Here is a 109,736-nt window from a genome sequence, read left to right as displayed (position 1 = left end):
GCTCAAGCCGGGCCCACTGGCTGTTCGTCAGATCCCCACGTCCCACAGGACGTGATCATCACCGAACAAGATCCACTTTCGCAACAGACCCTAGGTGGCAGCGGCTCTACCGGCTGTCGATGGCCCACGCCGCCCAGCCGCGCGCCGAGCTCGGCCGGGGTCTGCCGCAGCGCCAGCTCTGCAGCGATGCGCGGTGCGACGACTTACCGGCCGCCTGGACGTCGCCCCTGACGCCTCGGCGTACGGCACGAAGGTGCGCTGGGTCGCGCCGCGGCTTGTCGAGGCCGCCAACGAGAAGGTGCCCGGCGCGAACGTACGGTCCCTGCGCGTCCTGCCACCTATGGCCGCCCCGCCGAAGACACCGTCGGCCGAAGCCGCCGGCACCAGCCCCTCCTCGGGAGACCGGACGATGCCTGCCGGGCAGGTGAAGACGCCACGAACGCCGTCGGCCGGCTACCGCCGCGCGCTCGAGGCACACCGGACCGCCGCGCCCGAACCGGCCGCCGAGGGGTCGCCGAGCGGCAGATGCAGGCGATGCGCGAGCGCAGCCTCCTCGACGGTTGACCTCCGCTCGCGTGGAGAGGACTTCCTCGGAGATCCGTGAGACGAACGCCCAGGCGGTTCACCTCCGCTCGCGCGGAGAGGGCGCTTCCTGACGCGTCATCCGTACGGCTACGAGCGGTTCACCTCCGCCTGCGCGGAGAGCACGGCTTCTCGCCCGTGGCCGCGATCACGCGGTCCGGTTCACCTCCGCCTGCGCGGAGAGCACGAGTCAGGCACTCCCGATCCCTCGCTGGCCTACGGTTCACCTCCGCCTGCGCGGAGAGCACATCTCACCCGTTGCGCGGGCGACCAGCATGGTCGGTTCACCTCCGCTGCGCGGAGAGCACCGCGCCCACGCCCACCCGTCGCCCACCGGCCGCGGTTCACCTCCGCCTGCGCGGAGAGCACGGCCCGGGTGGAAGGGCCGGTCGGAGCGGAAGAGGTTCACCTCCGCCTGCGCGGAGAGCACCCTTCGCGACCTGCGATTCTAGAGGCCCTTTGCCGCTTCTTTACATCGGATCAGCAAGGCCAGCTCCTCCAGCGTTATTTCACACGAGATCGTGCAGACGTCAGCGTAGCCATGCTGGCTGTGGCCCACATCCGCCTGCGTGGAGAAGACTTCGGCTCGACCTTGGCGTCCGCTTGCGCGGAGAGCTCATCAACACCGCCGGTCTCCGCCCCGGTCACGCCGGCTCACTTCTGCTCGCGCGGAGACGACGACGGCGACGAGGCCGCTGTTCTGGCGCAGGACGGTTCACCTCCGCTCGCGCCGAGAGCACGGCGGTCGTGACCACGGCGTGTGGCTGGAGGACGGCTCATCTCCGCTCACGCGGAGAGCACCACCCGGCGGACGACCACCCTGAGGGCGGCGTCGGCTCACCTCCGCTCGCACGGAGAGGACTACAGCGGCGTCTCGCCCGGGGCGAGCTCGGGCGGCTCACCTCCGCTCGCGCGGAGAGGACGTGACGTCGATCTCGACGTGGGTGGGCGTGGACGGCTCACCTCCGCTCGCGCGGAGAGGACCTGTGCGCGCCGTGGGAGGGCGAGGTGCTGTCCGGTTCACCTCCCGCTCGCGCGGAGAGGACACCGTCGCGTCCGAGGACATGGACGCCGACCACGGTTCACCTCCGCTCGCGCGGAGAGGACGCCGCCAGCCCGGCCGCCGCCATCTTCACGGCTGGCTCACCTCCGCTCGCGCGGAGAGGACACTCGCTGACTCCCGGCTACCGCCTGCCCGCTCGGCTCACCTCCGCTCGCGCGGAGAGGACGCTGACGCGTTCGGTGCCACACCGGCCCGGAGCGGCTCACCTCCGCTCGCGCGGAGAGGACCTCGGAACCGTCAGCGGGTACGGCACCGACCCCGGCTCACCTCCGCTCGCGCGGAGAGGACTAGTGCTCGGCGTGGCTGCTGAGGACCCATGTCGGCTCACCTCCGCTCGCGCGGAGAGGACCACAGGGCGAGGAACGACAAGAGGTGCCTGACCGGCTCACCTCCGCTCGCGCGGAGAGGACTCACCCCTCGCCGACGGGCAGCCGCGTCACATCGGCTCACCTCCGCTCGCGCGGAGAGGACCGTTCGAAGTCTGCGAGAAGTACGGCAAACAGCGGCTCACCTCCGCTCGCGCGGAGAGGACGGCGCCAAATACCTTGGGTGGGCTCCGCCTTACGGCTCACCTCCGCTCGCGCGGAGAGGACCCTTCGCGACCTGCGGTTCTACCAGCACTTTGCTACTTCTTTACTGCTCCCGAGCATCGTCATTTCCTCCATGCCCGTAGGCAGCACCCCAACCAGCCAGCAGCGTAGCTGCCCGAGCACACGGAGATGACCTGACAAGGGACCCGAGGTCCCGCCCTTGGCCAACTGCCCGCCCCCGCCCTCACCGGTCTCGGTGACGCGCCCAAGGGCAGGCCGCTCGCGTACGACGCGGTGTGGTTCCCGCGCGAGCGGAGGTGACCCGCGCATCCCCAAGCTCGACGAGAAGATCATGGCGTGGTCTCCGCGCGCGCGGAGACCACATCAACACAGACGGAACCGTGACCCTCGGCGACGGTTCACCTCCGCTGGCTCGGGGAGCACTCGACGCCGACACCGGGCGGCGCGGCCGGTGGGTCCCTGCGGGCGCGGGGAGCACACTTGCTGACCTGAGATTCTCCCGCGGTCAGCCCCCATTCTCGCGACTTTCCTGATACCGACATAGCGCCCATCAAGGTCAACGAGCTGCTGGCCGTGGCGGCCGTGCCTCTCGCCGGACCGCCCACTCCATGCGTAGCTCGTCACCCATCACAGGGTTCCGTTCTGGTGGTGGGTCGGCGTCCTCAGCGCTGCGCGAGCAGGAGGGCGAGGGGGCCTGCGGGGAGGAGGAAGCGGCCGGCCGCTGCAGCGTCGAGGGCTTCGTTCAGGGGCCACCAGGAGAGCTTGAAGTCGACCTCGGTGGGGGTGAGGTCTTGCGGGCCGAGGGTGAGGCCGGTGGCTTCGAAGAGGTGGACGCGGGCGGGGCAGGAGAGGGTGATGGCGTACGAGCCCAGGGCACGCCAGGAGGAGGCGGTGATGCCCGCCTCCTCCTTCAGCTCGCGCACCGCGCACTCCTGCGGTGTCTCGCCTACCTCCTGCCGACCACCTGGGAGGAAGAGGTACTCGCCGCCGTGGTCGGGGAAAGGCGCGCTCAGCAGCGCGACGAGGCCCTGGTCGTCACGGGCGACGATGACCGAGGCGTCCGGTCCGGTCCCGCCGGGTGTGGGAGTGCTCATGGTGCGTGAGCGTAGTGGTCAGCCGCGGACCATGGCCGTGAAGGGGACGTTCATGACGGCCGGGTGGGCGATGCCGCGGCCGTGGAAGCCGTCCTCGCCGTAGGCATCGCCGTGGTCGGCGCACATGATGATCAGCCAGCGGCCGCGGCTGGTGAGGCTGGTGATCAGGCACGCGAGGTGCTTGTCGGTGTAGGCGAGCGCGGCGTGCTGGGATGCGGTGGTGTCGTTGCTGTCGCCCAGGTAGTGGCCGTGCGGGACGTGGGTGGCCGAGATGTTGACGAACAGCAGCAGCGGCTGGCCCGTGTAGTGGTCGGCGATGGCGAGCGCGCGGTCGACCTGGTGGCGGGTGGAGTCCGGCTCGGGGGAGCAGAACCTCGGCTCCCAGTGGTCCTCGTCGAACATGTCCGGCAGGACCGACCCGAGGGGCGTTTCGCGGGAGAAGTAGGTCACGCCTCCGATGCAGATGCTGCGGTAGCCGTGCAGGGCCAGGCCCTTGAGGAGGTTGGCCGCCTCGAAGACGAAGGTGCCGGGGTGGGGTGTCTTGAAGGCGGGCGGGCGGCACTCCCACAGGCGCGGTGGCTGCTGCGGCTGGGGCAGCTTGGGCAGGAAGCCGGAGAAGAACGCCATGTGGGCCGGCAGGGTGAAGGTCCCGGGCGTCTGGCGGCGTTCCCAGCCGCCTGCGGGCAGGAGCTGGGCCAGTTGTGGGGTGTGCCCTGCGTCGAAGGCGTCGCGCGCCACGTCGTAGCGCAGGGAGTCGAGGGTGACGAAGAGGATGCTGTTGCCCGAGCGGATGATGTCGTCGGCGTCGATCACGGCGCGTCCCCCTGTCGGGGTTCGGCCGGGGCGGTCACGATGCGGCCTTTCGCCTGGGCGTTGACGGGGATGGGCACGCGGTCCTCGGTGATGCGGCGTCGGATCTCGGCGAGGCCGGTCTCCTCGCGCAAGGGGGCGGCGTCGCGGTCGTAGAGCGTGATGCGGATGTGGCAGTGCGCCGGGTCGCCGTCCGCGGCGAGGTAGATGCCGGGGGTCTGCTCGGTGGCCAGCACGCGCTGGAGGGCCTCCTCGGTCTGGTGGCCGAGGTCGCGGACCAGGCAGGCGTAGTGCTCGGCGTTGATGGCCCCGGACAGCGCGGGCCCCGCGAAGCGGACGGCGGCGGGGTGGCCGTTGTGGGCCAGGGCCAAGCGGGACGCCTTCTGGGTGACGACGAGGCAGGCGCCCAGCCACCATCCGACGCCCTCGTGGAGGTCGCCGGGGAACCGCCCGATGGCGCCGCCCTCGCGGATGACCGCGGCGGTGTCGATGGGGTTCAGCATGCCTGGTGTTCCTCGATGTGGGCCTGGATGGCGCGGGCGAGGTCGTCCGGGCTGCGGTCGTCGGTGTCGAGGACGACCGCGCTGGGGTCCGTGCCGGCGACGCGGTCGAAGTTCGCGACCAGCCTGGCGAGCCGGTCCGGCACGGTGAGCAGGTCGGTGTCGTCCTGCTTCAGGTCCGTCTTCGTGGCCAGACGCGCGCGCAAGGTGGCGTGCGAGCAGCGCAGGTAGAACGTGAGGTCGGGTGCCACCAGGTAGGGGTGGAAGGGGGCCAGCAGCCCTTGCACCGTCTCGACCGGGACCCGGTGGACGGCGGCGTGGCAGGCGACCACGGAGGAGATGTAGCGGTCGGCGACGACCGGCCCGATGGCCCGGCATTCGCGGATCCGGTCGGAGGCGTGCAGCGCGCCGGAGAGGTAGAACGCGAACTGCGGCAGCGGACGCAGTCGGCTGTTGACCGTCTTGGACCAGGCGGCGTGGGGGCGGGGCAGGGTGTGGAGGGAGGAGGCGCCGAGCTGGGCGGCCAGGGCGGCGGTGAGGGTCGACTTGCCGATACCGGAGACGCCCTCCAGGACGACGAACGGGTGGCGCGGATGGTCGTGGGCCAGCGGCTGGTACGGGCCGGGTGTCGTGTTCACAGGGTCCCCTGGGTGAAGGCGTCGATGTGGTGGGCGACGGCGTGGGTGAGGGCCGTGGGGTCGTCCAACAGGTCGTTGATCTTGATCCGGAGGTCGTTACGCAGGAGGCAGGGCTGGACGCCGCCGGCGTGGTCGACGCGCAGCGCCCAAAAGCCCTCCACGCAAGCGGACCGCTGGGGGCAGGTGCCACACTGGCCGACGTGGTAACGGCCGAGGTCGCGGTGGATCACGTCGACCTCGACGCCGTCGATGCGGAAGACCCGCCGCCCCTGCCCTACACCGGCGGCCTCGGTGTGCTCGTCGCTGGTCAGGGTGCGCAGGTGGCTGATGATGCCGTCCGCCGAGAGCGCGGAGCCGGCCATGCCGGAGTTGAAGTCGGTGTCTACCAGCTCGATGAACTGCACCGGCAGCCGCCGCTCCAGCGCGTAGTCGAGGATGCCGCGGACCTCGTGGGCGTTCTCCTTCAGCAGCAGGCAGTTCAGCTCCACCCGGCGCCCCAGTTCCCGAGCGGCGTCGACGCCGTCCAGGACCGCGGCGATGCCGACCTTCGTCTGCGCGATCTCGTACAGGGAGGCGTCGGAGAAGTAGTGCAGCGAGACCTTCACCTTGTCCAGGCGCGTGCGCCGCAGCCAGCTCCGGTTCGCCCTCACGCGCGTACCGTTGGTGATCAGCGTGTACGAGCCGTCGGGACCCGCGTCGGGAAGACCGGACAGCACGGGCTTGGCCAGGGGCGAGATCAGCGGTTCGCCGCCGGTGAAGTAGACGCGCTTCAGCCCGGCGTCGAGCAACGTGCCGATCACGTTGATCATCTCGTGCGCGTCGAGCTCGCGCCGGCGGGGCTGCCGGTTGCGGTCCAGGCGCTGGAGGGGCGGCGGCACGTCGCTCTCGTTGTGGCAGAAGCGGCAGCCGATGTTGCACCGCGGGGTCAGCGACACGCGCAGTTGCCCGCGTAAGGCGGCGAAACTCGCGAGCGCCGTCAGGTCGACCGGCGCCTGCGAGGGTGGTGTGAGGAAGGTGGACACGTCGGACCTCCGTTGAAGGAAGGTTCTGGATGGACGTGGGGGGCCGTCGGGTAGTGGTGGAACCCGCCTCCCGAGCGAGCTCTTACACCGGGACCTTGACCCTTGGGCGTCGGGCGGGAGGCGGGGGATCGTGGCCCGGCCGTCAGCCGGGGGCGGAGGGGGCACGCAGGACGAGCCCGTAGTGGCCGAGGCCGAGGTGGTAGGTGCTGCGTTCGGCCCAGCCGTCGCAGCCGAGTCGGTCGATCTCCTGCACCGTCATGCCCCGGTGGAAGGGGGCGTGAAGCGGGCCGGACGCGACCGGGATGAGGGCGTGGAAGACCCCTCCCGGTGCCAGCAGGGGCCGGTCCTTCTCCAGCAGGGCGGGCGGCTCCAGGTAGGCGAGGGAGGCGCGGCAGGTGATCAGGTCGATGCTGCCGGGCGGCAGCTCGTCGGGGCACGGGTCGCGCACGATGTCCCACAGGTCGAAGCGGATCCGCTGCCCGTACACGGTGCCGACGCCGCGCTGTGTGGCCTGGCCGATCGCGCGCTGGCTGTAGTCGTATCCGGTGACGTCCATGCCCCACCGGTGCAGCTGCCGCGTCCACTGCCCCGGGCCGCACCCGAGGTCGATCGCCGTCCACCCGGCGCGCGGCCGCACCCGGCCCCGAAAGCGCCTGCACTCCTGCTCGGACAGCAGCCGGGGCCGGTGGCGCAGGTAGTGCTCGTCCCACTGCGCCCGCGTCGCCACCGGCGCCGCCACGGCGGTCACGGCCGGCACCCGACGCTGCCGTTGACCACCCGGAGGTGCGGTTCGCCGGGGTGGCGCCGGCGGGTGGCCGCCGCCTGGTTCTCCCAGTGCTCGGCGGCCCGCTCGATCAGGGCGTAGGAGTCGCGGTGCCCGGGGGACTGTTCGACGGCCCGGCGCAGGCTGTCGTGGACGGCCCGCGCGCGGCGGGAGCGATTGCGGTACCAGGGCATGGAGTCCATGCCGGCGAGGAGGCGGTGGCCGTTGACGGTGAGGTTGGCGACCTCCCCGACGAGGTGGTGGGCGTCGATCAGCCGGTCGGAGCGCAGGACGCGGATGTCGGCCGGGGCGGCGCCCGCGGGCCCGTCCATCAGGCGCAGCAGGTGGCGGAGCTGTCCGGCCATCACCCGCGGTCCGCCGACCGGCCGGCGAAGGACGGTGTCGTCCAGCAGCAGCAGCAGGCGGCGGGAGTCCGCGTTGTGCGGCAGGCGGCCCAGCCACGGCGGCGCCCCGGCGGCCGGTTCGTCGTGGCGGGGGGTGGTCTCGATGAGCGCGGCGCGGTACTCGTCGATGCGGTAGTCGGGTGGGATCCGCCCCATCGTGAAGAACACTGCCTCGTTCGCGGCCCGCACCACGGCCGTGTACCGGGCCACCGCCTCGTCGCCGGCGACGTCCGTCCACAAATCCCACCGGCCCTCGCGCGGCTCATCGTCCTCGGCGTGCCGTCGGCTCGGCGGAAGGAGCCGGTAGCCGCGCATGAGCGAAGGGAAGGCGTCGCTCAGCGACTGCACATGCGCGCGCTCCAGGCCGTAGTACCGCAGCAGCGCTTCCAGGACCTGGAGCGGCATGAGGGACTCGGCGCGCTCCCAGCGGCTGATGGTGGAGGTGGTGACCCGGACCCGCACGGCCGCGGCGGCCTCCTCCAAGGTGCGCCGCTGCGCCAGGCGCAGCCCGCGCAGGTACACGCCCACGACGATCTGGATCGGCGGCGGCGTGAGATCGACGTGCGTGGTGGGCGCGACCAGGCTGGGCATCAGACCTTCGCCTCCATCGCGTCGGCGGCCTCCGCCAGGCGCCGGCGACTCTCCGCGGGCGGGAGGGCGGCCTGCTCGTAGCGGTCCATGTAGCAGCGCAGGGCGGCGGCGTGCGGGCCGCGCTGGTAGAGCACGGTGATGCCGTCCTCCGTCGCATACAGCGGGCCACCGGAGGGGTGCACGATCTCGTGGAACAGCCCGCCGGGGGCCGGCAGGAGCGTGTCCGCGGGCAGGATCCGCACGACGACGGCGCCCTCGGCCTCCAGGGCGGCGAGGTGCCGCAGCTGCTCGGCCATGACCCGCGGGCCGCCGCAGGGCCGCAACAGGGCGAACTTGTCCAGCATCAGCGTGATCGGCTGCTCGGGCCGGGGCCGCCAGTCGTCCGGGAAGGTCGTGGCGGCCGGCGTCGCCGCGCGCACGACCTCCCGGTAGGCGTCGGTCTGGAGCGGCGCGGGGATCACCGTGCGGGTGACGGTGCGCAGGGTGCGGGCGCCGTCCATGCACGTGGCGAGCCGGTCGCCGCGGTAGCGCCCGCCGTCCAGGACGACGTGGTGGGGGTCGATGCCGGCGTCCATCACCACCAGGGCCCGGTCCTCGATCGGCCGCGTCAGCAGGGTGGTGATCTCCCCGATGAAGAAGCTGTCCGGCAACAGCAGCGCCTCGGTGGGCAGGGAGTTCAGGTGGCGATCGACCACCCGCTCGGCCAGCGACCGGCCGCACGGGGAAGAGGTGGCCATGGTGGTCCTCGGTATCAGTCGGGCCAGGTCAGGGGGCGGGTGCGGGGCGGCGGCGTCATGGGGCGTCGTCGCCCATCAGGTCGAGCACGGCGACAACGGCCAGGGCGAGGCGGCGCACGTGCCCGCACGTCTCGGCGGGGTGGGGGTGATGGGTGCTGAGGTCGAGGAGGCGGAGCATCTCCTCGGCGGGGAAGGGGTGGACCAGGCGCGGCACCACCCCGATCAGCAAGGCGGTCGTCGCCCGGAGCCGCTCCGCGATGAGCAGCACCTGCTCCGGCGCAAGGTCGGCGCCCTCGTCCAAGACTGCGTTCAGGTCGTCGTAGACCTGGCCGGTGACCGCCTCGGCGGCCAGCGACCGGCGCAGGCCCGCCAGGGCCCGGCGCACGGTCGCGGTGTCGTTGGAGACGTGCCCTGCGAGGGCGGGGTGGGTGGTGGCGCTGCCGGTGACCGTGACCATCACGGCCTCCCGAAGGGGAGCGGCAGGACGGCCCGGGTGGTGTGGCCGTCGGGGCTGACACCCCACGTGGTGGCCAGGGCGTCGACGAGCAGCAGCCCGCGGCCGCACTCGTCCGCCTCGTCGGCCGGCCGCAGCCGCGCGGGGGCCGGGTTGTCGTCGCTCACCTCGATGCGCAGCCCGTCGGCGCCCGCGGCGACCGTGAGCCCGACTTCGCCCCGGCCGTGCCGGATGGCGTTGGTGACCAGTTCGGACACGACGAGCTGGGCGGTGTGCAGCACCGGCAGCAGGCCGCGCGAGCGCAGGTAGGCGGCGGTGATCCGGCGCATCTGCCGCACCCGGCAGTCGTCGGGGAGGAAGCAGACCGCGAATCCGGAGCTGCCGATCGCGGCCGCCGGCGCGGCGGGGGAGAGGTGGCCGGTCACCGGCGCCTCCCCGGCACACGGGCGGGGGCGACCAGCGCGACGAACAGGCCCCGCGCGTGGAACCAGGCGAGCTGCCGCTCGTAGACGGCGGCCGCCGGGCTGATGACGACGGGGGAGAGGACGAGGGCGCCGTCGGCGTACCCGGCCGCCAGGTGCATGCGCAGCCCGCACCAACCCGGCCGTGCCTCCGGGTCCGGGCCCCGGTCGGCGTCGGTGTAGCGCCCGGCGACCTGCCACTTCTGCTCGTCGGCGTACGCCTGCGCGCGGTCCAGGAGGCGCGGCGGCGTGTACAGGCACACCCGCGGCCTCCGACCGGTGACCTGCAGCCGCTGGAGCGCCGCGTCAAGGTGCTCGCGGCGTGCGGCCGCGAGCCGGACGTAGGGGTCGGGCACGAACCGCGCCCGACTGGGGTCCGGCCCGTCGAAGTGAAGATCCTCGTCCGGGTCGTAGGCGGTGCTCTGGCACATGCGTGGGCCTCGGCTTCGTCATCGTCGTGAGGGGGGTGCGGAAGAAGGGGCCGGCCGCCCCCCTGGCCTGGTGGAGGGGGCGGCCGGGACCCGCGCCGCGGCGGGCACCCGGGTTACGCCTGCGGCGGGGCCGGCCCACCGAGCACCCTCCGCGCGCCGTGACGGGACGGCGAAGGCGGCACGCTCCAGGTGGGCCCGCTGGTACCGGCCGCCGCGGGGGAGGCGGCGGCCGGCGCTTCACTGCCGCTCGGCCAAGCGGCGCAGGATGCCCGGGAGGGCCACATCGTGCGGGGAGGGCGCCGGCTGGTACCTCCACAGCACCCGGCGCAGCAGGCTCGGGTCCGTGAAGCGGCGCACCGGGGGCCGCAGCCAGAACCGACCGGGCCCCTCCCTACGAGCCTGGGGCGGCACGGCGACCCCCACGGGCCCGCTGAGGCACAGGCCGAAGGGGTGGTCTATCCAGCGGCGTATGGTGCCGGGAGGGACCAGCCAGCACAGCCAGTTCTCCGCGTCGATAGTGCCCGCCGCCGCGTAGACCAGGTCCGCCGGGATGCGCACGGTGGAGAACAGGCTGCTGCCGCACCGCAGCAGGGCGACACGGCAGGTGTCCCACTCCCCCCAGGCGTCCTCTCCCGGGTACGCGCCGCCAGGACCAGCCATGTGGAGGCGGCCAGTTCCCGGTCCCCGCGCGAGTGCACCAGTACACACGGCCCGGCCACCACCGGCCCTGGCAGCGATCTGTGAGCAACTGCCCCGCCTGAGGCGGGCAGTTGGATACGCTCAAGCACGGCGACTCCTCACCAGTCGTCCACGCCCCGGAGCGGCACACCACTGCCCCGGGGCTTAGACGTTGAGAGTGGAGTCCTGGCGAACACCGCGCGTCCTCACGCCGTGTATACCCATGATGGGTAGGCACGCTCGAGAGCAGGCGTACAGCCTTACCGGGCAGGAAGAGACCGCCGATGAGCTACCAGCCTCCGACCGCGCTCCCGCGTGACCTCCTGGACGACGCGACCATGCAGCACGCGTTGTCCACCCACGATTTCGGCACGGTGTTCCGCCTCGCCCGGGAACGGGCCAGGATCAGCTACTCCCGGATCGCCGCCGAGTGCGACATCAAGCCGGACCGGGTCGGCACGCTGGCGCGCGGCCAGAGCCGGATCAGCAGCTTCGGAAAAATTGTTCAGATCGCGGATGCCTTACGGGTACCCGGGCAGATGGTCGGTCTCGCTCCCCGACCGTGGGAGGCGGAGGTCGCTCCCGCTCCACAGGAATCGGCTGGACCAGACTTGCACCGCCGTACCGTTCTCCAGGTGGCCACCGCGACCGGCCTGGCCGCCGCGCTCCCCGCCCTCCACCACTCCGCCCCGCCGGCCCGCATCACCAACTCCTACGTGGATCTCCTCCGGGAGCGCACCGCCCGACTCCGCCGACTGGATGACATCCTCGGCGGCGGCGACACGTACCGCGTGTACCTAGCGGAGGTCCAGCGCACGAAAGCCGTCCTGCACCGCGGCTCCTTCGCCGGGGAACACGCACGCCTCCGGCTCACCGCGCTCCTGGCCGAGCAAGCCCAACAAGCCGGATGGGCAGCCTTCGACGGCGGCCGAGGGAAGGAAGCGGCCTCCCTCTATGAGGAAAGCCGCGCGTACGCCCAGGAAGCTGGTGACGCCGACCTGTACGGGAACAGCTTGGCCTTCCTCGCCTACGGCGCCCTCGCCGACGACCGGCGGACGGCAGTGGCCATCGCCCGAGACTCCTGCGCCACCATCACAGACAGGACGCCGGCCAGCGTCCGGGCCCTGCTCTATGAACGGCTGGCGTGGGCCTGCGCGGTGGACGGTCAGCCGGACGGGACGGAGGCCGCGCTCAGCTCAGCTCGGGAGGCCCTGGAGACCGCCCCGGACGGCGAGCCGCAACCGGACTGGTCGGCCTGGGTGGACCACACGGAGCTGGGCATCATGACGGGCCGCTGCTGACCGAGCTCCGCCGCCCGCTCCGCGCCGTCCCCGCGCTCACGGACGCCCTCGGCCGGTATCCGAACGAGTACGCCCGGGACAAGTCGCTCTATCTCTCGTGGCTCGCGGAGGCTTACCTCACCGCCGGGGAGGTGAAGGAGGCCGCCGCGACGACGGACCGCGCGCTGGACCTCGCCACCGGCGTCGCCTCCATTCGCCCCATGCGGCGCATCGCGCCCGTCCTGGAAAGCCTGCGCCCCCACAGCCAACTCCCCGCCGTACGGACGGTCCTCGAGCGCACGGCCCCCTAGGTCTGCTGCGGGCTCACGGAGTCTCGAATCCACTCCAGGGCCCGCGCGGCGCCGCCCACGATGGGCGTGGCAATCAACTCAGGGTTGTCCCACGGGTGCGCCGCCAGGAGGTGAGCCTCCAGCTCCGGGTACCGCGCCGCCGTGGTGGTGAGGAGGACCTTGTACTCCTCACCGGTGCCGTACTCCCCGGAGTGCCAGAACACGCTGGTGACCGGACCGATCACCTGGGCCCCGGCAGCAAGCCGGGCCTTGACTGCGGAGCCAGCCAGGGCCTCGGCGTCATCCTTCGTGGGCGTGGCCGTCGATACCTGCACGTGATCAGACATGATCAGGAGCGTAGCCATCAAGCCGGGCCACCACTAGATTGCTGCGAGCCACGGAACGACCGTCTTGTCGATACGGACCCGTACGCTTTCTCCATGCCCTCCCCCTCCTGGCCTCACGGCCGGCTGCGCCCTGCCGCGGCGCGGATCAACGAGGCGATCCGCCTGGTGGAGGTGCACGGCCCGCCGGTGTCCGTGTGCGCGCGGGCCGGGGCCGGCCGCGAGGAGGTGCTCGCGGCGGCCGCCGCGAAGGGCGCCGGTGAGCCGCTGCGTCAGCGCGACGCGGCCACCGGGGAGCCTCACGGCCAAGTGCCGGGGGTGGGCGGCCGTCCCAGTGTGGCCGACGACCGGCACGTCGACCGTCTCCGCGTGCCAAATCTTCTGCCAAACCGTCGTCGCCCGGTACGGGGAACGGGCGGGCTTGGCGACCACACCCTCGCTGCCGTGTGCCTGGAGCGTCTCGTACCAGATCATCGCCACGTCGATGTCGTCCGTCGCGGGGACCGCCTGGATCGGCGGCGGCACGTCGGGGTGAGGAGGATGCGGGGCCTCCGCTCACGCGGAGACCACGCTCAGGCCGAGGTCGACCTCACCCCGTTCGTCGGTTCACCTCCGCTCGCGCGGAGAGCACTAGGACTCGTGACACAGAGGAACGGTTGCCCTCGGTTCACCTCCGCTCGCGCGGAGAGCACGCGGTGCGGCGCTGTGGGCGGCCTTTGATTGACGGTTCACCTCCGCTCGCGCGGAGACCATGTGGCCGGACGCCGCCCTCACCCCCGGGGTGCAGGCTCACCTCCGCTCGCGCGGAGAGCACTAGATGTCCCCGCCGAAGGTGACCTGCACGGTCGGCTCACCTCCGCTCGCGCGGAGACCACGGCGGCTGACGTGTCGGTCCAGGCGCCCCCGTCGGTTCACCTCCGCTCGCGCGGAGACCACAACGCGGCAGGCGCCCGCGTCACCAAGGCGGCCGGTTCACCTCCGCTCGCGCGGAGAGCACGCGTAGACGGTGACCGGCTCGCGGCGCCGGGCCGGTTCACCTCCGCTCGCGCGGAGAGCACGACTCGGCGTCCGCCTTGTCGGCGCCGTACGGCGGTTCACCTCCGCTCGCGCGGAGAGCACGCGGGCCAGGCGCCCGCCCGGGTCGTCATCGTCGGTTCACCTCCGCTCGCGCGGAGAGCACGTCTGCGACCGGTCCCCGAGCCGGGCCCACGCCGGTTCACCTCCGCTCGCGCGGAGAGCACGGATCGTGGAAGAGGCGTCCGTTCTCGGCTCGTGGTTCACCTCCGCTCGCGCGGAGAGCACGGATCGTGGAAGAGGCGTCCGTTCTCGGCTCGTGGTTCACCTCCGCTCGCGCGGAGAGCACCCGGTCGCTCACATCGAACCCGGAGTCTGCTCCGGTTCACCTCCGCTCGCGCGGAGAGCACACGAGCTGGGCCGCCTTCTGCGCCACCCCGACCGGTTCACCTCCGCTCGCGCGGAGAGCACACCCTCTCCACTTTGCCGCACGGTGAGGCGAACGGTTCACCTCCGCTCGCGCGGATAGCACCTCCTCGTCGAGATGGCGAACCCGGGCCCTGGCGGTTCACCTCCGCTCGCGCGGAGAGCACGGCATCGCCCAGGTGTGGGGCCTGGCCGTGGCCGGTTCACCTCCGCTCGCGCGGAGAGCACCAGGCCGATGCCCGGCCGCCGCAGCCTTCTGGCGGTTCACCTCCGCTCGCGCGGAGAGCACTGGGGCGGGCGTGGTCCGCGTCGGTACTCATTTCGGTTCACCTCCGCTCGCGCGGAGAGCACTACGTCACGACGACGAGCCCGGCCGTGATGAGCGGTTCACCTCCGCTCGCGCGGAGAGCACTCCACCCGCCGCTCCAGCCCCTCCCGGATCTCCGGTTCACCTCCGCTCGCGCGAAGACCACGCGGGTGAAACGGTCTACGGCGCCGTCCCACTCGGCTCACCTCCGCTCGCGCGGAGAGCACCGCTGTTCCTGCTTCCGGGCCAGCGCCTTCCACGGTTCACCTCCGCTCGCGCGGAGAGCACAGAAGCCGGCCCGGTAGGGGCGGCTCCGGGCCCGGTTCACCTCCGCTCGCGCGGAGAGCACAACGTGTCCTGGTACAGGTGGGCGTGTTGCGGTTCACCTCCGCTCGCGCGGAGAGCACGAGCGCCGAGGCCCTGGGCCTGCCCGAGGCCCGGGTTCACCTCCGCTCGCGCGGAGAGCACGGTCGTACCGGATGGCCGTCCGGGCGGCCCCGCGGTTCACCTCCGCTCGCGCGGAGAGCACGAAGTGCGGGGCCACGGCAGCGTCGAGCGGACCGGTTCACCTCCGCTCGCGCGGAGAGCACAACTGAGAAAGGCCAGCCGTGCAGAAATACACCGGTTCACCTCCGCTCGCGCGGAGAGCACCGCCCAGGGAGCTCCCGGATCGGCGGAACGGACGGTTCACCTCCGCTCGCGCGGAGAGCACGTCTACGACGTGCCGCCGTACATCGGTGACCCCGGTTCACCTCCGCTCGCGCGGAGAGCACAGCGCACACGAGTTCAAGACGTCCATCGTCGCCGGTTCACCTCCGCTCGCGCGGAGAGCACCCTTCGCGACCTGCGGTTCTATCAACGCTTTGCTACTTCTTTACCAAATGCAGGCAACGTCAACTCCTCCAGGTACACGTCCCTACCTCAACCAGCAGCGTAGCCACCCGAGCAGACGGGACACGAGCCACGAAACACCTCGACGTCCGACCTGTCGCCGAGCCTGTCGCCGACCACCCGCCTCCGCCTGCACAGAGAGCAACGAACCAGCGGGGGCGCCAGGCCAAGCCGCGGTACACCTCCGCCTACGCGGAGAGACTTCGGCCGGGCCAGCCCGCGCTTCCAAGGGACCGGTTCACCTCCGCTCGCGCGGAGAGGACCCGACGCTGCACTTCTCCGCGGACATGTCAGCCGGCTCACCTCCGCTCATGCGGAAAGGAACCGGAGCGGGCTCATTCCGAGGCCTGGACCTCGAGCTGAACGGTTCGCCTCCGCCTGCGCGGAGAGCACATGAGCTGCGACTCCACAATCGCTTTACCATTCCTTTACTAGGTGGGCACTGCTGGTCGAGCGGTCATTGCATGCCAGTCCGGCCCTCGTTGTCAGTGGGGGGTGCTAGGTATGTGCGCGTGATGAAGCGTGAGCACATCGTGATGGGTGATGTTTGTCCGGACATTCGTTTATGGGGTAAGCGCAAGGGTTTGTCCCGTTCTTATCCGGTGTTGTGTCATTTGCTGGATACGGCTGCGGTGTGTCAGGTGCTGTGGGACCGGCTGCTAGGTGAGGGGATGCGGGCCCGGATCGCGGGTGCTCTGAGGTTGTCGGTGCCGGATGCTCGGGCGGTGGTGTCGTTCTGGGCCGGGTTGCATGACCTGGGGAAGATCTCGCCGGCGTTCCAGGTGCAGGTTCCCGAGGCGTTCGCGGCCGTACGCGACGATCCCGTCTACCAGGTGCCGCCCGGTGTGGCGGGGGAGCGGGGGCTTCGTCACGAGGCAGCGACACATTGGGCGTTGACGTCGTTGTTGGCGGAGTTGGGGTATCCCGAGGGGCGGCGGTTGCCGGATGGTCGTCAGCTGCTGCGGGGTGCGGTGGGGCATCAGGTGGCGCAGTTGCTGGGGGGTCATCACGGGTGTTTCGGTGAGGTGCTAAAGGACCGGGAAGTGGCGCGCGCGGAGGCGTATCAGCCGGGTCTGGGTGGCGCGGGGTGGGCTGAGCAGCGGCGTGTGCATCTGCGTGAGGTGCGGCGGGTGACGGGTGCCGTGGCGGTGCCGGAGCAGGGGCTGCCGGCGGAGTTGGCGGTGGTGGTTACGGGGCTGGTGGTGGCGTCGGACTGGCTGGTGAGCCAGACGGGGGTGGTGGAGTCGCTGATGCCGCCGTTGGGGTGGCGGGCTGCGCCGGAGCAGGTGGATGGGCATTGGCGGCGGGTGCGGAAGGCGGCCGCGGGCGTGGTGTCGGCGGCGGGTGTGGGGCGTGCGGCGTTCGCGTCGGAGCGGTTCGAGGAGATGTTTGGCTTCTCTCCGAACCCGTTGCAGCAGGATCTGGTGGAGCGGCTGCGGGGGTTGGTGGAACCGGGCGGTTCGGGGTTGTTGCTGGTGACGGCGCCGACGGGGGACGGGAAGACGGAGGCGGCGTTGTATGCGGCGGCGGTGTTGGGGCGGGCCGCGGAGTGCCGGGGGGTGTTCGTGGCGTTGCCGACGATGGCGACGGCGGATGCGATGTATCCGCGGGTGCGGGGGTTTGCCGAGCGGTCGCTGGAGGGCGAGCGCGCGTTGACGCTGCTGCATTCGATGGCGTGGCTGCGGCCTGCCGAGGCCCCGCCGGCGGAGTTGGGGGGCGGGGTGGTGAGTGCCGGGTCGCTGTCGGCTGCGGAGGCGGAGAGGTGGTTGCGGTATCGGCACCGGGGGTTGTTGGCGCCGTTGGGTGTGGGGACGATCGACCAGGTGCTGGCGGGCGTGTTGCCGTTGCGGTACAGCGTGCTGCGGTTGTTCGGGTTGGCGGAGAAGGTCTTCGTGGTCGATGAGGCGCACGCGTACGGTCCGTGGATGCATCAGCTGCTGGTGCGGTTGCTGGAGTGGCTGGGGGCGCTGGGGGCGCCGGTGGTGTTGTTGTCGGCGACGTTGACGGGGCGTACGGCGGGGTCGCTGGTGGAGGCGTACCGGCGCGGCGCCGGGTTTGAGGGGGCCGGGGAGGTGGAGCCGCGGTATCCGGGGTGGCTGTTTGTGAGTGGGCGTACGGGAGAGGTGTCGGAGCCCCGGCAGGTGGCCAGTGGGCGGGAGCGGACGCTGGATGTGGTGGTGCGGCCGGTCGAGTGGGACGTGGCGGATGCGGTGTCGGCGCCAGTGCGGGCCGGCGGCCGCCGGGCGGCGCTGCGGGAGGAACTGCGGCAGGTCGTCGAGGAGGGTGGTGCGGCGCTGGTGTGCTGCACCACGGTGGCGGAGGCACAGCGGACGTTCCGTGACCTGACGGAGGCGTTTCCCGGGCTGGCGGCGCGGGAGGGAGGCTTGCGGCTGCTGCATTCGCGGTTCGCGGCGGGGGTGAGGCAGGAGATCACCGCTGGGTGTGAGGCGGCGTACGGGAAGCCGCGCGTGGGGGAGGTGGCGGGGCCGCGGTCGGGGTCGGTGTTGGTGGCCACACAGGTGGTGGAGCAGTCCTTGGACCTGGACTTTGATGTGGTGGTCAGTGATCTGGCGCCATTGGCGCAGTTGTTGCAGCGGGCGGGGCGGTGCCGGCGGCATGCGCGGGGTGCGGCGGGCCGGCCGGAGTGGGCGGCGGATGAGAGCAGGCCGCGTCTGGTGGTGCTCGATCCGTTGGCGTATGCGTCGGGCGGTGGACGGGTGCCGGTGACGTGGGGGCGGGTGTACGACGCTGGGTTGCTGTGGCGGACGTCGTTGCTGCTGGCGAGGGAGTCGGGCGGGATCGCGGTGCCGGGCGGGGTGCAGCGGCTTGTCGATGAGGTGTACGCGGAGGAGTTCGTCGATGGGCTGGAGGAGTCGGTTCGGCGGGAGCTGGGGCGGCTGGATGGGGAGCGGACCGCGGGCGAGTCGGCGGAGGCGTATCTCGCTGACCTCGTAGGGGTGTGCGCGCCGGAGGATGTGGCTGGGGACCTGCACCGGCTGAGCCGTCGGGAGGCGGGGGTGAGCGAGGAGCTGCTGACGACCAGGTTGGGTGCGGACACCGGGCGGGTGCTGTGTGTGTTCGAGCAGGCGGACGGGTCGGTGAGCCTGGACGCGGGCGGGGAGGTGCCGCTACCGGGCGCGGGGCTGTCGAAAGACGATCTGCGGGTGGTCATGGCACATGTGGCGCCGGTCGCCGGTCGGTGGCTGCGGGCGGGTGAGGCCGAGGCGGAAGGGCTGCCGGAGGGATGGGAGCGGCACTCTGTGCTGCGCGATGTGGCAGTCCTGCGGATGTCGCCGGCCGAGGGCGGGGCAGCGGAGCGAGGTGAAGGGGTGTGGAGCTGCCGTCGAGGGGGTTTGACGATCTCCGTGTCGAAGGTCGGCCTCGAGGCCGAATGAACCTACTCACCAGTTCTGTCAAAACAAGCAGCAAACTTCGCTAGCGTTCAACTGTACTGCCAGGCAGTGGTGTTGGCGCGTGCCAGCACCGCTGCCTGGCAGCCCGCCCGCTCGCGCGGGCACGGGGATCCGGGCCGTGGCTCGTTCTCAAGCGGCAAACGGCTCACCCCCGCTCCCGCAGGGCCCCCTTCCGCTCAGTCTCTCCTACCGATTCGGATGTTTCCCATGCCCGGTGGCAGCTACAGCCTCGTCGACGAGCCCTGGATCCCGGTGCGCTGGCGGTCTGACGCCCAGGAGGGCACCGGCGAGGACCTGCCGCCGCGGGTAGGTCTGCGCGATGCCCTGCTGCGGGCGGAGTCCATCGCGGGGCTGGCGATCGCCGATCCGCCGGCGCACACGGCGCTGCTGCGGATTCTGTACGCGCTGACGGCCCGGGTGACGAAGCTGGACGAGGCCGGCCCGGGGGGCTGGACGGATCGGCGGCTCGACGTCCTGGTCGAAGGCCGCCTGCCCGTACGCGGTGTCGAGGAGTACTTCGGCCGGTACCGGGATCGGTTCTTCGCGTACGACTCGGTGGGCGGCCGCCCGTGGATGCAGGATGCCCGGCTGGCCGAGCAGTGCGATCCGGACAACACGGCGGGGGTGAACAAGCTGGTCGTGACGAGGCCGGCGGGCAACAACCACGCCTGGTTCCGTCACGGCAGCGACGTGGCGCCGGATCTGCCGACCGTGTCGGAGGCGGTGCTGAACCTGCTGGTCTGGCACTATTTCGGGCCGTCGGGCCGCTGCTCGGCGCGTGAGGTCAACGGGGTGAAGAGCGCCAGCGCGACGGCAGGACCTCTGCGTACGGCGTTGTCCTACCACCCGGAGGGCGAAAGCCTTTTCGAGACGCTGCTGGCCGGGCTCGTCCCGCCGCCGCATACGGTGCGGCGGGCGGACGACCAGTGCCCGTGGGAGTGGGACGAGCTGCCCGACCCCGATAGGGCGCCCAAGGCGCCGGTGGGGCCGTGCGCGCGGCTGACCGCATGCTCCCAGCACGCGCTGCTCCTGGTCCCGGAAGGTGACGGGCAGCTGGTGCGGGACGCGTATATCACCTGGGCCTATCGCACGGGGCGCATCCCCCGGGACGACGACTTTCTGATCTGGCAGATCAGCCAGCAGGGCAATCGCTATCCGCGGCCGGCGGACGCGCAGCGGGGCTTGTGGCGGGACCTGGACGCCCTGCTGTTGCTGAAGCCGTCCGGCACGACCCAGCCCGAACGGCCGAAGGTGTTCCACTCCGCGCACGAGGTGTCCGACCGGCTGCGGGTGCGGGCGCTGGGATTCGACCAGGAGGGGCAGGCGAAGGACACCCAGTTCGTGGACGCCTCCACCCCGACGGTGTTCGACGTGGTGGAGGAGCAGGCACCGCAGGCGGCTCCGGCGGCTGGCCGTCTGCGACACCTGGGTGAGCTGTTCGGGTGGCGGCTCGAGCGCGCCGTCAAGCGCGCCTGGGCGGCCTACGTCACCGACGCCAAGGCGAAACCGGACACCTGGGTCGCCGAGGCCGCGGCCCGGTACTGGCCGCGCGCGGAGCGGGAGTTCTGGCTCCGCTTTTGCGACCTGGACCGCACCAACGCCCTGCCCAACGGCGGCCTCGACCCGGCCGAAGCCCGCAAGGCGTTCCTGCGTCTGGCGGAAGAAGCCTACGAGGCGGTCACCGCCACCGTGACCCGCACGCAGCGCGGTGCGAAGGCGGTCTTCGAAGCCCGGATCGAGCTCTACGGCGGCGACCGCAAGAAGAAGTAAGAGGCGCAGGCCAGCCCGGCGACCGGCCTGGCCGCACCTGCCTGCAGCAAGGAGAGGCAAGGGATGACCAGCACCGCATCAGCGACCCCACCGGACAGTACCTCCCCCTCGGGACCGGTGCTTCCCCAGCAGCGGGCGGCGCGCGGCGAACGGCGGGAAGAAACCTTCGTCGCCCGCATCACGACGCTGTGCGCGGACCCCGGCGCGCGCACCGCGCTGCGCAGCGGCCTGCGCAAAGACCTGGACGCCGTACCGCGCATGCACAAGCTCGTCGCGCCGTGGCTGCCGCAGGACCACACCCCTGAGGACGTGCAGCGCGCGTACTACGCCGTCGCCGCGATGATCGCCGCCCAGCCGCGGTTCGCGTTCACCGCGGCCCGGGAGCCCGACGCGGCGGGCGACAGCGACACCGCCACCGCGGGCGCTGACACTGCAGGCGATCCCGCGGCAGCGGTGCCGGCGACCGACACCCGGGCCAGGCGCTCGGGATCCAGCCTGGGGGCGGCGTTCGCCGCGGCCGTCGGCACGGGCCGCGACAGCCAGATGAGGGAGGCCTCGGCCGAAGCGCGCCTGAACCTGCTGACCCGCCAGAGCCTGCCCGGCCTGCACCGCCACCTGCCCGCCGCGGTCGCCTACCTGCGCTCACTCGACGTCGACGTCGACTTCGCCCAGTTGCTGTCCGACCTCGCCCACTGGCAGCGCCACTCGGGCCGCATCGCCCGCCGATGGCTGCAGGACTACTACCGCCTGCGCGCCCAGGCCGAACGCGCCAAGGCAGAACAGCGCGACGCGGAAGCCATCGCCGACACGAGCGCCGCCGAATAACCCGCCCACGGCCGGCCGCCCACGGTCCCGCCGCACAGCCCTGCCCGCACGCTCACCTCAAGGGAGACACCCGCATGTCCGCAACGCCGGCTCGCTTCATCGACATCCACATCCTGCAGTCCGTGCCGTTCGCCAACCTCAACCGCGACGACACCAACTCCGTCAAGACCGTCCAGTACGGCAACACCCTGCGCACCCGGGTCAGCAGCCAGTCCTGGAAGCGCGCGGTGCGGACCGCGTTCGAGGAGCACATCGGGCAGGCCGCGCTGCGCACCCGACGGATCGGGGAGCGGGTCACCAGGCTGCTCCACACGCGCGACGGCTGGCCCCTGGAGCTGGCCCAGCGGGCCGGCGGGCACGTCGCCGCCGCCTCGAGCATCAAGTTCGAGCTGGCCAAGGACCCCAAGGACGCGAAGCAGATCGTGCCGAACAAGGTCTTGACCAACGCGATGGTCTACGTCCCGGAGTCCGCCGTCGCCGAGCTGGCCGACCTCGCGATCGAGCACCGCCAGGAGTTGCAGGCCGCGAAGGACATCAAGAAGCCGGCCGACAAGAGCGTCCTGCCCAAGGACCGGGTCGAGGCGATCCTGCGCTCCCGCAACGGTGTGATCAACCTGTTCGGGCGGATGCTCGCCGAGGTGGACGACGCCGCCGTCGACGGAGCCGTCCAGGTGGCCCACGCCCTGACCACACACATGACGGACGTCGAACTCGACTACTTCTCCGCGGTCGACGACGTCACCGCCTCCTGGGCCGACGCCAAGGGCAGCGGCCACATGGGCCACGCCGAGTTCAGCGCCGGCACCTTCTACCGATACGCCACCCTCGACCTGCGCGACCTCACCCGCAACCTCGACGGAACCAGCAGCGAGGTACGGGAACTCGCCCACGCCTTCCTGCACGCCTTCATCGTCTCCCTGCCCCAGGCGAAGAAGAACTCCACCGCCCCCCACACCATCCCCGACCTCGTCCACCTCACGGTCCGTAGCGACCGTCCCCTGTCCTACGCGGCCGCCTTCGAACGCCCCGTCACCGCCGCTCCCGAATGCGGCTACGCCGCACCCTCCCGCCAGGCCCTCGCCGCCTACGCCCGCGCGGCCAACACCATGCTCGGCACCCGCAACATCCTCACCAGCGGCTGGACCAGCCTGGAGACCAAGTCCCTCGACGGGCTGGGCACCCGCCACGACGCCTACGACGACCTGCTCACCGCCGCCCTGGACACCGCCCTCACCCACCAGGCGGAAACCGCATGACCACCACGCCCCGCCCCACCCCCGGCCTCCTGCTGCGACTCGCCGCTCCCCTGCAGTCGTGGGGCCGCCACAGCCACTTCAACGAACGCGACACCGCCCCCTTCCCCACCCGCTCCGGCCTCATCGGCCTGCTGGCCTCAGCCCTCGGACGCGCCCGCCACGAACCGATCGACGACCTGGCCACCCTGTCCCTGACCGTGCGCACCGACCGGCCCGGCGTGCCGCTGCGCGACCTGCACACGGTCGGCGGCGGGCTTCCCGCGCGGGCCACCGTCACCACCGCCGAGGGCAAGAAGCGCAGCGGCGACACCACCACACTCCTCACCCACCGCACCTACCTGGCCGACGCCGCCTTCACCACGGCACTCACCGCCACCGACACCACCCCCACCGACCTCCTGCCGACCCTGGCGCAGGCACTGCTCACGCCGCAGTGGCCGCCCTACCTCGGCCGGCGCTCCTGCCCACCCGAAGGGCCCCTGCTCCTGGGCGCCAGCGACGACGCCCTGCACCACCTCATCCACCTGCCCATCGCCGCCCCACCCCCGCCCGCCGACCGGGACCCCGGCGTCACCTTCACCTCCGACCAGCCCCTCAGCCGCCTCCCCGTACCCGACCACCTGCTCACCGAGGACGCCGGGGACGGCGACACCCCGGCCGGCGCGATCAACGACCAGCCCACCACGTTCCACCCCCGCCGGCGCACCTACAGCTCCCGCCCCGCCTACCAGCGCACCCTGCACCTGCCCACCGCCCAGTACACCGGCCTGGGCACCGACCACCTGACCGCCCTGAGCACCTACACCACCCACCACCTCAACCACCCGGAAAGGAGCCGGCCGTGACCGTCTACCTCACCCGGATCGTCCCCGACCCGCGCTCCCGCGACGCCCGCAGCGACGCCCGCAGCGCCGTCGACACCCACCGGCGCCTCATGTCGCTCTTCCCCGACCACACCGGCCCCGACCCCCGGGCCCACTTCGGTGTCCTGCACCGCACCGACGACACCCCCACCGGACCCCACCTCCTCGTGCAAAGCACCCACCACCCCGACCTCGCCCAGCTGCCCCCTACCTACGGCACAGCCCTCACCCGCCCCCTCGACCCCCTCCTCGACGCCCTACGGCCCGGCCTCACCATCCGCTACCGCTGCGTCGCCAGCCCCGTACGCAAACCCGGCGCCACCACCCGCGCCCTCTACAACCTGCCCCCCGTCGTCGCACTGACCGGAACCGCCGCCGAAGAATGGTGGCTGCGCCAAGCCGACAAGGCCGGCCTCAAAACGCTCAGCCTGCACTCCACCCCCCTCGACGCCGCCCACGGAACACGCACCCCCCGCGACAGCACCCACACACAGCGCATCAACCACAAACGCACCCGATTCGACGGCACCGCCGCCGTCATCGACGCCGACCAGCTCCGCACCGCCCTCACCAACGGCATCGGCCGCGGCAAGGCCTACGGCTGCGGACTGCTCACCATTGCCCCCACCCGAACCGCACACCCATGACGACCCCAGCCCGAACCCACGCCCGCCGCAAACTGGCCGCCCCCACCGTCGCGATGCTGCCCCGCATCGCCGACTCCCTGTCCTTCCTCTACCTCGACATCGTCCGCGTCCGCCAGGACGACACCGGCGTCCTCGCAGAGGTCACCACCGAACGGCGAGGCACCGAAACCGTCTACCTCCCCACCGCCGCCCTCAGCTGCGTCCTCCTCGGCCCCGGCACCTCCATCACCGCCCGCGCCATGGCCACCCTCGCCCGCCACGGCACCACCCTCGTCATCACCGGCGCCGGCGGCGTCCGCTGCTACGCCGCCACCCTCCCCGACTCCCTCACCACCACCTGGCTCGAGCGCCAAGTCCGCCTCTGGGCCGACGACCACCAACGCCTGGCCGTCGCCACAGCCATGTACGAAAAGCGCTTCGGCGCCGGCACCGTGGCCCCCGGCGCCAACCTCGACACACTCCGAGGCATGGAAGGCCAGCGCGTCAAAGCGCACTACCGCCTTCTGGCCCAGCAGTACAAGATCGGACGCTTCCGGCGCTCCTACGACCCCGCCGCCTGGGACGACCAAGACCCCGTCAACCTGGCCCTTTCCTCAGCCAACACCTGCCTCTACGGCATCGTCCACGCCGCGATCACCGCACTGGGCTGCTCGCCCGCCCTTGGCTATGTGCACAGCGGCAACCAACAGGCGTTCGTCTACGACATCGCCGACCTCTACAAGGCCGAGCTCACCATCCCCCTCGCCTTCTCCCTCCACGCATCACCGCAGCCGGAAGGCGACGCACGCCGATCCTTCCGCGACGGACTGCGCCTGTTCAAACTGCTGCCGCGCATCGTCACCGACATCCAGTCCCTCCTCGCCCCCGGCCACAAGCACGAAGCGCCGGACCCCGAGGAACAACTGGTCAACCTGTGGGACCCCGTCAGCGGAGCGGTCCCCGGAGGGGCCAATCACGGAGCCCGTCCATGAGCCACGGGGGCGGCACACCATGGCCGCGATGACGCTCATCTCCCTCACCGCAGTGCCCGACCACCTGCGCGGCGCGCTGACACGCTGGCTCCTCGAGGTCACGCCCGAGCTGTACATCGGAACGGTGTCAGCACGCGTACGCGAAGAGCTCTGGTCAACCGTCACCGCAACAGTCGCAGACGGCACGGCCGTCTTGGCCTACCCAAGCGACAACGAGCAAGGCTTCACCCTACGTACCGCTGGGGGCCAGCGCCGGTCCCCCATCGACTTTGATGGCCTGACACTCATCGGCTACAACCCAGGCAAAGAATCAGCAAAGCCCACCTAACGCTCCAGGTCAGAAAGGGTCCTCTCCGCGCGAGCGGAGGTGAGCCGTGGGCACCCGCAGCCTCCAAGCTCACACGGCAGGGCTACAGTCCTCTCCGCGCGAGCGGAGGTGAGCCGCCGCTGCCAGAGGACACGTACGAGACGTTGGAGTCCTCTCCGCGCGAGCGGAGGTGAGCCGGCCGCCCGCGCACGGGAGCGCAACGCCCCCGGGTCCTCTCCGCGCGAGCGGAGGTGAGCCGCGTTATCAACCCGTTATCTCAGAGTTCGGCTTGTCCTCTCCGCGCGAGCGGAGGTGAGCCCCCTCCGAGCTGCCGAGCACGCGCCGTGAGCGAGTCCTCTCCGCGCGAGCGGTGGTGAGCCGGGGGTGGTCGCTGAACGGGCGGGGCCCGGCCGGTCCTCTCCGCGCGAGCGGAGGTGAGCCGACACGGCAGTTAACAACCCGCACCCCCGACGAGTCCTCTCCGCGCGAGCGGAGGTGAGCCGTCGGCGGGGTCGAGCACTGGCCCCGCGCCGCTGTCCTCTCCGCGCGAGCGGAGGTGAGCCGGCCGCTGGGGGAGTGGCACCACCACCGGCACGGTCCTCTCCGCGCGAGCGGAGGTGAGCCGGACGCCGTCGGGGTGGTCGATGGCGGCGAACCGTCCTCTCCGCGCGAGCGGAGGTGAGCCGACCGGCATGCTGGACCAGATCCTGGCCGGCGCGTCCTCTCTGCGCGAGCGGAGGTGAGCCGGATCCCCAGGTCTGGTACCTGGGGAGCGCTGGGTCCTCTCCGCGCGAGCGGAGGTGAGCCGGCATCAACGCGCGCTTGGACAAGGTCGTCACAGTCCTCTCCGCGCGAGCGGAGGTGAGCCGACGGTGTCCGGACTACCCCCGCGGCTGCGGGATTCCTCTCCGCGCGAGCGGAGGTGAGCCGGCGGAGTTCGACCCCGAGCACACCACGCACAGGTCCTCTCCGCGCGAGCGGAGGTGAGCCGAGGCTCACTGGTCGTCCTTCGTGCGTTCTGGGGTCCTCTCCGCGCGAGCGGAGGTGAGCCGACCGCGTCGGCCACCGCGGCGACCAGCGCCGAGTCCTCTCCGAGGGAGCGGAGGTGAGCCGCTCGCCGCGCACGGGCCGCTCATGGCGCTGGTGTCTTCTCCGCCCGAGCGGAGGTGAGCCGGTGCTGGGGCGGATCGGGGTGGCAGGGCGACTGTCCTCTCCGCGCGGGCGGGGAGGAGCAATTCCTGCGGACCGAGTGGAACACCCCGCCCGGGCAGGTCGTGGAGCGCGTCGTCGATAACGCTCTGCAGGTCTTGGTCAGCGGGCTGCCTATCTGGTCGTAGGAGTCCCGCTGCGGCCCCTCGGTACCGGCCTGATGGTGATGCCCGGGAACTGGGTGGAAGCGTTCCGGCTGAAGCAGGGCTGGTTTGGTTCCGGTCGTGAGTCCGACAGCGGCATGCTGGGCGGGCAACGGTTGTCAACTCGCCGAGGAGTAGCGCGATGAGCACCATTTTGACCACCGACCATCCCGCCTGGATGAGGGGGGATGACGGCGTGCTGGCGCGCGCCGTTCGAACGGAGGGCGGGACCTGGGTGGCCGTCTTCGGCCAGGCTGGGTTGTCGCTGGCGTGCACGGGGGGCACCGAGGACGTCAAACCGCAGGTCGTCACGACGGACCCGGTCACCCTCCCGACCAGTGTCCCGGGCGAATTGCGCGTCGTACTCGCCGGCCTCGGTCCGGTCGTGCGGCTGGCCAATCCTTCGCTGTGGGATGCCGTTACCACGGCGGTCTTGCGGCAGATCGTGCGTGCCGAGCAGGCTCGGGCGCTCTACGGCCGCTGGTGCCGGACGTACGGGACTGCGGTGGTCGCCGGTGGTCGGACCCGGTACCTCGTGCCGACGCCGCAGCAGGTTCTCGCCTTCGGCGACGAGGAGTTCACGGCGGTCGGGGCAAAGTTGCACCGGCCCAAGCTCCGGTCGGCTGCGGAGGCGATCCTGCGCCACGAAGAGGATTGGGCGCAGCTGGCGCCGGTCGAGCTCGCCACCGCGCTGATGGCCATCTCTGGTATCGGTCCGTGGACTGCGCACGCTGCCGCGGCCGACTACAGCGGCGACTTCTCGGTCTATCCGCATAGCGATCTCGCTGTGCGTACCTGGGCGGCGCGTATCGCACCGTCACAGGACTGGCCGCTTGACGACAAGTCCGGCCGATCTTTCGAGAAGCGCTGGCGCCACCTGGCCGGCCCCGCGCCTGCCGACCTGCACACGCTCACCCTGGCCACACTCACCTGGGGGACACATGCCCGCAGCACTGAGCGCACCGGTCCCTGACCGCACCCTGGTAGCCGGAGCCGACCCGCACCAGGCGCTCGACTGCCTGTTCGTCAACGCCCCGCTACGCGACTACGACCAGCGCCCCCGGGTCAACGACTACACGTTGCCGGTTTTAGGCATGGGGTACATCGCCGGCGTCGCCCACCTTGCCGGGCTCAACGTCGGCGTCCTGGACGCCGAGGCTCACGGCCTGGGCATCGGGCGCACCGCGAAGGTCGTCAACCGGTTGCGGCCCCGGTGGGTGGCGTTCAACCTGCTGGCGCCGACGTACGACCTGACCGCCCGGATCGCCGCCGCACTGGACCCCTCGATCCTGGTCATGGTCGGCGGGCACCACGCCAAGGCCACCCCGACCACAGTCCTGCGCGATACACGGTTCCACAACATTGCCGCCATGATCGTCGGTGAGGGCGAAACCCGGGCCACGCAGGTCCTCCGCGACGTCCACCGCCGCCAGGACCTGCCCCAGGTGATGTGGCGCGACGCCGGCCACAAGCACCCCAAGTACAGCATCGCCCACGGCGAGACCCGGTCGTGGCTGGCTCCCGACATCAACACCCTGCCGTTCGTCGACCGCCGCTTCCTGCCCCAGGACCCCTACCGCGCCGAGGACGGCCGCCTCGAGGCGAACCTGGTGTGCTCGCGTGGCTGCCCGTACGAGTGCACCTTCTGCGGGGCGGCGGCGTCCATGAACCCCGACGTGACCATCCGCACCCGGGACCCGCGCAACATCATCGACGAGATGGACCAGCTCCACGACCAGTACGGGGTGACGGCGTTCCGCGCGGTCGACGACCTCTTCCTCGGCGCTCGCCGTGTCATCCACCCCGCCCTCAAGGCGTTCGCCGACGCCCGCGTCGGGGAGCGGTACGTGTGGGACGCGACCGGCCGCATCAACGTACTGGACCGTGAGGACGACGGCGTTCTGGCTGCGTTACGGGCCAACGGCCTGCGGGAGGTCGCCCTCGGCATCGAGTCCGGCGCCCCCAGGATCCTGACGGCGATGGACAAGCGCATCACCCCCCAGATGACGCTGTCCGTCACCGGCGGGGACTTGCCCGCTGACCGGGTGTTCCATCCGGTTGTCGACCTGCGGGAAGACGAGGAGACCGTCGCCCTGCTGCTGGCCGGGGAGACGCATGGTTCAGCTTGATGGTCCTCCACCCCAAGGATCGTCAAGCACCGCTTCGGGGATGTTCGCCGCGAGCATTTCGTCGATGCAACTGCGCAGCCCGACGCCGGTGGAGTCGATCCAGGTGAGCCATGGCACCGGCTGGAGCAGGCCGTCGTATTGACGGGTGCCGGGGTCGGTGAGGAAGGCGCGGAGCTCGTCGGGGGCGGGGTCAGTGACCAGGCACAGCCAGGCCAGGCCGGCGCCGATGCGGACCTCGGGAGGTCGTCCGGGATCCGACCACAGGCCCCGGGCCCACTTGGGAGCATGTTCGTCCTGGTGTTCGCGGGCGAGTTGGGCGATCGCCAGGATCAGGCTCACCTGGACTACCGCATCGTCTTCCTTCGCCAGCCTGGACTGCAGAGCAGAGGAGACGTGTGAAGGCCCGTCGGTCGACGCCGCCAGAACGTACGCGGTCACGGAGCGGACCTCGGGGTCAGGGTCGGAGAGAAGCGGGAGCAAAAGGTGCAGGTCGTCCATGACGGCCTGACGGGCGGCCTGGATCGTCCAGTCCACCGGGCACATCGTGCTGCCCTCGATCATCAGCGGCTCCTCGGCGACCTGGAGCAGGCCTTCCCGCGATCCGTCCCCCATGTGCTGACACCGGCCGATCTCGGCGACCAGGCGAAGGGTCTGCGCACGGAGTTCGGGGCGCGCGATCGCCGCGATCCGGAGCAGGAACGGCACCGCCAGTGCTCCCACCGCGATCGTGCTGCCCTGGTGGTGAAGACTCGTCCAGAGCTGCCACAAGGCTCTGTCGGCAGCTTCGGTGACCTCGGACGCGAGCCTGGTGAGCAGGCCGGGGATCTCCTCGCCCGGGCCGTAGAAGTGCCGGAACCGCTGCCAGGGGATCTCGTCGTACCTGAAGCCGTCCTTGACCTCCCGCGAGATCGCGCTGACGGCCGCCCGCACGTCGCAGTCCGTGCCGACCCATCGCTCCGGCCAGTCGTCCCAACGGTCGTCGTCCATGGCTTGGCCTTCCAGTCCATCGACAGCATCCGAACGCCGGGAGTCTAACGACCGGTGATCAAGGGACGGACCGCTCTGCCGCACTCCGGTGGCAACGCACCAAGGCGACGTCATTTCTCGTGAGCATCTGCAGCACTCAAGATCGCCAACTGCTGCCCAAACTGCTGATCAAACGCTGCTACTTCACGGGCTCTGGTCCACTTCTTGTGTCGTGTACGCAGCGTGACGATTGGTCGTCGTTCGATGGCGGGTGACATCGCCCGAAAATCGACCTGCCCGAGGGTGACGGCGTCGACAGTTCTGCGTTGTGAACAACGCGTGGCCGCAGCTGACAGAGCTGCTGGTCGGATCGGTGAAGAACATGTCGGTGGGGTCGTCCACGTGGCCGACGCTGTCGTAAGAGTGGAGGCCAGGTCCACGGCCAGACGGGCGGCCTGTCCAGGCTGGAGGTGCTGGTCGAGTCGAATACACGGCTCTTACCTGCGGTTTCCCCGAGATCTACCCACGGCTGGCAAACTCGTCATCATGTCGTTGCGGGTGCGCCTGTTCGTCTGCGCCGAGGGCTCCTGCCCGCGTAAGACGTTTGCCGAGTAGATGCCCGGCCTCACCCGTCGATTCGCTCGCCGGACGGAACGGCTGCGATCGACCCTCGTCTCGGTCGGTCTCGCGCTCGCAGGACGGGCCGCCTACCTCGACCAGCACCCCGAGGACAAGCGCGAGATCGGCGTCGTCCTCGGCCTCCTCGACGACGGCGACGACCTCACCAGCCGCACGACCTTGCCCGGCCACGTCACCGCCGGAGCGATCCTCGTCAGCCCCGACAGCCGCATCCTGCACGTTCTCCACATGCGACCCAAAAGTGGCTCCTGCCCGGCGGCCACCTCGAAGTCTCCGACGCCACCCTTCTCCAAGCCGCCGGACGCGAACTCGCCGAGGAAACCGGCATCTCGCCCCACGTCATCACCTCGCACGGAGAGATCCCGCTCCACATCGACACCCACCCCATCGACACCAACCCCGCCAAGGACGAGCCCGGCCGCCAGCACTTCGGCTTTCGCTTCCTCTTCCGCACCATCGCCGACATCGGCGAACTCCAGACCGAAGAGGTCTCGGGCGCCACCTGGCGCAACCTCGAGGAGCTGTCCGATGCCCAGCTGCGGCAGCGGATCACAGCGACCCTTCGTTGAGTACCGCGACATAGTCGGCCTGGACGGCGGCTGCACATGCAGCCCTGACGCGAAGCCCCGGCGGCCACTGACCTCGGCCGCCGGGGTAACACTTCCTGGGCAGACAGTCGCTTCGACACCGGATACGTCGGCGCCACGGACGATCAGACACGCCGGTTCCTGGGGGAGTACCTGGCTGAGCTGAACACCGACGGGCTGTAGGGGGACTCAAGCCGAACGCACAACGCCCCTGTGGCGAAGTCCGGTGCCGAAGCACTGCCGGCCGCTCCCCGGACCAGGGACGCCGTTGCGATGGCCTACTGGGCGGAGCACCTCGCGTCTCCATGCACCGGTCGCCAGCGCACCGCATCGCTCGTCCGACGGCTGCGGGCTACCAGTACGGGCGCTGCTTCGGCGGCACGGTTGGCGAGGGCGAGCGCAGGGTAGCCCCAGGGCCACGCCGCTGGTGCCAGCTGACCGGTCTCCGGGCGGAAGGCGACGGCCTGGAGCGGCCGACGCCGATCGACAGGCCCACGGTGATCAGAAGGAACAGCACGTTGCAGGTGCCCAAAATCCATGCCGGGATGGGGCCGACATCGGGGCGGTGGCCCAGGCGTGAGGGCGCCCGGGCATCGGGATCGATCGTGACCAGCACCCGCTCACCCACCGTCAGCCGCGTGGTGCCCGCGTCCAGGTGACGATGCGGGTGGTCCCCGCGGACGGCCAGGTCATAGGTATACGTGGGGCCAACCTCGACCCCTCCGCTGCCAGAGAGCCGGTGCACCTGTTCCTTCCTCACCGTGGCTGTCACTTCCAGGCCGCGGTCGTGCAGCGCCTGGCGCTCCGCGGTGAGGGTCCCGGTGACGACGTGCACCGCGACCACCAAGGCCATCGCCCAGCCGATGAGGCTGTACTCCGCCCCGGTCACCGCCCAGGCCGCCAGCCCCAAGGCAGCGCCCCCGCACAGAGCGACCAGCACAGCCCACCGGACATCGTGCGCGTAGGCCACCTGCTCGTACCACGTCGTGCTCCAGATCAGCAGGGAACCGGACGCCAACCCCATGGCGAGGCTGGGTACCATCCCCACAAACACCGGCTTCCGCACAGCCTGCCCCCGGACTCGTTCCGCCGCACACCGTCTCGCCCCACAGCGTCGCGCAGGACGCGGTGGCGCGCCAGGGTCGTCGTCGAGAGGCGAGGGCCGCCGCCGGGAAGGGCGGGCCGACGGGCGAGGCGTCCGCGGCCACCCCCGGACCCGGACGAGCCGCCGCGCACCTGGGCGCCGGCGACTGATGTCGTTCACGCTCCGGTCGGATCTCATGTGGGGCCGGTGGTCCGATCGAGCGCGGCGCTCTGACGGCGGCTGGACGCCGAGACGCCGCGTCGGCGGCGGCAGGCCGGACCGGCCACCACAGAACCGGAGAGTGGCAGGGGCACGGGTTCAACGGTGCCTGCGCTGCGTGCCCCCTGCGGCCGCGGCGGTCTTTGACGCCCCGGCGCCGCCTCCACCCTGCGGCTGGCCGGGTGAGCGTCTTCTGCACGGTTCGAGATGTGGTGGTCAGTATGGAGCCGGCGGACCGGACTGGCCGCGGCGATCAGGGGCGGTTCGCCGCTTCGATGTACGACTTGGGGCGTCGGTGATGAGCAGGCGGGTGCTGGCAGGGTCGAGGACCTGGGCCTGGAGATGGGCGTACATCACGCTGTAGTGCCGCACGTCGGACGGCTTCTGCAGGTAGAGGTCGCTAGTCAACCGCCCAGATACACCACCCCCGCCTTGGGGCTGTCGGCGAACCCCACGATGGAGAACTGCCCTGACAGGCCCGGGTGAGCGCCGACGGCGAGGGGGAGGACCTGCACGGTGACGTTCGGCTCGGCGCCGAGCGCGTTCAGGTGCTCCAACTGTTCCCGCATCACGTCCGGGCTGCCGACGATACGACGCAGGACCGACTCGTCCAGGACAACCCACAGCCGCAACCGGCCCGCCGGGTCGTAGATCCGGTGTTGCCGGCGCAGCCGCACCTTCAGCCGTGCGGCGGCCTGCCCGGCAGTGAGCCCGGGAACCGTTTCCCCGATGACCGCATGGCGTAGGCCGGGGTCTGCAAGAGATCACGGATCACCATGGGCTCGTAGGCGTGGACCGAGGCGGCGTCCGCCTCCGGGCCGATGTATACGTGATGGGGGAGGTCGCCATAGGCATGCACCACCCCTGCTTGCCGGATTCCCTGGCCATCTCCATCAGTGCGTCGACGACCTGCTGGTTCGTCACCGCGTGGAGCGCGCACAGGGCGCGCACATCGCGGGGACTGATCGCGCGGCGGCCGTTCTCCAGGTAACTGATCTTGGGCTGGGAGACCATCAGCCGCTCAGCCACCTCTGTGCTCTTCAGCCCACTGGCCTGGCGGAGCCGGCGCAGCTCAGCTCCCAGGCGACGTCGACGTCTCCTGACGGTGGGATTGATGCTTGTCGCCACGGGCGGGGTACCTCCGGCTCCACGTCATCGGCGTGGTGCCGGTAGAGCTCCAGCACCACGGTCCGGCCCCAGGACAGACCGGGGACGTGCGCCGGACCCAGGTATACGTCCTCGACGACCGCCGCCAGACAGGCGACGAGCGTGAACTCGTCGGCCAGGTCCTCGGCCTGCGGGCGGAACAGGTGGGCGTCCGTCGTGGCGCCGTACGCGAGCACGACGGGTGGGCCCCGGCCCACCGGTCGTACGCGACCTCGGTGCCGTCGACCCGCACCGCTGGCATGCCGCCAGTACGCGCGCGTGCCGGGGGCGTCCTGTCGGCGGACTCCCCCGGCACACGGCCTGTCACCGCTGCCTAACCCTGGTCCGCCACGAAGGAGGCCATGCGGGTCAGGGCGGCGTTCCAGTTGATCGTGTGCTCGTTGGTCGACCAGGACTGGATGTCGTCGATGTAGCAGAACTGGCCGACGCAGCCCTGCAGTTTGCTCTGCGCGTAGGGGTCCTGGATGCTCGAGTTCGGCCCGCCCGCGAGGGTGCCCTTCGGCGGGTTGGGCTGGTTCGGGTCGAGCTGGCGGGCGTACCAGCGGCTGTGCTGGTTCTGCGCGCTGACCTCGCCGTAGCCGGTGACGTAGGAGATGTTCAGGGCGTTGCGGCCCAGGATGTAGTCCATGCTCTGCAGCGCGCCGTCGCGGTACTTCGAGGCGCCGGTGATGTCGTACGCGGTGGCGAGGACGACGGCGATGTTGAGGACCTGGTGACTGGAGCCCCAGTCGTAGACGTTGCCGTCCGGCGCGTACGGCATGCCGTAGGGGTGTGCCTTCAGGGTCGCCAGATGGCGGTCGGCGCCCTTGACGACGGACTGGCGCACCCTGTCCCGGCCTGGCAGCTTGTTGGGCACCGTCGCGAGGTCGAGGCGTCCCGCGGCCCCGGTGCGAGCCCAGTCGAAGCCGAGTGGCTGGAAGAGGTCGGCCCCGTGGACCGGAGACTGCAGGACGTACTCCCGGAACTGCCTCTCACCCGTGGAGAGGTACAGCTCGGCGGCCGCCCAGTAGAACTCGTCGGCGACGTCACGGTCGGGGTAGGCACCGCCGCCGATGCCGTCGTTCTCGGAGGCATAGCGGTCGGGGTGGGCGAGCGCCGCCGACCAGGCCTTGCGGGCGGCCGCCAGGGCTCGGCCGGCGAACGCCTTGTCGTAGGGCCGGTACAGGCGGGCCGCCTGCGCGGCCGTCGCGGCCAGGTTCAGGGTGGCGGCGGTGGACGGCGGGTGCAGTTCGCGCTTCTGCGGGTCGTCGCTGGGCAGCATCGGCAGGCCGGTCCACTGTTCGTCGTGCATCTTGTGGTGGACCATGCCGGCCAGCGGCTTGCCGTCCGGCACCTGCATCCTGAGCAGGAAGTCCAGCTCCCAGCGCGCCTCGTCGAGGAGGTCCGGCACCCTGTTGCCGCTCTCGGGGATGTCGAGCGTGCCATCGCCGAGCTTGTCGGCGTCGCCGGTACGGGCGTGCAGCGCGCGCTCGTAGGTGCTCAGCAGCTCCCAGGTGGATATGCCGCCGTTGACGACGTACTTGCCGTGATCACCGGCGTCGTACCAGCCGCCGCTGACGTCCAGCGAGTAGTCGCAGACACCGGGCTGACACGGCACGTCGGTGTCGCCCTTGTTGGGTGCCACGCCCACGTGCCCGGCCGGGCGGCCGTAGCCGGGCCGCAGGTCGTCGCGTATCGCGATGCCGCTGCGTTGCGTGTAGTAGTACTTCGCCGAGTCGAGCCGGAGCCGCTCGTAGGCGCTCGCGTCGATGTCGAAGGGCCGGCTGGTCTCGCCGTCGGCGACGAGGGTGAGACCCGAGCCCTTCTTGCGGTACGCGCCGAAGTCGATCGAGTGGACGTTCTGCCCGGAGGAGGCGTCGAGGCCGCGCGGCACGGTCGTGCCCCGGGCGACCACCGTCCCGCCGGAGTTCTTGAGCTCCCAGGGCAACTTCGCCGTGGCATCGGTGACCACCGTGGCGTTCTTCGGCCCGGTGGGCAGGTAGGCGACCTGGTTGACGCGGACCCGGGGGCCGGTGTCGGGCTCGTACGGTTCCGGCGCCACCCCGCCCAGGAGCGAGACGTCGTCCATGCAGAAGCGCCAGGCGTCCGCGCTGCCGCCGAGCTGGAAGCCGACTTGGCCCCGGTCGGTGTCGACGGGCGAGGTGAAGGTGTAGGAGTAGGTGTCGCCGGAGACGCTGAGCTGCGGTGTCACCTCGTGGTACGTGTCGTACGGTTCCACCGACAGGCCCACGATCGCCCGGACCACGTGTCCGGCGGGTGTCCCGGTCGCGCTGAAGGAGAAGCGGTAGGACTCCCCCTTCACGAGGGTGATGTCGTTCTGCCCGACGGCGGCGTCCCAGCGGTTGGTGGTGCCGCCGGGGACGTCGGCGCAGAGCCGCCCGTCGGACAGGCCGGCGGTGACGTTGGGGGTCGTCCACCACGGATCGGTGGTGGTGTCGAAGGTGCCGTTCCTGACCTGCTCGGTCTCTTCCGCCCCGGCCGGCGCCGAGGGCAGCGCGGTGAGGGCCGTCGCCAGCAGGGCCGACAGGGACAGCAGGGCGGTTCTGCGTCTTTTCACGACTGGGCTCCTCTGGGGAGGGGCGGGTGACGCTCCGCGTGGGAGCGCTCCCAGTAGCTGACGCCTGCCATGGTTGTGGCTGATGTGACGCCCCGTCAACGGTCCGGACGGGACCGGCCGTCACCGGCTCCGTCCGGCCCGCCGCGCGCGAGGGGTCGGGTGGCCGGTGTCTCCAGGCGGTCGATGCGGATCGCGCCCCGGGCCTCGTCCGGGTGGCGGCTGGTCAGGGTGAGCCGGAGCCGCGAGCCGCGCACGGACGGTGATCAGGACGCGCTGTCCGAGACGGTGTGGCGCACGGCCCGCCCCCTGGGCTGTCGACCGCGAAGGCGGGACCGAAGCAGCCGACTGTTCGGACCGATCAGTCCGTCGGATATGAGGCCCGCGCGCCAAGGGGGGTCGGCGATCTCCCGAGCGTTCTTCGCCGCTGCCCGGGACGTGGGACCGAAGATCCCGTCGCAGGTCCATGCGGGGGTGTCTCTCCCGCTGACGGGCGAGTCGCAGACGAAGGGGTGCTGGAGGGCGCTTGCGAACTCCCTGGACGGTGGGTGAGCCGGTGACGGATGCGTGAAGCGTCCAGCCGCCCCTGCGGCCTGGAGTTGCCCCGGCAATCGGACACGTGGCGGCTGGAATTCTCCCACCCAGGGGAAGCGATCCCGGGTGACACGGCGAAAGAACCGTCCGGAAGAGTGCGAGCGGGATACGCCCGACTTCGTGTGTGCCACTCCGGACCGACGGCGAGTGCTTCCGGGTGCCTGCTCACCTCGCCCAGGAGTGGGGGTGTGAGGTTGCTTCCGGGGGTGGGGCGGTCCCCGTACGCCGAATATCCGATATGCCGAACAGGCCGAATGGTCCGACACGGTGGACGCTGAACGTAAACGGCACTCCATAACGAGGTCGACTTGTGTGACAGCCCGGCAATTCCGTTATCCGGGCGGGCTGCAATGCGTCGGAACGGACCTCGTCGGAAGCGTTGACGGAGTCTCGGCTCGAATCTATCTTCTGTACGAAGTGTCGCATGGTGTTCGTCATTTCGAACAATTGGGTCCTCGTTGCAGCGGTCGACCACGCGGACCGGTCGGGCCCGGAGGAGGACGCAGGTTTCACCGACAGCGGTGAGTCGAGCCCCGGAGGCGCGGTACGGCTTCGTCCGGCAGCGCCGGAGACCGGGAACCTCATGCCACCGCACCTCTGAAGGGGCCCGGTCCCGGGCCGGGGTCCTCGAACCGCTTACTCAAGGATGTGAGAGGTCACCATGCGCAGACGCCAAATTCGCCGCGGACACCGGTTCCTGGCGCTCCCCGCCGCGCTTGTGGCCCTGGCCGCGCTGGCGGCGACGCTCGTCGCGGGATCGGCCCACGCGGCCACCAGTGGCGCCCTGCGGGGTGTCGGTTCCGGCCGGTGTCTCGATGTGCCGGGCGCCGGCCGGGCCGACGGTACGAACCCGCAGATCTGGGACTGCCACGGCGGGACCAACCAGCGGTGGACGCTGACGGACGACGATCGGCTGACCGTGTACGGCGGCAAGTGCCTGGACGTTCCGGGACGCACCGCCACACCCGGGACCCGGCCGGTGATATGGAGCTGTAACGGCGGTACGAACCAGCGGTGGCGGGCCGGCGCCGACGGCACGATCGTCGCCGCGGAGTCCGGCTTGTGCTTGGACGTGTCGGGCGGTGGCGCGGCCAACGGCACCGCGGTGCAGCTGTGGAACTGTCACGGCGGCGACAACCAGAAGTGGACCGGCCTGTCCGAGCCGGGCGACGCATGTCCTCTCCCGTCGACGTACCGGTGGACCTCGACCGGCCCGCTGGCCCGTCCGGCGAACGGGTGGAGCGCGCTGAAGGACTTCACGACCGTGCCGTACAACGGCCGGAACCTGGTCTACGCGACCACGTCCGACGGTTCGTCGTGGGGAACGATGGCGTTCCGTCCCTTCACCGACTGGTCGGACATGGCGACGGCCACCCAGGCCGGGATGAACCAGGGCCTGGCGGTAGCGCCCAAGCTGTTCCACTTCGCGCCGAAGAACATCTGGGTACTGGCCTCGAACGGGTGGGGCACCGCCTGGCCCTTCACCTACCGCACGTCCAGCGACCCCACCGATCCCAACGGCTGGTCCGCCCCGCAGCCGCTGTTCACCGGCAGCCTCCCCGAGTCCGGCCCCATCGACCCGACCCTGATCGGCGACGACCGGAACATGCACCTGTTCTTCGCCGACGACACCGGCAAGATCCACCGGTCGACCCTGCCGATCGGGAACTTCCCGGGCAGCTTCGGTTCGTCGTACACGACGGTCATGAGCGACACCGCGAAGAACCTGTTCGAGGCACCGGAGGTCTACAAGCTCCAGGGACGGAACCAGTACCTCATGATCGTCGAGGCCCGGGGGACGAACGAGGACCGCTACTTCCGCTCGTTCACCGCCTCCAGCCTGGACGGACCGTGGACCGTCCAGGCCGGCAGCGAGAGCAACCCCTTCGCCGGCAAGGCCAACAGCGGTGCCACCTGGACCGACGACATCAGCCACGGGGACCTGATCCGCGTCAACGCCGACCAGTCCATGACCATCGACCCCTGCGACCTGCAGTTCCTCTACCAGGGCTACGACCCCGCCACACCTCAGGGCACCCCCTACCAGCGACTGCCCTACCGACCGGGCCTGCTCACCCTGCAGCGCTGACCTGCGGCCACACCCGAACACACGCTCATGACCTCACCGATCCGGCCCGCACAGCGGCTTCCGCCGTGCGGGCCAGGAAGGAACCCCCATGGTCTCCCTGCACGGACGATTACTGCGTCTCCTCGCGGCCACCGCGCTGACGCTCACCGCCTGCGTCACCGCCACCACCCACACGACCGCCGAGGCCGCGCCGGGCAGCCCGGCGCTCACCCCGCCGATGGGCTGGAACAGCTGGAACAGCTTCGGATGCGGCATCACCGAGGCCCAGGTCCGCCAGGCCGCCGACACGATGGTGTCCTCCGGCATGAAGGACGCGGGTTACCAGTACGTCGTCGTCGACGACTGCTGGTTCGACCCGCAGCGCGACGCGGCGGGCAACCTCCGGGCCAATCCGACCACGTTCCCCAGCGGCATGAAGGCCCTCGGGGACTACATCCACGGCAAGGGCCTGAAGTTCGGCATCTATCAGGCGCCCAACGAGCGCACCTGTGCGCAGGGCGTCGGCACCTACCCCGGCTCGACGGGCAGCAAGGGCCACGAGGCCCAGGACGCCGCCGCCTTCGCCGCCTGGGGCGTGGACTACCTGAAGTACGACTGGTGCTCCGGCAGCGGCACCCTGAGTGAACAGGTCGAACGGTTCACGATCATGCGTGACGCCCTGCGCGCCACCGGCCGTCCGATCGTCTACAGCATCAACCCCAACAGCTTCCACGCCCCCACCGGCGCCACCCACGACTGGGGTGAGGTCGCCGACCTGTGGCGGACGACCGAGGATCTGCTCGACATCTGGCAGAACACCAACACCAACAGCTACCCGATGGGCGTCGGCAACGTCCTGGACGTCACCGCCCCGCTCGCGGCGCAGTCGGGTCCCGGGCACTGGAACGACCCCGACATGCTGGTCGTCGGCCGCCCCGGCCTGTCCCTGACCGAGTCCCGCACCCACTTCGCCCTGTGGGCGCTGCTGGGCGCTCCGCTCATGGCCGGCAACGACATCCGCACCATGTCCGCCGACGTGAGCGCAATCCTGCGCAACCCCCGCCTGGTGGCGGTGAACCAGGACCCGCTGGGCGCGGGCGGACGCAGGGTGCGCGACGACGGCGGCACCGAGGTGTTCGCCAAGCCCCTGGCCGACGGCTCGGTCGCCGTGGGTCTGCTCAACAGGGGAGGGAGCCCCACGACCATCACCGCCACGGCCGCGCAGGTCGGCCTCGCCGGGCAGGCGTTCGCCCTCACCGACCTGTGGACCGGCGGTACGTCGAGCACCTCCGGCCGGATCTCCGCGAGCGTGCCCGCGCACGGTGTCGCCGTGTTCCGGATGGCCGGGGGAAGCCCGCTGGCCGCCACCACCGCACGTCTGCGCGGCACCGGATCAGGCCGCTGCCTGGACGTGGACCGCGCCTCCACGGCGGCCGGCACGAAGGCGCTGATCTGGGACTGCCACACCGCCGCCAACCAGCTCTGGACCACGTGGGCCGGTGGCGAGATCCGCGTCTACGGCGACAAGTGCCTGGACGCCGCCGGCCAGGGCAACACCAACGGCACGCCGGTCGTCATCTGGCCCTGCAACGGTCAAGCCAACCAGAAGTGGACCAGGCAGGCCGACGGGTCGGTGCGCAACGTCCACGCCGGTCTGTGCCTCGACGCCAACGGGGCCGGCACCGCCAACGCCACCCCCGTCGTCCTGTGGCCCTGCAACGGCCAGAACAACCAGAAGTGGACCACGCTCCCGTAACGCGAGAGAGGAAATCGCATGAGCAAGTCCTGGATGCGCCCATTGATCACGCTTGTCGCCGCCGCGCTCGGGGTGGCCGGGGTGACGGCGGCAGGGGCGGCGCCGGCCGGTGCGGCCTCCGCCGCCTCCGACACGCCTTTACGGGTCATGCCGTTGGGCGACTCGATAACCTGGGGCGTGGGAAGCAGTACGGGCAACGGCTACCGGGGCCCGCTGTGGGACAGGCTCGTGGCGGACGGCCACCCGGTGGACTTCGTGGGCACGGGGCGGGCCGGTTCGATGTCCGACCCCGACAACGAGGGCCACTCCGGATACCTCATCGAGCAGATCGCCGCGCTGGCCGACGCCTCGCTGACCCGCTACCGGCCCAACGTCGTGACGCTGCACATCGGCACCAACGACCTGAACCGCTCCCACCAGGTCTCCACCGCCACCGCCCGGCTGAAGTCCCTGGTCGACCGGATCACCGCCGCGGCCCCCGACGCCACCGTCCTCGTCGCCTCCCTGGTCGTGTCCACCAGCGGATCCGAGGAGCAGTACCGTGCCGCCTACAACCGGGCCATTCCCGGCATCGTGAGCGAGGCACAGGCCGCGGGCAAGCGGGTCGCGTACGTCGACATGAGCGGCCTGACCACGGCCGACCTGGCCGACGCCCTGCATCCCGACGACGCCGGCTACCGGAAGATGGCCGACGCCTTCCACCGCGGCGTCCGGGCCGTGGACGCCGCGGGATGGCTGAGGAACCCCGCCCCCGCCCCCGCACGCGTACAGTCCGGCATCACCGGCAAGTGCCTGGACGTCAGCGGCGCCGGCACCGCCGACGGGACCGCCGTCCAGACGTGGAGCTGCGGCGGCGGCGCCAACCAGTACTGGTCCGCCTACACCAACGGCACCCTGCGCTCCCTGGGCAAGTGCCTCGACGCCGCCGGCTGGGGCACCGCCAACGGCACCAAGGTGCAGCTCTGGGCCTGCCACGGCGGTGCCAACCAGGTCTGGCAGCCCTACAACGGCGGCTACCGCAACCCCGCCTCCGGACGCTGCCTCGACGTCCCGGGTTCCTCCACCGCCGACGGCACACAGCTCCAGCTGTGGGACTGCCACAGCGGCTCCAACCAGAAGTGGACCACCCTGACCGCCGGATGACCGCCGCTCCCGGGGATCCGAACCCCCTGTCCGGGCTCGGATCCCCGGGAGGGATTCGGCGGCGGGCACCGTCCTCCTCACACCGGGCCACGGCCGGGGTTCAGGCCGGGTACGGCAGGTCGGCCTCCGAGGTGCCGGCCGGCCGGGTGTGCAACTGCGCGTTTGGGCTGCCGATCCGCAGCTGCCAGGGGTGCGGGCTGTCGGTGGCCACGTGGAGGCGGTCGCCCGTGCGGCGCACATGGAAGCGGGCGGTCTCGCCGGGGCCGTCGTTGCGCGGGATCACGACGGTGCGCTCCGCCCCGTCGGCGAAGGCGTGGAACCGCAGCTCGACACCGTCCGCCCGGGCGGAGACCGGGCGCCGGTCGTCCGCGGCGAGCGGGAGGACGGAGTTGCATCAACGGCAGCGCGCCGAGGGTGTCGGCGACGTGGACGACGTGCGCGAGTTCCACGTCCACGGGGTCGATGACGAGACCGGCCTCCTCCTCCGCCTCGCGGACCAGGCAGGCGAGGGCGGACTCCTGCTCGCACCGGCCGGCGAGGTAGTGCCAGGTGTCGCCCGCGTGCTTCGAATCGGGGTGACGCAGCCCGAGAAGCACCCGGCCTTCCGCGTCTTCGACGTGAAGGTGGACTCCGATGCCGTTCAGCACCGTCCGGCTGCCCCCGTCCCACACGGATCCGAGGTCGGCTTCGCTGATGAACGGGATCTCGGCTCCGCCTACGATGCTGCCCTACGCGGACCTGCTGTTGCACCTGACCGAGTGGCACCAGTTCTCCGACATCGACCCCAAGCGGCTCGCTACCCGCACCGCCAGCCCCAAGGTCATCGACGCCCGCGGCACCCCTCGACGCCGATCAGTGGCGCGAAACCGGCTGGATGTTCCGGTCTCTCGGCCGTGTCCGACCAACACCCCTATCCGGGAGTGACCGGCCCTGACGGGCCGGTCCCGCGACACGGCACGGTCGACCCGAGCCCGCCGACACGGCCCGGTGATGCGTCTCCCGCTCCGCTGCGTGTCCGGCATCGCTCAACGGCGGTTCCCGCCGCCGGTGATGAGCGTCCTGTAGGGGCTGCTGGTGGCGAGCAGGTGCTCATGGCCGCCGGTGACCACTGTTCCGTGCCCGTCAAGCAGAATGACGTGGCGGGCGTCGCGCACGGCGGACAGCCTATGGCTGGCGATGATGACGCAGCGGGTGGCGGCCAGGTGTTCGACGGCTCGGGTGATGCGGTGTTCGCTGGCGCCGTCGAGCTGGGAGTTCGGCTCGTCGAGGAGCACGATCTCGCTGTCGGCAAGCAGCACGCGGGCCACGGCGAGGCGTTGGCGTTGACCCCCCGAGAGGTCCAGGGCGCGGCCGAGCGGCGTGTCGAGGGCTTGGGGGAGGGACAGGACGGTCTCGCTCAGGCCCACGGTCTCCAGGACGGCCATGAGCTCCTCGTCGCCGACCCGTCGCGTGAGGCCGAGTCGGAGGTTCTGGCGGACCGTGCCCTCCACCAGCGTGGACTGCTGGTCGAGATAGGTGGTGCGTGTGCGCAGCTCGTCCAGTGACCAGTCACTCGCGGGCCGCCCCAGGACACGGATCTCGCCCCGGTCGGGCTCGGCGAGACGGTTGATCAGGGTCAGCACCGTGGACTTCCCCGCCCCCGAAGGGCCGATGAGTGCGGTCAGGCCGATGGCGGGGACGCGGAAGCTCACGCGGTCCAGGACCGGGCTGCCCCCGGCGTGGGCGAAGGAGACGTCCTCGAATACCACCGCTGCCGCCACCCGGCGGCGCGGTCGCGCGGCGGGTGTCAGGCAGGGGGCGTCCCTCTCCGCCGGGAGGGCGAAGAGGCGTTGGAAGCGGCCCCGCGCGGCCAGACCGGCCTGCAGGTGGCCGATGCCGACGGCGGCGACGGCGACGGGGGAGGAGAGGTGCAGCAGATAGAGGAAGAAGCCGCTGAAGTCCGACAGCGACAGCTCGCCCCGCGCGATCCGCTGCCCGGCGGCCAGGGCGACGGCCAGGACCGCGGCTTGCTGGCCCAGGCTGACGACCGGACCGATGAGGCATTGGAGACGGGAAGCCGGCAGACAGGCGGCGAGGACGTCGGACGCAGCCCGTCCGAGGCTCCGTCCGGCCGCGGCCTCGTGGCGGCAGGCCTTGACGGTGACGAGTGCCGTGAGGTGGGCGGTGAGGACTTGGGCGAGACGCCCGACGGCGCGCTGCTGGGCGCCCGCGAGGTGTTTCATACGGGCTGTCATCAGGGCGACGCAGGCGCCGGCCAGACCGAAGGAGCCGGCGGCGACCAGGGTGAGGACCGGGTCGATGACCGCCATGGCGGTGAGTGTGGCCGCGGCGGCCATCACCGCCACGGGGAGGTGGACGAGACCGGTTTCGACGAGTATGCGCAGCAGCGCGGCGTCCGAGGTGACCCTGGCGGTCAGGCTGCCGGCGCCTTCCTCGCGGACCGTACGCAGGGGCAGCCGCAGCAGGTGGTCCAGGGTCCGGCGGCGCAGCCGCAGCACGGTGCGTTCGCCCACTGCGGCCAGCAGCCATCCGCACAGGGCCTGGAGCGCGGCGGAGCCCAGGACGGCGACGCTCATGCCCACGGCGGGACCGACGATCGACTCGCGCCGGGTGAGGGCGCTCGTTACGTCCATGGCCAGCCACGGTCCGGCCAGGGAGGCGGCGGCCGAGGCCAGGGACAGGGCGGCGGCCAAGGCGAGGAGCGCCCGGTTGCCGCCGAGGAGGCCCCAGCCGATACGCGGGTCGGGCGGTGTGGCGAGCGTGGGGGAGGAGGGCGCTTGAGCCCGGTGGGGGCGAGCCGTCCGGAGGAGGGTCATACCCCCGCGTCCACGGAAGGGGCTGTACCGCCCGGGCGAGGCTGGGGCTGCTCGCGTCCGAGGTCCAGGCTGAACGAGGCGGTCAGAGACCGCGGCAGGTGGCGCAGTCCCCAGGCGCAGGCACGGTACCGGCGGCTCGGGACGCTGATCAGGCGGCCTCCGGCCAGGTCGCGGAGGGCGGCGGTGACCACCTGTTCGCTGCTCAGCCACATCCACCGGGGAATGCGGCCGACCTCCAGTCCCGCCCGCCGGTGGAACGCCGTACGGACGTATCCCGGTAGCAGGGCCATGACCCGTACTCCACTGCTCCTCACCGGCGCGGAGCGGGCCACGGACTCGGTGAAGGCGAGCACCCAGGACTTGCTGGCCGGGTAGGTGCTGCCCAGCCAGGTCGGTCCGTAGGCGGCGACGGACGCGACGTTGACGACGGCTCCGGAGCCGCGGCGCATCATGGCGGGCAGGACGGTGCGGGTCGTGCGCAGCACGCAGCCGATGTTCAGCCGCAGGAGGGCCTCCTCCGCACCCAGGTCCCCGGTGGGGAAGGGCGTGGCGAGAGCGATCCCGGCGTTGTTGACCAGCAGGTCCGGAACGTCCTCGGCCAGGATGTCGGTGAGGCGGCGGCTGCCGGCGGCGGTGGCCAGGTCGGCGGCGAGGGTGGTGACCCGGCGGCCGGGGCGCCGCAGCCCCGCAGCGGCGTCCTCCAGGTCCTCTTCGGTACGGGCGACCAGCGTCAGGTCGTGACCGGTCCCGGCCAAATGCGTGGCGAAGGCGAATCCGAGTCCCGACGTGGCGCCCGTGATCACGGCTGTGGGCATGGCGGGGCCTGGTGCCGGCGACAAGGGCGGTGCCCGCTCATACCGGCTGGGGGACGTCGTCGGGAGTGAACCGGACGGCCGTGCCGTACAGGTCGAGCAGGCCCTGGAAGGGCTGGGAGGGCAGGCCTGGCTTCCACAGTTCGACGGCCATCTCGCCGTGATACAGCAGGGGCCAGCGGACGTACACGCGCGGGTCGCCCGGGTCGTTGACCGCGCGGGAGCGGCGCACGGTGTTGCGGGCGAGCTCGACGGTCAGGTCGGTGCCGCAGCCGAACCCGTAGGGGAACTCCTCGCGGTCCGGTTCCACGGTCTCGATCACCGCGTCGTCGCTGGAGGTGACGCCGACGTGGGCGTGGATGCCCGCCCTGATGAGGGGGACCTCGCGTTCCCCGTTCGGGTCGAGCACCCACGTACCCGATGGGTCCTTGGCGACACGGACGGTGGGGCAGGCCTCCATCAGGGCGCAGACCTCCCACGTCTCCACCGAGGGCTGCATCGGCAGCACACCGCTGGGTGCGAGGACGCGCAGGCGTCGACCGTCGGCCAGCCGCGGTTCCACGGCCACGACCTGCTCGCGCGTCAAGGCCCGCTTGTCGACGTCCCAGGAACCCGAAGCGCTGACCACCAGGCAGTCGAGGTCGGGGTCGTAGGCGAACAGCATGCCTTCGCTGAAGCCCCGCACCCCCATGTAGACCTCGTACATGTCGGCCAGCTGCTCGGACACGAAGTCGGACACCCGCAACGGTGGCGACAACAGGCCCAGCTCGCCCATCCGGCGCCCTGCGTCGGCCAGCCGCTCGGGGGTGCTGCCGGCCTGCCATGCCTCGGCGGTGATGGCGTCGCGGACCGTGTCGTAGTCCTCGGCGACCTGTCGGGCGCATGCCGCGGTGACCAGCCGGTCGCGCACCCGGTCGGCGATGCCGTCCATCTCGGTGGGGTGGCCGCCTTCCATCGTGCACAAGGTCACCTCGCGGACCTGGCCGGGAGCGTCACCGCGCGACACGAACAGGACCTTGGCCGCGCCCAGCCGCCCCATGGCCGTGCGGGCGGCCGCGACGACCTCCGCATGGGGCAGGGCGCTGAGCTGCTCGGGCACCTCGACCACGGCCACGACGTGGCGCGGGTTGCGGCGCAGGCCGTGGCGCTGGCGCAGCATGGCGCTCAACGGGGGGTAGGTCTCGGGGATCCTCTCCCGCAGGGGTCGGGGTCCGTCCGGGATGTGCCCGCACATGAGCATCAGGTCGACGTCGCCGTGGGAGCGGTCGAGGACGGTGTGCCCCTGGTCCTCGAACGAGGCGGTCAGACGGTCCAGGAACACCCGAAGTGCCCGCTGCCCGTCGGGAACCTCCCCGATGAGCTGCACCGTGCACGGGCGCCACCAACCGCACGCGGTGACATCGCTGCGGACGGGGGCGGCAACCGGTGAACTGCTCATGGCCTACCTTCCGGGAACGTCGTCGGGGGGTTTCGGCCGTGGCCCGCCATCGAGCCGGCCGTGGCCGGCCGACCGCTCGTGAGCACCGCCGCGACACGGATGCGATGGCTCGGAAAGCGCAGGGGGCGGGCTCTGTGGGACGGCTTTGAGACGACGGCGACCCTACCGGCGGCCGGCCGACGGGCGGGCCTCCGTGACCCTTCCGGGGAAGTCGGGCGTGGCGTGTTGACGCCACTTCACCCCCCGATGTGGTCTTTCCGCAGGTGGCAGCCGGTGGCGAGGCGCCCACATTCATCCGCGAGAGTGAAGGGATCAGGGACGACAGCGGCGTGGTCCACCGGCAGTAACCCCTCGTCACGCGTTGGCACCGGCCACAGCGTTCCCCCGAACGCAGTAACGGGCGCAAGGGCTGAGCCGCCACTCCCTAAGATCGCGGAGGTTTCGGCGGCGGGAACAGGCCGCCGAGCGGCCATCACAGGCAGCGCCGCTGCCCCACCCCCTTCGTGCACCGGGAGAACTCCGTGACCATGGCCCCCGCCGATCCCGACATGCAGGCCGTGGCGATCGTGGGCCTCTCGTGCCGTCTGCCCGGTGGCATCTGCGGCCCGGACGCCCTGTGGGAGGCGCTGCGGGACGGGCGCGACCTGGTGAGCTCGGTACCGCCCGACCGTTTCGACCCGGACCGGTTCGTCGACACCGAGCGCCGCAAGAGCAACAAGAGCTACACGGCCGCAGGCGGGTTCCTGGCGGACGTGACCGGTTTCGACACCGGCTACTTCCAGCGGATCTCGCCCCGTGAGGCGGCGCGCATGGACCCGCAGCACAGGTTGCTGCTGGAGATGGCTGTCGAGGCCCTGGACGATGCCGGCATCGACCAGGCCGCGACCGCCGGTTCCGACACCGCGGTGTTCGTCGGCATGTCGAGCCATGACTACGCCGACCTGCAGGCCTCCGGCGCGGACGCCCCCAACGCCTACACGATGGCAGGTCTGGCGGCGACCAACGCCGCCAACCGTGTCTCCCACCTCCTCGACTGGCACGGTCCCAGCATGACGGTGGACACTGCCTGCTCCTCGGCGCTGACCGCCCTGCACCAGGCGTGCGAGACCCTCCGGACCGGCCGGTCCCGGATGGCGCTCGCGGGCGGAGTGAGCGTCCTGCTCAGCCCCTTCGGCTTCGCCGGGTTCTCCGCCGCCTCCATGCTGTCGCCGACCGGGCGCTGCCGCGTCTTCTCGGCCGAGGCCGACGGATACGTGCGCGCGGAGGGAGGCGGCGTGGTGGCGCTCAAGGTCCTGGCCGACGCCCTCGCCGACGGCGACCGCATCCACGGAGTGATCCTCGCCAGCGGCGTCAACAGCGACGGCAGCACCACCGGACTGGCCCTGCCCAGCGCCCAGGCTCAGGCGTCACTGCTGGAGCAGGTCTACGCCCAGGCCGGCGTGACGGCCGACGACCTCGCCTACCTGGAGGCCCACGGCACAGGCACCCCGGTGGGCGACCCGATCGAGTGCGACGCCATCGGGCGCGCCCTGGGCAGCCGCCGCACCACCGGGCCACTGCCCATCGGATCGGTCAAGAGCAGCACCGGTCACCTGGAGGCCGCCTCCGGCATGGCGGGGTTGCTCAAGGCCTTGCTCGTCCTGCGCCACCGTCACATCCCGCCGACGCTGCACGCGGAGCCGCTGAGTCCCCACATCGACTTCGACGGCTGGGGACTCGACCCCTGCACCGAAGCCAGGCCCCTGGACCGGGAGCGGCCGGTGGTCGGCGTCAACTCCTTCGGCTTCGGCGGCTCCAACGCGCACGTGGTCCTCGCCGCCGCACCGGCGACCCCTGTCACCGGCCCGCCCTCGCGTCACCACGGCACGCTGCCGGTGGTGGTCTCCGCCCGTACCCCCGAGGCGTTGGAGGCCGCGGCCGCCGACATGGCCGAGCGGTTGCGAGGGGAGGACCCGGAGGGTTTCTACGACGCCGCGTGGACCGCCGCCCGCCGTCGGACCCTCCATCCGCACCGGGCCGTCGTCCTCACCCCCGGTGCGCACCCGGCAGCCGAGGCGCTCGCGGCCGTTGCCGAGGGCGCGCTCCCGCTGCCCGCCGCCACCGCCACCGGTCAGGCGGTGACCGACGGCCGGGTGGTGTTCGCGTTCGCCGGCAACGGCTCGCAGTGGGCCGGCATGGGCGCGGACCTGCTGCGTGAGGAGCCGGTGTTCCGCGATGCCCTCACCCGGGTCGACGACGCCCTCGCCCCCCATCTGGGCTGGTCGGTGCGTGACGAGATGATCACGGCCGACCCCGGACGCGTCCAGGCCACCGAGGTCGCCCAGCCGCTGCTCTTCGCCTTCCAGATCGGCCTGGTGGAACTGCTGCGCGCCCGCGGCATCCGCCCGGCCGCCGTCCTCGGCCACAGCGTCGGCGAGATCGCCGCCGCCCACGTCGCCGGCGCCCTCGACCTGCCCGCCGCCGCGCGCGTGGTCGCCGAACGCAGCCGCGCCCAGGCCACCACCCGCGGCCGGGGGCGCATGGCCGCGATCGGCCTGTCCGCGGAGGAAGCGGCCAAGGAACTCGCCCCCTACGCCGGCACCCTGGAGATCGCCGCCGTCAACGGCGATCAGGACGTCACCGTCTGCGGCCCCGAGGCGGCCCTCCGCGCGCTGGGCCGTGACCTGGAGCTGCGCGCGGTGTTCTTCCGCATGCTGGATCTGGACTACGCCTTCCACAGCCGCGCCATGGAGCCCATCCAGGACGAGCTGATCTCCTCCCTGGAAGGGCTGCGCCCCACCGCCACCGGCATCCCGTTCGTCTCGACGGTGACCGGCACCATCTGCCCGGGCGAGGACCTCGGAGCACGCTACTGGTGGCGTAACGTCCGGGAACCCGTGCTGTTCGGGCCGGCGCTGCGCACGCTGCTCGACGACGGCTACGACACCTTCGTCGACATCGGTCCCCATCCCGTCCTGCGGCCCTACCTCCGCAAGGCCACTAAGGACCTGGAACGGCCGGCACTGACCGCGGTCACCTGCGCCCGCGCGGTGCCCGGACCCACCGCCGTCGACACCGCGGCCGCCCAACTGCTGGCCGCCGGCGCCCGCGCCGACTGGAACGCCTTCTTCCCCCGGCCGGGCCGGACCGTGGGCCTGCCCGCCTACCCCTGGCAGCGCGAACGGCACTGGCGCGGCGACCCCCAGTGGTGGCTGCGCGTCGCCGGCGAGACCACCCCCGTCCAGCACCCGCTGCTGGGAGCGCGCGTCCCCGTCCAACACGCCGCCTGGTCCAATCCGGTGGAGCCCATCCGACTTCCCTGGCTGACCGACCACCAGGTCGCCGGCGCCGTGGTCATGCCCGCAGCGGCCTACCTGGAGATGGCGCTCGCAGCCGGCCGGCTCGTCCACGACGCCCCCGTCGAGGTGAACCACCTCCTCATCACCCGCGCCCTCGACATCCCCTGGGACGACGACACCGCCGACGTCCGCGTGCAGGTCTCGTACCACGAACCCGACCAGGCCCTGGAGGTCGCCGCCCGCACGGGCGACGACCTGCCCTGGCAGCCGTACGCCCGCGCCCGGGTCCGGCGCCTGCTGGCCACCGCCCCGGCGTCCGTCGACCCCGCCGCCCTGCGCGCGTCCATGCACACCCGGCTGGACGCCGCCGAGCACTACGCCCGCGCCCGCCGCGCCGGTCTCGCCTACGGTCCCGCCTTCAAGGTCCTCACCGACCTCCACCTGGGGGACGGGGAGGTCCTCGCCTCCTACACCCTGACCGAACCCGCCGACGGCTACCACGTGCACCCCGCGCTGCTCGACGGCGCCCTGCAGGCAGGCGGCTGCCTGACCACCGTCGACGGCGAGTACCTGCCGTTCCTCCCGGTCGCCGCCGAAGCGCTGCGCCTGTGGCACACCCCGCCGCAGACCGGGCTGATCCACGTACGCCTGCGCGAGAGCAGCCCGCAGGAACTGTGCTGGGACATCACCCTGTCCGACACCGAGGGCGAGGTCTGCCTCGAACTCACCGGCTGCAGACTGCGCCGCATGGGCAACACCCCCACCGAACCCGTGCAGCACCTCGTCAACGTGCTGCGCGCCGCCCCCAGCGCCACCGACCCGGCAGGGCCGGCGCCCCTGCCCTCACCGACCGCCCTCGCCCAGGCGTGCCTGCCCCACCGCGACCGGCTGGAGGACGTCTGGCGCGCAGAGGGCCACGGGACCGGACTGCAACGCCTCCGCGAGTGCTGCGCCCGTCTCATCGTCGATGCGTTCGCTCGGCTCCTGCCGCCCGGACAGACGGAGTTCGACACAGGCGACCTGGTGGCGGGCGGCATGCGGCCCCAGCACGCCCGGCTGGCCGAACTGCTCGCCCATGCCACCCGCGGCCTGATCCGTCGGACCCGACCGCCCGAGGGCGACCGGCCCGCCCGCTGGCACCTCCCCGACACGGACGGCCCCCCGCCCCTGGAGCCGTTCCAGCAGCTCGTGAGGGACTTCCCCCGCCAAGCCGTCGAGATCTCCCTGTTCGGCCGGTGCTGCCTGCACCTGGCCGACGTCCTGCGCGGCGAGCGCGATCCGCTGACCCTGCTCTTCGACGAACCCGATCGCCACCTGATCGAGTACTTCTACAGCGACGCCGCGCAGCCCCGCTTCCACAACCGGTTGCTGCGTGCCCTGGTGCGGGAGCAGGTCCGCACCTGGCCGGCCGACCGGCCGCTGCGGATCCTGGAAGTCGGCGCCGGTACCGGCAGCAGTACCGCCCTGCTGCTGCCCCATCTCCCGGCCGAACGCACCACCTACACCTTCACCGACCTGTCCGCCGGCTTCTTCCCCTCCGCCAAGGCCCGCTTCGCCGAGTTCGACTTCGTCGACTACCGGACCCTCGACCTGAACCAGGACCCCGCCGAGCAGGGCTTCACCGAGGCGTCCTTCGACGTGGTGATCGCCACCAACGTCCTGCACGCCACCCGCGACCTGCGCACGACGATCGCCCGCATCACCCACCTGCTCGCCGACGGCGGGCACCTCCTCGCCCACGAGACCCACGAACCCGGCCTGCTGGCGCCCTGCTTCGGGACGCTCGACGGTTTCTGGGACTTCACCGACACCGCACTCCGGCAGGGCTCCCCGCTGCTCCCCGCTGAGGTCTGGGCCCCGCTGCTGCGGGAGTGCGGCTTCGACGAGGTCGCCCAGCTCGGGCACGAACTACCCCTGCCCGATCTGGAGTACTCCGTGCTCTGCGCCCGCCGCACCGACCGGGCCACCACCACCGCACCCGCTCCTACGGGGCCGCACGACGACCAGGACACCCGGTGGCTGATCGCCGGTGAAAGCCCTGACAGCGACCTGACCCGCGTCCTCGCCGACACCCTCACCGGCACGGGCGCGGACGTCCACCTCACCGATCTGGACGAGGCCCCCCTCCACTGGGACCGGCTCGCGGGCGACCAGCAGCCACCGAAGACCGTCCTGGTCTTCGACGCCGGCGATCCCCACACCGGACCCTCCGAGGCGACCGAGCAGGCCGTCACCCGTCTCGGCCTCCTACGGGCCCTCGCCGGGACCGCCTCGCACCTGCCGGCCGGAACCACCGTCGACCTGTGGATCGTCACGCGTCCCAGCGGCATCCACGCCGCCCCCGAGCAACCCCGAGTCCCGCAGGACGCGGCGCTGTGGGGCGCGACGCGCTCCCTCGCCAACGAGATCCCCCACCTGGCCGTCCGCCGCATCTCCCTCGACGCCGGACCGCGGCCCGCGGACGACGCCCGGCGCCTGGCGGCCGAACTGCTCCGACCCACCGGTGAGGACGAGGTCGTCCTCACCCGTGGCGGACGCTTCGTCCCCCGTACCGTCGCCCTGCGGACCGCCACCGACACGCACGACGCCCCGGCCCCCGGGCCCTTCACCCTGAGCCTGCACGACGCCGGGCTGCATCCCCGGCTCACCTGGGTGGCCGACCGCCCGCAGCGACCCGCCGACGACGAGGTCACCATCGCCGTCGAAGCGGCGGCGCTCAACTACCGCGACGTCATGCTGGCCGTGGGCCTCCTGCCGCCGGGAGCGGAGACACCGCTGCCGGACGGGCCCGCCCTCGGCCTCGAATGCGCCGGCACCGTCACCGCCGTCGGCAGGACCGTCGCCCACGTCGCACCGGGCGACCGCGTCTACGCGCTCGCACCCCGCAGCATCAGCTCGCACGTGACCGTCAACGCCCGCCTCGTCGGCCCCGTACCCGACGGGATGTCGTTCACCGAAGCCGCCACCCTGCCCGTCGTGTACTTCACCGTCCACCACGCCCTGGAACGCCTCGCCCACCTGCAGCCGGGCGAGACCGTCCTCGTCCACGGCGCCGCCGGGGGCATCGGCCTGGCCGCCCTCCAGTTCGCCCGGGCACGCGGTGCCACCGTCATCGCCACCGCCGGGACGCCCGCCAAGCGCGACCTGCTGCACATGCTCGGCGTACCTCACGTCTTCGACTCCCGCACCCTGGACTTCGCCGAGCACGTCCGCGACCTCACCGGCGGCCGGGGCGTCGACGTCGTCCTCAACTCCCTCGCCGGCGAGGCCATCAGCCGCAGCCTGGAGCTGCTGCGGCCCGGCGGGCGCTTCGTGGAACTGGGCAAGCGCGACATCTACGCCTCGACCCCCTTGGCCCTGCGCCCCTTCGGCAACAACATCGCCTTCTTCGGCGTCGACGCCCACCAGCTCATCTCCGGCCGCATGCCCCAGGCCGGCACCTGCTTCGACGAGATGGCGCAACGGATCACGGACGGCACCTACCGGCCACTGCTGCACCTGGCCTACCCGGCAGCCCGGATCGGTGAGGCCCTGCGCGCCCTGCAACGCTCCCGCCACCTCGGCAAGGTCGTCATCACCTTCGAGGAGCCACCGCCCCTCGACAGGTCCCACCCACCCCTGCGACTGTCCCCGGACGCCACCTACCTGATCACCGGCGGGCTCAGCGGCCTCGGAGCCGCCCTCGCACACCGCCTCGTCGACCGCGGCGCCCGCCACCTCGCTCTCCTGGGCCGCAGGGGCGCCGACACCCCCGGCGCCGAGGACCTCGTCCAGGCCCTGGCGGAGCGCGGCGCCCAGGCGACCGCCCACACGGCCGACATCACACGCGAAGCCGACCTGCGCCGGGTACTGGACGCCGTCGACGCCTCCCCCCACCCGCTGCGCGGCGTGCTCCACGCCGCGATGGTCCTGGACGACGCGCCGCTCGCCGATCTGACCGACGAGCGCCTCCGCACCGCCCTGGCACCCAAGATGCTCGGTGCCGCACACCTGGACGCCCTCACCCGCGACCGCGACCTCCACCTCTTCGCCGCCTGCTCGTCCGTGACCACCTGGTTCGGCAACGCCTACCAGGCCAACTACACCGCCGCCAACGGCTACCTCGAGGCGCTCACCCGCAACCGGCGCGGCACGGGGCTGCCCGGGACGACCGTCGCCTGGGGGGCCATCAGTGACACCGGCTACGCCGCCCGCCACGGCATCACCGACATGCTCGCCCGACTCGGCCTGGACAACCTCACGCCCCGCGAAGCCTGCACCGCCCTTGAGGACGCAATCGCCCGGGACACCGACGTCAGCGCCGCCGCCCGCATCGACTGGGCCCGCATCCGCAGCATGATGCCGGCCGTGCAGACGCCCCGCTTGGCCGGCCTCATCCCCGCCCACACGCCCCGGGACGACGGCCCCGACCACCTGCGCCACCGTCTCGCCGCCGCCACCCCCGACGAGGCCCTCACCCTGGCCGCCGATGCCATCACCCAGGTCCTCGCCGACATCCTGCAGACCGACCCGGCCCGCCTCGACCGCGACCGCCGGCTCGACCAACTCGGCCTGGACTCCCTCATGGCCGTCGAGGCCGTCGTCGCCGCCCGCCGCCGACTGGGCTGCGAACTGCCGACGCTGGAGTTCCTCAACGCCCAGGGCATCACCGACCTCGCCAGGCGCGCCCTGATCCGGCTCGGTTACCAACCCCCGGTGTGATCCCGCCCGGCAACTGATCCCGTCGACGCGTCCATCCCCCCCGCAGGAGCCACTCGTGAGGTGCGAGCAGTCCCAACACCCAGACCGCTCGTACCCCCCGGGCCCCCTGGCCGCGCTCGCCCGTTGGGCCGTACGCCGCAACCGGCTGGTCCTGGCGGCCGCCGCCCTGTTCGTCGCCGTGGCAGGCTTCCTCTCCAGCGGAGTCTCGGCGCACCTCGGGGCCGGTGGCTGGATCGCGGAGGACACCCCGTCCGCCCGTGTACGCGGCATGCTCGGCCAGGCACCCCACGGCGGCATGCCGCCCCTCCTGCTCCTCGCCCGTACCGCCGGCTCCGTCGACGACGCATCGGCGCGCGCCGCCGGAGTCCGGCTCGTCGAGGACCTGCGGCACGAAGCGGGCGTCACCGGCGTCGACTCGTACTGGACGGGGCCGGTCGACCCCGCGACCGAGGACCTGCCGTCCCCGCCCCCCGATCCGCTGCTGCGTTCCACCGACGGCCGCACGGCCCTCGTCGCCCTGTGGTTCGAGGAAGGCGGACAGACCCGGCTCGACGTCACGGAACGGGTACTCACCCGGGCCGCCGAGCACGACGGCCCCCTGGAGACCCAGGCAGCGGGCCAGGCCGCCTTCACCCGAGCGCTGCAGTTCCACAGCGAGCAGGACCTGCTGCGCACGGAGCTGCTGGCCATGCCGGCCACCCTCGTCCTGCTCATCCTGGTGTTCGGCAGCATCCCGGCGGCACTTCTGCCGCTGGCCGTCGGCGCCGTGGCGGTGACCGGCACCACCGCGATCCTGCGCGCCATCGCCACCGTCACACCCGTGTCCGCCTTCGCCCTCAGCCTCACCACGGCCGTCGGCCTCGCCCTGGCCGTCGACTACAGCCTGTTCGTCGTCGCCCGGTACCGCGAGGAAAGGGCCTCCGGCCTCCCACACGACCAAGCCGTCGTCCACGCCCTCCGCACAGCCGGCCGGACCGTCGCCGTCTCGGCAGCCGTCGTCGCCGCCTCCCTGCTGGGACTCCTCCTCTTCCCGCTCACCCTCATGCGCTCCCTGGCCATCGCCGGGATCAGCGTCGTCCTGCTGGCGGCGGTCGCGTCCCTGCTCGTCATCCCCGCCGCCCTCGCCCGCTTCGGCGAGCGCGTGGCGAACCGCGACATCCTCGCCCGCCGGCGCCGCGCCGCCCGAAACGCAGCCCGATGGCACGCACTGGCCACCGCCGTCATGCGCCGCCCCCTCGCTGTCTTCACCCTCACCAGCGGACTGCTGCTCCTGCTCGCGCTGCCCTTCCGGGACGTCGCCTTCAGTCTCAGCGACGAACGGGCCCTCCCCCCTCACTCCCCGGTGGTCAGGGCAGTGCAGGACCTGCGCACCGACTTCCCACAGGTGGGAACGGAAGTGGACGTCGTCCTACCCGACTGGCACCCGACGGGCCGCGACGGCGCCGCCCGCCTCGACGCCTACGCCCGTCGTCTCAGCAGCCTCCCAGGGGTGCAGGGTCTGCGCACCGCCACGGGCACCTATCTGGACGGGAAACCTCTCGGCCCGCTCTGCACGCCCTCCGCCGCGCCGGCGCCCAAGAGCCCGTGCACAGGACTGCGGCAGTTCACCCTGTCGAGCGGCACGTGGCTGGCCATCAGCTCCCAACCGCGGCCCTACAGCCCCCAGGGCATCGATCTGCTGCGGAGCATCCGCACGCAGCCGGCCCCCGCGCCCGCCATCACCGGCGGAGTCACCGCCGAGTTCCTCGACACCCGCACGGTGGTCCTCCAACGGCTGCCCGGCGCGCTCACCGCCGTGGTCCTCGGGACACTGGCCCTGTTGCTGGTCTTCACCCGCAGCCTGTTCCTGCCCGTGAAGGCCCTCCTCGTCAACGCCCTCAGCCTGACGGCGGCTTTCGGCGCCATGGTCTACATCTTCCAGCAAGGGCATTTGCGCTGGCTGGTCGGCGACTTCACCACAACCGGCACCACTGACCTCATGCTGCCGCTGATCGCCTTCTTCCTCGCCTTCGGTCTGTCGATGGACTACGAGATCCTGCTCCTCGCCCGCATCTCGGAGGCGTACCACCGCACCCGCGACACGACCCGCGCGACCGCGGAGGGGCTCCAGGCTGCCGCGCCCCTCTTCACCGCTTCCGCCGCGGTGGTCCTCGTCGTCCTCCTGGCGCTCGCGGCCACGGAGGTGACCATGGTGAAGGTCATCGCCGTCACCGTCGCCTCGTCCGTCCTCCTGGACGCCGCGGTGATCCGCCCGCTCCTCGTACCGGCCGTGATGAAGCTGGCCGGCGCAGCGAACTGGTGGCTCCCCGCTCCCCTGCGACGTCGCCTGCCATACCATCCGGACCTGCCGCCGCCCCGGCTCCCCACCGCCTCGGTGACCGCGGCCGACACCTCCGCGTAGGTCTGGTAACCGGCGGATGTCGACGAACCGTGAGCTGCTCCGCGGTGTCGGGGAAGGGCGTGCCGCCCGGTACGGGCCGCCTGCTGATCGCGGGGGGCTGTGCCGAATCGGTGGCCTGCCGCGCCGACTGGGGATCGGTCACGGGCCTCGAACCCTGCGATGGGGAACCGACCACCTCCCGACCACGGAATCGGGACCGGAAACCACGCTGGCACTCCTTCCGCCCGTTCGAGGAGCAGCGCGCCGCCGTCCTTCGATCACCGGATCACCACATACGACCCCGCCGACCGCGACGAGCACGGCCACTACACCGGCACTGACGTCTCGGTCAGCGACCATGGACCGGTCGAGGCGGCGTACCTGGCGGCGATCGCCTCCTTCGCCGAGGCCTCGGACATCGACCGGCTGGAGATCCGCGAGCCCGCGGTCACCGGCTTCGTCAACTTCGGCGTGGAGCCGCCAGTTGGTGGGCACGGCCTCGGCGGGCTCTTCCCGCCCGACCTGACCGGTTACCACGATGGCGCCGAGGTTTCCCTGACGGTCGCCCTGGAACTGGTCCGGGGCTGCTCCGCGACCAGGGTGCCTGGCGCCGGCTGGAAGCAGGGGACGAGTTCACCGTGCACATCGGGTGGGACCAGTATGTGTACGTGGGCAGCGACCGGCTGGCTTGATCAAGCAGTTGTGGGTCCTGGCACAGAACTTGGGGAGCCGTCGCGGAGGGTGATGGCGCGCTGTTCGATTGAGAGAGTCCAAACCCCGGTTGCTCCACCTGAAGGCTCACCTCATACCCTCCGCACATGACTGATGATCCGTTCCCGTGCCGCTGTAACCGCATGATCGGCCAGCTCTACCACTGCCTCCAACAGAGGCACTGGCCTTCCCAGCTCCACCCGACGAGGTGGGCACAACGGCCGCATATCTAGAGGCCGCATCTCACCTGCAGCGATCAGGAGCATGCCTAGCGGGGCAGGCGGCCCAACACTGCACGGAACCTCTCCCACCCTGACGCGACGCTCGCGTCCCACAGGTGAGCCCACGCGCCTTCGGGAAGCTGGTGACGGTGCTGCGATGCGCGGGTGCGGACTCGGTCCGCAAGGGCCGACCATGGGGTCTTCCGCTGGGGGACCGGGCTCCGTTGTCGCGGCGTATTGGGGCACGAATGCGGATCCGGTCCGTGGACGACAGTGGGCCGACCACCGCCGGACCCTGGAAGCCATCGCGTGGAAGTACCGCACCTGCTTACCCTGTGTCGGCGTACACGTGAATGTACTCAGTTGAGTACACAGGAACCCGCCCGGCACCGGACCCTCACGCGATCCGCCTCGGAGGTAATCCCGCTTTGGCACGCCAGTGGTCGGCGTCGTGGGGATCAGCCAGCCAGCCGGTCAGGCGTTCAGCGCCGGCACGGAATGCATCAGGCAACGAAGTCTCCTCGCCGACCACGATCCTCAGGGCGTCGACGGCATGGGTGGCGTGGTCGGTCTCGCACCAGCAGGCCACATTCACCGCCGCATCGACCGCGAGCTGTCCCAGGTGGGTCCACACCACCTGAAGCAGGAACTCCGGCTGGTCGCCTCCCTCAGCGTGCTCGATGACATTCAGCCCAAGCACGATCGGCGTCCCCAGCTGTGAGCCGGGGAAGGCGGCATGCTGCAGGGCCCACTCCCACTCCGCAGTGGTTCTACCTGCACGAGCCGTGTCAACCGTGCGGGCCTCCTGAATCAAGCAGTCCACATCCGCAGGCGTCAGGAGAGTAAAGAGTGCGGTCAAAGGGACGTCGTCGAAGGCACCTCGCATCATGGGGTGATCATCTCTGTCTCCGGCTCGTACCACGAGCCCTTCCCAGCTCTCCCGAAAAGATGGCGCACGGCTTGGTGGCTGACCGGCGGGGCAGCGTTCACCCGTATCTGGTTTGGGTACTTCGACCCGACGAGTACGCCGACATCCTGGCGCGATCTGCCAGAAGAGCTCGGACCTTGGCCGCCCTCGCTCAGCGCAGACGGCCTGTGCGATCGAGTGTTGCGGGGTCTGCTTAGATCCAGCTGTGGACATATCCGCTGAGGGACGGTCGCTCGATCCGGTCTGGCTTGAGATCAACAACAACGTGTGTGGTGGCCTGGTAGGAGGCCCGAGTCCATCGTTGGTGGCCGAGCGGTTCATCAGGGCCGGCTGGAGTTCCACATCAGGCTCGTCGTGGGAGTCGTATGAGGTCGAGACCAGCTGGTGTCGCATCGAGGTCGACCCGACCGAAGAGGGCACGCTCCTGAACGGAGTTGTCGATCCCCAACGGTTCGAGGATCTGGCAGCGCTGCTGACCCGGTTCGGTCTGCTGTTCAGTCTTGAGCTCTATGACGATGACGGGGAACTGCTGCAGGAGATCGAAGCTGGAACCCCGTCAGCGCCTCGTGACGCAGCTGCTGGATCTTTCAGCCGACTGCTTGCTCCGCTTGAGCTTTGGTCGCGGCGAGGCGGTGGGACTCGGTTCCGGTTTGGATGATGTTGCCGCCGAAGGTGAGCCGGTCGGCGATGGCCGGGCCTCCGAACGATTCGACCGAACCGATGTTCCCATTCGCGGAGGGCCGTGGAGAACCGTAGCCCGGAGGCCGCGCCCTGGACGACCCGCAATCCGGGGAGCCCCGCACACCCGGGGTGGGCGTCGCGTGCCGCTTCCACTACTCCGGCGACACGCCCTGACTGTCGGCACCGCGGCGCTCGGTCAACTGGGCGGCGGTGTTCTCGATCCACAGCAGCGTCCACTCGACACCGGAGCGCCACCCGGGCTCCGCACCGCCGTACCGGCCTTCGGCGTCGGCACGGATGCTGGCGACGAGGGCACGCAAGTCCCTCTGCAGGTGCCTGCCGCTTGGCCGATTCCATGACCTGGATCATGTCGTCGGTGATGTCACCGGGGCGGAGTGCGCTCATCGCCCCACCATCGACTACCGCCCCCGCCGATGGCCATACCGTGCGGTCGACAACATGAAGACCCTCCCGGCAAAGCCCTGGTCAGCGGGTGATCCCCCGTGGCAGGCTCGTGACCTTCCAGGCGAGGGGAGTATGCCGATGGAGGGCTTCGCGCGGACGGAAGGCGAACCGTGCCCGGACTGCAAGGCCGGCCCCGGGCCGGAGAACGCCTGCGTCGGGATGGGCCTGCCATCCAGATGTGGCACACCCCGGACTGCCCGCAGTGGACCATCATGCAGGTCGGCCTCGAGGCCGGCTCCCGACGTATCGAGGAACAGGATGCGTGGGCTAAGGGCGTCTTCCCGGCCGCGCGAGAACGCCTGAAGCAGGCTGCTGCCGCGCTGCCGCCGGACACGCCTACTCAGCCGTTCGTCGACGCGCTCACCGAACTCGTCCAGGCCCAGGCCGACACCACCGGCTTCGTCGTCCTGCACCGGTGGGCGGAGATCCTGGAGCGGCACTTCCCGCCGCAGCTGCCGGACCCCGAGCACACCACCGAGTAACCGGCCGCGCCCACGGCCGCGACCGTCCCGGCCCCGCGGGGGCGAGCGCGGCGATAGCGTCCTGCCTCGTGCCACCACCGACACATCGCAGCCCCGGCACTGGGCGTCGCGGTCGTCGCCGCGATCACCGCCATCGGCTCCTGGAGGGCGGCACGCAATTCCAACGAGGCCGCGCAGATCCTGTCCCGGAGCGCTCCACGGAGGCCCGCGCCCGGGTACACCTCGGACCGTGACCCCCACCCGGCTCTCTTGCTCCTCCAAACCTGAGGCAGCGGTGCCCCGGGAGAGCGGACGGTCTCCCGCCCAGCGCGGCAGCAAGGGCCTGGAGCTGGGCGCCGGAGATGGACGAGGCCGCCAGACACCTCACGCCGCCGGCCTCCCAGCAGACGTGGCACAAGCCGTCGCGTACGGACGAATGTCCCCAGCTCTGGCCTCGGGTAACGGCAGCACGGCAGAGCATCTTGGTTGAGGTCGTTCCCCCGACGTCACTTCGACGGCCACGCGGCTGAGCCGGAGGAGTCCAGCTGGAAGAGCAGGCGCCCGCCTCTTTCACCGCAGTGGCTCGGCGGTGGCCGCGGCGAACGCGCCGGTCAACGCTGCGTCAGCGCGACGCGGCCGTCGGGCAGCCGCACGGCCAGGTGCCGCGGGCGGGCGGCGGCACCGGTGTGGCCGGCTGCCGGCACGTCGACCGTCTCGGCGTGCCGGATCTTCTGCCTTAGAGGTTGTCTCACGTGGCAAGTTCTGCGAGCTTCTTGCGGCAGCTCAGGACAGTGGCCATGGCCAGGCTTCGGCTCTTCCGGTCGTTGCGGTCCACGTACGGGATCTTGAGGCCGCGAGTAGTCCATGGCAGGCTCATGCCGCATGATCGATGAATTCGCCAAGGACACCCTGCACGGGAGACTGCGGCGGGACCGCAAGGCGCTGCTCTGGAAGCTCGACGGCTTGTCCGAATACGACGCCCGCCGACCATTGACAGCGACCGGGACCAACCTCCTCGGCCTGGTCAAACACGTGGCCAGCGTCGAGGCCAGGTACTTCGGCGAGGTCTTCGACCGCCCTTCCCCGGAACCGCTGCCTCGGTGGCAGGACCATGACGGCAGCGATCTGTGGGCGACTGCGGACGAGACCCGCGATCAGATTATCGAGTCCTACCGGCGCACGTGGGAACACTCAGACGCGACGATCAACGAGCTTCCCCTCGACGCCCCCGGCCACGTGCCGTGGTGGTCGGAGCCTTATCTCAACACGAACCTGTTCGCCATCCTGGTCCACGTCCTCGGCGAGACAAACCGGCATGCCGGGCACGCCGACATCCTGCGCGAAGACGTCGATGGCCGAACCGGGATGCGGCCCGAACACGAGATGCAGATCGATGAGGAAGGCCGCGACGCCCACTGCGCGAAGATCGAGCAGGCCGCCAGATCGGCCGCATCGGTCAAGGCATAGAAGGCTGTGCCACGTGACTTGATGTTCGAGCGGCATGATGCCGACCGTGGGTGCTGATCTGTCGGAGCGTCTGGTTCCTGATGAGCTTTGGGAGCTGGTCGCCCCGTCACTGCCGACGTTCGCGGCTCGACGGCAAGGTGGCGGGACCGCTCCGCGTGACGAGCGGGCCGTGTTCACCGCAGTGGTGTACGTGCTGACCAGCGGCTGTGCCTGGCGTCATCTGCCGCCGACGTTCGGCACATCCTCCGCCACCGCGCATCGCCGCTTCACGGTATGGACCGGGGTCGGCCTGTGGCGTCGGCTGCATCGGGCGGTGCTGGACGAACTCGGAGCCCGGGGCGAGGTGGACTGGACCTCGGCGATCGTCGACGCGGCCTCCGTTCGCGCCAAAAGGGTGGCTGTCTGACGGGGCCGAACCCGGTCGATCGCGGCAAGAAGGGTAGCAAGCTGCACGTGCTGTCCGATGCCCAGGGAGTCCCGCTCGCCGTCGCCCAAACTGTCGAGCAGTATGGTGAAGGGCACGTGATCTCGGTATGGAATGAGGAAGACGCCAGTCGCCTTAGGTAGTCGTCTCGACTGTCATGCGCTTGCGACAGGCACAGCGGACCTCGTTCTGGGCCTGGTGACAGTCCTTCCTCCGCCGCTTCGAAGCGCCTCCGCCGAGCCCTTCGCGCCGACTGGGCCAAGACCTTCACCCCCCTTGCTCTGCGTGGCCATCGTCGACCGCCTCACGGCACCGACTCCTACCGCCCGCCTCGACGGGTGCGCCGGTTTCCCGCTGATGTGTCGGGCGCCGGACGAAGTGGTGTTCTCCGGCTGAGTGTCCGCCAGTTCGCCCTGCGGGAACTCGCGGTGCACCGCCGCACCTGCGTCGAGTGGATATCCGGCCTGCCTCGTCTACGCGGTCAACGGACCGAATCCGGTCCGCAGGAGGCGAGGTAGTTCCACTGGCCGTCCAGCTCCTGGGCAAGTTCGGCAGCGCGTATTTGACGGTGGCGGCAACCGGTGGCCCGGTCGTGAAGTCGGCGACCGGCCGCGGAGGAGGATCAGGAAGTGGCCCTGGGTGCAGCCGCCGCTGCGGACGCGATCGCTAGCGTCGGCCAACTCGCGGACGATCTGTGCCGGGGTGCCGTCGTGGACGATCTGGCAGAACGGGCAGTCGGGCCGCGGGTGCTTGCGGGGCACCGGCGGCCGGTCGATGTGGTGGAGGGCAACGGCGACACGGGCGCCAGCCTTCTGCATACGTCGGCCGACCGCTTCGGCGATGACGGGGGCGCCTGTCCGGACTAAGGAGTGAACCGCGGACTGGCGTGATCGCCGCCGTTCGACGTCCGCGGTGGCTGTGGCCTGCCCTGGACGGATAGGGCCTCGGGCAGTCAGAGGAACTATTCGATTGCGGACGTAGCCGATGCCTTGGCACGGTTCAGGGCACCTGCGCGTCTGAATCCTGATCTGAGGAGGCACCCTCGTGTCTGTCGTTCCGGAACGTCGTTTGGCTCTCCTCGGTGGCGGCTTCTCCACCGACGACGATGGGCTGCTGGATGACTGGGTGCTCGATCAGGTGCCCGTGCCTCGCCCCAGGGTGTGCTTCCTCCCGACAGCCAGTGGCGACGCCCTCGCCTACATCGAGCAGTTCTTCGGGGCGTACCAGTCACGTTCCTGCGAGCCCAGCGTCTTGCATCTCTTTCGGCGGGAACTCGATGCCGATGCCCTGCGCACGTTCCTGCTCTCCCAAGACGTCGTCTATGTAGCTGGGGGCAACACCGCGAACATGCTGGCGGTCTGGCGCGCGCACGGCGTGGACCGTCTACTTCGCGAGGCCTTCGACCGCGGCACCTTGCTGTGCGGCATCAGCGCCGGTGCCAACTGCTGGGCCGAGGGCTCGCACACCGACTCTTTCGGGCCGCTGACTCACCTCTCGGACGGGCTGGGCCTGCTGCCCGGCTCGGTCTGCCCGCACTACGACAGCGAGCCCGGCCGGCGATCGTCCTATCAGGCAGCCGTGGCAAACCGCGCGCTCCCGGCCGGCTGGGCAGTAGAAGACGGTGTCGGCGCCCTCTTCACGGACGGTCTGCTGACGGACTCTGTGACGCGTACGCCTCAAGCCTGTTTGTATCGGGTAGAGCCCGGCAGGCATGGCGGAGTCGACGAGCAGGCCATGCAATGTCGCCTGCTCGTCGCAGCGAGTGATTGTCAATAGTTGTGGATCAGCGGATCAGAACGCTTCATGGGCCAGCGCTTCGAGCCCTTCGATGGAGGTCAGGGTGCCGTTGAGCATGCTGTCCGATGCCGGTGCAGTGACCAGCACGAGGGTCTGGAATGCTGCGTGTTCCGAAGCGTAGAGATCGTCTTCTTCGTCGTCTCCAGGGATTGCGTTGGGCTGGATCTCGATCTCAGCGGCCCCTGCCTCGGCCTTGAGGTATTCGCCGCGGAAGTAGCTGTCGTGCTCGGCGAAGGTCAGGCTGAGGAGCGGGGCGAGCAGCCCGGCCAGCTCCTTGGCCGTGTGGGTCTTGGTCCCATAGGTGTCGTGAATGGTCATCGTGGGGTCACTCTAGGCCGGGAGTGACGGTTCCACTGGCGCGGACGCCCACTACCGGTGCCGCCGGGCAGGAGGGGACTGGCATATGCAGGCTCTGCGGCGCCTCTTCAACCGGATGCTCGGGCAACTCCACCCCTGCCTTCAGCAGCGGGTGCTCCATGACAAGAGCGTTGCCTTCCCACTGGTGGACGGCTCTGCCGTGGCATGAATTCCGATGGGCTGACCGCAGGGCAGACCGCATGATGGGTGCGTGATTTCGAAAGAGCGTGCTGTTGAACTGGTTGAGCAAGCCCTCTTGCGTGAGTACCAGGAGCATCCGCTCTCGCAGGAGGCCGTGCCGCCAGAGGTGGTTGCCGGGGTGGTGCGGCACGAGTTCGGGTGGCTTGTGTCAACGCAGTCACGGGCATGGCTTGAGACGGGAGACTCAGGGCATCTCATCGTCGGTGGCGGACCGATCCTGGTCGACGGCGAGGACGGCAGCGTCTACATGATTCCGATCGTGACCTTCAAGATGGACAACTGGCAGGACGGGTATCGCCAGCGCTTCAGAGGGCAGACGGCATCCGCTGCGAAGGCCCCTCTCAGTGCACGTGTGGCACAGATTCTCGCCGACGAGGGTCGCCTGGCTGCCATGCGTGTGCTGCGTCAGCATGCACCAGCACTGGATCTGAAGCAGGCGCTGACGTACGTGTCGACACTGGAACGCGGCGACGGACCGAGTCACGACCTCGTGGCGCTTTCGGATCCAGATGTGCCACGGTCGGAGCTACCGCTGATCCAAATGGCAGGGCCCGACCTTCGCACATGAAGTGATCCACTTGACGGCTTACTGATCGTTCAAAATGAGTTGGGCTGCGGGTCTTGTGTCCGACGATCTTGGTCGGCAGGGTGCCCGGGTGCGTGCTGATCTTGTTCCTGACGCCCTGCGGGAGCGGGTGGCCCCGCCGCTGCCGCCCGCTCCCGAACAGCGCCGCCGTTATTCCAGACGGCTGCGTGTTCCCGACCGGGCGGCTCTCGCCGGAACCCTGTTCGCGCTGCGGACCGGTGTCGCGTGGCGCGATGTCCCGGCCGAGACGGTGGACTGCTCCGGGGTGACGGCCTGGCGCCGACTGCGAGACTGCACCGAGGCCGGCGTGTGGCCACGCCTGCACGCCGTTCTGCTGGCCGAGTTCCGCCGCGCGGACTCGTTGGACCTGGACGACTGCTCCGTGGACGGCTCTCATGTCCGGGCCCTCGAAGGGGTGCACGTCGGCCCCTCGCCCGTCGACCGCGCCCGCCCGGGCTCGAAGCACCACCTGATCGTCGACCGGCACGGAACGCTGCTTGCCATGCCTCATGTGTCCTGGTCAGCCTGGGCCAAGGGGTCGTTCCGCGCGGGCCCGCTGGTGGCGCGTCAATGGATTCGGTGCCGGACCCGATGATGTTGCCCCCTCAGATCGAAGGCGCAGGATGCGGTGGTTACGATCTGCATCCACCTCAACAGGGGGCCGGTGAGTGATCGATGGTCAGCCACCCTGGAGTGCCTCATCACCAGTACCGACCATCCCGCTCCGCGTCCAGGCCCAACGCCTCTAGGCTGTGATGACACCGTCTTTACCAGGGGGAACTATGCGCAGGATGCACGCAGTGACAGCGGGAGCGGCCGTGGTCGTCTTCACGGGCGTTACAACGGTCCTTGCGGTGCTCGATCAGCGGGAGGAAGCCGATCGGGAGTCGCTGCGCGTCGCCTCCGAAGCTCTATTCGAGCGCGAGGCTGAGGCAGACCCGCAGTGGCGGCAGGCCCCGGCACCGGCGGGCCGGGTATGGGGCGTGGCCAAGCCCAAGGCCGTCGTGCACCACCTGGAGATGGTGGGCGAGCGGGCCAAGGTTTGGGCCGACAACGTCACCACCCCCTACACCACCACTCCATCCGGCGCCGACCCGCAGCCGACCACTCCCTACATGTCGTCCCACGTCTTCCTTTTCGAGCCGACTGGCGACGGCTGGCGCCTGGCCGCCGACCTGACCGAGAAGGAAGCCACCACCTGACGCCCAAGCCGGGGCTTCGGACGGCTGGAGGAGCGCCGGCATGGACCCGGGCGCGGGTGTGCGGCGGACACGCGTCACGGCCCGCAGGGGCGCGGCCGCGAATGCGGCCAGTGGCATGCCGACCGCACGCCCGATGAACGCCGACCGCTGCGACACGGCGATACCCGCCCTTAACGCCAAGGGCGCACTGACCGTCACCGACCTGATAGTCCGGCCGCGACGCGCCCAGTCGCAATCAGCGCGGCCCGTGAAGCGTCACCTCTGCTCGGGCCAGTTGTGGTACATCACTCCGCCACGGTCCCGGAGCGCTCCGCGAAGGCCCCGCGCCCGGGTACACCCCGTTGCCGTCGCGGTCGTGGGGCAGCTCGTTGGCGAAACAGCTCCGACGGTGGGGTTCCGCATGCGACCTCGGGGGGCCCAGCTGCACCCTGCATCGGGCCATCGCCGCGGTTGGTGCGCGCCGGTAAGACCACCGCGGCGTGCCGGTAGCGTGCCGGTGCGGTGGGCACCATCCGGTGATCGCTTGGTCCAGCACCCGCCGTCCGCCTCCGGCTCAGGGCGCCCTGGCCCGGGGGCGGAAACTGCGCCGCGGTTGGCCGCGCGGCGATCTCAGGCCGCGCCCGGTGCGGGCCGGGGTGCCGGGGTGGGCTCCCAGCGCTGGCGTACCCCGTCGACCTCGCTCCAGATGCACTGCTCGTGCTCGGTGCGGGTCATGCCGAAGTCGTACAGCGAGGGCCGGCCCACCTTTTCCCAGCGGTCCCAGCCGGTGGTGATCTCCTCGTCCAGGCGGCGTGGCCCGCCCCGTTCGACGGTCGTCCGCCCGTCCGGGTGGTCGGTGAGGCGGGCCCAGGAGGAGTGAGCGTCGTGGAGCCACGCGGCCACCGCCGCGCCGCCGCCGCTGCGGGGGCCGGTGGCGATGGAGACCCGCACATCGGGCAGGAGGACGCGCAGCGCGAACAGCAGGCTCGCGTCGGCCAGCCCCGCGGCCGCCCGGTCGAAGACCGCCGTCGTGGAGCCGCCGGGGCTGCGTTCGCGGACCTGGTGCAACTCCAGGCCCTGGTCGACGCCGCGGGCGGGCATGAACATCCCCAGCCCCTGCACCCACCCCTCCGCCGACGCCCCGTCATCGGACACGGTCAGCGCGACGTGCCCGAGCCGGCCCCAGGGGGCGACGATCCGCCCGCCGGGCCGGGTCTGCACCACCCACGCCCACGGCACCGTCTCCACCGCGTAGGTGGCGATCACTCGGTCGAACGGGCCCGCTTGCGGCCACCCGGCCGCGCCGTCGCCGACGTGCACCGCGACATCGGCGCCGGCGTCCGCCAGGCGCCCGCTGGCCTCGGCGGCGAGGCCCGGGTCGACCTCCACGCTCGTCACCCGCCCCGGCCCCGCCCGGTAAGCGAGCAGCGCGGCGTTCCAGCCGGTCCCCGTCCCGAGCTCCAGGACGCGGTGTCCGGCGTCGAGGCGCAGCGAGTCGAGCATGTCGGCGACCACCGACGGGCACGACAGGCTCGATGACGGCAGCCCGTCCTCCACCTGCGTCACCGCGGCGTCATACGGGCCGCCGTACACCAGGCTCGCCCAGCGTTCCTCATCGACGCCGCGTGCGACGGCCTCCCAGCGGGCGCCGTCCCAGCTCCACACCACCTCGGGCGCGAAGTGGTGCCGCGGCAGGGCGGCGACGGCAGAACGCACCCAGGGCGAGTCGGCCGGCCAGCACCCGGCCTCCACCATCGCCGCGTCCTGCCGGGCGATGTGCTGCTCCAGGGGGTCGCTCACTTCTTGTGCTTGCCGTCCGAAGGCGGCGGCGGGGGAACCTGCCCGTCGGCGTTTCCCGGGGGAGGCGTGCCCGTCGACGGGTCCGGCGCCGGCTTGCTGTGCCCACCCATGGATGACCTCCCTGTGATGACGACGTCGCTGATTGTCGCGCCCCAGGGCCTGCCGTGTCCCCCGTTCCCTGCTTCTGGCCGGATCGATGCCGGTACCGCCAACTTCGGCGGCTCCGCGGATCAGCGGTCAACTCGCCGACTCCTCAGCGCGGGCCTTCGCCACGTCGGCATGGGCCAAGCCGCAGTGCAGCTTGACCGCGCTGAGCGGGTTGCGAGTGCCCGCGCCGGGGCGCCGGTCGTCGACGGTGTCGGGGTCGGGGGAGCCGTCCGCCCACCGCGGCTGTTGCGCTCCGCGAGCGGGATACCCTTCTCGGCCATGTCCGTGTTCGCGCCCACCCGCCAGGCCTGGGGACGGCGCGGTGATAGCCGCCCGGCCGCTTCACCTTCCCCGAGCAGTACGTCGGCCGTCTCCCGCAGTGGGACCCCCTCTTCGGCTCCGGCACCGTACATCCCCCGCGCCGCCGGAACAGGTCCGGACAGGTCAGCCCGCCGGCGTCGCCGCCGGTGGCCTTGCCCTTGACGCCCAAAACCAGGCCGCTGCTGGGCCGGCAGGCCAGCTGGATGGCGTTACTGATCGGACCAGTCTTCGACCGCGGGTGGCGGCAGTGCCAATGGACTGAAGACCGCGACCAGGGCCAGCAGCACGGCCAGGCGATGTGTCACGACGCCTCTCGGATGGCCGTCCATTCCGCGCGGTTGAACATGATGTCGCCCGGTGCCGCCATCGGCGGCTTGCCCTCGATCTGGGCGTCGCGCTGGGCGCGCTCCGTGGCGGTCGTCGTCAGCTTCCAGTCGCCGCCCTGCCACTGGGCACCGCCCAGGACGCGTGTGAAAGAGCCGCTCTCCTTCTCGTTCTCGCCGTTCTTCTGCACCACACGGCCCAGCAGCCACGCGCTGACCTCGTCACCCGACTTCTTGATGATCTTGTAGCCGACGATGTGGCTGCGCACGTAGGCGCCGGACGGCAGCGGCTGCCCGGCGCGCACCCCCATCTGCCGGGCGAGCATCTTGTCCGTGTCCGTCGCCTGTCGCTCGACCGCCTCGGCAGCTCCCGCGGACTGGTCATCCGCGCTGATGTACGAGTGGTAGATGCGCAGCTGCTCGTCGACGGACGACTTCCCGCCCTCGACGGTCATGGTGTTGGCGGCTGCCATCATCGCCACGGCGCCCTCGGCGGTGTGCGGGTATCCGACCTGGCTGCCGCGCTCGTCGGTGCGCTGCCCCCGCGGCAGCGCCGCCCACCGCTCCGGCTCGTCCCAGTCGCTCGGCGCCGTGTAGGACGGTGTCGGGCTCGCGGAAGCGCCCATGCTCGCGCCCGCGCCGCCCTTGACCGGCACCTCACTGCCGGTCTCGCCGGCGCCGAGCAGGGAGCAGGCCGACAGGGTCAGCACGGCGGCAAGCGCCGCGCCCCCGGCCCACATGCCCCTGGTGTTCCACGTCCCCCGGATACGTGACATGTCAGCCACCCTACGCCGTAACTGCTGTTGAGGATGGTGCTCAGCAACCCGGCCAGCGGAATCGCCGCGATGCCGCCGCCCGCAGGTGGGCCGGCGGTCGGCCGGAATCGCACGGGACGGTGCGGGGCGGAGACGTCGTCGTACGGCGCCGCGACCGGAGCGTGGGACAGGCCGGGTCGGGTGGCGAGCTGGGTGGTGGCCACGTCGTTCAGGCCCACCGCTTCCGTGGCACCTGCAAGGCTCAGCAGCGCACAGGCGGCACCGCGCAGACGCGACTCATCGCTCTCCGCCAGCCGCCGGACGAAGCCACCGGTCAAGATCCGGCGCCCCTCTGCCAAAAGGTCCACCGCCCGTCTCCCGGCTCGCCTTGCGCACTCAGCGCCAGGCGGCCAAAGCGGCCTCGGCGATAGGTAGTTGGACCCACCGACCGACCGCATCTCCTCGTCGCTCACCCGCTACACCGTAGAACCGGCGAGCCGACGCACGGGCCGGAACCGGACAACCCGGCCCGGCGGATGCGGGGCAGGAGCAGCGGATCAGGTGCTGCTCGACGGAGAGACGGTCACCTCTACGTGTGGCCGCACAGGCCGGCCCCTCCTACGGAAGCGGGTCCTCATGTCCTGATCCCCGATGGTGGGAGGATCTCGATGGCGGCAGCGTCGGCGGATGTGCGAGGCTTCCTCCTCCCAGCTGCCGAGCGAGAAGACTTGATGACCCGAGACGACGCCCTCGATCGGCTCGGACACATCGCGCGTGAGAGGGCTTTCGGCAGGCACGTCGGGTCTGACCGACTCATTGAGGCAGGGCTGAACGCACTGATTGCCGGCGTTGAGAGCCCGTCCCTCGCCATGCTGGCTGGCCTGCTCCGGAGCGAAGAGCCGGAAGCCCCAGCGCTCTTCGACCAGGTGCTGGAGGAGCTGGGTCTGCTCTTCCACCCGCCCGCCGACCCCGAGGCCGCAAAGTGGGCGATGGCTTACTGGATTGCCGGCCAGATCGCCGACGGATCCCTGGATCCCGCCGCTGGCACTCACCTCATCTGGGCAGACATCGCCTATGACCTCGGCTACCCCGAAGAGCTGGAACCCCTTGTGCACTGCGCGCACAACCTGGACGGCCGGGAGAGGAGCTGGGGCGTCTCCTTCGAGGAACTGAGCAGAGAAGCGGTCGAGGCGGCGAGGCAGCTGTTGAACAAGCGGCCGACAGCACAGGCGCCAGTCACCTCAAGAGACACGGGAGAGGCCGATGGACGGCATCCGCTGGCTGGCTGAGGACTGCGACACCTACTGCCTGCTGCTGGCCCGCGGGCTGGACGTGGACTCCCTCGCGGCTCGTCTGGGCGGGGACCCAGATGACGTCATGCCCGAGGTAACAGCGGACGAGGCATTCGCGCTGGCGATGGCCAAGGGCGCGGTGACGCGTCTGGGCGTCTGCGGCGCGTGGGCCTTCTCCCTTGAGCACTGGAGCGCTGAGGGTATGGAGACTCAGACACTGGAGCGGGTGTCGATGGGCACCGAGTGCGTCGTCGTGTTGAACAGCGGCACGCCGCCCCTATGGTTCGCGCATGCCGTGGACGGGGAGGTCGCCGAGTTATTCGAGCCAGTCGAGGCCCGGGACGCCTTGGAGCGGTCTGCGCCGGGCGCGACCTTGTGGGGCAGAGTGGCGGCGGGTCTTGTGGCGGCGGGAGTCCCGAACCTGACCGCTGCGGAGAGCGCTGAGACCGTTCTGCTGACCCTGGTGGAGAGGCACTGCGAGGTGGGCCTGCCGCGCGTGTCCTTGGACCGTGACCCCCACCCGGCTCTCCTGCTCGTCCAAACCTGAGGCAGCGGTGCCCGGGAGAGCGGACGAGGCCGCCAGACACCTTACGCCGCCGGCCTCCCAGCAGACGTGGCACAAGCCGTCGCGTACGGACGAACGTCCCCAGCTCTGGCCGCGATGCCGGCATACAGGCCGATGCCGGCGAGCGCACCGGTGACGACGATGGCGAGCGTCCCGTACACCACCACCGACCCGAGCATGTTCCCGCCGGAGAGCCATGGGCGGTCCGGGAGCAGCAGCCTGCGGGCGACCAGCGCCGCGAGGGCCAGTGCCACGGTCGCCGCGAGCCAACCGCCAAGGCCCGCCAAGGGGCCGACCTCCGCGAGCACCGCCACGGCCAGCACCGGCGGGGCCGTACCGGCGGCCGCCAGTACCGGGACCCACCACCACGCCTCGCGTCCGGAGAAGCGGCGGCCGAGCCACGCGGCCGCCGCCAGGAGGGGCACCACCCCGCCGAGCGACAGCAGAGCGCCGAGCGCGGCTCCCACCGCCGCTACGAGCGGCGCCATCACCACCAAAAGGAAGATCCCCATCGCGTTGTAGGGAAGACCCGGGTTCTCCTGGACCTGCCCCCACACGACGGCCGCGATCATCCCGATCACCGCTTCGACGGCCATCACCGACATCGACGCCGTCATCACCGCGCCCAACCTGTCGGTCACGCGCACCTGCCGCCGCCCCCACCCGAGCATTTCTGAACGCATTCAAATCCCTCCCGTCCCACATCCTGCCGCATACCAACGGGCCCCCGCGGCCCACCCCCCTCCCCGCCGTCTGCGGCATGACCCAGAGACGCCAAGAACCCGCCACGGGATCTCTTGGTGACTGGATGGCTCGCTACAGGTCGTTCGCCGCGAGGGCGTGGACACGGTCCGCGTCGGCAGGCCGGTGTGCTCCAGCTCGATGACCTGGAAGACCGCGCGGCCGGCGGCCGCACCAAGGAAGTGCGGGCGGCGACCTGTTCCACGGCCACGGGAAGAGGGCGAGACCTTGCAGGCGGGCGCCCGTCGCGCGGGCCAGAGGCCGACGCCGCCGATACCGCCTTCGGCGTCGACGAGGAGTCTCGACGAGGTCAGCGCGCGGTGTGCCGCTCTCGGCCCGGGCGGCAGCTTGTGCCGCGATCATTGCACCGTAGCTTGGGCTCCTCATCCAGCTTCCCGGCCGCCAGCCAGACGGCGCCGCCACCAGAGGTCAGAACGCCACTGCCGATGAGCAGCGAAGGGGTCCGGCAGCGTGCTCTCGAGGTACCTGGCATCCAGGACACGCACTCGACGCTCGAGTTCGGCGCGGGGCCGGGAAGGCAACTGCCGCACGACCTCCTCGAGCACGTCGCGGGCGTGCCGCACGTCGTCGAAAGAACAGCCGCGGCACGAACACTCCGCATCCTGCGGATACAGGGGTCGACGTCCCGCTGGTCGCAGAAATGCTCGGTACCGGCGCAGCGCACGGTCGGTGGCGCCGGGGTACACGTAGTAGTCGACCGAGAATCGCTCCACTCGATCTATCGCGACGCTGGTTCGGGCTGAGAGGCCGTGGATCCGGTCTGGAGGCAAGCCCCACGCGACACGTGGTGCTTGGTGAGCGCGCAGCGCGCCGGGCCGCTTACGCGGCATCGGCCTTTCGGTACGTGAACATAAGGCACATCATGCCAGCTCTACGACCCGGTGGCTGTCAGGAGGCTGGTTGTGGTACCGGCCTTATCGCACCAGCACTCAACCCCGCCTGTGGTTGAGGCGGAGTAGCGGGACAGCCGACTTCCCACAGGCTCCCCGTTCGTCGTCCGCTGCGGGAAGCACCGGATCCACATCGCCGGCCGCTGCCGCACCCTCCGGTCCGCCAGCACTGACCGACAGGGATCGAACACCCCCTTGATCCTAAGGGCTGTCCCGCAAAGATCTTGGCTCCGAGTGCGGAGCAGCCTGCGGAGCTGTGGCGAGGTGTTCAGCCGGTGGTTCGTGAGGTGTCCAGGGACCGGGCGAAGTCGGCGAGCGTGTGGAAGTCGTTCTCCCGTAGACCGATTCGCGGGTTGACGTGGTGCAGGAGCCCGGGACCTTGGTGGCGGGCGGTCACGTAGGTCTGATCCAGCTCGCTCTGCTCGTCGTCGACCCAGGCGAAAGGACGGCCGTCTGCGTAGACCACCAGCGGTCCGGTCTTCCAATGGACGCCATCAGGGCGTGCTTGGAGCAGGACGTCGCCGAAGTCCACGAAGGGAAGTTCCGGAAGGCCGAGGACCGGTGCGATCCACCGGTTTGCGTCGTTCATCCATGTGGTGGCCCAGCACAGCTCGAAGCCGAGCTGGAGCAGGGTTGGTCCGTGCTCCGGGTTGAGCCAGACTCGCAGGGGTCGTCGGGACGAGAGGCCTCTGTCGTCCTGATGGGCATCGTTCCGGGGGACCCGGAGTGTGGTGTAGCCGTCGGGACGCCTCTCCGGCTTGGCTGCGTAGGGGTTGAGTGGCCCGTCCACGTCGAGGAACAGCAGCGGTCGGTTCACGGTTTCCCCCGGGTCTTGCGCGCTGTGGACTTCCCCGATCAGCGTAGCTGTGGGAGTGCTCCGGCATCGAGCCAGGCCTGAGTAATGATCACGATGTGGCGACTGTGATCACGGCATCGGAGCCGTCCTGGATAACCCCGTTCGCGGGGCTGAGCCCGCGCTGCTTCGGCAAACTGCTGACCAGACTGCGGCGCGATGGAGCATGTGGTCCACCGAGGCCGGCCGTGGAGTCTGCCGCTGGAGGACCGGGTGTTGCCGGTCACGGCCTACTGGCGCACCAATCACGTCTGCGGCAGCTCGCTCCGTTGTTCGGCGTCTCGACATCCACGGCCGGCCGGGTCATCAACCACCTCGGCCCCCTGCTCGCACTCCAGCCCCGGAAGCGGTTCGCCAAGGACTCCGTGCTCATCGTGGACGGCACCCTGGTCCCCCCACCCGCGACCACACCGTCGGCGAGCGGTCGAAGAACTACCGGTACTCCACCAACCACCAGGTCGTCATCGACGCCGACACCCGGCTGGTCGTCGTGGTCAGGCGGCCGCTCGCCGGGAACCGCAACGACTGCCAGGCATGGGAGGAGTCCGGTGCCAAGGCCGCCGTCGGCAAAACCCTCGTGATCGCCGACCGCGGCTACCCGGGCACCGGACCGGTCATCCCGCACCGCCGACAACGCGGCCAGAGCGAACTCCCGGCCTGGAAGGAGTAGCACAACCGCTCCCACAAGCAGGTCCGGGCCCGTGTCGAGCACGGCCAGTGGGGCGACGCCCCGCAGGTGGTCGAGGTCCTGGCCCGGACCCGGGTTCCCCGCCCTCTGGGCGGACGGCCCCGGACCCGGCCGGACCACGTCAGCGGCGACAAGGCATACAGCTCCTGGTGAAACCGCCGCTACCTGCGACGACGCGACATCAGACACACCATCCCGGAACCGAAGGACCAACGCGCCAACCGCCGGAACAGAGGCAGTGCGGACGGAAGACCCACCGGCTTCGACCCTGACCGCTACCGGCGTCGCAACCAGGTCGAGCGGACCATCAACCGCCTCAAGAGCTCGCGTGCTGTCGCAACCCGTGACGACAAACGTGCCCATGTCTTCCACGGCACCGTCACCGCAGCAGCAGTCCGCCTTTGGCTCAAGCCGTGAAGTGCCGGGACCGGCCTTTCAGAATCCCGGGGCGGGGAGGAAGCTCGGCCACCACGGGGGCACGCCGCTGGGACACGGAGGAGTGCCGGCGCCCTCCCAAAAGATCGAGATGGCGCACCAGACAATACCGAGGAGCGTCACCGCGAGGGCCAGGGCATGGAGAAGGGGACGGTTCCCAAGAAGGGCACCCATCGTGACCCAGGCCAGCAGCAGGATCGTCCAGAGGCCCGGGATGAACAGCCACAGCAGGAAACCGCTGTTGGCCGCGTTGTTCTTCCCCATGTCGCAGGCGGTCCACGACCTGCCCAGGAGCATGGCAGCGGATATCGCGAGCAGCAGAGCCACCGCCGCCCCGAGACCCCCGTGCAGCCGTCGACTCCCCACAGGCCCCCCGTTCTCCGTCCGCTGCGGGAAGCACCGGAACCGCATCGCTCGTCACTGCCGCACGCCCAGTCCCCCGGCACTGGCCAACAGGGAACGGACGCCCCTGGATCCTAGTAATCGCATGATCCGCCGGACAGTGCGCCGGGCCCGAGCCGTCCGCAGACGACGAGCCGGAGGCCTGGCTCGCCGCCGTGCCGGCGGGCGCGCAGTGCCCGGAGGTCGCGGCGATCGAGCGGTGGTCGACCCGGCCGGACGCGACCCCGGCAGCCAGAGGCCTCACCCTCACGTTCCACAACGGGGCGCGGATCTTCGCCCGACTCCAGTGACCTGGCGGTACGGCGGGTCGTGCCCACGCCTCAGCAGCGGCGGGCGGTGATGAAGTGACCGATGGCATGTCCCGTCCTGCCGGCATCGTCCGGGGAGCGGCGACCGGGGTCTGTCAGCGGACCTCAGGCTGTCATGCCGGGTGCCGTGGGCCCCGGATGGCTCCCGGGAACGGGAAGGGACCGGCACAGCCGGCGGAACCCGCAAGGGGTTCAGTTGTCGAGGCGCTCGTCGTAGTAGTGCTCGTCGCCGACGAGGACCGAGGTGGCGTGGACGGGGAGCCCGGCTGCCGTGCGGGGGACGTCCTGGGAGGTCTGGCGGGTGAAGCCGAGGGAGACCCCGGGGATGAAGGGGTACTCGGGCTCGCTCTGGTCCACGGTCCAGCCGCGTTCGCGCGCGGCGTGGAAGAGGTTCTCGGCGGGTGTCGTGAAGACGTCGTCGCCGTGGAGGAGGACGCGGACGTCGGTGCCGCGGCCTTCGCCTGGCCACCACAGCTCGACCGCGGTCACGGCCTCGCCGGAGCCTTCCAGCAGCACGTTCACGCCGATCTCGCGGCACTTGGCGCGGATCGTCACCTCATCGTCGTCGTGCTCCACCTCGGGCGCCCCCCACGGGGTGACCGCGGCGACGGCTTCCGCGAACGTCATGCCGATCCGTACCGGGCCCACCCCATGGGGCGGGTTCAAGACGAGGTCCATGTGTTGCTCTGCCTCTCTTTCAGCCTGGTGATCAGCGGGACCGGCGTTCCAGGAGTGCCTTGCGGGCCGTCTTCGTGCGGATCGCCCGGTAGTAGAGCGGCTTTACGTACGAGTACCGCCACGGAAGTGCCTCCGTGAAGCCGTCGACCTGGCGGAACTGCTCCCTGGCCGCCCTGTACCGGCCCTGCCGATAGAGGAAGTACGCCAGGAGGTGCCGTACTTCCGGGAGCCTGGGGTGGTCGGGGTCAGCGAGGGCTGCGTCGGCGAGCGCCGCGTCAACCAGTCCCCGTACCTTCGGGCTGCGAAATCCGGCATCACCGAGCTCGTCCGCATGGTTCTCGTACCAGGCGATGACCGGCAACACGGCCAGCAAGCTCCCCGGCGGCGCACCGGCAGCCGATCTTTCGGCGAACTCCCGCGCGAGCCGCTTCGAGCCGCGCCACTTCCCGGTCCAGTACTGAAGGGCACTGCTGTGCGCTTCGAAGTGATGTGGCGCGCGGGCGGTGATCTCGGACCACAGCGCGTGCATCTCCCGGCCGGAGCGGCCCAGTCCGAGCGCCCTCCAGATTTCCGCGACGAGAGGTGTGGGGTCGTCCGGGCGGAGCGCCAAGGCATGCCTGATGTCGTCCTGAGCGACCAGCAACTGCCGGTGGAACCCCTCGAACTGCCTCAGCGACGTGCAGTGCGCACCAGCCTTGCCTCGCAGCTTCCACGCGTACAGGACGCTTGCGCGCGCCACCACGAGCGCGGCGTCCGGATCTCCGGGGCGGGCCTCCTCCCAAGCCCTCAACCAGCGATCGTTCCTCCTGGCTGCGAGATATCCCAACCTCTGGGCGTACAGGGAGCGGCGTTCCCAGTCCTGGCCGGCTTCCTCGAAAAGCCGTGCGGCGGGCTCCCAGCGCCCACGAGCGGCGGCCTTGCACGCGCGCTGCAAGGGGGCATCAGGACCGGCGAGGTGGGAGTTCTGCCATCGCAGCGGCAGCAGTCCGTACCAGAGCGCCAGCAGGCCTATGGCGACCAGGAGTGTCATGGGTGGGCGACATCCTTCAGGAAGATCGTTACGACGCACGAAGCGGGGGAGCCAGCAGTATTCCCGTCGCTGGGGAGGACGCGTCACGCGGGGCGCCCCGGCCGGCCGTCCAGCTCTCGGGATGGTCAGCGTGCCGCATCCGTGCCCGGGAGGACGGTGCCGCTCTGTTCGTCCAGCGTGGTCCAGATGCCCTAAACCATCCGTTCGGCCGCCTGGGGCGCCTGCGACCGCGACGGTGTGGCCGGTCGCCGACAGCCGGGCTCCGCGGTTGTGGGCAAGGGGCCCCCGGGCCCGCTCCGTCAAGGCGGGCGGCCGGCTGCTGCAACCGCGGCCTACTGCACCCGTTCCAGCATCGGATGATCTGGGGAGGCAACTTTGACGATCACCAGCGGCCAGGTCCATTCCAGTATCTGGGTGGGCGTCGAGTCGGAGCCCATTCGCCCAGCAGCTCACGTTGCTGCCAGCATCGAGCAGCACGGATCAGGGCTGGGCCGAGTCGACTCTCCGTTCCAGCTCGACCGATCCGCACCATTCATCGCTCAACCACCAGACAAAGCGGAGTAGTGCGATGCATTTGGTTTGGCATCATGGCCTGGTGACCATATGGGTGCGCTGCTACTGGGACGAGGAAGACACCTGGTTCTACTTCGAGGTCGACGCCGAAGGCTGGGTGATCCGGCAGGTCGAACTCGACGTCATCACCGCCTGGTGCCAGGGCGTGAACAAGTGTCCCAACTGGGTGAACGAGTGAGATCTATGCATGAAGAGATCGCGGAGCAGCAGGCGGACATCACCTGCCTGCTGCTCCACCACATCCAGGCACCGCTTCCCGGGGACCAGTACATTCGAGGCGTCCTTCCGGCTCTGGAATCCGTCAAAGCAATCCGGATCGCCACTGGTCCCGAAGACGCTTACACCCCAGACCGCCTGGTGGCCTATGAGATCCCCCTTCGCACGGATGGCGATTTCATTACCAGTTACGAGATCATCTCCATTCTGCGCGCCCTCCTGCACTCTGGCACCCGGATCTACCCGAGCGACCGCGTCGGCACAGTGATGGGAATGACCCTTGTCCACGTGGATCCCACCACTGTGGAAATGGCTCCTTCCACCCCGGACGACAATGCCCTGACCATCCTGCGTTCCATCACCCAACCTTTCACCGAAGACCAGCCGGACCCGCGCCTGCGCGGATTTTTCTTCCTGGACCAAGACCGGCTGCGCCTCTACCTCGACACGCAAGACGCAACCGGCGTGATCGCAGCAGACGTGCGGCCGTCCGGCGCGATCACGGCCCTGCTCGCGGCCCTGCCGTCCCTGATCGCCGAAGAGGAACGCATGAGGGTGGACAGCGCGGACCCGCACTGCACACGCGTGATCGACCTCACCGACTGGTGAACCAGACGCAGCAGCAGTTGCGACGCCAGGCGGCGGGCGCGACGGCCGGGCGCTGCTCCTGGCGGGCGGGCCCGCCCACATCCACGAGCCGTTCCCGATCGCGTTCGTCCCCGCTCGACTGGCCCGTACCACTCGCGCACAGGCGGCCCGCTACCAGCGTCGCCCGCTGGCGCTGGCTAGCGGCGCTCTCTGGCAGGCCGAGCGTGGAGTACGGGGGTGACAGGCGACCCCGGCCGGATCGGGCACGGCGGCGGTGGAGCTGGAGTGCCCGTGTCGAAGCCGCTGCTCCGCTCGCTGATCGCAGACACAAGGGCCGGAGGCCGGCCGCCAGGCGACCGCCGGCACGACGCGCTTGCAGGCCCCGCAGACGGCCACAAGGCGCGGGTGGCCGGATGACGGGTTTCCTCGTGGTAGCGGCCATGGCCATCACCCTGGTGGGGGCCGTCGTCGACTGGCTGCTGACCCACTCGTGGTTCCTGATCGCCCTCGGCGGGCTCGCGTTGCTGCTTGTGGTGGCGCCTGGCTCCACCACAAGCAGCAACGGGCGCGGCCGGGGGCACCTGGGTGCTCGACTTCGAGGACGGCGCCGACGGCGAGGCGTTTCAAGACCCGCCCGGCGCCCCGGCCGCGGCCGACGGACCCCGCTGCCGACGTGCTGCGCAACGTCGTCGGCACCCGCGCTTCGGCCCCACCTCGCCTACTGGGTCGCCACCGCCACCGCCACCGCCACCGCCACCGCCGCCGACGACGTCCTCACGGTCCCCCCGGTCGCCGGTCGCCACTACACCCTGGCCCTCAGCTCCGCCGCCTGACCCTGGTCGGCACACCACGGGCCGGGCCCTCGGCCGCCGCTCGCTCCGCAGGAGGGATCTGCCCATGACCGCATCCACGGCGTTCCGGCGCGCGTACCGTGAGGTGACGATCCGGCGGACTCCTCCAGCGCGGCCGCCCACTCCCGCTCGAGGCCGGCACCCACTGCGCTGCGCGCCGGTCGGCGCGCAGCCGGGTGAGGAGTCCGGCCGGCGCCCCGGACGCGGGGTGTTCGGCGTGACGGGGGTGGTCGGGCTACGCGCTCATCTGGTCCCCCCGCCGGACCTTCTCCCTCGCCGGGCTGTACGAGGTCGTCCAAGACTGGGAGGGCCGCCTCGCCCACGCCCTGGCGGGCGACGCGTTCTCGCCTCGCCGGCCGCGACGACAGCGAGGCCCTCGACATGGCGGAGCTGCGGGGACGGCGCCGGTGACCGGAGATCCATACGCGGTCCGCTCAAGGCCTGCGACCTGACTGCGGGCGCCCATGGGGCTGGGCCATGAAGAACCGACCGGCCACCCGCGCCGTGACCACTTACCACCCCGCCCGAGCGAAGCCGCATGAGAGAAGACGGAGGTCACCTCGCGGCTCACCACGGAAGCCGAGTTGGAAGCCCTGGGATACAAGGGCACCGTCCTCGCCATACAGATCGTCCGGACCACGTTCCGGGCCGACGGCACGCCCATCAGCAAGACCCTGACCACCCAGGGCGGGAGCACGGCCCTCGTGCTGCATCAGAACGCCGAGGACGTGGAGGACGGATACTCTCTCCACCTGGAAAACCTGACGTCAGGGAGCTGCGCGGGGTGGCAGGTCCGCTACGCCGGCCGGTTCCCGCGTGAGGGCCCACTCGTGGGGCCGTGGGCGACACCATCGCGGCGGCGGACGCCACGCTCGTCACCGCCCCGTCACGCATCGAGCTGGTCCGGATGGGGGCGGCGGGCTGCTCGCCTCCCGCCACGTCATGCACTGGCCGGACATGCTTCGCGTCGCGGGGCCGCTCATCACGAACCAGGGCCGACGAGGACGCCGCCCGCCTTGTCCCCCTCATTGCTCTTCAACCAGCTCCGGGCCGCCCGAGACTGTTCGACACGGCTGCCCTTGAACCGGCCGCCGGGCCGGTGCCCGGACAGCGGGCACACGGGACGAGGTGCCCATCATTTCCGGCCAGTCGAAGGGAAGCGCCAGGGCGCCCCCGGGGTGCGGCGGCCCTCAGGAGCGGTCCGGGCCCTCCGACCCCGGGTCCGCCACCCGGGTGCAGCCGCGCCGCTTCGCCGTATCGGCTACGTACGCGCGGAACAGGTCGGACATCGCCCGGGAGCCGACCACGTCGCCGTAGGGGTAGTTGGAACTGAGGGTGTGGAGGGCGGGCTTGCCGCCGCAGAGGGATGACGCCCACCAGATGTCGATGGTGTGCCCGCCGGTGCCCGCTTCGATCCTCTTCACCTCGCCACCGGGGACCTGGTATCCCACCGATCCCGCTTCCGCGCCGAAGTAGGAGGCGGCACGCAGCCACCAGGGCGAGATGGTGAGCGCATCGCGGGCGGACTCCAGCCGCTCTCCGGCCAGCCCTTCGGCGATGCGGCCCACCTGTTCGGGGCTGGCCGCCAGAAGACAGCCGTCCGCGGGGTTCGCAGTGCGGGCGGGCACTGCGAGGGCGCGGTCGGGCAGTCTGCCCTGCCCTCGTTCCCTGATGTGGCGGGCGAACCAGCTGCAGGTGCCCTCCGCCGTCCGTGCCGGGCGGAGAGCGGACGGTACGGGAGCCGACGGGGCGTCGGGCAGAGCGGGCAGCCGGGTGCGGCAGCCGAGCCGGTCGGCGAGCTCCGCCGTTGCCGAGCGGGCGATGCGGGTGAGGCGGTCGCGGTCCTCTGCGGGAACGTCCTGGTAGTCGGCGCGGGCCTTGACATGCAGTAGTTCTGGGGCGTCCTCGCGGCTGCCTGGTCCGCACTCGGCACGGGCTATCGTGTACCAGTTCCCGTACCACCCCAGAGTGCCGTCGCCCACGGGCCACGACTCGGGGCGCCGTTCGGCTGCTGCGGTGATATCGCGTCCGCGACCGCTGCCACGGGTGAAGAACGGCTCGACCCTGCTGGCGTCTCCGATCACGTGCAGCGGCTCAGAGCTGTCGCTGGTTGTCAGCTCCAGTGTGAACAGGCCCGTTGCCTTGCCGGGGCCATGCTCTCGGTAGATGCTGCAGGAGCTGGACGGCGCGCCGAAGCTGAGCCAGTCGTGCTTGCTGTTCTTCGCCCGGACCATCCCCCCTTGCAGATCCATCACCTCCGCCCCCGAGACGAGTCCGTCGCACGCGGCGTGGATGGCGTCCTCGCTGGCAGCACGGTCCCGGGCGTCGTCGAAGGTCAGCCAGCCCGCGTACAGGCTCAGTACGATTCCGCCCGAAGCAGCCGCCTGCCACAGCCTGATCCATCCGACCCGCACAGCGCCCCCCTGCGAAGGAAAGTCCGCCGCGGCGGGTACCGCGCATGAGGCCGTCCCTCTGGCGCAGCCGGCCGCCGCCTCCCCAGCCGTGCCCCGAGGTCTCAGCCGGGCCCACCGCTCGGCCGCGGGGCCCGCGCTCTGAGGGGCGCCGTACGGCTGCGCCACCAGGGCCGCTCGCACTCGGTCAGGCTGACGGCCGCGATCGGAGGCGCTGCATGTCCCGTACGCAGGCGTAGAGGGATCCGAGGAGGATCGCAGCCCCGGCCGCGATCCGCAGAGCCGATCCTCCGGACCGGTACTCGCGAACCGCCAAGACGAGCAGCAGCACCCCGGGCACGACGCCCAAGGCGGAGATCAGAGCAGTGATGCGGAGAGCCACGGGGACATCGTAGGCAACGGCTGCGGCCGGTGGGGGAGTTGCCGCGACTTCCCTGTCCGGCCCGGCTCCTGTCCGCCGGGGCACGGGTCCCTACCGGGACTCCTGCTCGACGTCCCGCACCTGCGCACCGCCGCCCGGGCCTCACGCTGCGGCCGCCCCTCCCGGCCCGGGTTCAGCGCGGGCGGCTGCCTCGCCCGGTTCCGCGGGGGGCGGCCCGAATTCCGGGAGTGCGGCCCCTGTGTGGGCCCGAAGGTGATCACTGGCATACTCGGCGGTCTTCTCGGCGAGGCGGCGGATGAGTTCGAGGCCGTCCCGCGCCTGGCCGCTCACCCCGGGCACCCGTGCACGGCCGTGTGCGATGTCCGAGCCGAGGGCGACGAAGTCGTCCAGTAGCCGCACCGTGCGCTGCTGGTCGCTCTGGTCCGACAGCCAGGCGGCGGTGATGTCGACGATGCCGAGGTTGCGCCGGAAGAACTCCTTCACCTGTGGAGGCTTCACCGTGCGGAGCGAGCGGTCGCACCGGGTGAGCCAGGCGGCCCGGGTCCGGAGGACCGCGCGCCAGCCGTCGTCCGCGAGGTCCCACACGGCAAGTTCGCTCCCCGTGTCGAGCAGGCTCTCTCTCAGGGTCTTCTTGACTTCCTTGGGCAGAGCCGCACTGTGCGGGGCGTGGCTCGCGAGGTGGTTCAGGGCTTCCGCGGCCAGCTCCCCGCAGAAGGTCTCCCAGGAAGCGCAGATCAGCACCACTGCGGATCTGCTCGCCGCCTGGCAGGAGGGGGAGGAGCGGCCGCCGCCGGTTCCTTCCTCCTGCGGCGGCAGCTCGACCAAGCGCCGGGCATCGGAAACGGCGCCGTCCAGGAGTCTGCGGTGCGCGGTTCCGAACACTGCCATGATCCAGCTGCCTCCCGTTTGAGCGCGGGGGACTCGCTTCCCCGCAGGAGAGGAGCCTACGGGCCCGCCATGCGGGGAGGTCCCGGCGATCACAGGCGGCGGGCCTCTGCCCTCAGCGGTCGGTGCGGGAGCGCCGCGCCGGGGTGGATCGCTTCGGTCGCTGCCCGCACTGGGGGCCCAAGGTGATGCTGTTCTCGCATTTCAGCGGCGCTATCGGCCGCCGCAGCAGTTGTGCCGCCCCAGGGGCGAGCGACTGAAGCGACCCAATTTCCGGCATGCAGTGACGGACGGCGGGCGGGCGGGGATGAAGCGGAAGGGTCGTCCCCAGTTCCGCATGGCGCGGAAGGAGGGCGGGCCTCCCTCCGAGGCGTGCTTCCACGGGACTTCCGGTCCCGGCGCTGGACCTGGGACCGGCCTGGCCGCGGCAGCGCGTTCGTCGGCCTTGCGTCGCTGCTCGTCAGCGGAGAGCTTGGACAGGTCGCGGACCTGCTCGACCGTACGGCGGCCGGCGACGAGGTCAGCCTGGAGATCGGGGGCCAGCTCGAGGTCGAGAGCTTCGACGAGATGGCCGACTGGCCGATGCCCAGCCGCTTGGCGGCCTTGTTCCGGGAGCCGTAGACCTCTACGAGCTTGAGCAGCGCATATGCCTGCTCCAAGGGTATGTCGTCGGGGCGCACATGGGCGACGGAGACTGCTTCGAGGAGTGATTCGTCGGGGGAGACCAGGGCGTTGTCGACGCTGACCCGGATCGTCCCGGCTCCGGCGAGGCGTGCCGCTTCAAGCCGGCGGTGCCCGTCGACCACGATGTAACAGGGGTCGGTGCGGAAGTCGGCCCGGATCTGCTCGGGCCGGAACGGGGCGAAGAACTCGGCGCTGGAGGTGTCGACGGGGAGGGGTTCGCCCCCAGCTCCCGCCAGGCGGCGATCCCCGCCTCGACGACGTCCTTCAGGTCGACTCGGTGCTGGACGGCGACGGCGTGGATCTTGAGCTCACGGCGAAGCCAGGAGTGGAGTTTTGGAAACGATTTTTTTCGGTCGCCACTGGTGTGAGGAGATGTCTTGGAGCGTCAGCTCACTCACGTCAGAGGGGGAAGCGGGTGCCACCACGTCAGTAGGACCTTCTGACGGCCTATCACGCCGTGATAGGCCCACCTGCCCCCACCCGGAGACACCCCTGCCGCGGCAAAGCGGCTGGGCGAGGACCGCCGCCGCCTCCGGCCCGCCGGCGTGCTGGGGCCCGGCACGCAGCGGGTCCTCGGCCCGTACGGGCCAGCGCAAGGCGGTGGTAGTTGCGCCTCCGGTGACACCTGGAACGCCGCACGCCCGCGAGGGCCGCTCATGCGCCGCTGTGCGATCCGTCCTGAGAAGGCAGGACCGACTGGGTCCGTTCGAAGGCGCGGCCCAAGGCGAACTCGGACGCGACGCCGAAGAGGTCGTAGAGCTTGCGCATTTCCTCGCCGATGGTCCGCGTGCTCAGCCCGAGCGCCCTTGCGATGCCGGCCCGCGTCGTGCCCGTCGTCAGGCCACGCAAAATCTCTAGCTGCCGGGGGGAGAGGTCGGTGGGCCGTACCCGGCGGTCATGTCCGCTCAGCCACGGCTCGGCCTCCCGCCACTGCAGCAGGTACGCCTGCCTCAGCCACGCCACCGCCTCCGGCATGGTGATCACCACGGCCGCCTCGCCGTCCGGCTCGCCCGCGGGGGTGAGCCGGAGGTAGTTGCTCACCACAGCGAGGCTGTCATCGATGACGACCATGCGGAGGAACGGTTTGGACAGGGTGCGCACGTGCCCGCCGGCCTCCGTGACGGCTGCCGCCCAGTCGACCAGGTGCCGCTGCCCGCGCGCACTCTCCTTGTAGATCGTGCGCAGAGCGATGCCGCGGGAGAGGTTCCGCGTGTCGAGCGGTGCGCTGGCCTGCATGGTCGCTGCGGGGCGGTCGTGGGGCTGAGCGGTCCAGATCGCCGTCTTCGCCCGCGCCTCCCCTCTGAGGATCACCCGGGACGCCTCGGCCTTCCCCACGGTGCGGATCCCCGGCAGGCTGCCTTCGCCCGCCGCCGGGAGGGACTCGAGCAGGCGGGGAAGGGAATGGAGTTCGCCGACCGCTGCTCCAATGCCTTCCAGCACGGCGTCGATGCGCTGCCGGAGGACGTGCTGCGGGTGGTGGACGAACCAGCGCCGGGGCCGGTAGGGGTTCCGCACGATGATGCCGAGATCCTGCAGCTCCGCGAGTTCCTCGGCGTAGCGCTCGGCAGCCGCGCCTGCGGCACGGCGGGCGGTGATGCCGCCCTTGAGCTCCTGCCATGCGCCCAGGACGCACCGGACGCTTCCCGCGGCCCCCTGGCACCGCACAGCGCCACCGCCCCTCGTGGTCTTGCCCATGTGCTGCACCGGCTCCGCTCTCGCTCGTCCGGGGCCGCAGGCGCAGGTGTGCGGCGCTGGCAGGCGCCGATCGAGCTGCCCCCCGTGGAAACCTGCTTCACGCCCTTTCGCCGGGCGACCCACCACTGTGCTCCCCTGCGCGGAGCGGCGGCGGGGAATGGACCGGGACCCCTGGGGTTCAGTCCCAGGACGGCTCGCCCGTATCCCGGGAGTCCACCGAGAGGGTGTGGGCGGCCGCCGACGGGCTGTCCCAGGTCGGCTCCTTCTCCGGTGCGCCGGCGGCCAGGGCGAGGAACCCGGCGGCAGCCATGACGGCCCCAGCCCCGGCGAGCAGGACCTTGCTGACCGACCTCATATGACGCTTCCTCCTCGTACTGCGCACGCGGTCACCTGGTGTGACGGCGTGGTGCGTAGATCGTATAGTCCGCCCGAGCCGGTACCGACTGCCGAGAACGGAAGTGCCGCAAGAGGCAGGGCGCGCAATCACGGTGCCGGTAGCAGGTGTTCGGGCGGGCGGAGCCGGCACCTGAGGAGCGCGGTGCGCGGTCTACTGGCGCTGCCGCGACCGGAGCCCCGCGCGGCTGCCGCGCAGCGCTCCGTCCCGCACAAGGGGGCCGTCGAGGCGCCGCGCAGCCGGAATCAGCCGGCGGCGCCTCCGTCGCCACGATCCAGCGGGAACGCCCGCGAGGACCCCGTCTGGACGGCCGCACCTGGTGGCCACCATCGACGCCGAACGGCCTTGGAGGACCTCGGCATGAGCCGCACCACGCCCGTGCGCCCCGTCGACGTCGAGGCGGTCTTCCCCGCGCTCGCCGCCCATCGGCGGACCACGACGCGGCCCCACCCGCGCCGGGGTGCCGCCACGGCCGAGCAGAGTTCCGTCGCCGGGCCCCGCAATCAGCGTGCCGGCAAGCATCGGGGCACGAGCCGAAAACTCCGGCTCTGGCTCCAGGGGTTGATCCATTATCGCGGTGCGCGCAGGCGCCTGTCACCGTTCTCCGGAATGATCTTCACGCCCGATATGTTCTTCTAGGGTTGAGGGCAACGAGCACAACGCATCGACTCGACCAGGGAGTTGAGAGTGACGCACGACGTTGCCGCGCTGGCGGAGGAACTCACGGCCATGGCCGCAACCGATCACCAGTCCTCAGCCCACGCGAATAGCGACGACCCCGCCGAGCGACTGGCGTGGCGCCGGTTGACCGTACGGCACGGTGATCGACTCAGTCAGATCATGGATGAGTACGGCTGGCCGACAGCAGAAGACGTCGGCGAGGAGGCCGCACGCGCGGCATGGCTGATTGCCCAGCACGCCGACCGGCAGCTCGACGTCCAGCGACGCGCCCTCCACCTGATGCAGCAGGCAGTGTTGGCAGGCACGGCCGGCCCACGTGAGCTGGCCTTTCTACGCGACCGCACACTGACCAACGAGGGGCGCAAGCAGATCTACGGCACTCAGATCGCCGGCGTGAATGACAGGGCACCGGTTCCGTGGCCCTGCGAAGAGCCCGAGCGCATGGACGAACTCCGTGCGGAAGTCGGCATCGAGCCCTTCGACGAGTACGTTGCCAAGTTCGCGATGGCCTGACGCCCGTTCCCAGCGGCGTCCGGCAGATCGTTGCCGGGCTCACGGCCGGCGTCCCAGCGCCGTTTGCGGCCGCCGACGCGGCTCTTGCCAGAGCACCAAGTTCCGACCCGACCCGTTCACGAACCGAGGCCGACACCCCCTGCGGGACGCCGGCCTGTGCCCGGTTGAGCCCGAACCGTTCTCCGCCGGTCGTGCCAATGCCCGTCCTCGTCGTCCACCGCAGATCGGAGAATCCGTCGGTCCCGGATCGAACACGGGTCGAGATCCCGTGGGCCGGCGGGCTGTCGGGACCCGTCGACCAGTCCGGATCCGATGCGCTCACGCTACCGCCCTGCCCCCTCCCCACGGCCGGAGAACCCACTCGTTCGGGGTGTGGCCGAAACAACTTGTCGGAACGAGGTCGACGCCCCTCACGCGACCGCCCGACGCCCGCCGGCGGGGCCGACTTCAGTGTCGAAGTGGGGCCAATTGAAGTTGCCACAAACGCCCCCGGACGGAAGGCCGGCGGCCACGCCTCGTGGCACCTGACCGATCCCGCCCCCGTCGACTGCCCGCAAGGCCGGTCTCCGATGCCGCCCCTGCTCACCGTGGACGAATGGGAGTGCGACGGGGCCTCACGAAGCCGGCTTCCCGTCGAGGACGGCGCCGCCGTCAGCGACCCCCGGGTCATCGACCCGGTCGGCGTCCACCTCGGGCGTGGCCGGATGCGCATCCACTGCTGCCCGACCGACCCCACGCACCCCCACCGGCTCAGCTCCCATGACCCCCTCACCGGCCGCCGGGGGATCGGGCAGAGCAGCGCCGGGGGCCGGCGGCCGCGCCGTGGGCCGCAAACGGTCCGCGCCCTGCCCGCCGACCGCACGTCTCTCCCCGTCGGGGCATGCGGAGCCGGCGGTGCCGTGAGGCGGGAGGCAGCGCCGGCCGGATGAACCCGCTGCCGTAGCATCAGGACGTTTGCGCTGAAGTCCACAGTCCAGGGGGGAACGGCATGGCCGGCAAGGCAGGAGGGCGGCCGCGCAGGGCGCCCGCGCTCGTAGCGGCCGGGGCGGCGGCGGCACTGGCAGCCACCGGGCTCGGTATGTGGGCCACGGACAGCGGGCCCTTCCGGGACAGTTACTGCTGGGGTGCCTGGCAGCAGGACAGCGGACCGGAGTTCCTCGGCGAAGAAGCACTCTCGAGGTCCGGGGCCGAACGCCGGTCCACGGAGTCCGCCCCGCCCTCCGCCGGCGAGCCGCACGGCACCTGCACGGTCGAGGTGGTCTCCACGGGCTCTCGCGGCACGTCCCGGCGGAAGCTCGTCCTGGAGTACGGAGCGGTGCCCGCCGAAGCCCGCGAGCGCCAGGACTGGATCGCCCGGTACCTCCACGGGTCGGCTTCTCCGCTGCCCGACGGGCTTCCCGGGTTCGCCGCCGCAGACCGCGCCATGCTCGTCCTGCCCGCCGCGTGCGACGTCGACGGCAGGCCCGCGGTGGTGACGATCCGCACCGAGAGGGAGGGAGGCGGCGGCTTCGGCGCGGGCTCCCGCATGGACGTGGCCCGGATGCTGCTGGACGCGGCCGGCGTCGGCATGCAGGAAGCGGGCTGCGCACCAGCCGAGCCACTGGCCATGTCGTCGCCCATGGTGAAGGTCGCGGCGCCGGACGGCCACGCCCGCACCCCCTTGTGCCGGATCCCCGGAGTGGTCTTCGAGTTCGGCAAGTCGTCCTACGAGGAGCAGGTCGGGGTGGTCAGCGAGCACCTCCAGACCTGTTCGGCGTGGGCGGCCGGGATGCGCGGGCCGGACGAGCCCGCGGCCCAGTTCGTGATGGCGGGCGTCCCGCGCATAGCGGCACTGTTCGCGGGGCTGCCCGAGGGCACTGGCAAGGGACTTGTGCGCAGGGTCTGCGACGGCCGGCCCACGGTCTTCTACGGGAGAGTGGGGCTGGGCCTGCAGGGCCGCGGCCGGCCCGACGACCGGCGGGTGTTCGAGAGCTTCGTCGCGTCCGCGAGCAAGCGCGTCGGGTGCGGGACCGGGGGAGAGGCGTGATGGCCGACACGAACGGCGGCAGCCGTGAGCCGGGCGCCGGCGGGAGCGCTGGCGGCGCTGCGGCGGACCCCGGCGCCCGGACCCCGGCGCGGCTGCCCCTTCTGCGGCGCCTGCTGCGGAGCCGTACTGCCCGTGCGGCCGTCGCCGCCGGGACCGCGGGCGCCCTCCTCGGCGCGGGGACCGCTGCCTGGCGCGCCGGTTCCCTGCCCCTGCTGAACCCCGCGGCAGCCCCCTGCTGGGACTCCTTCGACGACGGGACGATGGAAGCGCTGTTCGGCGAACGCGAGACCAGGGTCGAGGAGGAGTCCCTGCAGCCCGATCCGCTGGGGGGCTTGGTCTACGGGCAGTGCCGCATCACCAGTTACGGGGAGGGCAGGGCCGCAGGGCAGCTGACCGTGCGCGTCCGTACGCTGGACGGGCTGCGGGGCTCCGACGCGCAGCAGTGGCCCGAGGAGTTCCTCGGCGCCCGGATGGCCTCCATGGGAGCCGGTCTGCCCGGCATGGCGTCGGCGTCCCGGGCGTGGCTGGCCCTCCCGGAGAGCTGCACGGGGCCGACGGGCGAGTACGAAGCGGCCACGGTGGTCGACCTCGCCATGGGGGGGACCCAGTCGTTCTCCGAACACGAGGAGGAGGACCGTGCGGTCCTGGTCCGCGCGGCCGTGTCCGCCGCGAACGGCGTCCTGCGCGACTTCGGCTGCTCGGGTGCGTACCGGATGCCGGGCCGGCTTCCCGAGCCGACCGTCCGGCAGGACGTCACCGCGCACTCCTTCTGCGGGATCAAGGGCCTCACCCTGCCGGCCGCCTACCGCGAGGGGATGACGTGGTCCCGCACCGGCGGTAGCGGCGAGGGCCCGGCGGGCGTCTGCGAAGTCAATTACAAGAGCCTGGACGCCACCCTCCGCTTGACGACCGTGGTCGATCCGTCGTTGAGCGCGGTGTTCTCGCGTGACGTGCTCAGAGGAGGGATCCACGTCAGGGGAACCAAGGGGAACGGCACGGTGAACCAGAAACGCGCCGTGTACGAGGCCGCCTGCCAGACCGGTCCCGTGGTCTTCATGGTCGAGCAGAAGTCGTCCCTGGAAGACGGCCGCTTCGACCTGACCCGGGCACTGCTGCCCCCGTATGTCGCCGCCGAAGCCGAACGCATCGGGTGCGGCCCGGAGAAGGTCGCTGTCACGGACCCGCCGCGCCGGTGACCCCGCCGATGCGGTCCCCAGCCGGGACCGCGGCCCGACTTCCGCGGGCAGGCGCTCCGGGAGGCGGCGGCCGCATCCGAGCGCCGCAGGCCCTGGGAAGACGACGCCGCAGCCGGGCCGTCCGCCGGTCGGACGGCCCGGCTGCCGCCTCGGGGGAGGCCGAGCCGACTCGGCTGTGGCCGCCGGTCGATCGTCAAGCCGGCCCGGTAGTCCTCCGGAGAGGAGTGCCCGACCGGGGCGGTGCAGGCGGCGGTCACTGCTGCCGGGAGCGTGCGTGAGGCGGTACGACCGGATCAGACGGAAGCCTCCGGCGGCGCGGTCGCCGGGCGGTGGCGTCTGGCCACCCGGAGGGGGGCCGGGTCAGACGGGCGGGACCCGGCTCGCCTGCCAGCCGGATGCGCCCGCCGCACCCGCGCTCCTACCGAACGCCCGCTCGGCGCTGCAGCGCCCAGGGCGCCGGTCATACGGCGCACGGGCCCTCCAGGACCATTACGGCCCTCCGTCACCCTGTGGCCGGCGCGGTCGAAGGCCGCGGCCATCGGGATGCTCTCGGTGTCCGTCGTCGCGGTGACGTGCTCGGCACCTTCGAGTGCGTGGAAGCGGTGATCTCGCCGAGGATCTCGTCGATCAGACCCTTGCCGCGCTGCTCGGGCGCGACCCCCAGATGACCGACATTGCGGTGGTACGAGGCGGCCGACGGCACAGCCGGCCCGGCGAGGGTGCCGCCAGGCAGCTCGGCCGGCTTCCACCTGCGGCGCTCCCCGGGCAGTCAAGGTAGAACCGCATGCCCTCCTCGGCCACTTGCCTGGCGTCCTTCGCGGGCAGTTCGTCCCGGGTGGCCGCGTCGAGGCTGCCGGCCGACACGCGGGCGAAGGCGTGCGGGAACCCCTCGTCGCCGCCCTCGCGGAACGTCAGGCGGTCGGCGTCCGCCGGGATGGCCGCCGCAGGCTCCCACTCGTAGCGCAGGCGCTGGATCTCCCGGCTCGATCCCGTCCGCGAGCGGCCGGCCGCCCCGGCCCGCTGCGCCGCGTCGGGCCCCCGGCCGCTCCGGGCTGTCGGGCGGCGGGGTGGCGCCGTCCTCGTCTGCCTGGACGGCTTGTCTGCTCAGCTCGGCGGGCGACAGGGCGGCAGCGAGAAGCCCGGTATGCCGCATGCGGTGGGCCTACTGCGCCTGCGCGGCCGGACCAGCAGCGGGCGGACAGGACCGCCCTTCGCGGGGCGGGGCGCATCCCCAGCGGCCGCGTGCCGCTGCTCCGCCGTCGACCCGGCTCTCCTGTGCTTGCTCCCCGCTATTCCATGTGCCGTTCCTCAGACCGGCTCCACCATTCCCCCAGCCGGAACGCATCGCCTGGCACTATGCGAGCTTCTCGTACAGGGGGGCCAGGATGGTCGTCACGGTGCGGGTGCTCACCCCGAGCTCGGTAGCGATGACCGCCGCCTTCTTGCCTGCGCTGAACCCGCGGAGGATGACTGCCGAGCCGTCGTGATCGGGCCCTGGCCTGACCTCATGGGGGCGACGTGCCCGCCCATCCACGGTTCGGCCCGGTTCCACTGGGCCAGGTATACGGCCCGGATGAACGCCACGACGCCCGGATGCGTCACAGCGAAGGCGGTGGAGGCCGTGGCGGGGTCGAGGTTGTCGCCCTGCCGGTAGTCGCTGATCATCGCGAACGTGTCGTCGATGATGACCGTGCGGAAGAAGGGCGGGTTGAGGATCCGCACTTCGCTCCGAGCCCGGTGACCTTGGCTGCCCAGCGGGCCATGTGGGCCTGGTGCCGGATATCGGGGTAGATGGTCCGCATCCGGATCCCGCACTGCAGCTTCCGGGTGACGTCGGGCTCGGAGCGGGACATGACCTCGGGTGTCCGCTCCTTCGGGTGCGCGGTCCAGATGGACGACGTCACACCTGCCATGGCCTTGGTGATGGCGGAGGTGGCCTGCTGCTTGGTGCCCATGTACTCCACACCGCTGCCGTCCTCCGCCGAGTGGGGCAGGATGCCGAAGAACTCGGGAAGGTCGAGGAGGGTGCGGCTGGCCGCCGCGACGGTGGCCGCGGCCTGCTCGACGTAGGCCTTGTAGACGGTGTGGTGATCCGGAAGCAGATACAGCGGGTCGTTCGCGTACACGTTGGGGAGGACGAGCTTGGCGTCGATCAGCTCCTGCAGGCCAGGTGTGCCGTCTTCCCAGGTGAGCTTCCCCCGGGTCATCGCCGCGTAGAGCGACAGCGCGTCCTCGGAGAGCTTCCCCAGACCACCCACCCCGGACTCCTCAGCCGACTTTGCCATGGTTTGGAACCTTCGCAGCCTGGAAGTGCGCACACACGAAACACGTTTGGCTTGAACAGGGCTACCTCGAACGTGGAGCCTACACACAGCGGTTGCGGTGCTTCGCTCGCCTGTGCGGGTGCGGCGCACCCACTGCCAAGCGTCGGCGCCCTCGGCACCGGCGCTGCGCGGTAGGGGATGGACAGGTCGGCCCCTCGCCGACATGCCAGTCGCCACAGGAAGGGCAAGAGCATGGGAATCCGCAGAGTGCTCGTCGCGGCGTGCACCATCACCGCAGCGGCGGCGAGCCTGCTCCTCGCAGGGTCGACCGCCCACGCCGGTCAGTCCCCGGAGTCGGCCGCGACGGGCACCGCCCGCTCGTCCGACCCCACATGGGACAGCGAGCCGCAGCGCGCGCTGCTCGACCCCATCTGGGACTGACCAGGCGCATCGCCACCGCGCGGAGGCGCGGCCGCCGCTGGGAACGGCCGCCGGCCCAGACTCGGCGCAGGGAGGGGCCTCGCCCGCCGACTGTCCGCGGTCGCCGTATGCGCTGCTGCTGCGAGGGCCCGGGCCTGCCACCTGGCGGGCGCTCGTTGCCGGCCGGGTGGTGCGGCCGCAGCGGCCTGGCTTCCGGGGGCTGTGCGGGTCGGAATCGTGCGACCGCGGCCTTCCATGGTCCTGCGAGCAGCTCGCGCATCGGCTGGACGGCTGCCTTCGCCGCGCTGGGCTGCCCGCGCCAGCCCGGTGCCGCAACGCGGCGGGCTGTGCGTCCCGGGCGGGACCGGCCCCACCGGCGTGCCTCAGGCGGTTCGGCAGCTTCCTTGGACAGGTCCACCAGTCCGGTACGGGGAGACAGACCCCTCGTGGAGTTATGGACGCAACCTCGAGTAGCAAGCACCAGTGCGGAGACGGCACCGCGGAGCGGATACCCCAGTGGCCGGGCTCCTTGCCGGGGCACGTGAGATCACTGTGGGCTTCGTTCAAAGAGCAGGTGGCGATCCACTTCGCCACACGGTCCACGACGCGGCTCATCCGCCGGGACCTCGGCCTCTCAGGCGTGCGGACCTTGCAGGACCTCATCGACACCGTCGCGGCGCGGCGCGGCAAGCCGATCACGGTCACCGAAGTACGGCTCCCGCCGGAGGTATCCGCGTTCTGCGCCCGCGGCAAGGAGCGCGACTTCATCGTCATCGACGCGACGGCGTCCCAGCTCACCCGCCTGCATGCCGCCCTCCACGAGCTGTTCCACCTCTGGGAGGAGCACCCGGCGGAAGGCCACACGCCCCGGCCCATGTCCGAAGAGACCGTCCGGCAGCTGCTGCCCAACTTGAAAGCGGGACCCGTGCTCCAGGTCCTGACCCGGTCGCACTACGACGACGCCCACGAAAGGCGTGCCGAGGCGTTCGCCACGGTCATGCTGGAGCGGCACATCCGGCTGCGGGGCAGCGAGGACTCCGACGGGTTCCTGACCTCGGCGTTCACTCATCGGAGGTCCGGTGTCTGAGAGCCTTTCGAATGTCGTCTACCTCAGCATCTTCGTCATCGCGTCCGCAGTCACCGTGTTCAAGTTCCTGGCGCTGAGACGCGATCCGACGCCGACGCTGGCGCTGACCGCGGTCATGTTCCTGACCGCTTCCCCGGTGTACGTACTGGCTTCACCTGCCGGGTACCGGGCGGTGGGGGAGACCCTCGACCAGCCCAGCTTCGCAACGCTGCCCGTCTCCCTCGGCATCTTGGCCTGCTTCGCCTACACCCACATCATCACGTTCCTGATGGACCAGAAGCTCCGCGAGGATCCTGGCGCACTGCGCCGGGTCGTGGCGAAGTGGACCGCCGCGTACGTGACTGCCGCGCTCCTGATGGTCGCGCTCTTCTCCTCGGCGGACCTGTCGGATCCTGCGGACCCCTTGAAGTTCAACACCCACTACGCGGACGACCCGCTGGTGCTGGCCTTCCTCGCCGTGTTCCTGGCCACCTTCGGGTGCGGCACGCTGAACACCTTCTGGCGCTGCCGCCGACTCACCCCCGAGGACCCCCGGCTGCAGCACTCCCTGAAGGTCTTCGGGGTGGCCATGTGGTTTGTGTTCGGTTACATAGTCCTCAATGTCCCGGCCATCGCGCTCGCCGCGTTCGGCAACCACAGCCTGGACACGGTGGCCCTGTGGGGGAACGTCACCGGGGTGACGGGCTTCCTGTCCATGTGCTACGGCCTGTCCGGATCCGCGGTCGGGCACTGGCTTCGCGAGCGCCGTGACATCACGGCGCTGCGACCCCTGTGGGACCTCGTCGTGGGCGGGATCGACGAGGAGCTCGCCTTCAGCGTGAGGAGCGCCCGCAGCACCCTTCTGACGTCGAATGTGACGTTCAACCTCCACCGCCGGGTCATCGAGATCCTCGACGGCATGCGGGCGCTCCGCGCCTGGGTGGCCCCCGGTGCGGCGGAGGCGGTGTACGCCGTGCACGCCCGTCGGCAGTCTGAGGACCCGGATCAGCCGCCGAGCCTGTCCGAGGCGGACCTCGCGGCGGCAGCCACGGCGACTGCGCTCCGGGACGCCGTGGACCGCTTGCACGCCGCCCGGCGCCAGAGGGCGCTGGAAGGCCGCCCGGGCCACCCCCACCCTCCCGCTGCCGCGGGCCGGCTGCCCGGCGAGGACACTCCCGCGGGTGCGGAGCGCGATCGCCTGCTCCGGGTCGCCGGAGCGCTGCGCGAGCCTCTGGTACAGGCAGCCCTGCAGGCGCTGCGGAACGATCGGGCCGCCATCGCGGCCACACCTCATTGACACGGCCCCGCCCGCTCGCCGACCGCGGGCGGCCCACCAGACCAGGCGGACCGAGCGGGTTAGGGTGCTGTGTGCGCGCCGAGGGGGCGGCCAGCAGGGTGCCAGCGCGGGCCAAGTGCCGCGCCGACAGGGGGAGATGACATGAAAGCTGCCGTGGTACTGGGCGGGAGCATCGCAGGGCTGCTCGCAGCCCGGGTCCTGAGCGACCACGCCGAGAAGGTCGTCATCCTCGAACCGGACAGCCTGGCCGGGAGCGGGCCGAGCCGGGGCGCACCGCACCGCCAGCAGCTGCACGCACTGCTCACCACGGGGCACGCCCACTTCGAGCAGTGGTTTCCGGGAATCACGAAGGCCCTCACCGACGGGGGCGCCCGCATGGGCGACGGCTCCGCCATCCAGTACTACGTGGACGGCGTCCTGCGACCCGCTGTCTCCGGCACCGGCATGCTGGGCGCCACCCGCCCCTTCATCGAAGACCACATGCGCCGCCGGGTCCTGGCCCTGCCCAATGTCACCCTGCGGACCGGCCGCGCGCACGACCTGGTCTTCAGCGGCTCACGAGTCAGCGGAGTGCGCTTCTCCTCCTGCGAGGACGACCGCGCCGCCGGCCCCGTTCCCGGCGGCCGGCTCGATGCCGACCTGGTCGTGGACGCCATGGGCAGGTCCAGCCGCCTCGGCGCCTGGTTGCTGGCGCACGGCTGGGACCAGCCCCCACACACCCGGCTGAAGGTCGAGATCGGATACGCCACTGCCTACTTCCGCCGCGGCGACGAGCTCGATGGGCTGGTCGTCGCCCACTCATCACCCGGCCCGGGGAGCGGGTACCGCTACCGCGACGCAGTCGAGGAGCCCGCGGCCGTCACCGCGCTCGAAGCAGACCGGTGGGGAGCCGTACTCGTCGGCTACACGGACTACCGGCCGAGCAGCGACCCGGAGGAGTTCACGGCTCGCCTGCTGCGCTCCGCACCCCCGATCCGCACGGTCGCCGAGAACTGCGAACTCGTCTCCGGCGTCGCCACCTTCCACTTCCGAGAGAGCATCCGGAGGGACTTCACCAAACTCGGACGCTTCCCCGGCGGGCTGGTGGCGGTGGGAGACGCCATCGCGTCCGTGAACCCGATCTACGGCCAAGGCCTCACGATGGCCGCGCTCCAGGCGTCCTCCCTCTCGGCCTACCTGCGCACCGGCGCCTCGCCCCATAAGGCAGCGTGGGGCTACTTCCGCCGAGCCGGCGCCGTGGTCAACGCGGCGTGGCAGGTGTCCGCCACCACCGATCTCGCCCAACCGCACATCGCTGGCGCCCGGCCCTGCATCTACCCGCTGACCCGCTGGGTCACTGACAGGGTCATTCAGGCGTCCGTGATCGATCCCGCTGTGAACCGCGCGTTCATGGACGTCGCCCACATGCGTGCCCGCCCCCAAACGTTCAGCCGGCCCGGGGTCCTCCTCGCCGCATCCCGCGCGCTGGCGTCGCAGGCGCGGCGGAGGACCGCCGTGCCTGAGGGGAGCCGGACGGGAGGGCGCACGGACGGGCCGACCGATGCACGAAACGAAAGAAAGTACCGGACCATGGACGACGGAGGGCGAGGACTGTCCTTCTGGAGCGAAGCGAACTTCAAGGGGGAGGTGCACCGGGCGGAGATCCGTTCGGAAGGACCAGTGACTCTTCCGTTTCCGGCGAAGCGGCGGTGAACGACACGATCGACGAGCACTTCATCCTGCACCGGCACGGCTCCGGCGCCGATGCCCTGAGCGGCGAGCGCACAGCCGCCCTGGTCCCCGGGGGGTACTGGAGCAGCGAGAACGTCGCGATCGGCATGTACGAGGCCTGCCCGGACGATTGATGCCGCGAGGAAGCGTCATGGTAGTGAGGCCGAGCGTGCTGCGGGAGAGGCTGAAGCCAGGGAGGCCTTGGGTAGGGGCAACGACATGGATGCCGTCTGGCCGCGCCCAGTGGCGGGGGACATCGCCCAGCCCGTAGACCGGAGGTATGGTGCTTCGGCCGCCGGTGGAGCCGATGCTGGGGCAGGCTCGCGACACGGTGCCCGCGCCGGGCGCGCTTCCCGGGGAGCTGCGGTTCCAGCCCAAGCTCGACGGCTACCGGGCGATCGTCTTCACGCCGTGGCTGGCGCCCGGCCCGCTGCTGGTGCAGTCCCGCCGCGGCAGCCTCCTGCAGAGCCGCTTCCCCGACCTCGTGGACGCGGCCGCCCACCTGCCCGACGGCCTGGTCCTCGACGGCGAGCTGGTCGTGTGGGCGGAGGAGAAGATGTCGTTCGAGGCGCTCCAGCGGCGAGCCGTCTCCGGCGGCCGCACCGCTGCCCGCCTCGCGGCAGAGGTGCCGGCGCACTTCATCGCCTTCGACGTCCTCCAGATCGACGGCCAGGAGCTGCTGCACGTCCCCTACAGCGAGCGGCGCGCCCAGTTGGAGCGGTTGTTCGCCGACCACGGGCTGAGCGCCCCGTGGACGCTCTGCCCGGAGACGACCGACCTGGCGACGGCCAAGGAGTGGCTGACGTCCTGGACGCAGGTGCCCGGCGTCGAAGGACTGGTGATCCGGGGGAGCGGCCAGCGGTATCTGCCGGGAGCCCGTGCGCTCTACAAGGTGCGCCGCCGGGACTCCACCGAGGCGGTAGTCGGCGCGATTACCGGAACCCTGTGGCGGCCGCAGGCGCTTGTGCTGGGCCGTCTCGACGCGGCCGGGGCGCTCCGGCCGGTCGGCCGTAGTACGCCGCTGCGGCCGGACGCGGCGCGCGACCTGGCCGACCGGCTGACACCGGCAGGACCCCGGCACCCCTGGAAGGGGGTGCGGTCGGCTCACGACCTCCTGGGGGTCGCGCACCCTGCTCGACGTCGTGCTGGTCGAACCGGAGCTGCCCGCCGAGATCATGGTGGACACGGCGCTGGAGCGCGGAGCGTGGCGGCACCCGGTGCGCTTCGCCCGTCTTCGGCTGGACGTCGCGGTCGCGGACGTCCCGCCCTTCGGCGCGGGCGCCGAGCCCGCCAGCGGGTGACGGGCCCCTGCCCACCGCTCCCGATGCTGCCCGGGGCCGGTGAGGATGTCGTAGGTGCCAATGCGGCGCCAGATGACGTGCGGTGTTCCTATTTTTGGGCTCGTACTGCAAGGTGGCCCGCCTGTTGCCGTCCCAGGTCAGCCTGATGACACGGGCCGCTGGGTACGCCCTGCACTGGTGGAGTACGTGCGGGTTCCTTCGCGGCTGCCTGACGCGTTGGCGTTCCATTTCAGCTGGTAGATCGGAACGCTGGGGCCGTTCCTCGCTGACGACGGCGCCATCCCCAAGTGCCCGGCTGGGCCACCTGGACGCACCGCTCAGCGGCCTCCGCGTACGCGGAGGCCGCTGTTTTCGAGCCGCCCGGTAGCCAGGTCGGAACGTAGGGCGACGTCCCTAATCCACGAGATAGTCGATGCGCCCGACCACGTACTCCCCGTAGCCCAATCGGGATCCCAGTCGTCCTAGCCGGTCAAACACTTGTGGAGAGATCGATGAGTGGAAGGCCGTGAACGCATGGAGCGCGAAACGGAAGGCGAGCTCGGGGCACACCGTGTCGGCGCACCGGTTCACCGCCGCTCGTGCTTCGGTCAGTGTGACACCAGCGTTCTGGCGTGGACGCACGAGATTAAGCACTGCCTTTACCTCACCGACAACAGCTTGGTGATGGGGCGGGCAGGGAGCGACGGATGTCCAGGAGGACTCCGGCGCACCGAACCGCTGCACGACAGGCACGACTACCGCCAGGACCTCATCGAGCCATTCACGCTCCCGGTCCTTGATCGACGGACTGCCGTCGAAGGCGTTGCTGTTGGTGAGCTCCCAGAGGGTGGAGATCTCGGCGTCGGTCAGTGCCGAATCCCTCAGCCGTAGCAAGTCCTCGATCAGCAGCACCTGGTTCACGATCCCGTGCTGCGTAGAGCCGGTCATCATTGCAATGTGCTGCTGCTCGCTTTCGGCGTCCAGAATCCAGTCGCCGTGGAAGGAGCCACCCAAGGCGGTGATGCCGAAGTCGAACGTCAGGTCGTCGGGAGTGAGGGCTGAGTCGTGCAAAGGATGCTCCTGCATCAGACGGGGTAGGCGGTAGAAACGTAGTAGCCGCCGGGCTTGTGGCCGGGTGCGCGCTGGAGAAGAACGACGTAACCGTTTCCTGCCTTGCTGAACTTCCCGTCATGAGTCATGACATCACCAAGCGAGTTCTTGGCGCCGAAGGTGCCTTTCAGTTCCAGTGGTGTCCTAGCTCCCTCGCGCAGCCATTTCTGAATTCTCGCCCCGTTGCCGGCCACGGCGTAGTCCACCACTTGTTGTGCAGTCTGCTGGTCGACCCAGCGGCTGTTCGGTGTCGGTTTGCCGAGTTTCCGGGTCTTCCTGATCGCCAGTTCCTGCATCTGCTGCTGGGTGACGTTGACGTGTTCGTCCAGCGTGTGCGCGACGCCCGGGAACATCCGCTCTGCGCGTGCCAGGTCAGTGCAGTTGTGGACGAGGACGTCTTGGGTGCCGACCTGGACGTAGTAGCTGTCGATGCCGCTCACGTCCAGGTCGTAGGTGTCCTGGCTGCCCATGAAGCCGCTGGTGCCGGTCACTGCTGCCAGTGCGCCTTCGTCGGTACGCAGCTGGTCGCCCTGACGCACCTCGTCGGCGGGGACCCATGCCTGGCGTTGCGGAAGCCAGTAGCGGTGGTGCTCGGTCGACGTGAGGGAAGCCCGCTGCTCGCTGTGTCCGCCTTCTTCCGCCACCTCCAGGCGGACGAAGCGCTGGTCGGTGTACGACGAGGTGAATGACGCGGACTGGACGGGGCGCGGAAGGGTCAGCTCGGTGTCGCCGCCCGGGTCGGTAGCCAGGACCTCGTCTCCCGGTTGGACGTCCTCGATCGGCTTGCGGGAGCCGTTCGCCATCAGCACCGGCGTCCCGGCAGGGAAGCTGTTGCACTCGAAGGCGGTGTCACCCTTGCGTGCGTTGCGGATGTCGTCAGGGAGGAGTTTTCCGCCCAGCTTGAGCCAGCGCAGCACGGCCAGCGAACCCAGTCCGCGGTCGAAGCCCTCGACGTGTTCGCCGGTCATCAGGTCTTTTCCGGTGATGGCTTCGACGATGCCCTTGCCGTCGCCGATACCCGGCAGCAGGCCGAGCAGCACGGACATCCGGCGCTGCTGTTCCTCGTTGTCAAGGCCGGAGGAACCGTCGCTCCACGTCTTGCCGAGGTTCGAGAAGTCGAAGTCGATGGCCGGCAGCTCACGGAGCTTCTCGGCGCCCTTCGCGATGCCGGGGACGGCCTTGTTCATGTCGTCCATGGCCTTGTTGGCCACACCGATGCCGGCGTTGATCTGGTCCATGGCTTTGTTGGCCTGGTTCAGGGACGTGTTGATGTGGTCCATGGAGCGGTTGACGTCGTCGATCGCCCGGTTCATGTCATCCAGGGCGCGGTTCATCTGTGCGAACCCTGCGTTGATGTCGTCGAGCACCTTGTTGACGCCGCGGAGGCCGTCCTTCACCGCGTCGGCTGCCGCCTTGTACTGAGGGTTGCCGACGATCTGCGCGAGCACGAGGACCAGCTGGAGCAGCAGCAAGGTCATCTGGATCATGACCATGATCGTTTCGATGGTCCGCAGGACATCGAGCATCAGCTTGTCGATGTCGGCTCGGGCGCCCGCTGCGGCGGCTTGGATCCGCTCCTCAACCTGCTTGCGATATGCGGGGTCCGCGATGGTGGTCGGATCTTCCTTGAATGCCTCTCTGAGCTTCTGGAGCCCGGCCACTTCCTTCTTGACGGTCCCGAAGTGCTCGACCGTGTCCTTGTGGAGGTAGTGGATCCCGTACGCGAACACGCCGATGCCCGCGCCGACCTTGATGGCCTTGGTCGCGAATTCGCGGTAGCAGGTCGGCTTCTCGAGCAGTGGCACCTTGTCGCAGCCAGAGATGGCCGCCGAGCGTCGGACGATGTCCGCCAGTCGGCTGTCGTCAAGTGCGGACTCGGCTGCGCTGAGCTTGTTCTCGGCGCCAGCCAGCCTGGCGCTCTGGGCTGCAACAGCACTGTCCTGCCCCATGCCAAGCGTCACGAAGACCCCTAAAAGGGTCAGAAACGCAACTGCTCTCAGTGTGAGTCGGTGGTACATGTGTGTCCTGTGATCGTGGGCGAAGCGCCTACGGGTGGTCAGCCCGTCCGCGGCATCGCCCTGTTCCCCTGAGGCTCCGCAAAGAAGCTCTCGTTACCAGTCAGTAGCTTAGGGGGTTCGTGTATGTGCCCCGAGAGCGGCTGACTTCGGTGCCTGGCCATCCCAGCCATGCCCATGGCGCTTGACAAGTGGTGGAAGGCTTCCGCTTAGTCCCGCCGGGTGCCACCCCCGACCACTCGGCCAGGAATCTAACCCCGTCCTCTACGCCATGGGCGACTCCATTAACCGCACCGTCCCCACCGGGCTGTGGACCGCCTGGGTCACCGTGGTCCCAGTCATGACGGGCGTGGCACTGGCCACGGTGGTGTACGTGATGCGCGGCGCCTTCGCGCGCCACCACCTGCTCGCCGAAGCCCGCCGCCACCTCTCCTACGTCCTGCGCGGCCGACCACACGAGCCCGGCTTGGACGAACAGATCGTGCAGACGGTCCTCGACGACTACACCCGCCCGGCGAGCCGGCGGATGATGACGGCGACGTCCTCTACCGCCGCCAGTGGGCTGAGACGAGGAGTGGGAGACACCCTGTCGGCAGACCTGCTCGCCGCGCTGAACGGGGCCACGTGCCTGGTCCAGGTGAAGGCCGCCGCAGGGGCAGCCGGGGAGAAACTGATCTCGCAGCTTCAACGCCATCTGGACAAATGGCCACACCTGCGGCCCGGTCAGCCGGTCACCTGCGCTGCCTTGATCGTTAACCACCAGCACCGCCTCGACCCCGCCGAGCGCCTTACCGAGGTGTACCAGCGCAGGGTCGTCGACGCGCTCCGGTTTCCCGTGATCGCCTCCGGCGACCTGTTCCGCTGGTGGCGCACGCAGGACTGGCCGGCCGTGCAGGCCGCCGTGCTCGGCCAGGCCCACATAGCAGGAGATCGAGACGAGCCCCCCGCCGAAGGACGCGAGACCCCGGCGACCGGCCGCAAGCGGTGGCTTCCCTGGGGTAAAGACGGAACCGCGTAACGGTCATGACTGCTGGCCGCAGGGGGGATGAGCAGGCCACCGCCGTCGGCGGTGGATCAGCCGGCCACTGGAAGTGCGGGCGTGCAGATGCGGCACAGGCGGTAGCGAATGCCGCCACGCGGGCCGATGCGTTCGGCGACCCAGGCCGCCGCCTCGCTGGGCTCCATCATCCGCTTGTGCGTCGCCCAACCGGAGTTCAGGGTGCCTTCGTGGGCGAACGTCGTCAGCGCGCCCTGCATCCAGATCGAGTCATCCCCCTGGACCCGACCGACAGACTGCTCGATCTCCCGGCACGTGGCCCGGTGCAGCGTGTGCTTGCCCGCGGCGTACGGGTACTGATCGGGCTCGTCGAACCGGCGCCGCTGCTCCACCGACTCGGCGCGAATGGCAGCGAATCACTCTCTGGCTTCCGCACAGACCCGGCACTCGGCAGCACACACCGACACCTGGGCAGCGCCGTCGAGCCGCTCCCAGTCCACCGGCCCCACAGACGGTGGCTCGGCGCGCCGCGACGGCGGGACCTGCGCGAGACGAAGGGCCGCCGCGGCCCGCCGGGCTGCCTCACCCGCAACGCGCTGCCGAAGGGACGAGCGTCCTCGCTTCGCCATACAGACCCACTCCCACCCACCGCTGCTCACCCAAAACGTCAAAGCGCTCCAGGCCGCTACGACGGCCAAGGCGGCGCCACAACCCACCATCATGGCAGTCAGCCAAGCGGGAGCCACCGCACGGCGGTCCGCGATCGGGGAGGACACGCAGTGTCCCTGGATGGGCAGGCGCGCCATGCGCAGAGCGATCCGGTCGGCCGGGGTGACACAGTGGCGCTGCACCGCCTCCAGATCCTCGATGTAGCTGCGCAGCTGGGCCGCCTCCTGGAGTGCGGTCAGGCTCTCCACCGCCTCCCCCGGCAGCACCACTTCCTCCGGCAGCCCGAAACCCAGACTGCGCCGCACGGCCTGGGCCAGGTCAGGCGCCAGAGGCCCGTTACCCGTCAGGGTGATCTCCACGGGAGAGACCTCATGCGCCCGCGGGTGCTTGGCCCGCAGCGTGTGCACCACCGTCTTGCCCTGGCGGGCGAAGTCCACCGTCCAGTGGTCGTCCAGCCCGTCGGCCTGGCGTCCCAGCGCCGTCACCCGGGCGCTCACATCCCGCACCCCGTCCATCAGCAGCGCCCGCTCCTGCCCGTAGACCTTCGCCGCCTCGAACAGCTGATCCCGGGTGAAGGAGACTTCCAGATCGGCGTGTGTGGCCAGCAGCCCGTCCAGCTTGGCCCGGTCCCACACCTCGACCCGTACCGCCTGTCCGGCTGCCAGCGAGGTGACGAACTCTCGCTCCGCCGTGGTCAGGGTGCACGGCACCACCAAGATCCACTCCCATGGCTGGTGCTGCAGAGCCCGCGTGAACGACTGCTTGATCGACTTGCGCCGCCCCTTGTGCGCCGTGGTCGGGAAACCGTCCAGGTAGTACTTCAGCTGGAAAATCCGTACCCGGGTTCCGTGGCTGACCTTGATGTCGATGCCATCGTCCCCGCCGCGCCCGTTCACCACCTCCACACGCGCCGCCGCGTCGTACACGCGGTGCGCCAGCGCTTCCACGATCCGGTCGAACCCCGGCTGCCCGACCCGCTCCCACTCCACCGCCATAACCGGCCCCCTGCCCTCGCAGACACCCCAAAGCGATGATCCCACCCGGCACTGACACCCCCGCCGGCGCTACGCCACACACCGATGCCGGGCCGAACCACTCAGGCCAGTTATCAGAACGATCCCCAGCGGCATGCATCAAGGAAGCCATTGGTGACCCGCCCGTCGTCGTCACGGACCGGGCTTCTACCGAACTCGCAGGTCACAACCACGGTGGGAGGGCGCGTAAGCGCGGCCCAGGCCGCACAGGACCGCGTCGCGGCCGGAACCGCCGCCCGGTACCGGCCCTGTGGACACTCGAACCGGACCGCCTCGTGGACCGCTCAGGTCTGGCCCAGGCCGCGGGAGTGGCACCTGCCGCCCTGCCCCACCCGACATACGGGCGTCGCAGTCTGCCCGCCGCGCAGCTCGAAACCGCCCAGGGCCCGTGCTGGTCCCAACCCGTGGCCCGCGACTGGGCCGAGGAGCACCGCAGGAGCGACCGACTGCGGGCGTTGCTGTCCGGCACGACGACGTTCGGGACCGAACAGCCGGCCGGCCTCGTCGCCGACCACAACCACCTCACAAAGATCATCAGCGACAGCCTGGGGGACGCTGACCGCAGCCGGAGGAAGCGCGGCATGCTCGGCAAGACGCACCATGAGGAAACCGCCAAACAGCTCGCCTGGTGGCCCGCGGTCGCCCTCAGCGACGACACCGACGGCTTCATCCCCGTCACGGCGCTGCGCACCACCCTGGTCGAGGCCGTCCTCGGAGGCCTCGCCGACGACATCGAGCGGACCGGTAGGAAGAACCGCTCCCGCGTCTCGCTGGGGGACATCCGGCGCGACGTCGTCAAGCTCCTTGACTGGTACATCCTGCGGGAACCCGCCGCAACGCCGTCGCTCTTCGGCGACATCTGCCTGACCGCCCGCTTGCGCCTCGGGCTGCCGCCGAAGGACGTCGGCGACCTCCTGCGGCACTCTCTCCACCTCGACAGCCAGCTGGACGGCGACACGGTCGACGCCCTGATGGATCTGGCACTGCCCCCCTCCGCCACAAGAGCCGGCGACCGCTGAACCTCACTCGCCGCGACCAGGCCCGGGCGGGGGTGAGCGGATACGGGAAGGGGCAGGGCGGTGACAGCGGTCATGGTGGCGGCGAGCGCGACAGTTCGACGCACGAGGGGGTCAGGTGCCGCTTTCGCCGAGCAGGAGGCGTGCATTGTCCTGCGCTTGCCTCCGCCACTTGCGCTGACGGTCAGGACCGCCACGGTGCGCCGGCGGACGGTCAGAAGCGCTTGACTCGCGCTGCACGGCGAACTCGGCGTAGCCCTCCGGCCGGCACCCCAGGGCCCCGCGAGGTTCTTCCCGTTCCCCGACGGCCCGTGTGGCCAGATAGGGGCGCCGCCCCCGCGGCCTTCCCGGGGGAGCCGACGCGAGAGGAGCCTTGTGACCGTGAACAGGAACCCCCGGCCCCGGCCGGGTACCGTCCATCGGGTCCCGCGGTGGTTACTGTTGACCGCCGCCGCCGTACTGTCCGCCCGCAGCCAGGAAGGGGCCAGCGCTCTCACCACGGCGGCCGCCGTCCATGCCCTCGCCGTCCCGGACCGCAGGAGCCAGCCGTGACCCGCACCCCGCTCTCCGCCGCGGAACGCGCCCTGACCGCCGAGGTTGGCGGGCTGGGACTGACTGTCACCCGACACCAGCTCGAACGCTGGCGCGCCAAGCGCTGGCTGGCCCCCACCGACCAGTGGACCGATCCCGCAACCCGCGCGCTGCGCCCCGACGTCGTTTGCCGCGCCGCATGGCTCGCCGCCCTCTCCCGGCCGGGCCGCAGCATCAGCTGGGTCGGCTGGGCGTTCTGGGCGTTCTGGGCGCTCGACAGCACCGAACAGACCGCCGTCCTGCTCCGCCAGGCCCTGCTCCGCACCCTCCAGCTCCCGCTGCGGCAGGCTGGCGTCACCCTGGCCCAGATCCCGCAGGGCGACAGCGACGCCGCCTTTGCCACCCGCCAGCACCTCGCCGAGCGCCTGCTGCGGGGGCGGCGCGCCATTGGACGGGACCTGGACGGCCTCCTGCGTGCTCACGCCACCACCGCGGGCGTCACTCTGCCCGGACCCCGCACGGTGTCCAACCCCTTCGCCGCCGCCCTCGTCCGCACCGGAGCCCGCCTCCTGATGGGCGGCACGGCCGACGTCAGTGTCGAGGAACTCACCGATGCCTGGCGCAGCGTGTGGACCGGCCCGCCCGAGCTCCTCGACCGGATCACGGCCGCCCACCTCGCCGCCGACCACGCCGGAGACGACGTGCGCACCCCGTCCCCCCTGGCCCATGGGCTGCCCGGCTGGGTCAGCGCCGTGGAGCACGCCGACGCGCACCTGTTGTGCGAGGCGGTCCGCGCCTGCACCAAAGCCTCCTCCACACTGGCGAAACTGCTCCTGGAGCGGGCCGACGCCCAGGTGCTGGCCGTGCTGATGGACGACATCATGTGGGACCACCGGGTCCGCGCCGGAGGTCTCGCTCCCGCCGGCCGGCTGGGGGAGGCCGCGATCGCCCTGAGTACCGTGCAGTACCTCCTCGTCCCCGGCTGGGCCCAGGACCTCCGCCGCTACCAGGACCGCATGGACCGCCTGCTGGCCGCGCCCGCGCCGACACCGGGCGACGGTGTGCTGTAGCTCTCCGTACGCCGACGGGCGGCGCCTGGCACGGCTGCAGGAGCGCGTTGTGTCCCGCTGGGGGGACACAACGCCGGGAAATGTCGTGCTGAGCTGACAGAAGCGTCACGTACGGGCGATATCCACGCGGGAGGCCGTGCAGGACCGGGCCTCCCTCGCGTCTCGTGCAGAAGCCGGGACGGCGTGGCCGGGACGATGTCCGATGACCCGGACTGTAAGGCGGCGGCTGTCCGGCGGTCCCGGTACCGGCTCGCCGAGCCCTACAAGGCCACGCCTGGCCAGCTGCACGGAACCCATCACCCTGCCCCCGGTGCGAGATGCCCGTTGTCCAAAGGGGACGGACCGACGCCGTTGAGACGGGCGGTGGCCTCCAGCGAGCGCAGCAGCACCGACATCGCATTGACCGCGGCCGTGCCCAGTCTCTTCGCTTGCAGAGAGTCCACGGTCCGCCCGAGCGCCATGACCGACCTCGCCAGGGCGGGCATTTTCACGTCCTCGGCGCAGATGGCCACCGCCCTCGCGAGCGACAGCAGCGACTGCTCCAGCTCGGGGGTCCATCTGATGACGGGGGAAGGCGTCCGGACACGGTGGACCAGGGCTGCTGGCGAAGGGCGGGGTAGAGAACGCTCCCGTACCGCCGTACGGCCGGCAGTGCGCTCCCACGCCTTCTCCCAGCGACCCATCTGCGAGGCGGGCACACCGCAGCCGCGCAGGAATGCCGCGCACTGTTTCCAAGTGGCGGGCAGACCTCTGCGCCCGGTGATACGCCAGACCGTGGTCAGCGGCAGAAGCACGCGCCCTGCAATCCCCGCGTCGGCGGCGCGCGCCTGGAGCACCCTCAGGACGGGCGCGCCAGCGCGTTCATAGGCGGCCGCCAGGGCCGCGGCAAGATCGGCCCGGGTACGGATACCGTCCACGTGCGGCGCCCGCAGACCGGCGAGACGCCCACGGCTCTCGGCCCGCGCAGTACGCCAGAGTCGAAGGGCCTCCTCCTCGCCGCCGACACCGCAGGCGCGGACGAACGCGGTGACGGCCCGCTCGACCGGTACACCCTGGGCGAGGTCCACCACGCGCTTGAGTGTGGTCGCCGAGACGGAGCCGGCACCGTCAGTACCGCTCGTAGTGCGCGAGTTGGCCGCCAGCCGGGCGTAACTGCAGCCGCTGCGCTCCTTGAGGCTCATCAGATAGCCGACGAGCCGCCGGTGGTAGCGGCCGGGAGCCAGGGTGCTGCCCCGGCCGGGGGGCGGGTTCATGGCAAGCTCCCCTCTACCGGGCGCCGTGTTCGGCGTCGGCGGCCGCGCGAGCCGCTGCGCCGGCTACTGCAGACAGCAGGGCCCTGCCGCCTCCGACGACTGCGGTGGTGACGGCGCCGATCACGCCGCAGCCCGTCAGCAGGCCGAGCACGTCGCTCACGGGCATGCCATGCATGCACAGGGCGCCCCCCACGACGGGGAAGACGATGATCCCGCACGCCTGCGCGGGGCCCGCCGACCGGCCGACGGGACGGTCCCGACCGGACGGGGGAACGACTCGGGGATGGTACGGGGACACGATGATGGAACCTCCGGATGGGGTGCGCGGCCGCCGTCCCCGCATACGGATCCGGCAGCCCGCGCGCTGAACGTGCTACTGGCCGCAAAACCGGACCTGCGGAAGGCGGTTGATGGCTGCCCTCCTCCGGTGCCGAAGAGGATGGCACGCTCAGTGGCGCTCCCGCTCACCCCGAAAGCGCCAAAAGTCTCTTTTGTTGATTTCTTGGTCCGCAGGTGTTCTGGACAGCGGATCTACGCGCAGCCCGCTCGAACGCTTGTGGTCAGCCCCTTCCGTATATCGCCCCCCGCCGACCGGTCCGCTGGTGTTTCAGCCCCGCTTGCGCACCACCCCGTCAGGGAAGATGCTGCCCTTCGGCTTGGTCGACGCCGCGGTGGGGCCCCAAGTCCTTGGCGCCCCACCGAAGCGTCGGCACCGCGCCCCCTGGTCCCGCTACTGGCCGCAAACCGACGCGAACAGGGAACCCCCGCCCGGCATGGTGATGCGTGCCCGGCGCTCGTGGAGGGGCCGCTCGCCATCATGAGCGGCCCCTCCTTCGGCTCAGCCGCCCACCCCACCGGCAACACCGGACTGTCCACGGCAACCGTCAACACCGGCAGAGGTAACGACCACGTCATGCACTCATCCCTTCCGCCCCGTCCCCGCGCCCGCCACCCGTGCCGGGCCGGCCGGGGGCGGGCGCGGGGAGTCCACCCGGCAGGCGACACCCGGCCCGGGGCGCCGGGCTCCGGGCGGCGGGCGGCGGATAGGCTCCGTGCCAGCCCTCGCCGGTATGGAGCGCGGGGGATAGGCCCCGGTCCCCGGGTGACGGGACCG

At 71.0% G+C, this 109,736-nt stretch carries 89 protein-coding genes, 9 pseudogenes and 3 CRISPR repeat arrays; of the genes and pseudogenes, 50 read left to right on the top strand and 48 right to left on the bottom strand.

The genetic code is table 11. The features are described from left to right. Window positions 1–1,659: 1,659 nt before the first annotated feature. Window positions 1,660–2,238: a CRISPR direct-repeat array (repeat unit 29 nt; unit sequence CGGCTCACCTCCGCTCGCGCGGAGAGGAC). A 620-nt stretch (window positions 2,239–2,858) separates the two neighbouring features. The 12 genes from ACF053_RS27810 to ACF053_RS27755 all read right to left on the bottom strand — a co-directional run bounded on the left by ACF053_RS27810 (window position 2,859) and on the right by ACF053_RS27755 (window position 10,761). After that, entirely contained in the window at window positions 2,859–3,290 is a 432-nt protein-coding gene (locus ACF053_RS27810) for an NUDIX hydrolase (protein ID WP_391956519.1), read from the bottom strand. Between the two features lie 18 nt (window positions 3,291–3,308). Continuing rightward, window positions 3,309–4,103, bottom strand: coding sequence for an STM4013/SEN3800 family hydrolase (locus tag ACF053_RS27805; protein WP_391956518.1), 795 nt, complete (start codon window positions 4,101–4,103; stop codon window positions 3,309–3,311). After that, window positions 4,100–4,603, bottom strand: a complete 504-nt coding sequence (locus tag ACF053_RS27800) for a hypothetical protein (protein ID WP_391956517.1) — start codon at window positions 4,601–4,603, stop codon at window positions 4,100–4,102. The genes ACF053_RS27805 and ACF053_RS27800 overlap by 4 nt, the downstream gene beginning before the upstream one ends. Beyond that, window positions 4,597–5,238 carry a dTMP kinase gene (locus ACF053_RS27795; RefSeq protein WP_391956516.1) on the bottom strand — a complete coding sequence of 214 codons (642 nt, stop codon included), beginning with the start codon at window positions 5,236–5,238 and terminating at the stop codon, window positions 4,597–4,599. Before ACF053_RS27795 ends, ACF053_RS27800 begins: the two co-directional genes overlap by 7 nt. Continuing rightward, entirely contained in the window at window positions 5,235–6,260 is a 1,026-nt protein-coding gene (locus ACF053_RS27790; RefSeq protein ID WP_391956515.1) for a radical SAM protein, read from the bottom strand. Before ACF053_RS27790 ends, ACF053_RS27795 begins: the two co-directional genes overlap by 4 nt. 142 nt (window positions 6,261–6,402) lie before the next feature. Next, complete coding sequence (locus ACF053_RS27785; RefSeq protein WP_391956514.1) at window positions 6,403–7,008, bottom strand: class I SAM-dependent methyltransferase; 606 nt, start codon at window positions 7,006–7,008, stop codon at window positions 6,403–6,405. Continuing rightward, entirely contained in the window at window positions 7,005–8,018 is a 1,014-nt protein-coding gene (locus tag ACF053_RS27780; protein ID WP_391956513.1) for a Scr1 family TA system antitoxin-like transcriptional regulator, read from the bottom strand. Before ACF053_RS27780 ends, ACF053_RS27785 begins: the two co-directional genes overlap by 4 nt. Continuing rightward, entirely contained in the window at window positions 8,018–8,755 is a 738-nt protein-coding gene (locus ACF053_RS27775; protein ID WP_391956512.1) for a Scr1 family TA system antitoxin-like transcriptional regulator, read from the bottom strand. Before ACF053_RS27775 ends, ACF053_RS27780 begins: the two co-directional genes overlap by 1 nt. A 55-nt stretch (window positions 8,756–8,810) precedes the next feature. Next, the gene (locus tag ACF053_RS27770) at window positions 8,811–9,212 is read right to left on the bottom strand and encodes a hypothetical protein (RefSeq protein WP_391956511.1); all 402 of its coding nucleotides are present in this window, start codon (window positions 9,210–9,212) and stop codon (window positions 8,811–8,813) included. After that, window positions 9,212–9,634, bottom strand: a complete 423-nt coding sequence (locus ACF053_RS27765) for an ATP-binding protein (RefSeq protein WP_391956510.1) — start codon at window positions 9,632–9,634, stop codon at window positions 9,212–9,214. The genes ACF053_RS27770 and ACF053_RS27765 overlap by 1 nt, the downstream gene beginning before the upstream one ends. Beyond that, the gene (locus tag ACF053_RS27760; protein WP_391956509.1) at window positions 9,631–10,101 is read right to left on the bottom strand and encodes a hypothetical protein; all 471 of its coding nucleotides are present in this window, start codon (window positions 10,099–10,101) and stop codon (window positions 9,631–9,633) included. Before ACF053_RS27760 ends, ACF053_RS27765 begins: the two co-directional genes overlap by 4 nt. Before the next feature lie 237 nt (window positions 10,102–10,338). Continuing rightward, entirely contained in the window at window positions 10,339–10,761 is a 423-nt protein-coding gene (locus tag ACF053_RS27755; protein WP_391956508.1) for a hypothetical protein, read from the bottom strand. A 302-nt stretch (window positions 10,762–11,063) separates the two neighbouring features. Between ACF053_RS27755 and ACF053_RS27750 the strand changes: the two genes are divergently transcribed. Both ACF053_RS27750 and ACF053_RS27745 read left to right on the top strand, forming a co-directional pair. Beyond that, window positions 11,064–12,080 (top strand): helix-turn-helix domain-containing protein, encoded by a 1,017-nt coding sequence (locus ACF053_RS27750; RefSeq protein WP_391956507.1) that lies wholly within the window; start codon window positions 11,064–11,066, stop codon window positions 12,078–12,080. A 131-nt stretch (window positions 12,081–12,211) separates the two neighbouring features. After that, entirely contained in the window at window positions 12,212–12,370 is a 159-nt protein-coding gene (locus ACF053_RS27745; RefSeq protein ID WP_391956506.1) for a hypothetical protein, read from the top strand. On the opposite strand, the gene cutA is transcribed toward ACF053_RS27745, so the two are convergent. Continuing rightward, entirely contained in the window at window positions 12,367–12,696 is a 330-nt protein-coding gene (gene cutA, locus ACF053_RS27740; RefSeq protein WP_391956505.1) for a divalent-cation tolerance protein CutA, read from the bottom strand. The genes ACF053_RS27745 and cutA overlap by 4 nt on opposite strands. 599 nt (window positions 12,697–13,295) lie before the next feature. Further along, window positions 13,296–15,274: direct repeats of the CRISPR family, unit length 29 nt; unit sequence CGGTTCACCTCCGCTCGCGCGGAGAGCAC. Between the two features lie 572 nt (window positions 15,275–15,846). Between cutA and cas3 the strand changes: the two genes are divergently transcribed. The 10 genes from cas3 (at window position 15,847) to ACF053_RS27690 (ending at window position 28,864) form a co-directional block, all read left to right on the top strand. Further along, entirely contained in the window at window positions 15,847–18,726 is a 2,880-nt protein-coding gene (gene cas3, locus ACF053_RS27735; protein ID WP_391956526.1) for a CRISPR-associated helicase Cas3', read from the top strand. Between the two features lie 225 nt (window positions 18,727–18,951). Next, on the top strand, window positions 18,952–20,514 hold the full coding sequence (casA, locus tag ACF053_RS27730) for a type I-E CRISPR-associated protein Cse1/CasA (RefSeq protein ID WP_391956504.1): 1,563 nt from the start codon (window positions 18,952–18,954) through the stop codon (window positions 20,512–20,514). Window positions 20,515–20,577: 63 nt separating this feature from the next. Next, a complete protein-coding gene (locus tag ACF053_RS27725) occupies window positions 20,578–21,339 on the top strand; it encodes a type I-E CRISPR-associated protein Cse2/CasB (protein ID WP_391956503.1) in 762 nt (253 codons plus the stop codon). Between the two features lie 74 nt (window positions 21,340–21,413). After that, window positions 21,414–22,595: a type I-E CRISPR-associated protein Cas7/Cse4/CasC gene (cas7e, locus tag ACF053_RS27720; RefSeq protein ID WP_391956502.1), complete on the top strand. Its 1,182-nt coding sequence runs from the start codon at window positions 21,414–21,416 to the stop codon at window positions 22,593–22,595. After that, the gene (gene cas5e, locus ACF053_RS27715; protein WP_391956501.1) at window positions 22,592–23,440 is read left to right on the top strand and encodes a type I-E CRISPR-associated protein Cas5/CasD; all 849 of its coding nucleotides are present in this window, start codon (window positions 22,592–22,594) and stop codon (window positions 23,438–23,440) included. The genes cas7e and cas5e overlap by 4 nt, the downstream gene beginning before the upstream one ends. Beyond that, window positions 23,437–24,105: a type I-E CRISPR-associated protein Cas6/Cse3/CasE gene (gene cas6e, locus ACF053_RS27710; RefSeq protein WP_391956500.1), complete on the top strand. Its 669-nt coding sequence runs from the start codon at window positions 23,437–23,439 to the stop codon at window positions 24,103–24,105. Before cas5e ends, cas6e begins: the two co-directional genes overlap by 4 nt. Beyond that, window positions 24,102–25,076 carry a type I-E CRISPR-associated endonuclease Cas1e gene (gene cas1e, locus ACF053_RS27705; protein ID WP_391956499.1) on the top strand — a complete coding sequence of 325 codons (975 nt, stop codon included), beginning with the start codon at window positions 24,102–24,104 and terminating at the stop codon, window positions 25,074–25,076. The genes cas6e and cas1e overlap by 4 nt, the downstream gene beginning before the upstream one ends. A gap of 19 nt (window positions 25,077–25,095) precedes the next feature. Beyond that, the gene (cas2e, locus tag ACF053_RS27700; RefSeq protein WP_391956498.1) at window positions 25,096–25,404 is read left to right on the top strand and encodes a type I-E CRISPR-associated endoribonuclease Cas2e; all 309 of its coding nucleotides are present in this window, start codon (window positions 25,096–25,098) and stop codon (window positions 25,402–25,404) included. An 18-nt stretch (window positions 25,405–25,422) separates the two neighbouring features. Beyond that, a CRISPR array of direct repeats spans window positions 25,423–26,557; the repeat unit is 29 nt; unit sequence GTCCTCTCCGCGCGAGCGGAGGTGAGCCG. A 320-nt stretch (window positions 26,558–26,877) separates the two neighbouring features. Beyond that, window positions 26,878–27,708, top strand: a complete 831-nt coding sequence (locus ACF053_RS27695; RefSeq protein WP_391956497.1) for a hypothetical protein — start codon at window positions 26,878–26,880, stop codon at window positions 27,706–27,708. Further along, window positions 27,677–28,864 carry a B12-binding domain-containing radical SAM protein gene (locus ACF053_RS27690; protein WP_391956496.1) on the top strand — a complete coding sequence of 396 codons (1,188 nt, stop codon included), beginning with the start codon at window positions 27,677–27,679 and terminating at the stop codon, window positions 28,862–28,864. Before ACF053_RS27695 ends, ACF053_RS27690 begins: the two co-directional genes overlap by 32 nt. Here ACF053_RS27690 and ACF053_RS27685 read toward each other — a convergent pair. Next, on the bottom strand, window positions 28,856–29,851 hold the full coding sequence (locus tag ACF053_RS27685; RefSeq protein WP_391956495.1) for a hypothetical protein: 996 nt from the start codon (window positions 29,849–29,851) through the stop codon (window positions 28,856–28,858). The genes ACF053_RS27690 and ACF053_RS27685 overlap by 9 nt on opposite strands. 498 nt (window positions 29,852–30,349) lie before the next feature. Then, window positions 30,350–30,697: a hypothetical protein gene (locus ACF053_RS27680; protein WP_391956494.1), complete on the bottom strand. Its 348-nt coding sequence runs from the start codon at window positions 30,695–30,697 to the stop codon at window positions 30,350–30,352. Between the two features lie 20 nt (window positions 30,698–30,717). On the opposite strand from ACF053_RS27680, the gene ACF053_RS27675 reads away from it, so the two are divergent. Next, window positions 30,718–31,038 carry an NUDIX domain-containing protein gene (locus ACF053_RS27675; RefSeq protein ID WP_391956525.1) on the top strand — a complete coding sequence of 107 codons (321 nt, stop codon included), beginning with the start codon at window positions 30,718–30,720 and terminating at the stop codon, window positions 31,036–31,038. Window positions 31,039–31,408: 370 nt separating this feature from the next. Here the strand turns inward: ACF053_RS27675 and ACF053_RS27670 are convergent, their stop codons facing one another. From ACF053_RS27670 to ACF053_RS27655, 4 genes and pseudogenes are all read right to left on the bottom strand, one after another. Continuing rightward, a complete protein-coding gene (locus ACF053_RS27670; protein WP_391956493.1) occupies window positions 31,409–32,080 on the bottom strand; it encodes a hypothetical protein in 672 nt (223 codons plus the stop codon). 495 nt (window positions 32,081–32,575) lie between these two features. Beyond that, window positions 32,576–33,487: pseudogene (locus tag ACF053_RS27665) on the bottom strand (helix-turn-helix domain-containing protein). Continuing rightward, complete coding sequence (locus ACF053_RS27660; RefSeq protein ID WP_391956492.1) at window positions 33,400–33,723, bottom strand: alpha/beta fold hydrolase; 324 nt, start codon at window positions 33,721–33,723, stop codon at window positions 33,400–33,402. Before ACF053_RS27660 ends, ACF053_RS27665 begins: the two are co-directional and overlap by 88 nt. A gap of 116 nt (window positions 33,724–33,839) precedes the next feature. Further along, the gene (locus tag ACF053_RS27655) at window positions 33,840–36,083 is read right to left on the bottom strand and encodes a glycoside hydrolase family 9 protein (RefSeq protein ID WP_391956491.1); all 2,244 of its coding nucleotides are present in this window, start codon (window positions 36,081–36,083) and stop codon (window positions 33,840–33,842) included. A gap of 1,252 nt (window positions 36,084–37,335) precedes the next feature. Between ACF053_RS27655 and ACF053_RS27650 the strand changes: the two genes are divergently transcribed. From ACF053_RS27650 to ACF053_RS27640, 3 genes are all read left to right on the top strand, one after another. Further along, entirely contained in the window at window positions 37,336–38,763 is a 1,428-nt protein-coding gene (locus tag ACF053_RS27650; RefSeq protein ID WP_391956490.1) for a non-reducing end alpha-L-arabinofuranosidase family hydrolase, read from the top strand. A gap of 88 nt (window positions 38,764–38,851) precedes the next feature. Then, window positions 38,852–40,498 carry a glycoside hydrolase family 27 protein gene (locus tag ACF053_RS27645; protein ID WP_391956489.1) on the top strand — a complete coding sequence of 549 codons (1,647 nt, stop codon included), beginning with the start codon at window positions 38,852–38,854 and terminating at the stop codon, window positions 40,496–40,498. Between the two features lie 18 nt (window positions 40,499–40,516). Further along, the gene (locus tag ACF053_RS27640) at window positions 40,517–41,641 is read left to right on the top strand and encodes a ricin-type beta-trefoil lectin domain protein (protein ID WP_391956488.1); all 1,125 of its coding nucleotides are present in this window, start codon (window positions 40,517–40,519) and stop codon (window positions 41,639–41,641) included. Between the two features lie 100 nt (window positions 41,642–41,741). Here ACF053_RS27640 and ACF053_RS27635 read toward each other — a convergent pair whose 3' ends face one another. Then, a complete protein-coding gene (locus tag ACF053_RS27635) occupies window positions 41,742–41,924 on the bottom strand; it encodes a hypothetical protein (protein WP_391956529.1) in 183 nt (60 codons plus the stop codon). A 166-nt stretch (window positions 41,925–42,090) separates the two neighbouring features. After that, window positions 42,091–42,288, bottom strand: a pseudogene (locus ACF053_RS27630) (NUDIX domain-containing protein); the annotation flags it as partial. On the opposite strand from ACF053_RS27630, the gene ACF053_RS27625 reads away from it, so the two are divergent. Next, window positions 42,275–42,565, top strand: a complete 291-nt coding sequence (locus ACF053_RS27625) for a hypothetical protein (protein WP_391956487.1) — start codon at window positions 42,275–42,277, stop codon at window positions 42,563–42,565. The pseudogene ACF053_RS27630 and the gene ACF053_RS27625 overlap by 14 nt on opposite strands. 101 nt (window positions 42,566–42,666) lie before the next feature. On the opposite strand, the gene ACF053_RS27620 is transcribed toward ACF053_RS27625, so the two are convergent. From ACF053_RS27620 to ACF053_RS27610, 3 genes are read right to left on the bottom strand one after another with little or no spacing between them, the layout of a single operon-like run. Next, window positions 42,667–44,457: an ABC transporter ATP-binding protein gene (locus ACF053_RS27620; RefSeq protein ID WP_391956486.1), complete on the bottom strand. Its 1,791-nt coding sequence runs from the start codon at window positions 44,455–44,457 to the stop codon at window positions 42,667–42,669. Next, window positions 44,454–45,272: an SDR family NAD(P)-dependent oxidoreductase gene (locus ACF053_RS27615; protein ID WP_391956485.1), complete on the bottom strand. Its 819-nt coding sequence runs from the start codon at window positions 45,270–45,272 to the stop codon at window positions 44,454–44,456. Before ACF053_RS27615 ends, ACF053_RS27620 begins: the two co-directional genes overlap by 4 nt. Before the next feature lie 37 nt (window positions 45,273–45,309). Further along, complete coding sequence (locus ACF053_RS27610) at window positions 45,310–46,707, bottom strand: hypothetical protein (RefSeq protein WP_391956484.1); 1,398 nt, start codon at window positions 46,705–46,707, stop codon at window positions 45,310–45,312. Window positions 46,708–47,234: 527 nt separating this feature from the next. Here ACF053_RS27610 and ACF053_RS27605 point away from each other — a divergent pair. The 4 genes and pseudogenes from ACF053_RS27605 to ACF053_RS27590 form a co-directional block, all read left to right on the top strand. Further along, entirely contained in the window at window positions 47,235–54,686 is a 7,452-nt protein-coding gene (locus ACF053_RS27605; RefSeq protein ID WP_391956524.1) for an SDR family NAD(P)-dependent oxidoreductase, read from the top strand. Window positions 54,687–54,741: 55 nt separating this feature from the next. Next, window positions 54,742–57,087 (top strand): MMPL family transporter, encoded by a 2,346-nt coding sequence (locus ACF053_RS27600; protein ID WP_391956483.1) that lies wholly within the window; start codon window positions 54,742–54,744, stop codon window positions 57,085–57,087. Between the two features lie 264 nt (window positions 57,088–57,351). Beyond that, window positions 57,352–57,749 (top strand): annotated as a pseudogene (locus ACF053_RS27595) (RNA-binding protein); the annotation flags it as partial. A gap of 365 nt (window positions 57,750–58,114) precedes the next feature. Further along, a pseudogene (locus tag ACF053_RS27590) lies at window positions 58,115–58,248 on the top strand (IS5/IS1182 family transposase); the annotation flags it as partial. A 147-nt stretch (window positions 58,249–58,395) separates the two neighbouring features. Here ACF053_RS27590 and ACF053_RS27585 read toward each other — a convergent pair. The 3 genes and pseudogenes from ACF053_RS27585 to ACF053_RS27575 form a co-directional block, all read right to left on the bottom strand. Next, the gene (locus tag ACF053_RS27585) at window positions 58,396–58,887 is read right to left on the bottom strand and encodes a hypothetical protein (protein ID WP_391956482.1); all 492 of its coding nucleotides are present in this window, start codon (window positions 58,885–58,887) and stop codon (window positions 58,396–58,398) included. 626 nt (window positions 58,888–59,513) lie between these two features. Further along, window positions 59,514–59,648 (bottom strand): annotated as a pseudogene (locus ACF053_RS30280) (IS21-like element helper ATPase IstB); the annotation flags it as partial. A 111-nt stretch (window positions 59,649–59,759) separates the two neighbouring features. Then, window positions 59,760–59,927, bottom strand: a complete 168-nt coding sequence (locus ACF053_RS27575) for a hypothetical protein (protein ID WP_391956480.1) — start codon at window positions 59,925–59,927, stop codon at window positions 59,760–59,762. Between the two features lie 321 nt (window positions 59,928–60,248). Here ACF053_RS27575 and ACF053_RS27570 point away from each other — a divergent pair, with 321 nt between their 5' ends. Continuing rightward, window positions 60,249–60,554, top strand: coding sequence for a hypothetical protein (locus ACF053_RS27570; RefSeq protein ID WP_391956479.1), 306 nt, complete (start codon window positions 60,249–60,251; stop codon window positions 60,552–60,554). Between the two features lie 590 nt (window positions 60,555–61,144). Here ACF053_RS27570 and ACF053_RS27565 read toward each other — a convergent pair. Further along, complete coding sequence (locus tag ACF053_RS27565; protein WP_391956478.1) at window positions 61,145–61,285, bottom strand: hypothetical protein; 141 nt, start codon at window positions 61,283–61,285, stop codon at window positions 61,145–61,147. A 130-nt stretch (window positions 61,286–61,415) separates the two neighbouring features. On the opposite strand from ACF053_RS27565, the gene ACF053_RS27560 reads away from it, so the two are divergent. From ACF053_RS27560 to ACF053_RS27545, 4 genes are all read left to right on the top strand, one after another. Continuing rightward, window positions 61,416–62,000: a DinB family protein gene (locus ACF053_RS27560; RefSeq protein WP_391956477.1), complete on the top strand. Its 585-nt coding sequence runs from the start codon at window positions 61,416–61,418 to the stop codon at window positions 61,998–62,000. Window positions 62,001–62,046: 46 nt separating this feature from the next. Next, a complete protein-coding gene (locus ACF053_RS27555) occupies window positions 62,047–62,406 on the top strand; it encodes a transposase (protein ID WP_391956476.1) in 360 nt (119 codons plus the stop codon). Window positions 62,407–63,053: 647 nt separating this feature from the next. Beyond that, window positions 63,054–63,290 (top strand): hypothetical protein, encoded by a 237-nt coding sequence (locus tag ACF053_RS27550; RefSeq protein ID WP_391956475.1) that lies wholly within the window; start codon window positions 63,054–63,056, stop codon window positions 63,288–63,290. Window positions 63,291–63,468: 178 nt separating this feature from the next. Continuing rightward, the gene (locus ACF053_RS27545) at window positions 63,469–64,200 is read left to right on the top strand and encodes a Type 1 glutamine amidotransferase-like domain-containing protein (RefSeq protein ID WP_391956474.1); all 732 of its coding nucleotides are present in this window, start codon (window positions 63,469–63,471) and stop codon (window positions 64,198–64,200) included. Between the two features lie 15 nt (window positions 64,201–64,215). Here ACF053_RS27545 and ACF053_RS27540 read toward each other — a convergent pair whose 3' ends face one another. Then, a complete protein-coding gene (locus ACF053_RS27540; RefSeq protein ID WP_391956473.1) occupies window positions 64,216–64,539 on the bottom strand; it encodes a hypothetical protein in 324 nt (107 codons plus the stop codon). Between the two features lie 250 nt (window positions 64,540–64,789). Between ACF053_RS27540 and ACF053_RS27535 the strand changes: the two genes are divergently transcribed. The 3 genes and pseudogenes from ACF053_RS27535 to ACF053_RS27525 all read left to right on the top strand — a co-directional run bounded on the left by ACF053_RS27535 (window position 64,790) and on the right by ACF053_RS27525 (window position 66,567). After that, window positions 64,790–65,347: a YrhB domain-containing protein gene (locus tag ACF053_RS27535; RefSeq protein ID WP_391956472.1), complete on the top strand. Its 558-nt coding sequence runs from the start codon at window positions 64,790–64,792 to the stop codon at window positions 65,345–65,347. 88 nt (window positions 65,348–65,435) lie between these two features. Continuing rightward, a pseudogene (locus tag ACF053_RS27530) lies at window positions 65,436–65,870 on the top strand (transposase); the annotation flags it as partial. Between the two features lie 286 nt (window positions 65,871–66,156). Continuing rightward, window positions 66,157–66,567: a hypothetical protein gene (locus tag ACF053_RS27525; RefSeq protein WP_391956471.1), complete on the top strand. Its 411-nt coding sequence runs from the start codon at window positions 66,157–66,159 to the stop codon at window positions 66,565–66,567. 609 nt (window positions 66,568–67,176) lie between these two features. Here the strand turns inward: ACF053_RS27525 and ACF053_RS27520 are convergent. Then, the gene (locus ACF053_RS27520; RefSeq protein ID WP_391956470.1) at window positions 67,177–68,346 is read right to left on the bottom strand and encodes a methyltransferase domain-containing protein; all 1,170 of its coding nucleotides are present in this window, start codon (window positions 68,344–68,346) and stop codon (window positions 67,177–67,179) included. A gap of 769 nt (window positions 68,347–69,115) precedes the next feature. Then, window positions 69,116–69,913 carry a hypothetical protein gene (locus ACF053_RS27515; protein ID WP_391956469.1) on the bottom strand — a complete coding sequence of 266 codons (798 nt, stop codon included), beginning with the start codon at window positions 69,911–69,913 and terminating at the stop codon, window positions 69,116–69,118. Between the two features lie 710 nt (window positions 69,914–70,623). Here ACF053_RS27515 and ACF053_RS27510 point away from each other — a divergent pair. Together ACF053_RS27510 and ACF053_RS27505 are read left to right on the top strand one after the other, a co-directional pair. Further along, the gene (locus tag ACF053_RS27510; protein ID WP_391956468.1) at window positions 70,624–71,181 is read left to right on the top strand and encodes a hypothetical protein; all 558 of its coding nucleotides are present in this window, start codon (window positions 70,624–70,626) and stop codon (window positions 71,179–71,181) included. After that, complete coding sequence (locus ACF053_RS27505; protein WP_391956467.1) at window positions 71,156–71,731, top strand: DUF6461 domain-containing protein; 576 nt, start codon at window positions 71,156–71,158, stop codon at window positions 71,729–71,731. Before ACF053_RS27510 ends, ACF053_RS27505 begins: the two co-directional genes overlap by 26 nt. 41 nt (window positions 71,732–71,772) lie before the next feature. Here the strand turns inward: ACF053_RS27505 and ACF053_RS27500 are convergent, their stop codons facing one another. Next, the gene (locus ACF053_RS27500; RefSeq protein ID WP_391956466.1) at window positions 71,773–72,390 is read right to left on the bottom strand and encodes a hypothetical protein; all 618 of its coding nucleotides are present in this window, start codon (window positions 72,388–72,390) and stop codon (window positions 71,773–71,775) included. Between the two features lie 1,279 nt (window positions 72,391–73,669). Next, window positions 73,670–74,218 carry a hypothetical protein gene (locus ACF053_RS27495; protein ID WP_391956465.1) on the bottom strand — a complete coding sequence of 183 codons (549 nt, stop codon included), beginning with the start codon at window positions 74,216–74,218 and terminating at the stop codon, window positions 73,670–73,672. A 95-nt stretch (window positions 74,219–74,313) separates the two neighbouring features. Here ACF053_RS27495 and ACF053_RS27490 point away from each other — a divergent pair. Further along, window positions 74,314–74,921: pseudogene (locus ACF053_RS27490) on the top strand (transposase family protein); the annotation flags it as partial. A gap of 42 nt (window positions 74,922–74,963) precedes the next feature. Continuing rightward, window positions 74,964–75,359, top strand: a pseudogene (locus tag ACF053_RS27485) (transposase); the annotation flags it as partial. A gap of 18 nt (window positions 75,360–75,377) precedes the next feature. Here ACF053_RS27485 and ACF053_RS27480 read toward each other — a convergent pair. The 3 genes from ACF053_RS27480 to ACF053_RS27470 all read right to left on the bottom strand — a co-directional run bounded on the left by ACF053_RS27480 (window position 75,378) and on the right by ACF053_RS27470 (window position 77,795). Then, window positions 75,378–75,743, bottom strand: coding sequence for a hypothetical protein (locus tag ACF053_RS27480; RefSeq protein ID WP_391956464.1), 366 nt, complete (start codon window positions 75,741–75,743; stop codon window positions 75,378–75,380). A 536-nt stretch (window positions 75,744–76,279) separates the two neighbouring features. Beyond that, window positions 76,280–76,765, bottom strand: a complete 486-nt coding sequence (locus tag ACF053_RS27475) for a hypothetical protein (RefSeq protein WP_391956463.1) — start codon at window positions 76,763–76,765, stop codon at window positions 76,280–76,282. Window positions 76,766–76,796: 31 nt separating this feature from the next. Further along, the gene (locus tag ACF053_RS27470; RefSeq protein ID WP_391956462.1) at window positions 76,797–77,795 is read right to left on the bottom strand and encodes a hypothetical protein; all 999 of its coding nucleotides are present in this window, start codon (window positions 77,793–77,795) and stop codon (window positions 76,797–76,799) included. A 595-nt stretch (window positions 77,796–78,390) separates the two neighbouring features. On the opposite strand from ACF053_RS27470, the gene ACF053_RS27465 reads away from it, so the two are divergent. The 3 genes from ACF053_RS27465 (at window position 78,391) to ACF053_RS27455 (ending at window position 80,005) form a co-directional block, all read left to right on the top strand. After that, complete coding sequence (locus ACF053_RS27465; RefSeq protein WP_391956528.1) at window positions 78,391–78,546, top strand: hypothetical protein; 156 nt, start codon at window positions 78,391–78,393, stop codon at window positions 78,544–78,546. Between the two features lie 5 nt (window positions 78,547–78,551). Then, window positions 78,552–79,193, top strand: coding sequence for a hypothetical protein (locus ACF053_RS27460; protein ID WP_391956461.1), 642 nt, complete (start codon window positions 78,552–78,554; stop codon window positions 79,191–79,193). Between the two features lie 419 nt (window positions 79,194–79,612). Continuing rightward, on the top strand, window positions 79,613–80,005 hold the full coding sequence (locus ACF053_RS27455; RefSeq protein WP_391956460.1) for a hypothetical protein: 393 nt from the start codon (window positions 79,613–79,615) through the stop codon (window positions 80,003–80,005). A 1,208-nt stretch (window positions 80,006–81,213) separates the two neighbouring features. On the opposite strand, the gene ACF053_RS27450 is transcribed toward ACF053_RS27455, so the two are convergent. The 3 genes from ACF053_RS27450 to ACF053_RS27440 form a co-directional block, all read right to left on the bottom strand. Beyond that, window positions 81,214–82,275: a hypothetical protein gene (locus ACF053_RS27450; protein ID WP_391956459.1), complete on the bottom strand. Its 1,062-nt coding sequence runs from the start codon at window positions 82,273–82,275 to the stop codon at window positions 81,214–81,216. A gap of 346 nt (window positions 82,276–82,621) precedes the next feature. Beyond that, window positions 82,622–82,816 carry a hypothetical protein gene (locus ACF053_RS27445; RefSeq protein ID WP_391956458.1) on the bottom strand — a complete coding sequence of 65 codons (195 nt, stop codon included), beginning with the start codon at window positions 82,814–82,816 and terminating at the stop codon, window positions 82,622–82,624. A gap of 141 nt (window positions 82,817–82,957) precedes the next feature. After that, a complete protein-coding gene (locus ACF053_RS27440) occupies window positions 82,958–83,704 on the bottom strand; it encodes a hypothetical protein (protein WP_391956457.1) in 747 nt (248 codons plus the stop codon). Between the two features lie 369 nt (window positions 83,705–84,073). Between ACF053_RS27440 and ACF053_RS27435 the strand changes: the two genes are divergently transcribed. Then, window positions 84,074–84,322: a hypothetical protein gene (locus ACF053_RS27435; protein ID WP_391956456.1), complete on the top strand. Its 249-nt coding sequence runs from the start codon at window positions 84,074–84,076 to the stop codon at window positions 84,320–84,322. 717 nt (window positions 84,323–85,039) lie between these two features. Here ACF053_RS27435 and ACF053_RS27430 read toward each other — a convergent pair. Both ACF053_RS27430 and ACF053_RS27425 read right to left on the bottom strand, forming a co-directional pair. Then, the gene (locus ACF053_RS27430) at window positions 85,040–86,080 is read right to left on the bottom strand and encodes a LuxR C-terminal-related transcriptional regulator (protein ID WP_391956455.1); all 1,041 of its coding nucleotides are present in this window, start codon (window positions 86,078–86,080) and stop codon (window positions 85,040–85,042) included. Window positions 86,081–86,258: 178 nt separating this feature from the next. Continuing rightward, the gene (locus ACF053_RS27425) at window positions 86,259–86,435 is read right to left on the bottom strand and encodes a hypothetical protein (protein WP_391956454.1); all 177 of its coding nucleotides are present in this window, start codon (window positions 86,433–86,435) and stop codon (window positions 86,259–86,261) included. A 399-nt stretch (window positions 86,436–86,834) separates the two neighbouring features. Between ACF053_RS27425 and ACF053_RS27420 the strand changes: the two genes are divergently transcribed. The 4 genes from ACF053_RS27420 to ACF053_RS27405 all read left to right on the top strand — a co-directional run bounded on the left by ACF053_RS27420 (window position 86,835) and on the right by ACF053_RS27405 (window position 90,890). Beyond that, window positions 86,835–87,113: a hypothetical protein gene (locus ACF053_RS27420; protein ID WP_391956453.1), complete on the top strand. Its 279-nt coding sequence runs from the start codon at window positions 86,835–86,837 to the stop codon at window positions 87,111–87,113. 48 nt (window positions 87,114–87,161) lie between these two features. Further along, entirely contained in the window at window positions 87,162–87,668 is a 507-nt protein-coding gene (locus tag ACF053_RS27415; protein WP_391956452.1) for a DUF6624 domain-containing protein, read from the top strand. 988 nt (window positions 87,669–88,656) lie between these two features. Continuing rightward, on the top strand, window positions 88,657–89,694 hold the full coding sequence (locus ACF053_RS27410; RefSeq protein WP_391956451.1) for a hypothetical protein: 1,038 nt from the start codon (window positions 88,657–88,659) through the stop codon (window positions 89,692–89,694). Beyond that, a complete protein-coding gene (locus tag ACF053_RS27405; protein ID WP_391956450.1) occupies window positions 89,694–90,890 on the top strand; it encodes a hypothetical protein in 1,197 nt (398 codons plus the stop codon). The genes ACF053_RS27410 and ACF053_RS27405 overlap by 1 nt, the downstream gene beginning before the upstream one ends. A gap of 1,661 nt (window positions 90,891–92,551) precedes the next feature. Here ACF053_RS27405 and ACF053_RS27400 read toward each other — a convergent pair. Further along, window positions 92,552–93,175 (bottom strand): hypothetical protein, encoded by a 624-nt coding sequence (locus ACF053_RS27400; RefSeq protein ID WP_391956449.1) that lies wholly within the window; start codon window positions 93,173–93,175, stop codon window positions 92,552–92,554. Between the two features lie 231 nt (window positions 93,176–93,406). Here ACF053_RS27400 and ACF053_RS27395 point away from each other — a divergent pair, with 231 nt between their 5' ends. The 6 genes from ACF053_RS27395 (at window position 93,407) to ACF053_RS27370 (ending at window position 99,094) form a co-directional block, all read left to right on the top strand. Beyond that, entirely contained in the window at window positions 93,407–93,595 is a 189-nt protein-coding gene (locus ACF053_RS27395; RefSeq protein ID WP_391956448.1) for a hypothetical protein, read from the top strand. Between the two features lie 619 nt (window positions 93,596–94,214). Continuing rightward, window positions 94,215–94,661 (top strand): hypothetical protein, encoded by a 447-nt coding sequence (locus ACF053_RS27390; protein ID WP_391956447.1) that lies wholly within the window; start codon window positions 94,215–94,217, stop codon window positions 94,659–94,661. Continuing rightward, window positions 94,654–95,937: an MAB_1171c family putative transporter gene (locus tag ACF053_RS27385; protein WP_391956446.1), complete on the top strand. Its 1,284-nt coding sequence runs from the start codon at window positions 94,654–94,656 to the stop codon at window positions 95,935–95,937. Before ACF053_RS27390 ends, ACF053_RS27385 begins: the two co-directional genes overlap by 8 nt. A gap of 141 nt (window positions 95,938–96,078) precedes the next feature. After that, complete coding sequence (locus ACF053_RS27380; protein ID WP_391956445.1) at window positions 96,079–97,629, top strand: FAD-dependent oxidoreductase; 1,551 nt, start codon at window positions 96,079–96,081, stop codon at window positions 97,627–97,629. Further along, window positions 97,626–97,781, top strand: coding sequence for a hypothetical protein (locus ACF053_RS27375; protein ID WP_391956444.1), 156 nt, complete (start codon window positions 97,626–97,628; stop codon window positions 97,779–97,781). The genes ACF053_RS27380 and ACF053_RS27375 overlap by 4 nt, the downstream gene beginning before the upstream one ends. Before the next feature lie 146 nt (window positions 97,782–97,927). Further along, window positions 97,928–99,094 carry an ATP-dependent DNA ligase gene (locus ACF053_RS27370; protein ID WP_391956443.1) on the top strand — a complete coding sequence of 389 codons (1,167 nt, stop codon included), beginning with the start codon at window positions 97,928–97,930 and terminating at the stop codon, window positions 99,092–99,094. Between the two features lie 247 nt (window positions 99,095–99,341). Here the strand turns inward: ACF053_RS27370 and ACF053_RS27365 are convergent, their stop codons facing one another. Both ACF053_RS27365 and ACF053_RS27360 read right to left on the bottom strand, forming a co-directional pair. Then, entirely contained in the window at window positions 99,342–99,998 is a 657-nt protein-coding gene (locus ACF053_RS27365) for a hypothetical protein (RefSeq protein ID WP_391956442.1), read from the bottom strand. Between the two features lie 14 nt (window positions 99,999–100,012). Beyond that, window positions 100,013–101,998, bottom strand: coding sequence for an RNase A-like domain-containing protein (locus tag ACF053_RS27360; protein ID WP_391956441.1), 1,986 nt, complete (start codon window positions 101,996–101,998; stop codon window positions 100,013–100,015). A gap of 412 nt (window positions 101,999–102,410) precedes the next feature. Here ACF053_RS27360 and ACF053_RS30275 point away from each other — a divergent pair. Next, window positions 102,411–102,590 (top strand): annotated as a pseudogene (locus ACF053_RS30275) (MobF family relaxase); the annotation flags it as partial. Window positions 102,591–103,126: 536 nt separating this feature from the next. Here the strand turns inward: ACF053_RS30275 and ACF053_RS27350 are convergent. Both ACF053_RS27350 and ACF053_RS27345 read right to left on the bottom strand, forming a co-directional pair. Beyond that, complete coding sequence (locus ACF053_RS27350) at window positions 103,127–103,441, bottom strand: hypothetical protein (protein WP_391956439.1); 315 nt, start codon at window positions 103,439–103,441, stop codon at window positions 103,127–103,129. A 24-nt stretch (window positions 103,442–103,465) separates the two neighbouring features. Continuing rightward, on the bottom strand, window positions 103,466–104,713 hold the full coding sequence (locus ACF053_RS27345) for a hypothetical protein (RefSeq protein WP_391956438.1): 1,248 nt from the start codon (window positions 104,711–104,713) through the stop codon (window positions 103,466–103,468). A gap of 443 nt (window positions 104,714–105,156) precedes the next feature. On the opposite strand from ACF053_RS27345, the gene ACF053_RS27340 reads away from it, so the two are divergent. Both ACF053_RS27340 and ACF053_RS27335 read left to right on the top strand, forming a co-directional pair. Then, a complete protein-coding gene (locus ACF053_RS27340) occupies window positions 105,157–105,771 on the top strand; it encodes a hypothetical protein (RefSeq protein WP_391956437.1) in 615 nt (204 codons plus the stop codon). A gap of 545 nt (window positions 105,772–106,316) precedes the next feature. Continuing rightward, window positions 106,317–107,369 (top strand): hypothetical protein, encoded by a 1,053-nt coding sequence (locus ACF053_RS27335; RefSeq protein ID WP_391956436.1) that lies wholly within the window; start codon window positions 106,317–106,319, stop codon window positions 107,367–107,369. Window positions 107,370–107,665: 296 nt separating this feature from the next. Here the strand turns inward: ACF053_RS27335 and ACF053_RS27330 are convergent, their stop codons facing one another. Continuing rightward, the gene (locus tag ACF053_RS27330) at window positions 107,666–108,622 is read right to left on the bottom strand and encodes a hypothetical protein (RefSeq protein ID WP_391956435.1); all 957 of its coding nucleotides are present in this window, start codon (window positions 108,620–108,622) and stop codon (window positions 107,666–107,668) included. A gap of 13 nt (window positions 108,623–108,635) precedes the next feature. Continuing rightward, window positions 108,636–108,788, bottom strand: a complete 153-nt coding sequence (locus tag ACF053_RS27325; RefSeq protein WP_391956434.1) for a hypothetical protein — start codon at window positions 108,786–108,788, stop codon at window positions 108,636–108,638. Between the last annotated feature and the right edge of the window lie 948 nt (window positions 108,789–109,736).

This window comes from Streptomyces kanasensis, from assembly GCF_043077165.1.
Classification (GTDB): Bacteria; Actinomycetota; Actinomycetes; order Streptomycetales; family Streptomycetaceae; genus Streptomyces; species Streptomyces changanensis.
This window is presented reverse-complemented; position numbering and strand designations above follow the sequence as displayed.

Excerpts from the sequence above, each read along its gene's own strand:
- ACF053_RS27370 (WP_391956443.1), top strand. The coding sequence starts at position 97,928 with ATGGTGCTTCGGCCGCCGGTGGAGCCGATGCTGGGGCAGGCTCGCGAC.
- ACF053_RS27325 (WP_391956434.1), bottom strand. The coding sequence starts at position 108,788 with ATGCCCGTGAGCGACGTGCTCGGCCTGCTGACGGGCTGCGGCGTGATC.
- ACF053_RS27330 (WP_391956435.1), bottom strand. The coding sequence starts at position 108,622 with ATGAACCCGCCCCCCGGCCGGGGCAGCACCCTGGCTCCCGGCCGCTAC.
- ACF053_RS27620 (WP_391956486.1), bottom strand. The coding sequence starts at position 44,457 with ATGACCCTCCTCCGGACGGCTCGCCCCCACCGGGCTCAAGCGCCCTCC.
- cas1e (WP_391956499.1), top strand. The coding sequence starts at position 24,102 with ATGACGACCCCAGCCCGAACCCACGCCCGCCGCAAACTGGCCGCCCCC.
- ACF053_RS27420 (WP_391956453.1), top strand. The coding sequence starts at position 86,835 with ATGAGCCGCACCACGCCCGTGCGCCCCGTCGACGTCGAGGCGGTCTTC.
- casA (WP_391956504.1), top strand. The coding sequence starts at position 18,952 with ATGCCCGGTGGCAGCTACAGCCTCGTCGACGAGCCCTGGATCCCGGTG.
- ACF053_RS27525 (WP_391956471.1), top strand. The coding sequence starts at position 66,157 with ATGCACGCAGTGACAGCGGGAGCGGCCGTGGTCGTCTTCACGGGCGTT.
- ACF053_RS27690 (WP_391956496.1), top strand. The coding sequence starts at position 27,677 with ATGCCCGCAGCACTGAGCGCACCGGTCCCTGACCGCACCCTGGTAGCC.
- ACF053_RS27380 (WP_391956445.1), top strand. The coding sequence starts at position 96,079 with ATGAAAGCTGCCGTGGTACTGGGCGGGAGCATCGCAGGGCTGCTCGCA.
- ACF053_RS27755 (WP_391956508.1), bottom strand. The coding sequence starts at position 10,761 with ATGGCTGGTCCTGGCGGCGCGTACCCGGGAGAGGACGCCTGGGGGGAG.
- ACF053_RS27625 (WP_391956487.1), top strand. The coding sequence starts at position 42,275 with ATGCCGTTCAGCACCGTCCGGCTGCCCCCGTCCCACACGGATCCGAGG.
- ACF053_RS27510 (WP_391956468.1), top strand. The coding sequence starts at position 70,624 with ATGACCCGAGACGACGCCCTCGATCGGCTCGGACACATCGCGCGTGAG.
- ACF053_RS27395 (WP_391956448.1), top strand. The coding sequence starts at position 93,407 with ATGGGAATCCGCAGAGTGCTCGTCGCGGCGTGCACCATCACCGCAGCG.
- ACF053_RS27770 (WP_391956511.1), bottom strand. The coding sequence starts at position 9,212 with ATGGTCACGGTCACCGGCAGCGCCACCACCCACCCCGCCCTCGCAGGG.
- ACF053_RS27640 (WP_391956488.1), top strand. The coding sequence starts at position 40,517 with ATGAGCAAGTCCTGGATGCGCCCATTGATCACGCTTGTCGCCGCCGCG.
- ACF053_RS27345 (WP_391956438.1), bottom strand. The coding sequence starts at position 104,713 with ATGGCGGTGGAGTGGGAGCGGGTCGGGCAGCCGGGGTTCGACCGGATC.
- ACF053_RS27775 (WP_391956512.1), bottom strand. The coding sequence starts at position 8,755 with ATGGCCACCTCTTCCCCGTGCGGCCGGTCGCTGGCCGAGCGGGTGGTC.
- ACF053_RS27610 (WP_391956484.1), bottom strand. The coding sequence starts at position 46,707 with ATGAGCAGTTCACCGGTTGCCGCCCCCGTCCGCAGCGATGTCACCGCG.
- ACF053_RS27540 (WP_391956473.1), bottom strand. The coding sequence starts at position 64,539 with ATGACCATTCACGACACCTATGGGACCAAGACCCACACGGCCAAGGAG.
- ACF053_RS27515 (WP_391956469.1), bottom strand. The coding sequence starts at position 69,913 with ATGTCACGTATCCGGGGGACGTGGAACACCAGGGGCATGTGGGCCGGG.
- ACF053_RS27615 (WP_391956485.1), bottom strand. The coding sequence starts at position 45,272 with ATGCCCACAGCCGTGATCACGGGCGCCACGTCGGGACTCGGATTCGCC.
- cutA (WP_391956505.1), bottom strand. The coding sequence starts at position 12,696 with ATGTCTGATCACGTGCAGGTATCGACGGCCACGCCCACGAAGGATGAC.
- ACF053_RS27405 (WP_391956450.1), top strand. The coding sequence starts at position 89,694 with ATGGCCGACACGAACGGCGGCAGCCGTGAGCCGGGCGCCGGCGGGAGC.
- ACF053_RS27670 (WP_391956493.1), bottom strand. The coding sequence starts at position 32,080 with ATGGGGTTGGCGTCCGGTTCCCTGCTGATCTGGAGCACGACGTGGTAC.
- ACF053_RS27460 (WP_391956461.1), top strand. The coding sequence starts at position 78,552 with ATGCATGAAGAGATCGCGGAGCAGCAGGCGGACATCACCTGCCTGCTG.
- ACF053_RS27505 (WP_391956467.1), top strand. The coding sequence starts at position 71,156 with ATGGACGGCATCCGCTGGCTGGCTGAGGACTGCGACACCTACTGCCTG.
- ACF053_RS27750 (WP_391956507.1), top strand. The coding sequence starts at position 11,064 with ATGAGCTACCAGCCTCCGACCGCGCTCCCGCGTGACCTCCTGGACGAC.
- ACF053_RS27810 (WP_391956519.1), bottom strand. The coding sequence starts at position 3,290 with ATGAGCACTCCCACACCCGGCGGGACCGGACCGGACGCCTCGGTCATC.
- ACF053_RS27430 (WP_391956455.1), bottom strand. The coding sequence starts at position 86,080 with ATGGGCAAGACCACGAGGGGCGGTGGCGCTGTGCGGTGCCAGGGGGCC.
- ACF053_RS27605 (WP_391956524.1), top strand. The coding sequence starts at position 47,235 with ATGGCCCCCGCCGATCCCGACATGCAGGCCGTGGCGATCGTGGGCCTC.
- ACF053_RS27570 (WP_391956479.1), top strand. The coding sequence starts at position 60,249 with ATGTGGCACACCCCGGACTGCCCGCAGTGGACCATCATGCAGGTCGGC.
- ACF053_RS27585 (WP_391956482.1), bottom strand. The coding sequence starts at position 58,887 with ATGATGCGAGGTGCCTTCGACGACGTCCCTTTGACCGCACTCTTTACT.
- ACF053_RS27695 (WP_391956497.1), top strand. The coding sequence starts at position 26,878 with ATGAGCACCATTTTGACCACCGACCATCCCGCCTGGATGAGGGGGGAT.
- ACF053_RS27440 (WP_391956457.1), bottom strand. The coding sequence starts at position 83,704 with ATGGCAGTGTTCGGAACCGCGCACCGCAGACTCCTGGACGGCGCCGTT.
- cas3 (WP_391956526.1), top strand. The coding sequence starts at position 15,847 with ATGAAGCGTGAGCACATCGTGATGGGTGATGTTTGTCCGGACATTCGT.
- cas2e (WP_391956498.1), top strand. The coding sequence starts at position 25,096 with ATGGCCGCGATGACGCTCATCTCCCTCACCGCAGTGCCCGACCACCTG.
- ACF053_RS27400 (WP_391956449.1), bottom strand. The coding sequence starts at position 93,175 with ATGGCAAAGTCGGCTGAGGAGTCCGGGGTGGGTGGTCTGGGGAAGCTC.
- ACF053_RS27760 (WP_391956509.1), bottom strand. The coding sequence starts at position 10,101 with ATGTGCCAGAGCACCGCCTACGACCCGGACGAGGATCTTCACTTCGAC.
- ACF053_RS27685 (WP_391956495.1), bottom strand. The coding sequence starts at position 29,851 with ATGGACGACGACCGTTGGGACGACTGGCCGGAGCGATGGGTCGGCACG.
- ACF053_RS27450 (WP_391956459.1), bottom strand. The coding sequence starts at position 82,275 with ATGGATCTGCAAGGGGGGATGGTCCGGGCGAAGAACAGCAAGCACGAC.
- ACF053_RS27650 (WP_391956490.1), top strand. The coding sequence starts at position 37,336 with ATGCGCAGACGCCAAATTCGCCGCGGACACCGGTTCCTGGCGCTCCCC.
- ACF053_RS27725 (WP_391956503.1), top strand. The coding sequence starts at position 20,578 with ATGACCAGCACCGCATCAGCGACCCCACCGGACAGTACCTCCCCCTCG.
- ACF053_RS27425 (WP_391956454.1), bottom strand. The coding sequence starts at position 86,435 with ATGAGGTCGGTCAGCAAGGTCCTGCTCGCCGGGGCTGGGGCCGTCATG.
- cas5e (WP_391956501.1), top strand. The coding sequence starts at position 22,592 with ATGACCACCACGCCCCGCCCCACCCCCGGCCTCCTGCTGCGACTCGCC.
- ACF053_RS27800 (WP_391956517.1), bottom strand. The coding sequence starts at position 4,603 with ATGCTGAACCCCATCGACACCGCCGCGGTCATCCGCGAGGGCGGCGCC.
- ACF053_RS27560 (WP_391956477.1), top strand. The coding sequence starts at position 61,416 with ATGATCGATGAATTCGCCAAGGACACCCTGCACGGGAGACTGCGGCGG.
- ACF053_RS27410 (WP_391956451.1), top strand. The coding sequence starts at position 88,657 with ATGGCCGGCAAGGCAGGAGGGCGGCCGCGCAGGGCGCCCGCGCTCGTA.
- ACF053_RS27470 (WP_391956462.1), bottom strand. The coding sequence starts at position 77,795 with ATGACACTCCTGGTCGCCATAGGCCTGCTGGCGCTCTGGTACGGACTG.
- ACF053_RS27475 (WP_391956463.1), bottom strand. The coding sequence starts at position 76,765 with ATGGACCTCGTCTTGAACCCGCCCCATGGGGTGGGCCCGGTACGGATC.
- ACF053_RS27645 (WP_391956489.1), top strand. The coding sequence starts at position 38,852 with ATGGTCTCCCTGCACGGACGATTACTGCGTCTCCTCGCGGCCACCGCG.
- ACF053_RS27780 (WP_391956513.1), bottom strand. The coding sequence starts at position 8,018 with ATGCCCAGCCTGGTCGCGCCCACCACGCACGTCGATCTCACGCCGCCG.
- ACF053_RS27455 (WP_391956460.1), top strand. The coding sequence starts at position 79,613 with ATGGCCATCACCCTGGTGGGGGCCGTCGTCGACTGGCTGCTGACCCAC.
- cas7e (WP_391956502.1), top strand. The coding sequence starts at position 21,414 with ATGTCCGCAACGCCGGCTCGCTTCATCGACATCCACATCCTGCAGTCC.